Raw genomic sequence first — 111339 nt, 5'->3', positions numbered from 1 at the left:
GGCGAGCTTGGTCGTCGCCGACATGCCCGACGTCTCCAGCAGGATGTCGCCGAGGCCGAGCAGCAGGTACGAGCCGACGATCCACCAGGCCGACATCAGGTACGTGTCGTCACGGTGCCCCGACGTCGGCAGCACCATCAGGACGAAGGACAGGCCGCCGAGGATCACCCCGATGGCGATCTTGTTGGAGGCGTGCGGCTGGCGCGGGCCCATCCGCGCCCACACGGTCGCCACGACGGGCGCGAGCGCCACCTCGAAGGCGCCGAGCGCGGAGGCGTACCAGCTGGCCGGGAAGTGGAAGCCGAAGATCTCGGTCCGGGCGTTCGTCGAGGCCAGCAGCATCATCGTGGAGTAGGCCTGGAACAGTATGAAGTTGAAGGCGACCGAGGCCACGAAGAGGACCAGGTACGGCCTGAGCCGGCCGCGCTCCTCGGGGGTGACGCGCGGGCTCCTGAACATCACCGCGAAGTACACGACCGGCGCGATGACGGAGACGACGGTCAGCAGGTCGACGAAGCGGTCCATGGTCAGCCAGCCCGCCGTCGCGAGGACCGCGGCCAGCGCGGCCACCACGACGGCCCCGATCACCAGGGTGCGCACGGTCCGGCGCAGCGCGTCGTCCGGCAGCCGGTACTCGGCGGTGGCCCTGCGCCCGGCCAGGTGACGGCGGCCGGCCACGTACTGGATCAGGCCGAGGGTCATGCCGACGGCGGCCGCCGAGAAGCCCCAGTGCCAGCCCTTGTGGTCGCCGAGCCAGCCGGTGATCAGCGGGCCGGCGAAGGCGCCGAGGTTGATGCCCATGTAGTACAGGGCGAAGCCGGCGTCGCGGCGCTCGTCGTCGGTGCGGTAGAGCTTGCCGACCATCGTCGCCACGTTCGGCTTCAGCAGGCCGGTGCCGGCGCTGATCAGGCCGAGGCCCACCCACGTCATCGTCGCGGTCGGTACCGCCATGGAGTAATGGCCGCAGGCGATGAGGATGCCGCCCCACAGCACCGCGCGGTAGGAGCCGAGGATCCGGTCGGCGAGCCAGCCGCCCGCGACGGACACCAGATAGACCAGGGTGCCGTACGCGGCCGAGACCGACGCGGCCGTGCCGGGGTCCATGCCCATGCCGCCGTGTGCGACGGTGTCGGCGAAGAACAGGACGAGGATGGCCTGCATGCCCAGGAACGAGAAACGTTCCCAGACCTCCAGGCCCGACAGCGTCAGCAGCCCGCGCGGCTGCCCGAAGAAGGCGGTGTCGTCGCCCGGAGGCGGCTGGTCGGCCCCGCTGTCGGGGTCGGTGGCGGTGCGGGACAAGAGGTGTACTCCCGGTCGTATCGGCTGATCAAGAACATACCGGGGGTGTCTGGGGCCCGCTCGATCTGGGTTGCACGGGCAGGTGCCCCCTGTGATCGAAACGCGACCGGATACGCTGACTTGGGTGATGGCAGCGACACATCGACAATCCGTGTCATCGACCGAATGATCGATCGAGATCGAAGCCGGGAGCGACGTTGCGAGCGAGGTCTGAAGTGCTGTCGGATCCGGCCGAGGGACCGGCCGGGGGGCCGGCCGGGATCGAGCGAGTTTCGCCATGTGATCGTCAGCAGACAGGAGACCCACTCGTGACCGTCGTCGGGACTTTCGGTCTTAGCATGCGGGACCAGGCTCTGGAAGCCGATGTCCAGGCCGGTTTGATGGCTGTCGAGGAGGGACTGCTCGAGGCCACCAAGAGCGAGGTCCCCTTCATCACGCAGGCCGCCCAGCACCTGGTGCGGGCCGGGGGCAAGCGGTTCCGGCCGCTGCTCGTGACGCTCGCCGCGCAGTTCGGCGACCCCTACGCGCCGGGCGTCGTGCCCTCCGCCGTCGTCGTCGAGCTCACCCACCTCGCGACGCTCTACCACGACGACGTGATGGACGAGGCGGACGTGCGCCGCGGGGTGCCCAGCGCCAACACCCGCTGGGACAACTCGGTGGCCGTGCTCACCGGCGACTTCCTCTTCGCCCGCGCGTCGCACATCCTCGCCGACCTCGGCCCGGACGCGGTCCGCATCCAGGCGGAGGCGTTCGAGCGCCTGGTCACCGGGCAGATCCTGGAGACCGCGGGCCCGGCCGACGGCCGCGACCCGGTGGACCACTACCTGGACGTGCTCGACGGCAAGACCGGCTCCCTGATCGCCGTGTCCTGCCGCTTCGGCGCCATGATGTCCGGCGCGGACGAGACGGTCGTGGACGTCCTGACGCAGTACGGGGAGCGGCTCGGCGTCGCCTTCCAGCTCGCCGACGACGTCCTCGACATCGCCTCCGACACGCACGAGTCCGGCAAGACCCCGGGCACCGACCTGCGCGAGGGCATCCCCACGCTGCCGGTGCTGCGGCTGCGCGAGCGCGCCGACCGGCTCGGCCTCGCCGAGGACCGGGAGCTGGTCGAGCTGCTCGACGGGGACCTCGGCGACGACGACCGGCTCGCCGAGGCCGTCGCCCGGCTGCGGGCCCACCCCGCCCTTGACCTGGCCCGCCGGGACTCGGTCCGCTATGCCGAGGAGGCCCGCGCGGTGCTCGCCCCGCTCCCGGAGTGCGAGGCGAAGGCGGCGCTGGTGGAGCTGTGCGACGCGGTGGTGCACCGCGCCGGTTAGGACGGCGGCGTCCGGCGGGGCCGAACCATGTGTGACGCAGGTCACACCCAAGGGTCGGCCCCGCCGTGTCATCCCGTAGGTGTACGCGGAGTTGCTCCCGCGGGCTGACGCCTCCGCGGGGCCGGTTTGGTCAGATTGAGTACACCACTCCCGACCAATTCGGGTGAGAATGGCGGCTTGGGGTGGACGCCGCCGCCGATCACGGAGGTAGGGCAACAGACATGGCACCGTACGAGAGCGAAGACAGCCAGGGCGCCGGGCAGAGCGCCGCACGCCGCAAGGTCGTCCGGTACGCGGTCCCGGTGGCCGTGGTGGGGGTGGCAGCGGCGGCGATCGGGCTCGTGCCCGCGCTCGCCGACTCCGGCGATCCGGACCTGCCGAAGGTCACCGCCCGCGAACTCATCGAGAAGATCGCCGCGTCGGACACCGAACAGCTCTCCGGCACCGTCAAGATCCACACGGACCTGGGGCTGCCCGCGCTGAGCGGCGCCGCGTCCGCCTTCGGGGGCGTGGGCGGGGGCGGCAAGGGCTCCTCGTCGGCCGACCCCAAGGAGAAGCTGACCGAGCTGGCCAGCGGCACCCACACCCTGCGGGTCGCCGCGGACGGCGAGGACCGGCAGAAGCTGTCCATGCTGGACGACGCGTCCGAATACAGCGTGATCCACAACGGCGACGACCTGTGGGCCTACGACAGCGCGTCGGACTCGGCCTACCACGCCACCGCCGACCGGCACGGGAGCGCGGCCCAGCGGGAGCGCGGCTCCCGGACGCCCGTCACGCCCAAGGAGCTGACCGACCAGATCCTCGACGCGGCCGGCGACCACACGTCGATCACCGTCGACGGCACGGCGCAGGTCGCGGGCCGCGACGCGTACCGGCTCCAGATCAAGCCCCGTCAGTCCGGCTCCACGGTCGGCGCGGTCACGGTCTCCGTGGACGCCAGGACCGGTACGCCGCTGAAGTTCACGCTGACCCCGGCGGGCGGCGGCGCGGCCGTCGTCGACGCGGGCTTCACCGCCGTCGACTTCGGCAGGCCCGCCGCGTCGACCTTCGACTTCAAGCCCGCCAAGGGCACCGAGGTCACCGAGGCCGACGACCTGCCGGCCCGGGACCGCCCGGGCAAGGGCCACGAGGAGTTCAAGGACGCGCAGGGCCTCGACGGGCTGAAGGTGGTCGGTGCGGGCTGGACCTCGGTCGCCGAGCTGAAGCTGCCCAAGGAGGCCGCGGGTCTCGCCTCCGGCTCCGGCGGCGGCGACCTGCCCGGTGCCGCCCAGAAGTTCCTGAGCTCGCTCGGGGACCAGGTCAAGGGCGACTTCGGTACGGGCACGGTCTACTCGACGCGCCTGGTCAACGTCCTCATCACGCAGGACGGCACGGCCTACGCGGGAGCGGTCACCAAGGACGCCCTCATCAAGGCGGCCGACGCGGGCTGAGCCCCGGGCGGCGACGGACAGCGGCGGTGAGGGGGCGGTGCGCACCGCCCCCTCGCCGTCCGGCATGCGAGGAGGGGTATGGCGGCGTCGGCCGGCCCGGCCGTCTCGGCGATCGAGACCCGGGAGCTCACCAAGCGGTACCGCGGTGGCCAGCCGGCCGTCGACCGGCTCAGCCTGACCGTCCCGGAGGGCGCCGTCTTCGGCTTCCTCGGGCCGAACGGCTCGGGCAAGACCACCACCATCCGCATGCTGATGGGCCTGATCGAACCGACGGCCGGTACCGCCCGGGTGCTCGGCAGCCCCATGCCGCGCGGCGTGCGCGGCGTGCTGCCGCACGTGGGCGCGCTGATCGAGGGGCCCGCCCTGTACGGATTCCTGTCCGGCCGGGACAACCTGCTGCGCTACGACGCGGCGGACCCCACCGCCGACCCCCGCACCCGTGCGGCGCGCGTGGCACGGGCCCTGGACCGGGTGGGCCTGACCTCCGCCGCCGCGAAGAAGGCGAAGGCGTACTCGCTCGGCATGAAGCAGCGCCTCGGCCTCGCCTCGGCCCTGCTCCAGCCGCGCCGGCTGCTCGTCCTGGACGAGCCGACGAACGGCCTGGACCCGCAGGGCATGCGCGAGATCAGGGCCCTGGTGCGGGAGCTGGCCTCCGACGGCACCACCGTCTTCCTCTCCTCGCACCTCCTGGACGAGATCGAGCAGGTCTGCACGCACGCGGCCGTGATGGCGCGGGGCCGGCTGCTCACCCAGGGCCCGGTCGCCGACCTGGCGGCGGGCGTGCGCGGCAGGCTCACCGTCACCACCCCGGACCCGGCGGACGCCCGCCGCGTCCTGAAGGAGCACGGCGTCACGGTCCTGGCGGCGGAGGGCGACCTGGTGACGGCCGAGCCGCCGCCCCCGGGCACCGACCTCGCGGAGCTGACCGCCGCCCTGGTCACGGCCGGGGTGCGGGTGCGCGGGTTCGGGATCGAGCGGGCGTCCCTGGAGGACGCCTTCGTCGCGCTGACCGGGGAGGGCTTCGATGTCGCGGGCTGATCCGGCGGCCCCGGCGCCCGCGCCGGTCCGCGCGCGGTGGACCCTCGGGCTGCTGCGCTCCGAGCTGACCACCACCTTCCGCCGCTGGCGCACCCTGGCGCTGCTGGGGGTGCTGATCGGCGTGCCGGTCCTCATCGGCATCGCCGTGAAGATCGAGACGGGCGACGGCTCCGGGGCGGGCGGGGGGCCGGGGGAGGGGCCCGGCGGGCCCGCCTTCATCGCGCAGATCACGAACAACGGCCTGTTCCTGGTCTTCACCTCGCTGGCGGCGACCCTGCCGTTCTTCCTGCCGATGTCGGTCGGGGTGATCGCGGGCGACGCGATCGCGGGCGAGGCGAACGCGGGCACGCTCCGCTATCTGCTCGTCGCCCCCGCGGGCCGCACCCGCCTGCTGCTCACCAAGTACGCGACGACCATGGCGTTCTGCCTCGTGGCGACCCTGGCCGTGGCCGTCTCGGCGCTCGTCACCGGCGCGATCCTCTTCCCGCTGGGCGACCTGGTCACCATCTCGGGCACCCGGATCGGCTTCGGGGACGGCCTGTGGCGGGCCCTCCTGATCGCGCTGGTCGTGGCGGCCTCCCTGCTCGGGATCGCCGCGCTCGGCCTGTTCGTCTCGACGCTGACCGGCAGCGGGATCGCGGCGATGGCGACCACGGTCGGGCTGCTGATCACCGTCCAGATCCTCGACCAGATCCCGCAGCTGCACGCGATCCAGCCCTACCTCTTCTCCCACCAGTGGCTGTCCTTCGCCGATCTGATGCGCGAGCCGGTCTACTGGACCGACCTCGTCAAGAACCTGGAGATCCAGGTGCTGTACGCGGCCGTGTTCGGCTCGGCGGCCTGGGCGCGCTTCACGGCGAAGGACATCACGGCCTAGGACCCGTACGGGAACGCGGCGAGCGGGGCCTCGCGCGCGAAGAACGTCTTGGCCTCGCGCAGCGCCGTCTCGTCCTTGAGCACGTCACCGGGCTTGCTGCCGTTGCCGAGCAGGACGCCGCCGAACCGCATGCCCAGGTACGCCGCCGAGTTGTTGAGGGTGCCGACCAGCGGGTCGGCGACCTCGGGCTCGGTGTGCGCGAGCGCGCTCACGCCCCACAGGGTGCGCCCGGCGAGCGTCTTCTTGAAGTCGACGCCGGGGGTGCGCAGCCAGCCCGACCAGTGGTCCAGGTAGCGCTTGGTGGAGGCGGAGACCGCGTACCAGTACAGCGGTGAGGCGATCACGAGGTCGGTGGCCGCGAGCGTCGCGTCCAGGAGCACGGCCGCGGGGCCGTCCTGGGGGCGGACGTGGTCGCTGTCGTGGCGCAGGTCCTCGAAGTCGGGGAGCGGATGCTCGGCCAGGTCGATCCAGCGCTGGGTGACGTCCGGCGGCAGCTGCTCGGCGGCCTTGCGGGCCAGCGTCTCGGTGTTGCCGCCGGGGCGGCTGCTGCCGAGGACGAAGAGGAAGCTGCGGGCGGTCCCGGTGGTCCCGGCGGTCCCGGTGGTCGTGGTGGTCGTGGTCATGGATCCCCCTGATACGCGTACGCCGAATAGATGCGCATGCAGTATATGTAGATGCATTCATTCGGCGGTAGGGGGTCTTTCCGGCCCCGTCGCTTCCGCCATCGATCCCGCCGCCGCGGAGGCGGCGGCCAGATAGGCGCGCACGAGCGGGCGGGCGTCGTCGCGCCGGGCGGCCACCGCCAGCCGGGAGGGGGAGACGCCGCGCACCGGCACGGCGGTCACCTCGTCGCGGACGATCAGCGGGGCGTTGCCGACGGCCAGCAGCACCACCCCCTGCCCGTTGGCCACCGCCTCGTGGGTCTCCTCCGCGCTGCCCACCACCCCGCCGATCCGGGGCTCCCGGCCGCCGCGCGCGTCCAGCGCCAGCCAGTAGTCCCGCAGCGCCCCCGCCCCGGCGGGCAGCGCCAGGAACGGCTCGTCGAGCAGCTCCGCGAAGTCCACCACCGCCCGCCCCGCCAGCCGGTGGCCCGGCGGCAGCGCCACGAGCCGGGGCTCCTCGGCGACCACCACCGTCCGGTACCGCTCGCCGTCGGGCAGCGGCAGCCAGACGAACGCGACGTCGCTCGACCCGTCCGCGAGACCCGCGCTCGGGTCGGCCCAGCCGACCTGGTGCAGCGTGGGCCGCGCGTCGGGACGGCGGGCCAGCAGGCGCGAGCGCAGGGCCGGCAGCAGGCCGCGCCCGGGGCTGGTCGACATGCCGACGACGAGGGCGCTGCGCTCGGCGGCCCGGGCCCGGCGCACGTCCTCCTCGGCGCCGTCCCAGGCGGCGAGCAGCGCGCGGGCGTGCGGCAGCAGCGCCTCGCCCACCGCCGTCAGCCGGACGGCCCGCCGGTCGCGCACGAACAGCTCGGCGCCGAGCTGCCGCTCCAGCGCCCGTATCTGCTTGCTCAGGGTGGGCTGGGAGACGTACAGCCGCTCGGCGGCCCGCGTGAAGTTCAACTCGTCGGCTACGGCGGTGAAGTAGCGCAGGTCGCGCCCGTGGACGTCCATGCCCTCTGGCTATCACGGCAGCTCTTGGACGCGGGCGGATCCGCCGGAGAAGGATGGGGGCACGCCGGCGGGGCGCCCCCGCGGACCGGTCGACCGGCCGCCGCGGGACAGAGGGAGGGGAAGTCGAATGAGCAGCGACGACAACGCCAGGGTGTGGCTCGTGACCGGCGCGACCAGTGGCTTCGGCCGGGCGATCGCCGAGGCGGCCGTCGCCGCGGGCGACATCGTGATCGGCACGGCCCGCCGCGCCGAGACCCTGGCCGACCTGGTCGCCGCCCACCCCGACCGGGTGGAGGCGATCGCGCTCGACATCACCGACGGCGAGCGGGTCGACGCGGTGGCGGCCGAGGTGCTCGCCCGCTACGGCCGGGTCGACGTCCTCGTCAACAACGCGGGCCGCACCCAGGTCGGTGCCTTCGAGGAGACCACCGACGCCGAACTGCGCGACCTGTTCGACCTGCACGTCTTCGGCCCGGCCCGGCTGACCCGGGCCCTGCTGCCGCGGATGCGGGAGCGGCGCGGCGGCGCGATCGTGAACATGAGCAGCGTCGGCGGCCAGCTCTCCTTCGCCGGGTTCGCCGCGTACAGCGCCACCAAGGCGGCCCTGGAGCAGCTCTCCGAGGCGCTGGCCGCCGAGATGGCGCCGTACGGGATCAAGGTCCTCGTCGTGGAGCCCGGTGCCTTCCGCACCAACCTCTTCGGCCCGGGCGCCGCCTATTTCTCCCGGCCCATGCCCGAGTACGCGCGGACGGCCGGCGCCACCCGGCGGATGGTGGAGACCTCCGACGGCCGCCAGCCGGGCGACCCGGCCAGGGCCGCCGCCGCGATCCGGCTCGCCCTCGACGCGGAGACGACCCCGCTGCGGCTGCCGCTCGGCGGCGACGCGGTGGACGCCGTCCTCGCCCACCTGGACGCGCAGCGGGCCGACCTCGTCGCCTGGGAGAAGACGTCCCGGGGCACGGACTTCGCCGACTGACGCGCGCGCCGCGGGCCCCGGGGCGGCGGGGCCCGGCGGCGGGTCAGCTCACGCAGAACTCGTTGCCCTCCGGGTCCGCAAGGACGATCCACTCGCCGCCCGGCGACGACACCCGGTCCAGGACCCGCGCGCCGAGTCCGGTGATCCGCTCGGCCTCGGCGTCGCGCCGCCCCGGCTCCGCGTGGACGTCGATGTGCAGCCGGTTCTTGACCGTCTTGGCCTCCGGCACCCGCTGGAACAGCACCCGCCGGCCTAGGCCGGTCCCGGTCCGCCCGTCGACCGGGTCGTCGGGGTGCCGCACGGCGATCAGGTCCCGGAAGGCGCGGCGCCCCCGGAACTCCACGGTCTCCTGCGCGGGCAGCGCGCCGGCCCCGAGCAGCCGGTCGATCAGGTCGGCGTTGTCCTCCACCTCGTAGCCGAGCGCGGCGGCCCAGAAAGCGGCCTGGGCGTGCGGGTCGGCGGCGTCCACGACGAGTTTCCAGTGCAGAGTCATGCGTCAGTTATAGGGCCGGAGGCAGGGGGCCGGGCGCCCATCGCGCCCATGAGGCCGACGGAAGCCGAGGGGCCTGTGGGGCTCAGTGCGCCGATTCGCGCTGCGCGCCGGTCCCGGCCGGGTCGGGGGCGGCCGCCGCGGCGGCGGCGGCGCGGGCCAGCCGGATCCGGCCGGCCCGCGCGGCGCGCAGCGCGTCCCAGGTCAGCACCGCCAGCGCCGCCCACACGAGCCCGAATCCGGCCCACCGCTCGGCCGGCATGGCCTCGTGGAAGTAGAGGATGCCCAGGGCGAACTGGAACACCGGCGCCAGGTACTGGAGCAGTCCGAGCGTGGAGAGCGGCACCCGGATCGCGGCCGCGCCGAAGCACACCAGCGGGATCGCGGTGACGAGCCCGGTCGAGGCCAGCAGCGCCGCGTGCCCGAAGCCCTCCTGGGCGAAGGTCAGCCGGCCCTGGGCGCCGAGCCACACCAGGAAGGCGAGCGCGGGCAGGAACTGCACGGCGGTCTCGGCGGCCAGCGACTCGACGCCGCTCAGGGCGACCTTCTTCTTCACCAGTCCGTACGTGCCGAACGAGAAGGCCAGCACCAGGGAGATCCACGGCGGCTGCCCGTACCCGACGGCGAGCACCAGCACGGCGAGCAGGCCGACGCCGACGGCCGCCCACTGCGCGGGCCGCAGCCGCTCCCCGAGCAGCAGCACGCCGAGCGCGATGGAGACGAGCGGGTTGATGAAGTAGCCCAGCGACGCCTCGACGACGTGTCCCGCGTTCACCGACCAGATGTACAGGCCCCAGTTCACGGTGATGACGGTGGCGGCGACGACGACCAGGGCGAGCCGCCGGGGCTGCCGGATCAGCTCGCGCAGCCAGGCCCACTCGCGGACGAAGAGCAGCGCGACGCCCACCACGACCAGCGACCACACCATCCGGTGGGCCAGGATCTCGGCGGCGCCCGCGGGTTCGAGCAGCGGCCAGAACAGCGGGACGAGGCCCCACATCCCGTAGGCCGCCGCGCCGTTGACGAGCCCGACCCGCCCCTGCTTCTCCTTCTCGGTCCCGGCCAACGCAGCCCCTCCTCCAGACACCCGGCAGCCCCGCGGCGGCCACCTCGAAGGTAGCGCCGCGGGGCGCGGTGTGTCATTCCCGTATCGCGATACGGTCCTGACAGGCCGGGAGCTCCCGTGAGGTGTCGGCGCGGGCTACTTCAGGGCCTCGGCGACGGCGTCCGCGAGCGGCGTGGTCGGGCGGCCGATGAGCCGGGCGAGGTCGCCGTCGGTGCGCGCGAGCAGGCCCCTGCCGATGGCGGTGTCGACGTCCACGAGGATGTCGGCGAACGGCGCCGGGACGCCCGCGCCGACCAGCACCGCGTGGTTCTCCGCCGGGGTGACGGCGCGGTAGACGACGTCCTTGCCGGACTGCCGGGCCACCTCGGCCGCGTACTCGGCGAGCGACCAGGCGGTGTCGCCGCTCAGCTCGTACGTGCGGTTCTCGTGGCCCTCGCCGGTGAGGACGGCGACGGCCGCCGCGGCGTAGTCGGCGCGGGCGGCCGAGGCGATCCGGCCGTCCCCCGCGTTCGCCACGACGGCGCCGTGCTCCAGGACCGGGGCGAGGTTCTGCGTGTAGTTCTCGTGGTACCAGCCGTTGCGCAGGAACGTGTACGGCAGCCCCGAGTCGAGGATCGCCCGCTCGGTGACCTTGTGCTCGTCGGCGAGGGTGAAGTCGGCGTCCGGGCCGCCGAGGACGCCGGTGTACGCGAGCAGCGCCACCCCGGCCTCCCGGGCGGCGTCGACGACGGCTTGGTGCTGGGGCAGCCGCCGGCCGACCTCGCTGCCGGAGACGAACAGGACGCGGTCGCCGGCCCGGAAGGCGTCCTTCAGCGTCGCGGGCGTGCCGTAGTCGGCGATCCGCAGCTCGACCCCGCGGGCGGCGAGGTCCGCGCCCTTCTCCCGGCTGCGGACGACCGCGGCGACGTCCCCGGCGGGCACCCCCGCGGCGAGCAGCCCTTCGACGACGAGACGGCCGAGCTGGCCGGTGGCACCGGTGACGACGAGACCCATGTCCGAAAACTCCTTGATGCGGCTTGTCTATGCGTTCTTCGCCACCGTAAATGAAGCGCTGTGGAATCGAAAGTACCCACTTTGAAGTAAGGTACTGGCATGGGAGTGAGCAAGGTGCGTACGTGGACGGCGCAGGCCGGTGAGGGGATGTGCCCGCAGCGGCTCGTCCTGGAGCACGTCACGAGCCGGTGGGGCGTCCTCGTGCTGCTCGCGCTGGAGGAGCGCTCCTTCCGCTTCAGCGGGCTGCGCCGCGAGATCGGGGGCGTCAGCGAGAAGATGCTCGCCCAGACCCTCCAGACCCTGGAGCGCGACGGCCTCGTCCACCGCGACGCCAAACCGGTCATCCCGCCGCGCGTCGACTACACGCTCACCGGTCTCGGCCGGGAGGCCGCCGCGCAGGTGCGGGCGCTCGCGGAGTGGACCGAGCGGCGCATGGGCGCGGTGGAGGCGGCGCGGGCGCGGTACGACGCGACCCGGCTCGCCGGGCCGGCCGGCTGACGCGACGTCCCAGCCCAGGGGCCGTCGCGGTCCCCGAGGGCGGTCCGGCCCCGCCCGCCCGCGGTCGGCGCCGGGCGGACAGCGGGCGGGGCACCGCTCCGCACCGGGCGCGCCATCCTTCCGTGCGCCCCCCGTCCGCCTCCCGCGCCGCGGCACGGCGCCCGGCATCCTGAAGTGGGACGCTCGTCGCCGTTCCGAAATCGGGGGTTCATCTTTGACATGGGGACACGGGTATCGCCGCTGAGGAAGACCGGTGAGCGGCTGCGGTCGTGGTGCGACCGCGGCCGGCGCCGGGAGGAGCTGGTGCTCCAGCTGGCCGGCCAGCTCGCCAGGGTGGCCGAGGAGATGCACCGCTCGAACGTCGTCCAGGCCCAGCGGGTGGCGCTGGAGCAGATGGACCGCGCCATCGACGACCCCACGCTGGCCGCGGCGCTGTCCACGCTGCCCAGCCTGACGGTCCAGAAGCGACGGCAGATGCTCTTCGTGAACCGGGAGTACGCCGTGGTGCTGCTGGCCCACCGGGTCGGCATGCTGTCGTGGGAGGAGACGCTGGGCCAGCTCAGGGTGCTGTGCCGCAACGACCTGTTCCGCGAGTACTGGGGACGCACGGTGGACCACCGTCGCAGCTACCCCGAGTCGTCACTGGAGGGCCGCGCGGGGCAGATGGTCGACGCGATGCTGGAGGAGCTGGCCGAGGAGCCCGAGGAGTGGTGGGTCGTGGGCTCGCAGGACATGCCGCAGACCTGACGGGGCCGGCGCGTACGCCGAATTACTGATTCTGCCGATGCCGGGGTCACCTTCAGTGACCAATCGCCGGTGGTGGCGTTGGGTGACGGGGGCGGCTTCTTCCCGCCCTCGCTTCGCGATGGCGGTGCTCGGCGCCGCCTTCCGCTGAGGGGGCGGCAGGCGGGGGCTCCTCCGTCGGCGCTTGTTCCTCCCCGCTCTGTGGAGAGGACGAAGTTGAAGATTCACCACCGTCTGGGAGACGCCCCCCGGGTACGGGGCTGCGTGACGGGTGAAGGGTGCCCTGACGTGTTCCAGCTGACCGACGGGGACTTCGCGGTGATCGGCGCCGTCGTCGACGCCGCGCTGCCGCCGGGCGTCGCGCTCGGCCCCGGCCGCCGGCTCGTCGTGGTGGACCGCGACACCCTGATCCGGGCCAGGCGTGACATCCCCGACGCCTGAGCCCGGCCGGGCGTGAGGGAGGGGCCGGGCCCACCGCAGACGGTGGGCCCGGCCCCTCCCGGTCGCGGGCCGGCGCGGCGCGGGGTGCTCAGCCGACCACGGTCCAGGTGTCGCCGCCCGCCAGCAGCGCGCCCAGGTCGCCCTTGCCGTTCTGCTCGACGGCGGAGTCCAGCTGATCGGCCATCTGCGTGTCGTAGACGGGCCGTTCGACACTGCGCAGGACGCCGATCGGGGTGTGGTGCAGGGTGTCCGGGTCGGCCAGCCGGGAGAGCGCGAAGGCCGTGGTCGGGGACGCGGCATGGGCGTCGTGGACCAGGATGTCGGCGCGGTTGGCGTCCGTGACCGGGACCACGGCGAGGTCCCCGGTGGCGGGGTCGCGCACGACGCCCTTGGAGCCGTCCGCACCGAAGGTGATCGGCGCGCCGTGCTCCAGGCGGATGACCGCCTCCTCCGCCTGCTGCTTGTCCTTCAGCACCTCGAAGGCGCCGTCGTTGAAGATGTTGCAGTTCTGGTAGATCTCGACGAGCGCCGTGCCCTGGTGGTCGGCGGCCGCGCGCAGCACCGAGGTCAGGTGCTTGCGGTCGGAGTCCACCGTGCGGGCCACGAAGGACGCCTCGGCGCCGATCGCCAGGGAGACCGGGTTGAACGGCGCGTCCAGCGAGCCCATCGGCGTCGACTTGGTGATCTTGCCGACCTCGGAGGTGGGCGAGTACTGGCCCTTGGTGAGGCCGTAGATCCGGTTGTTGAAGAGCAGGATCTTCAGGTTCACGTTGCGCCGCAGCGCGTGGATCAGGTGGTTGCCGCCGATGGAGAGGGCGTCGCCGTCACCGGTGACCACCCAGACCGACAGATCGCGCCGGGAGGAGGCCAGGCCGGTCGCGATGGCCGGGGCGCGGCCGTGGATGGAGTGCATCCCGTACGTGTTCATGTAGTACGGGAAGCGGGAGGAGCAGCCGATGCCGGAGACGAAGACGACGTTCTCCTTCGCCAGGCCCAGCTCGGGCATGAAGCCCTGGACGGCGGCGAGGATCGCGTAGTCGCCGCAGCCGGGGCACCAGCGCACCTCCTGGTCGGACTTGAAGTCCTTCATGGACTGCTTGGCCTCGGCCTTGGGGACGAGGGACAGCAGTGTCCGGGCGACGTCCTCCCCGGCTCCCGCCGTGGACTCGCTGGTCTGCGTATCAGCCATCGATGGCCTCCTTGAGAGCTTCGGCGAGCTGCTCAGCCTTGAACGGCATTCCGTTGACCTGGGTGTACGAGGCGGCGTCCACCAGGTACTTCGCCCGGATGAGGGTGGCGAGCTGGCCGAGGTTCATCTCGGGGATCACCACGTGGTCGTAACGCTTCAGGACCTCGCCCAGATTCCGCGGGAACGGGTTGAGGTGGCGCAGGTGGGCCTGGGCGATGTGCTCGCCGGCGGCGCGCAGGCGGCGGACCGCCGCGGTGATCGGGCCGTAGGTCGAACCCCAGCCGAGCACCAGCGTGCGGGCCTCGCCGGCCGGGTCGTCGACCTCGATGTCGGGCACCTCGATGCCGTCGATCTTGGCCTGCCGGGTGCGGACCATGAAGTCGTGGTTGGCCGGATCGTAGGAGATGTTGCCCGTGCCGTCCTGCTTCTCGATGCCGCCGATGCGGTGTTCGAGGCCCGGCGTGCCGGGGATCGCCCACGGGCGGGCCAGCGTCCGCGGGTCGCGCTTGTACGGCCAGAAGACCTCGGTGCCGTCGTCCAGCGTGTGGTTCGGTCCGGACGCGAACTGCACCCGCAGGTCCGGGAGTTCGTCGACCTCGGGGATCCGCCAGGGCTCCGAGCCGTTGGCCAGGTAGCCGTCGGAGAGCAGCAGCACCGGGGTGCGGTAGGTGACCGCGATCCGGGCCGCCTCCAGCGTCGCGTCGAAGCAGTCGGCCGGGGTGCGGGGGGCGACGACCGGGACCGGCGCCTCGCCGTTGCGCCCGTACATCGCCTGGAGGAGGTCGGCCTGCTCGGTCTTGGTGGGCAGCCCGGTGGACGGGCCGCCGCGCTGGATGTCGACGACGAGCAGCGGCAGTTCCAGCGAGACCGCGAGGCCGATCGTCTCCGACTTGAGCGCCACGCCCGGGCCGGACGTCGTCGTCACCGCGAGGCTGCCGCCGAAGGCCGCGCCCAGCGCCGCGCCGATCCCGGCGATCTCGTCCTCCGCCTGGAAGGTGCGCACGCCGAAGTTCTTGTGCTTCGACAGCTCGTGCAGGATGTCGGAGGCCGGGGTGATCGGGTACGAGCCCAGGTACAGCGGCAGATCCGCCTGCCGGGAGGCCGCGATCAGGCCGTAGGACAGCGCCAGGTTCCCGGAGATGTTGCGGTAGGTGCCGACCGGGAAGGCGCTGGTGGCGGGCGCGATCTCGTAGGAGACCGCGAAGTCCTCGGTCGTCTCGCCGAAGTTCCACCCCGCGTGGAAGGCGGCGAGGTTGGCCTTCATGATCTCGGGCTTCCTGGCGAACTTCGCCTTGAGGAACCGCTCCGTGCCCTCGGTCGGCCGGTGGTACATCCACGACAGCAGGCCCAGCGCGAACATGTTCTTGGAGCGCTCCGCCTCCTTGCGGGAGAGGTCGAACTCCTTGAGCGCCTCCACGGTGAGCGTGGTCAGCGGCACCGGATGCACGTGGAAGCCGTCGAGCGAGCCGTCCTCCAGCGGGCTGGCGTCGTAGCCGACCTTCGACATCGCCCGTTTGGTGAACTCGTCCGTGTTGACGATGACCTCGGCGCCGCGCGGCACGTCCCCGATGTTCGCCTTCAGCGCCGCCGGGTTCATCGCCACCAGGACGTCCGGCGCGTCGCCGGGCGTCAGGATGTCGTGGTCGGCGAAGTGCAGCTGGAAGGAGGAGACGCCCGGCAGCGTGCCGGCGGGGGCCCGGATCTCCGCCGGGAAGTTCGGCAGGGTGGAGAGGTCGTTGCCGAACGAGGCGGTCTCGGAGGTGAACCGGTCGCCCGTGAGCTGCATACCGTCACCGGAGTCGCCCGCGAACCGGATGATGACCCGGTCCAGACGCCGTACGTCCTTGCTGGATTCACTCTCAGGTGTGCGCTGCTCCCCGACCACAGCACTGTCGGCCTGCTCGGTTGCGCTACTGACCTGGCTCGTCACTGAACTGGACCTCCCTCGAGGCGGCTGTGCGGGCAGGGCCGTCGCACCGGCCGTCCCCAGGCCCACCCTACGTCTGTAAGGGTCACCTTCCTCTGAGCAATCGCATCCTGGATCGAGAAATGAGCCACTGTCACCGGAGCCGGTATCTGACAGGGTGTCAGGTGATCAGGACTTCAGGTAGGTCAGCACGGCCAGGACCCGGCGGTGATCCCCGTCACTCTGCGACAGGCCCAGCTTCAGGAAGATGTTGCTGACGTGCTTCTCGACCGCGCCGTCGCTCACCACGAGCTGGCGGGCGACCGCCGAGTTCGTCCGGCCCTCCGCCATCAGCCCGAGGACCTCGCGCTCGCGCGGCGTCAGGTTCGCCAGGACGTCCTGCTTGCGGCTGCGGCCGAGCAGCTGGGCGACGACCTCCGGGTCCAGCGCGGTGCCGCCCTCGGCGACCCGCACGACCGCGTCCACGAACTCCCGGACCTCCGCGACCCGGTCCTTCAGCAGATAGCCCACCCCGCGGCTGGATCCGGCCAGCAGCTCGGTGGCGTACTGCTCCTCCACGTACTGCGACAGCACCAGGACCCCCAGCTCGGGGAATCTGGCGCGCAGCTTGACCGCCGCGCGCACGCCCTCGTCGGTGTGCGTCGGCGGCATCCGCACGTCCGCGACGACAACGTCCGGAAGCTGCGCCTGCTCGCCCAGCTCGACGATGGTCTTGACCAGTGCCTCGCCGTCGCCCACACCGGCGACGACGTCGAGTCCGCGGTCGGTCAGCAGCCGGGTCAGCCCCTCCCTGAGCAGCACTGAATCCTCGGCGATGACCACCCGCACCCTGTCCTCCACGATTTCCGGCCCCCCAGCGCCCCGGGACACCTGTCACCGGGGCAGTCATGAACAGGACCAGCATCGCAGGAACCGGGGGCGCACGGCACCGGTTACGCGCGCCGCCACGGCAGCTCGGCGGTCACCCGGGTCGGCCCGGCCGGCGGCGAGTCGACCAGGAGGATCCCGTCGACCGCGTCGAGCCGCTCGGCCAGCCCCGCGAGGCCCGAACCGGCGCCGGCCGCCGCGCCGCCCACGCCGTCGTCCTGCACCTGGAGCATCAGCCGCTCGCCGCTGCGCCACACGTCGACCGTCGCCCGGGTCGCCCGGCTGTGCTTGCTGACGTTCTGGAGCAGCTCCGAGACGGTGAAGTAGGCGATGCCCTCGATGGCGGCCGCCGGACGCTCCCCGAGGTCCACGTCCACGGCCACCGGCACGGTGCAGCGCGAGGCGACGGAGGACAGGGCCGCGTCCAGGCCGCGGTCGGTGAGGACCGCCGGGTGGATGCCGCGGGCCAGGTCGCGCAGCTCCTGGAGCGCGGTCTTCACCTCGCCGTGCGCCTCGTCGACCATCCGCGCGGCGGCCGCCGGGTCCTCGGCGAGCTTCTCCTTCGCCAGGCCCAGCTCCATGGCGAGACCGACCAGGCGGGCCTGCGCGCCGTCGTGCAGGTCGCGCTCGATGCGGCGCAGGTCGGCGGCGGCCGTGTCGACGACGACGCCCCGGTCCGACTCCAGCTCCACCACGCGGGTGGCGAGCCGCGAGGGGCCGAGCAGCCCGCCGACCATCAGCCGGTCCACCGTCGTCAGGCCCCGCAGGATCCACGGCGTCGCCAGCACCACGAGCAGACCGGCCAGCGAGGTGACCGCGATCTCGAAGGGGTTGTCCAGGAACACGGAGTGGTGGTCGTCGCCGTAGAGCTGGAGACCGGCCTGGCCCGCGTACATCGGGAAGATCCACCGCCACAGCGGGTACGTGAACAGCGCCCAGCCCGTCGTCCAGAACGTCAGCGCCACCGAGAACGCGAAGGTCGCCCACGGGAAGTGCAGCACGCCGTACAGCAGGTGCCGCCAGGAGACGCCGCTCTTGAGCGTCGCGCCCATCCAGGCCAGGGGGCCGCCGCCCCGGCGCGTGCGCACCGGCTCCGGCGTGCCCACGTCCAGGCCGAGCAGGCCGCGCGCCCGGGCCCGCTCCAGCGCGCCGAAGCCGCGTGCCCCGGCGAGGGCGGCCGCGAGGACCGGCACCCCGATGAAGGTGATCAGCAGGCTCACGCCCACCGACGTCATCGTCACCGCCCAGACGAAGAAGGCGATGCTGATCGGCAGGGACAGCATCTGGTACCAGAACTCCCGCCAGGTCCGGCCCTCGACGGGGGCGCGCAGCCAGGCCGGGAGCCGGTTCAGGCCGCGCCCGGGGCTGCCGCCGCCCGCGTACCGGCCCGCGGAGGAGCGGGGAGGGCGGTCGGCCGCGAACCCGGGCTCGTCGCGGTGGTCGCGGTATCCGTACTGCTGCGTGGCCATCGGGTGCCGTCCGTTTCTGCCGCGGTCTGTCCGGCGGCCGGCGGGGTGCCGCCGACCGGGTGAGGTTCTGCTTCCAGGGTGCGCGCCGGGCGGGGGGCCGGGCCATGCGGCGGGTCGGCGTCTTCGACCGGGGGTTTTCCCTACCCCCGGCGGTCCCGGGGGTCCCGGGGGCGGTGGCGGCCCCGGGGCGGGGGCTAGTCCTGGCCGGGGCCCGAGCGGTCGCGCCAGGGCAGCTCGGCCGTCACCGTCGTACCGGCGCCCTCCGGCGAGTCCACGACGAACAGCCCGTCCACCGCGCCCAGCCGCTCCGCGAGCCCGGACATGCCGGTGCCCTTGTCGAGGCCGGCGCCGCCCACCCCGTCGTCCTGCACCTGGATCAGCAGCCGGTCGCCGCTGCGCCACACGTCCACGCTGGCCTGCGTGGCCCGGCTGTGCTTGCTGACGTTCTGGAGCAGCTCCGAGACGGTGAAGTAGGCGATGCCCTCGATCGCCTCGGCGGGCCGGGCCGGCAGCTCGGCCGTCACCTTCACCGGCACGGTGCAGCGCGAGGCGACGGAGGACAGGGCCGCGTCCAGGCCGCGGTCGGTGAGGACCGCCGGGTGGATGCCGCGGGCCAGGTCGCGCAGCTCCTGGAGAGCGAGCTTCACCTCGCCGTGCGCCTCGTCGACCATCGCGGCCACCGTCTCGTCGGCCCGGCCCTCCAGCAGCTTCTCCTTGGCCAGGCCCAGGCCCATCGCCAGGTTCACCAGGCGGGCCTGCGCGCCGTCGTGCAGGTCGCGCTCGATGCGGCGCAGGTCGGCGGCGGCCGTGTCGACCACGACGCCCCGGTCCGACTCCAGCTCGGCGATCCGCTGCTCCAGCTCGTCCGACGGCGACAGCAGCGCGCGGACCATGGCCCGGTCCGCGTTGGCCAGGCCCCGCGCGAGGAACGGCAGCACCGGCCACAGCACCAGCAGCGACGGCAGCATCAGCGCGAACGTCAGCACGCTCCACGGCAGCCGGATCACCTCGTACAGCACGGCCCGCCAGCCCACCGGGTCCTTCAGGCCGTTCCACAGCCAGGCGAAGAAACCGCCCGCGCCCCGCACCGGCAGCGGGCTCGGCTCGTCGATCCGCACGCCGAGCAGCGCCCGGGCCCGGGCGCGCTCCGCCCGTGCCAGCAGCCGCGCGCCGCGCAGCCCGGCGGCGATCAGCGGCAGCCCGATCACCGTCACCGTCAGCCCGGCGCCGAGCGACAGCATCGTCACGGCGTACACGAAGCCGAGGACGGCCAGCGGGAAACTGCTCAGGAGATACGCGATCTCCTTCCAGGTGTGCCGGTCGAAGGCGAAACGGGCCGGCGGCAGCACGGGACGGTCGTCGTCGCATCCGTCGCCGCGGTCTTCGCCGGGGCCGCCGTCCGTGACGTCGGGGACGTGGAGTGGGTCGGTCATAGCCGAAAGAGTGCCCTGTGGCCGACGGGCCGCGCCATGAGGCGGACTGCCCAGGACGAACGGGGGATAACCCCACCCCGCCGTCCCCTCCGGTGACACCGGACTGCTTACCGTCCCTTTAACAGGCCCTAGACTCCGTGTCCGTACAGATCGTCGAACACGAACCAACAACGAACACGCGAGGGGCGCTGAGACGTGACCGTCATCGCGGCGGACTACTTCCGCTCGTACTCGGTGGTCGGGCTGCTCGCCGTCGTCGGCGTGCTCTTCGTCGCCGTCGCCTTCGGCGCGGGCCGGCTGCTGCGGCCCGTGGTGCCGACGCCGGAGAAACTCCTCACGTACGAGTGCGGGGTCGATCCCGTCGGCGAGGGCTGGGCCCACACCCAGGTCCGCTACTACGTGTACGCGTTCCTCTACGTGATCTTCGCCGTCGACTCGATCTTCCTCTTCCCCTGGGCCACGGTCTTCGCCGCACCGGGCTTCGGCGCGGCGACCCTGGCCGAGATGTTCATCTTCCTCGGCTTCCTGGCCGTGGGGCTGCTGTACGCATACAAGAAGGGCGTCCTTACGTGGGCGTGAATGACGTGGGCGTGAGTGACGTGGGCGTGAGTGACGTGGACGTGAGTGATGTGACCCCGTCGGAGCCGGTGCCGCTGCCCGACCCCCTGGGCCCGAAGAAGCTGGGCGTGCTCTCGCGGCTCGCCCCCGAGCCGATGAAGGTGGTCCTCAACTGGGGCCGCCGCTACAGCCTGTGGGTCTTCAACTTCGGGCTCGCCTGCTGCGCCATCGAGTTCATCGCCGCGTCCATGGCCCGGCACGACTTCATCCGGCTCGGCGTCATCCCCTTCGCGCCGGGCCCGCGCCAGGCGGACCTGATGGTCGTCTCCGGCACGGTCACGGACAAGATGGCGCCCGCCGTGAAGCGCCTGTACGAACAGATGCCCGAGCCCAAGTACGTCATCTCCTTCGGCGCCTGCTCCAACTGCGGCGGACCGTACTGGGACTCGTACTCGGTGACGAAGGGCGTCGACCAGATCATCCCCGTCGACGTGTACGTGCCCGGCTGCCCGCCCCGGCCCGAGGCGCTGCTCCAGGGCATCCTCAAGCTCCAGGAGAAGATCGCTCGCGAGTCGCTCGGGGAGCGGTACACCTCCGCCGACGCCGCCGCGGGCCGCCCCTCGGCCGCCGCGCTGAGCAGCGGCCTCGTCGAGCCGCCGAAGCCGGGGGAGGGCCGATGAGCGCCGGGCCGCCGAGCGCGGGCTGGCTGCCGGGGACGGTCGAGGAGCTGTTCGGCGCGGGGGCCGCGGCCGAGGAGGCGTACGACCTGCTGACCGTCGACGTCCCGGCCGAGGAGTGGACCACCGCTCTGGAGACGGCCCGTACGCGTCTGGGGTGCACGTACTTCGACTGGCTGAGCGCGGTGGACGAGCCCGGCGCCGGGTTCCGCGTCTGCGCGCACGTCGCGGCCGTCGCGCCCGGTTCCGTACGCCGTCTGCTGCTGCGCACGACCGTGCCGCACGCGGCGCCGGTGCTCGCCTCCGCGGTCGGCGTGTACGCGGGCGCCGCCTGGCACGAGCGCGAGACGCACGAGATGTTCGGCGTCGGCTTCACCGGTCACCCCGGCCTCGATCCGCTGCTGCTGCCCGACGGCTTCGAAGGGCATCCGCTGCGCAAGGACTTCGTGCTCGCCGCCCGGGTCGCCAAGGCGTGGCCGGGGGCCAAGGAGCCGGGGGAGGGGGCCGGGCACGGCGGGCCCAAGCGCCGCCAGATGCTCCCGCCGGGCGTGCCCGACCCGAACGAATGGGGTCCGCTGAAGGGCCAGTTGCCCCCGGCTCCGGCACGTCCCGCGCGGCGGGCTGCGGGGGCGGGTGCCGCCGGTGCGGGTGCGGGTGCGGGTGCCGGTGCCGGTGCCGGTGCCGGTGCCGGTGGCGCGGGGCGGGCGGCGGCCGGGGAGCGGCCGGCGCGGCGCACACGGTCGGCGAGCCAGGGGTCGGCCAGCCAGGCGGCTGCCGCTCCGGACGCGCCCGCGGCTCCGGACGCGCCTGCTGCTGGTCCGGGTGCGGCCGCCGAAGAGCGTCCCGCGCGTCCGGCCCGCCGCGCCCGCAGCGTCTCGGAGGGGTCGGCGAGCCAGCGGCCCGGGCCCGGGGCTACGCCGGGGGCCGAGCCGGGCGCGGAGCCGGGTGCCGGGTCACCGGCCGGGTCAACGACCGGCCCGGCGGCGAAACCCCGTACGAGCGACGCCCCCTGGCACCACGCCAAGCCCGCCTTCGACGAGGACCCGAAACCGGCCGCACCGCCGGAGCCGACCGCGTCGCCTGAGCCGGCCGCTTCGCCTGAGCCGACCGTGTCGCCGGAGCCGGCCTCACCGGCACCGGCACCGGAACCGGACCCCGCACCGGAACCGGACCCCGCACCGGAACCGGCTCCCGCACCGGACCCGGCTCCCGAGAAGGCCACCCCCGACGAGCCCGGAACCACCGAAGGAGGCACGCAGTGAACGACGCTCTCGACGTCGCCCTGCGCCTCGTCGTCGTCTTCGTCGCCTTCCTGGTGCTGCCCCTGGTCGTCGGCCAGACCGAGCACAAGGTCATGGCCCACATGCAGGGCCGGCTCGGCCCGATGTACGCGGGCGGCTTCCACGGCTGGGCCCAGCTCGTCGCCGACGGAGTGAAGTTCGCGCAGAAGGAGGACGTGGTCCCGGCCGCCGCCGACCGCCGCGTCTTCCAGCTGGCCCCCGCCGTCGCCCTGCTGCCCTACCTCCTCGTGCTGCTGGCGATCCCGGTCGGCCCGGGCGACGGCGCGGTCGGCCAGGTCATCGACGCGGGCATCTTCTTCGTGCTCGCGGTGATGGGCGTCGGCGTCCTCGGCGCGCTGATGGCGGGCTGGGCCAGCGCCAACAAGTTCTCCCTCCTCGGCGGCCTGCGCACGGCCGCGCAACTGCTCGCGTACGAACTGCCGATGCTGCTCGCCGCGGCGTCCGTGGCCATGGCCGCCGGAACGGTCTCGCTGCCCGGCATCCTCGACGCCTTCGAGTGGTGGTGGCTGCCCTGGCAGATCGTCGGCGCCCTCGTCTTCTTCGTGGCGGGCCTCGCCGAACTCCAGCGGCCCCCCTTCGACATGCCCGTCGCCGACTCCGAGATCATCTTCGGCGCGTACACCGAGTACACGGGCCTGCGCTTCGCCCTGTTCCTGCTCGCCGAGTATGCGGGCATCGTCGTCCTGTGCGGCCTGACCACCGTCCTCTTCCTGGGCGGCTGGCACGGCCCGTGGGGCGCCGACGGCCTCGGCTGGGTCTGGACGCTGCTCAAGACGGCCGTCCTCGCCTTCGTCGTGATCTGGCTGCGCGTCTCGTACCCGCGCCTGCGCGAGGACCAGTTGCAGAAGCTCGCCTGGACCACGCTCGTCCCCCTCGCCCTCGCGCAGATCGCGCTCACCGGAATCGTGAAGGTGGCGATCGCCTGATGCCCCCGATCCCTGGCAGCGGCCTGGCCAAGGGCCTCGCCGTCACCCTGCGCACGATGACGAAGAAGACCGTCACCGCGCAGTACCCGGACACCCAGCCCGAACTCCCGCCCCGCACCCGAGGCGTGATCGGCCTGTTCGAGGAGAACTGCACGGTCTGCATGCTGTGCGCCCGCGAGTGCCCGGACTGGTGCATCTACATCGACTCCCACAAGGAGACGGTGCCGCCCGCCGTCGAGGGCGGCCGCGAGCGCTCCCGCAACGTCCTCGACCGCTTCGCCATCGACTTCTCCCTCTGCATGTACTGCGGTATCTGCATCGAGGTCTGCCCGTTCGACGCGCTGTTCTGGTCCCCGGAGTTCGAGTACGCCGAGACCGACATCCACGAACTCACCCACGAGCGCGACAAGCTCCGCGAGTGGATGTGGACCGTGCCGGCCCCGCCCGCCCTCGACCCCGCGGCCGAGGAACCCAAGGAACTCGCCGCGGCCCGCAAGACGGCAGAGAAACTGGCTGCTCAGGCCCAGGCGGACCGGACGGATCCCGCCGCGACCGGAGAGGAGTCCGCCGGATGAGCGCCGCCGCATGGCAGGCCACGGCCGCCGCACACCCCGGCTTCCTGTCCCCGACCGGCGTCGAGATCGCCTTCCTCCTCGTCGGCCTGGTCACCTTCGGCGCCGCCGTCGCCACCGTCACCACCAAGCAGCTGGTGCACGCCGCCCTGTGGCTGGTCGTCGCCCTCGGCGGCCTCGCCGTCGAATACCTCCTGCTCACCGCCGAGTTCATCGCGTGGGTGCAGGTGCTGATCTACGTGGGTTCCGTCGTCGTCCTCCTGCTGTTCGGACTGATGCTGACCCGGGCGCCCATCGGCCGCTCACCCGACGCCGACAACGCGCACCGCTGGGCCGCCCTGACCGTCGCCGCTGCCGCGGCCGCCGCACTGGTCTGGGTCGTCGCCGACGCCTTCCGCGCGACCTGGATCGACCTGGACCACGGCGCCGCCCAGAGCAACACGGCGGTCACCGGCTCGGTCCTCTTCCGGCACTGGGTGCTGCCCTTCGAGGCCCTGTCCGTCCTGCTGCTCGCGGCACTGGTCGGCGCGATCGTCCTGTCCCGCAAGCAGCACGCCGACACCGGCGCGGCCCCCGCATCCGGCGCGGCCCCCGCATCCGGCGGGCCCGGCGCGCCACGCGCACAGCAGGAGGACAACCGCTGATGCACCTCGTCTACCCGGCCGTCCTCGCCTCCCTCCTCTTCTGCACGGGCCTGTACGGCGTACTGGCCCGCCGCAACGCGATCCTGGTCCTGATGTCCGTCGAGCTGATGCTCAACGCCGTCAACCTGAACCTCGTCGCCTTCGACGTCTGGCTGCGCGACACCCTGCACGCCGGCCAGGCCCTGACCCTGTTCACCATCGCCGTCGCCGCCGCCGAGATCGGCATCGGCCTCGCCATCGTCCTGGCCGTCCACCGCAACCGCGGCACCTCGGACATCGACAGGCTCCGCGACGCCGCCGAGCCCCGCGACCCGGACGACGACCCGCGAGACCCGCACGACCCGTCCGCGGCGCGGACCGGCGAGCCCGGCGCCGACGAGAAGGCAGAGGCCACCGCGTGACCACCACGACCCTCGCCGTCCTCGTCCCCCTCCTGCCGTTCCTCGGCGCCGTCGCCGGGCTGCTGCTCGGCCGCACGGCGCCCGCGTTCGTCCGCCCGCTGGCCGTGCTGCCGACACTCGCCGCGCTGATCCTGGCCGCCGTGGTCGCGGGCCGGCAGGGCGGCGGCTCCGGCAGCGGCACCACGGCCCTCGACGCGCACACCGAACTCACCCCGACCGGCTCCGTGCCGATCGAACTCGCCCTGCACATCGACGGCTTCGCCGCCCTCGTCGCCGTCCTGGTCGGCCTGGTCGCGACCTGCGTCCAGCTGTACTCGACGGGCTATCTGCGCGACGACCCGCGCTACCCCAGCTACGCCGCGATCGTCTCCCTGTTCACCTCCGCCATGCTGCTCGTCGTCTACTCGGGCGACCTGATGGTGCTGCTGGTCGGCTGGGAGGTCATGGGCATCTGCTCCTACTTCCTCGTCGGCCACTACTGGGAGACCCCCGAGGCGCGCGCCGCCTCCCTCAAGGCCTTCCTCGTCACGAAACTCGGCGACGTCCCCTTCCTCATCGGCCTGTTCGCGCTCGCCACGGACGCCGGCTCGTTCCGCATCACGACGATCCTGGGCAAGGTCACCAGCGCGGGCGGCCTCGACCACCCCACCCTGATCGCCCTGCTGCTCCTCGCCGGAGTGGCGGGCAAGTCCGCGCAGTTCCCGCTGCACACCTGGCTGCCCGACGCGATGGCGGGCCCCACGCCCGTCTCCGCGCTGATCCACGCCGCGACGATGGTCGCCGCCGGTGTCTACTTCGTCGCCCGCCTCCTCCCGGTCTTCGCCGCCTCCGGGGCGGCCCTGGTCGTGCTCGCGGCGATGGCCGGCGTCACCATGCTCGGCTCGGCGCTCGCCGCGCTCGCCCAGGACGACATCAAGCGCGTCCTCGCCTACTCGACGATCGGGCAGCTCGGCTACATGACCGGCGCCCTCGCCGTCGGCGACCGCGGGGCCGCCGTCTTCCACCTCCTCACGCACGGCGCCTTCAAGGCGCTGCTGTTCCTCGCGGCGGGCGCGGTCATCCACGCCGCCGGCACCAACTCACTGGCCGCGATGTCCCGCATGGGCAACCTGCGGGCCCGCGTCCCCGACGCCTTCTGGACGATGACCGTGGCGCTGCTCGCGCTCGCCGCGATCCCGCCCTTCAGCGGCTTCTTCTCCAAGGAAGCCGTCCTCGGCGCCGCCGAGCACACCGCCACCGGCGACGCCGTCGGCGGCCCGTCGATCCCCGCCGCGTCCGGCTGGATCGTGCTCGTCGCGGGGCTGTTCACGGCCCTGCTCACCGCCGCCTACGCGACCCGCCTGTGGCTGCTGGCCTTCAACGGCCGCGGCCCCGAGGCCCCCCGCCACGGCAAGCAGCCCGTCGCGATGAGCGCCGTGCTGTGGATCCTGGCCATCCCCTCCTTCGCCCTCGGCCTGTCCTTCCTGCGGCTGCCCGACTGGTTCGACGGCCACTCGCTCGCCCCGACGCTGACCACCTCGGTCCTCGGCACGGGCTTCGCCCTCGTCGGCGGCCTGGTCACCTACGCGGCCTGGCGGCACACCACCGCGTCGGCCGCCCGCTCCGCCGTCCCGATCGGCGCCGTCGCGATCGACACCGAGCAGGGCGACGGCGGGCTCGTCGAGGCCGAGGCCATCGCCAGCCACACCCCGGTCTACGGCGATGTCGCGAGCGCCCCCGACCCGGCCGACCCCGGCCGACTGCTACTGGGCCCGCTGCACCGGCACGCCGCCGTCGGCTTCCACCTGGACGCGCTCTACGCGGCGCTCTTCGTCCGCCCCGTCCGGGCCGGCGCCACCCTGGTCGCCTTCCTGGACCGCACGGTCGTCGACACCTACGTACGCGGCGCGGCCATGACCCCCGGACTCCTGGGCCGGGCCGTGCGCCGCGCCCAGACCGGAAACGTCCAGACCTACCTCAGCGCACTGCTCGCAGGCACCGTCGTCCTGGTGGTCGCCGTCGTCCTCGTCGCCACCGCCGGAGCGTGAGCAGCCGTGATCGATATCAGCGAATCCGTGATGCAGCTCCTTCTCGCACTGATCGTCGTCGGCCCGCTCATCGGCGCCGTCCTCGCCCTCCTGCCGGCCCCGCCCGGACTGAAGGGGACCTCCCCCGACCAGGCCGTGCTCCGCCACGGCGTGACCGTGACCGGCGCGATCCTTCTCGCCGCCGTCGTCCTCGCGCTGGGCTTCGACCACGACCAGCCGTCCAGGATGCAGGCCACGACGGACATCAGCTGGATCCCGGCGCTGCACGTGCGGATCCACCTCGGCATCGACGGCATCTCCCTCCCCCTCCTGGTGCTCACGGCGCTGCTCACGTTCCTGTGCGCGCTGTACTCCTACTTCAAAAGGCCCGCGGGCCCTTCCCCCAAGGCGTTCGTCGCCCTGGTCCTGCTGCTCGAATCGGGCACGCTGGCCACCTTCGCCGTCCTGGACCTCCTGCTCTTCTTCCTCGCCTTCGAGATGGTGCTCATCCCGATGTACTTCCTCATCGCCCGCTGGGGCGGTGCCGAACGGGCCGCGGCGGCCTGGAAGTTCATCCTGTTCACCCTGCTCGGCTCGGTCGTGATGCTGCTCGGCATTCTCCTTATCGGTGTTAAGTCGGGCACCTTCGACATGATGGCACTCGCCACTGACAACGGCCGGGGCCTGAGCACGTCCGTGCAGGTCATCGCCGCTCTGGCCATCGGGATCGGGCTCGCCGTCAAGACCCCGATGTGGCCGCTGCACAGCTGGCTGCCGGACGCCCACACCGCCGCCCCGACCGTCGGCTCGGTCCTCCTCGCCGGCGTGCTGCTGAAAATGGGGACGTACGGATTCGTCCGCATCCTGCTCCCGATCGCGCCCGACGGCTTCCGCACCTTCGCGCCGTACCTCGCCGCCCTCGCCGTGACCGGGATCATCTACGGGTCGCTGGCCTGCCTGAACCTCGCCAAGCAGGGCGCCAAGGGCGACCTCAAGCGCCTCATCGCCTACTCCTCCGTCGGCCACATGGGCTTCGTGCTCCTCGGCATCGCCACGATGAGCCCGACCGGCGTGAACGGCGCCCTGTTCGCCAACATCGCCCACGGCCTCATCACCGGCCTGCTCTTCTTCCTCGTCGGCGCCCTCAAGGACCGGACCGGCACCAGCGACCTCGACACCCTCGCCGAACAGAGCGGCATGGCCCTGTACGGCAAGGCCCCGCGCCTGGGCGGCCTGCTTGCCTTCGCCGCCGTCGCCTCGCTCGGCCTGCCCGGGCTCGCCGGGTTCTGGGGCGAGATGCTCGCCCTGTTCGGGGCGTTCCGGCCCGCCGACGACCTCAGCCGGCCCGCGTTCCTGGTGTTCCTGGCCATCGCCGGCCTCGGCACCCTGCTCACCGCCGCCTACCTGCTCATCCTGGTCCGGCGCGTCTGCATGGGCCCGCGCCCGCGGCAGGCCCCGGCGCTCGCGGACGTACAGGGGTACGAGTTCGCCGCCTGGACCCCGCTCGTCGCCCTCACCGTCCTCGCGGGCCTGTGGCCCGCCGCCCTGCTCGGCCTCACCGACCCGGCCGTGCAGAAGCTCCTCGCAGGAGGCCTGAAGTGATCGCCGTCGCCGCGCCCTCCGTGGTGTCCCTCGTCCAGTCCGTCGACTGGGCCGCGATCGCGCCGCCCACCATCGCCGCGGTCGTCGCCCTCGTCGTCCTGGTCGCCGACCTGTTCGTCGGGGAGGCGCGCAAGGCGGTCCTCGGCTGGATCTCCGTCGCGGGCCTGGCCGCCGCCGCGCTCGCGCTGATCCCGCTGATCGGCGACGAACGCTCCACCTTCTGCCTCAAGGGCACCCCGTATCAGGCGTGCAGCTACACGGCGGACCGGTTCACCCTCGTCGTCCAGTTCCTGGTCCTCGCGGGCGCCCTGCTGACCGCGCTGCTGTCGATCAGCGCGCTCAAGGACGCGAAGAACGCGCACCGGCCGTTCCCCGAGGGGGAGTACTGGTTCCTGCTGCTGTCCTCCGCCGCGGGCGCCGCCCTGCTGCCCGCCTCCCGCGACCTGGCCACGCTCGTCGTCGCCCTGGAGGTCGCCTCGCTGCCCGCCTTCGCACTGGTCGGGCTCAAGCAGGGCGACCGGCGCTCCTCGGACGCCGCCCTCAAGTTCTTCCTGTCCTCCGTCACCGCGACCGCCGTCACCCTGCTCGGCGTGAGCTTCGTGTACGCGGCCACCGGCAGCCTGCACCTGAACCGCGTCGCCGAGCAGCTCACCCACGTGGACGGCCGGCTCGACACCCTCGCCCAGGCGGGCGTCGCCCTCACCCTCATCGGATTCGCCTTCAAGACGGCCGCCGTCCCGTTCCACTTCTGGGTGCCCGACACTTATGCGGGCGCGCCGCTGCCGATCGCCGCCTACCTGTCGGTCGTCGGCAAGGCGGTCGGCTTCACCGGCCTCATCCTCGTCACCGTCGTCGCGTTCCCGTCCTACGCCGACGTGTGGGGCCCGGCGCTCGCCGCCCTGGCCGCACTGACCATGACCGTCGGCAACGTCGCCGCCCTGCGCCAACAGGCCACGCGTGCGTACAGCGCCGTACGGCTGCTCGCCTGGTCGTCCGTCGGCCAGGCCGGCTACCTCCTGGTGCCGATCGCCTCGGCCGCCTACGCCGACGACCCGGAGAAGTCGATCGGCTCCACGCTCGCGTACGCCCTCATGTACGCGGCCGTGAACCTCGGCGCCTTCGCCGTGGCGGCGCTGGTCGCCCGCACCAAGCCGCTCAACCGTCTCGGCGACTACCGCGGCCTGTACGCCTCGCGGCCGCTCGCCGCCCTCGTCCTGGGCTTCTTCCTGCTGTGCCTCGCCGGGCTGCCGCCGGGCGTCATCGGCCTCTTCGCCAAGGTCACCGTCTTCTCGGCGGCCGTCGACGCGGGCCTGGGCTGGCTCGCCGTCGTCATGGCGGTGAACGTCGTGATCGCCCTCTTCTACTACCTCCAGTGGACCGCGGACCTCTTCCGCGCCCCCGAGGGCGAGCCGGCGGTCTACCGGTTCTCGGCGCCGCTCACCGCCGCGATCGCCCTCACGGCCGTCATCGGGGTGGCGCTCTCCGGGGCTCCACAACTCATCCTCCACTTTGTGAACAGTGGGCTGTTCCTGTGATGAGGTGACAAGCGGGCCTGCCTCTTTGGTACGTTTTGGGGTCGCCTGGTTCAGGCATGCCCCAGACAACCCCGATACCCAGGAGCAGTACCGTGCTGAGCGGCTTCAAGACATTCATCCTCCGCGGCAACATCATCACCACGGCGGTCGGCCTCGCCATCGGAACGGCGTTCACCGCCCTGGTGACCGCCTTCAGCACGGCCTTCATCACCCCGCTCCTCGGGTGGGCCACCGGCTCCATCGGTGACTACTCCGACGCGGTCTTCGAGGTCGACGGGGTGAAGTTCCTCTACGGGAAGTTCATCGACGCCACGATCGCCTTCTTCATCACCGCCGCGGTGCTCTACTTCCTGATCGTCCTGCCGATGATGAAGTTCCAGGCCCGCATGGACCGCAACAAGCCGGTCGACATCAAGGCCTCCATGCGCGACTGCCCGCGCTGCTTCGCGCAGATCCCCGGCATCGCCACCCGCTGCCCCCAGTGCACCAGCGAGATCGAGCCCGACCAGAAGGCCCTGGAGATCGCCGGGATGCTCCCCGGGCAGCAGGTCAAGGAGAAGGTCTGACCCGTACGGCCTACACGCGGACCCCGCCCTCCGGCCGCGCACAAGGGAACTAGAGCCTCTCGTCTGGCGTTGACCAGTACGGGAGGGTCCACTGGACAGGAACACGCGCGACCCGCGCGCCAGTGGCCAGCAAGAGACAGAGCAGTGGGTTCCCCTGCCGCACCACCAGGAGGGCGTACCGTGCACCGCCGGCACAATGGGCTGAAGACCGCCGTACTCCTCGGAGGGCTCTCCGCCCTCATTCTCGTCATCGGCAGCTTCTTCGGCCGCACGGGCCTGATCATCGGCCTCGTCATCGCCATCGGGACGAACGCGTACGCGTACTGGAACAGCGACAAGCTGGCCCTGCGCGCGATGCGGGCCCGCCCGGTCAGCGAGTTCGAGGCCCCGGCGCTGTACCGGATGGTCCGCGAGCTGTCCACGCAGGCCAGGCAGCCCATGCCCCGGCTGTACATCTCGCCCACCGAGGCGCCGAACGCGTTCGCGACCGGACGCAATCCGCGCAATGCCGCCGTCTGCTGCACCGAGGGCATCCTGCGCCTGCTGGACGAGCGCGAGCTGCGCGGCGTCATCGGGCACGAGCTGAGCCACGTCTACAACCGCGACATCCTGATCTCGTCGGTGGCCGGCGCCCTCGCCTCGGTGATCATGTTCCTGGTGAACTTCGCGTGGCTCATCCCGATCGGCCGCTCGAACGACGACGACGGCCCCGGCATCTTCGGGATGCTCCTGGTCATGATCCTGGGACCGCTCGCCGCGTCCCTCATCCAGCTCGCCATCAGCCGCTCGCGCGAGTACGAGGCCGACGCCTCCGGCGCGCAGCTGACCGGCGACCCGCTGGCCCTCGCCAGCGCCCTGCGCAAGCTCGACGCCGGGACCAAGCAGCTGCCGCTGCCGCCCGAGCCGCGGATCGAGACGGCGAGCCACATGATGATCGCCAACCCGTTCCGTCCGGGTCAGGGAATGTCGAAAATGTTCTCCACGCACCCGCCGATGGCCGAGCGCATCGAGCGGCTGGAGCAAATGGCAGGAGGCCCCCGCCGGTGAAGACCGTCCTGAACGTCATCTGGCTCGTCCTGAGCGGCTTCTGGCTGTTCCTCGGATACCTGCTCGCAGGCGTGCTGCTCTGCATCACCATCATCGGCATCCCCTTCGGGATCGCCGCCTTCCGGATCGGCGTCTACGCGCTGTGGCCCTTCGGGTACACCGCCGTCGAGCGCCGCGACGGGGGCGCACCCTCCTGCGTCGGCAACGTGCTGTGGCTGATCCTGGCCGGCTGGTGGCTGGCGCTCGCCCACGTCTTCACGGGCATCGCCCTGTGCGTGACGATCATCGGCATCCCGTTCGGCATCGCCAACTTCAAGATGATCCCGCTCTCGCTGCTCCCGCTCGGCCGCGAGATCGTCCGTACGGACCAGCCGTTCGCCACCCGCTAGAGCGCGGGCCGGGACCGGCCGGACCCCCCGGGGGGCGCGGATCCCGCGCAACCGGACCCGGCCTGTCCGGCGTCTTCCAGGGCAGTGATGGATCAAGGGACCGCGGCGTCGCCGCGGAGCCGGTCCACCGCAACACCCCCTGGAAGAGAGGCCGTCACGGCATGGGCATCATCAGCTGGATCATCCTGGGCCTGCTCGCCGGCGCCATCGCCAAGATCCTGCTGCCGGGGCGCGACCCGGGCGGCCTGATCGGCACCACACTCATCGGCATAGCCGGCGCCTTCATCGGCGGCTGGATATCGGCCGAGTGGCTCGACCGGCCCGTCAGCAAGGACTTCTACGACGGCGCGACCTGGGTCGCCGCGATCGGCGGCGCGCTCGTCCTGCTGATCCTCTACCGCATCTTCTTCGGCAACTCCCGCGAACGCCGCTGACCTCGGCGCACACCGCCGCCGCATCCCCCCGCACCGCCGCCGCGTCCGCCGCGCGCCCCTGTGCGCCGGGGCGCACTCCCGGCCCGGCGGCGGGCCCTCGCACCACCCCTCCCGAGCATTCGTGAGGTCTCTCCCCGGAACCGTGGGGCTCGGGCCACCCGTTGTGGAAACATTGGCGCAACGGGGGAGGGGGAAGCGTGGGGCCCGAGCCAGGGGAGCCCCGCGTGACGCGTATGGATTTCTTCACGGACGGAGTGCTCGACCCACAGGCGTGCGGGGACCGGCGGACCGCCGCGGTCCTGACCGCCGCCGCCCAGCGGGCCGGCCGGCAGCTGCGCCCCAGCGACGTGGTGCACGCGGCCCTGACCGGCCGCGACGCCGCCCTGCTGGCCGCCCTGGACGTCGCGCTCGTCGACGGAGCGGCACCGGGCCACCTCCTGGAGGCCATCGACGTCTACAACCCCCCGGGCACGGCCTACGAGTTCGACGGCTCCCCGGAGCGGGTGGCACCCGAACTGCGCGCCGCCTTCGACGCGTTCACGCGCGCCGCGTCCGCGGAGGGGCCCGGCGTCGAAGGAGCCGCGGTCCTCGACCTGCTCCTCTCCTGCGTGCTCGCCCACCCCGAGGAGCAGGACCGGGCCTTCCTCGGCGGCGTCCTCGACCTGGCCCGCGCCGCCGAGGCGTTACGCCGCCGGGTGCGGGTCCACGCCGAGGCGCCGCACGACGTGTTCGACGAGGGATCCGGCCGACTGCGCTCCGAAGGGTTCACCGCCGACGCCTGGACCGTCCTCGAACAGGCGGCGGAGCGCGCCGCCGCCCTCGGCTACGACCGGCTCCTGCCCCCGCACTGCCTGCTCGCCCTGCTCGCCGAGACCGAGGGCCTCGCGGAGCGCTTACTGCGGCTCCAGCTCCCGCCCCAGATCGGCCTGGTGAAGGCCGTCGAGCTGATCTCCGCCGCGTTCCGCCTCTCCGACCTGGCCCGCCCCGACCCGCCCCGCCTGCACCGCGACGACTGCACCGACGCCCTGGTCGCCCTGCTCGCCGCGGCCCGCCGCGCCGCCGCCCTCTGGGACGCCGAGCGGATCGACACCCCGCACCTGCTGGCCGCCCTCCTCGACGACCCGCCCCAGCGCCTCGCCGTCGTCCTCTCCGCCGAGCCGCTCCGCCTCGACCTCGACCGCCTGCGCGCCCACCTCGCGGAGAACCTGCGGGCGCGCCGCACCGCCACCCCGCGCGAGCCGGCCTACAAACTGCCCGCCTTCCTGCCCCCCGCCGAGGACCTCACCTGGCAGGCGCCCGACGAGAAGCCCGCCCGCCACCTCGACCGCTACTTCGACCCGCTCTGCCGCGCCCTGCACCGCTCGGACAGCAACCACGTGCTGATCACCGGCCTGCCCGGCGTCGGCACCACCACCCTGCTGCGGGAGCTGGCCCGGCGCGCGGCGGCCGGCGAGATCCCCTTCCTGCGCCGCAAGAGGTTCCTGCGCGTCGACTGCCGGGATGTCGCGGAGGAGGAGAGCGCCGCCCAACTGGCCGGACTCATCAGCCAGGTCGAGGGCCGCACCGACCTGGTGGTCTGCGTGGACGGACTCGGCCCGCTGCTGCGCGGCCCGCGCGGCACCACCCACGTCCTGGAGCTGCGCCGCGCCCTCGCCGAGCGCCGCCTGCACCTGGTCGGCGTGCTCTCCCCGACCGACCACGAGGACCTGCTCGCCGCCGACCACGAACTGCGCGACCTGACCAGCCGCGTCGACATGAGCGAGCCCGACCGCGACAGCGCCCGCGACATGGTGCGGCAGACGGCCGACTCGCTCGCCGAGGAGTTCGGCGTCCAGGTGGAGGACCGCGCCGTCGACCGGGCCGTCGTCCTGGCCGGCGAGTTCATCGCCCACCGCAAGCTGCCCCAGTCGGCCGCGCGCGTGCTGCGCCGCGCCTGCGAGGACCTGCACTACGCGCGCGACCAGCTCGACGACCCGCGCGCCACGGTGACGTACGACGAAGTGATCGACGTGGTGGCCGAGGTGTCGGGCGTCCCGCGCGGCCAGCTCGCCGGCGCCGCCTCCGGCGACGACACCCGCGTCGACTACGAGACGGCGCTCGGCGCCCGCGTCGTCGGCCAGGAGACGGCCGTGCGCGTCGTCTCCGACCAGCTGCGGCGGATCAAGGCGGGCCTCGCGGACGCCGGTTCGGGCCCCGCCGCCGTCCTGCTGTTCGCCGGGCTCACCGGCGTCGGCAAGACCGAGCTGGCCAAGGCCCTGGCCGGCCTGTACTCGGCGTCCAAGCGGCTCCAGACGTACTCGATGGGCAACTTCACGGAGCCGCACAGCGTCGCGGGCCTCATCGGCTCCCCGGTCGGCTACCACGGCCACGACCGTGGCGGCCGCCTGATCAACGAGCTGAACGCCGACCCGTACTGCGTCTTCCTCCTCGACGAGGTCGAGAAGGCCCACCCCGAGGTGCTGCGCCCGTTCCTCAACCTCTTCGACGAGGGCTGGATCACCGACCAGCGCGGGGTGAAGGCCCACGCCGACCGCGCGATCTTCGTCCTGACGACGAACGCGGGACACGAACTGATCTCCCACGACGCCCCGCACCGCGGCGACCGCGAGATCGCCACGGCCGTCGCCGAGCGCCTGGCCACCCTCCGCCACCGGCAGGGCGAGACCGTCTTCACCCCGGAGTTCCTGGCCCGCATCGACCGTGTCGTCGTCTTCCGCCCGCTCACCCAGGAGGCGATGTACGCCATCGGACGGCTCATCGTCGAGCGGCGCCGCGCGCACTGGCGCGAGCGGCTGGAGAAGGACCTCGCGGTCTCGGACGAACTGCTGCGGTACGCGGCCGGGCTGGGCCATGAGCAGGACCTCGCCGCCCACGGCAGGGAGGGCGGCCGCATCATGAACACCCTGCTGACCGACCTGGTGGACACCCCGGTGCTCGCCACGCGCGAGGAGCGGCCCGCGGAGTTCCGCGAGGCCGCGCGCATCGAGGTGACCTGCGCGCCCGCCCCCGCGTGGGAGGACCCCTTCGCGGAGCCCGTGGTCCGGCGCACGCGGGTCACGCTCGTACCGCCGCCGCCGGGCACGCCGGGACAGGAGGCGCCGACCGCCGGCCCGACGGACGCCCGGGCGGAGCCGCCCCCGCCGCGGGACGGGTCCGACGGGCCCGACCCGGCGGGTCCGCCCGCGCGGGCCACGGCCGGGGAGGCGTCGCATGAGCGTGCCTGACACCGACCTGCGGGAGTTCCTCGGCCGGGTGATCGACGGCCGGTATCTGCTGCGCGAGTGGATCGGCGGCGGCGGATTCGGCGCGGTGTTCCGCAGCGACCAGTACGTACTGGGCCGTGCCGTGCGCCCCGTCGCCTGCAAGGTGTCCCGGCGCCCCGGCCTGACCGAGCGCACCGCGGGCGAACTCTTCGCCGACGTCCTCGTCCTCGCCGACGTCATGGGCACCATGACCGACCTGGAGGCCCGCCGCCACCTCGTCCACGTCTACGACGCGGGCCTCGCCCACGACCTGGGCGGCCGCGCCTACCTCGTCATGGAGTACGTCCAAGGAGGCACCCTCGCCGCCGAGTTCGCCCGCATGGAGCGGGTGCCGCCGCGCCTGATGGTCAAGTGGGCGCGACAGATCGCCGTCGCCCTGCGCGGGCTGCACTGCCTGCTGCCACCCCTGCTGCACCGCGACCTCAAGCCGGACAACGTCCTGCTCGGGCAGGACCGCGCCGTCCGCCTCATCGACTTCGGACTCGCCGCCCGGATGCGCGCCACCGGCCAGGCCGACGGCGTCGCCGGTACCACCCGGTACATGGCGCCGGAGACCGCGGGCGGCGCCGGGCTGCCCGCGTCCGACCTGTACTCGCTCGGCCTGCTGCTCTACGAGGGACTGACCGGACGCCCGCCGTACGCCCATCTGGCCGCCCCCCTCGACCTGCCGGACCGGGCGCTGGCGCAGTGGCTGGTGGAGGCCAAGCGCGCGGCGCCGCCCGTGCGCCCCTCGTCCGTGGAGGCGGCGGTCCCGCCCGAGCTGGACGAGATCGTCATGCGCTGCCTGGAACTGCGGCCCGAGGACCGCTTCCGCACCGCCGACGAGGTCATCGCCGCCCTGGACGCCCTGCCCGGCCCGGGACGCGGCGGCCGGGCCGCAGGCGCCCCCACCGCCCCGGCGCGCGGACCGGCCGAGCTGACGGCGGCCCGGCACGCGGTGCGCGAGGGCCGGCCCGCCGAGGCCGTCGACCTGCTGCGGCGGGTGATCGGCCGGGGCGGCACCCCGCGCGCGCTGCTGCCCGCGCTCCTGGTCGAACTGGCACGCGCGCACGACGCGTTGGGCGAGCACGCCGCGGCGGCCACCCAGTGGGCACAGGCCCACGAGTCCGTACGCGCGGGGGCACGGCCCCCGGACGGCCTGAGCCGCGAGCTGCTCGCACGCCGTGCGGAAGCGGCGTTCCGCGCGGCGGGCAACAAGTTCCAGGCCGGGCACTTCGCACGGCTCGCGCGGGACGGGGGCTGAGCCATGGAGCCGGAGTGGTCGTTCCGCAAGTCCCTGTCCTTCCCGGGGCGGGTGGAGAACGCGTGGGCCACCGCCCTGAAGGAGACCGACCAGGACGGCGCGCTCGCCCGGCTGCGCGAGGTCCTCAAGAGCTTCGAGGAGCGGCCGGAGCAGACGGCGACGCTGTGGCCGTCGTTCCAGGACTCCTTCCTGGACGACCGGTTCGGCCCGCTGCTCGCCCCCGACGACCTGGGGCGCCTCGCCGCTCTCGGCGAGCTGATGGCCCGGCAGGGCCACATCGCGCTGCACCGGTCGTGGATCCCGCTGGCCCGCGCGGTCCTGCGCCGCGGCACCCCCGACGACCGCACCTGGGGCACCGCCCTGCTCACACGCCTCTACCGGGCCCCGCAGGGGGACGAGGAGGCGCGCGACGGCGCGGCCCGGGCCCTCGTCGAGGCGGGCGCGGACAGCGACGCGGCGCTCGACGTCTACGCCGACCTGCTCGGCCGGCACACACCGTCGGGCACCGTCCTGGACCACGTACAGCGGTTGCTCGCCACGGACTTCGACGCGCCCGTCGCGCGCGTGGAGCGGGCCGCCGCGCTGGCCGCGCGCCTGTCCACGGCGCGGCCCGGCGCCCTCCTCACCGACCGGGCGCTCGGCTTCGCGGCGCTCCTGCTGCACGGCCGCCCGGCCGACGCCGTCCGGCACTTCGAGGCCGCCTGCCGTGCGGCCCCCGCCGACCCGGTGGCGGTGCACGGTCTCGTCGCCGCCCATCTCCAGGCGGGCCGGCACCTTCAGGCGCGAGAGGCGCTCGCGGGCCGCGAGACCGGGCTGACCGCCCGGGTCTGGCAGATCGTCGACCTGTGCCGCACGCTGGCCTGGCTGGACGACGACACCCTGGTGACGGACGCCGCGCAGCAGCCGCTCGACGCGGCGCGGCTCGCCGAGATCGAGGAGGGCCCGGACACGGCGCCCTGGGTGCGGTACGCGCTGGGCCGGCGCCAGTTGCTCGAAGGGCGCGCACGACCGGCGGGGGAGGCGCTGGCGGCGGTCGCCGCGGCCCAGCCGCACCGGGCCGACCTCGCCTACCACGCGGCGTGGGCCCGGCTCCTCGACGGCCGCCGCCGGGAGGCCGCCGACACCCTCACCGCCCTCGCCGCCACCGACACGGGCATCTCCTGGCCGCTGTTCTGCCTGCTGCTCGACGCCGACCCCGACCGTGCCGTCCCGGCCGACACGCGCGAGCGGCTCGCCGCCGGGGCGGGAGCCCTGGCGCCCGTCGTGCACGCCCGGCTGCGGATGGCGCAGGGACGGCGGCCCGCCGCGGACCTGCCCGGCTGGGACCGGCTCGACCTCACCGGATGCACCCTGCCGCACCGCATCGAAGCGCTGCGCACGATGCTCGCCGCCGAGCTGGGGCGCGGGCGCCCGCACGAAGCGGACCGGCTCCTGCGGCTGCCCCTCTTCCACCGGCTGCCCCGGGCCGAACAGCGGCTGTGGGAAGGCGTCGCGGCACAGCCCGCCGACCCGCACCGCGCCGTGCGGCTGCTCGTCGAGGCACACGCCCTCGGCCGCGACCGGGCCGCCCAGATCCGCGCCGCGGCCGAACTGGGCGCGGGCAACCCGGCGGCGGTGCACTCCCTGCTGGAGGGCGCCGTCGGCCGGGCCGCCGAACTGCTGCGGGCCCGCGCGGAGATCCTCCTGGGCGACACCCTCGCGGCGGAGCAGCGGCTGCTGGGCGACGCCGTACGGCACATGCCGCGCGCCCGCTACGAGCTGGGGCTCATCGGGCTGCACCGGGCGGCCGCACGGTGGGCGACCGGCGCGGCCGACGCGGCCCGGCAGGAGGCCGAGCGGGCCGCCGCCCGGCTCACCGACGCCGCGCTCACCGGCCAGGACGCGGTGCCGCCCGTGCCGCCGCAGGCCCATGAGCTGGGCCGGGCCGCACGGCTGCTCGCCGGGCGGGCGCTGGATCCCGGCCGGGGGCGTTCCCCGTGGCGGGCGGTGCGGCACCGGCCGCCGTTCGCGCGCCTGCTGGGGCTCGCCCAGCTGCTGGCCGAGCCGGAGCGCGTCGAACCGGTGCTCGTCGAGGCGCTGGCCGAGTGGACGCCCCGGGACGAGGCGCCGGGTCTGGCGGCCGCGCTGGCCCGCGCCTGCGCGCTCGCTCCGGGCCCAGGCCCGGGCCCGGATCCGGTCCCCGATGCCGATGCCGATGCCCAAGTCGATGCCGAAGTCGACGTCGATGCCGAACCGGGCGTGCTGCTGGCCGAGTTGCGCCGCCGCCACGGGCTGCCCGCGGAGCCGGCCTGGGGCGACCCGCTGGCGGTGCTGACGGCGGCGGCGGACGCGCTGGGCGCCGAGGGGCGCGAGGCGGCGGTACGGGTGCTGCGGGCCCAGCGCGCTGCCGGGCGGACCGCGGGCGCCGCCGCGCCGGGTGCGGCCCGGGCCCCGGACGCGGTTCCCGACGGCCCCGACACGCGGCCCGCGGGGGTCGTGCAGGACGGTCCGGCGCGGCAGGCCGCCGAGTTCCTGGCGCACGTCCTGGAGGGCGGATCCGATCGCGGGCTGCCCTCCGCCGACGGGCTGCCCGGGCTCGCGGCGCCGCTGCTGACCGCGCGGGCCGCCGCGCTCGCCGACGCCGACCTGGCGGGCGCCGCGACCGTCCTCACGCAGGGCCTCGCCGACCACGACCCGCGCGACTTCGCGGGGCTCCTCGACCTCGGCGCCGTGGTGCCCGCCCTGTGCGCCCGGGTCGCCCGCGCCAAGCGCCGCGACGCCCGCGCCGACGCCCTCACCGGCATCGTCCGCGCCCAGGCCGCCGCCCTGCTCGCGGGCGACGACAGCGCGGGAGCAGTCGGGCACTCGGCCGCCGCTACTCTGTCGTCGGCCAGTCCGGGGGGCTCGCCGGCGACCGGGGGCGGTGTCTCATCGGTGACCGGGGCGGCGGGATCATCGGTGACCGGTGCGGCCGGATCGCCGGTGACCGGGGCGGGCGGATCGCCGGTGGCCGGAGTCTCCGGCTCACCGGCGACCGGGTTCACCACCCCACCGGGGACCAGTCGCGCCACCCCGCCGGGGGCCGGGCCCGCCACCTCACCCGCGACGAGGGGCACCGATGTACCTGGGACCGGGCCCGCCGGTTCAGGGGCGGCCGGGTCCGCTGCATCGCTCGGGACGGGGTCTGCCGGTCCAGTGGGGGCCGGGCCCGCCACCTCACTCGGGACTGGGCCCGCCGGTCCAGCGGCGGCCGGGTCCGCCACTTCATCCCCGCCCGGGTCTGCCGGTCCAGCGGGGGCCGGGTCCGCCACTTCACCCGGGCCCGGGGTCGCCACCTCACCCGCGCCCGGGTCCGCCACTTCACCCCCGCCCGGGACCCCCGGTCCAGCGGCGATCAAGTCCGCCACCTCACCCGGCCCCCGGACCGCCACCCCACCCGCGATAACACCCGCCACCCCACCCACGACCACCCCCACGACCACCCCCACCCTGCACACCCTCGCCCACTGCGCGGTGGCCCTCGGTGATCACGTCACCGCCGACGACCTCTGGCAGCGCATCCTCGCGGGAGCCGCTCCGCAGGGCCCCGAACGCGAGCAGTACGGCGCCTATCTGTGCCACCGCGCGGTGACCGTGCACGAGGCGGGGGACCCGGTGGCCGCCGTCGACCTGCTGCACCAGGCGGCACGGCACCTCCCCGCCGACCACCCGGTCCACCAGCGCGTGACGGACCTGGTGCGCGACGGCCGGATGGACGCCCTGCTCGCCGCGCTGTTCCCGGACGCCGTCCCGGACTTCGAGCGGCGCGGCCGGTATCGCGCCATCGAGGACGCGGCGGAGCCCTACCCGGCGCTCTGGCGCGCCCTGGAGCGCGACGACCCGACCGCCATACTGCGCGAACTGGCCGCCCTGCTCGACATCGGCGACCCCGACGACCTCGCCCTGCCGCACACCCTCGCCGTGCTCCACCGGGAAGAGGCGCTGGCCGCCCTGGCCCGCACCGGCGTCCCCGGCCCCGAACTGACCGCCGCCACCGCCCTGTGGGCGCTCCTCCTCGCCCACCCGGCGTTCTGGACGCACGCGCGCGTGAGCGACGAAACAGCCGCCACCGACCTGCGCCGCGACCTCACCGACGAACTCCTCGGCCTGCACCGGCTGCACGGCGCCCGCGCCCTGGACGCCGGCCGCCCGACCGACCTCGCCGCCCACCTGCGCGTCCTGAGAGCCGTACGCAAAGGCCCGCAGGCCACCCGGGCGCTCCTGGCCGGCGGGCCGCTCGCACGGGCGGTGCCCGACGGAGTGGACCCGGACCTGTTCGACGCGGCGGCCACACGCGCGGGCCGCCTGCTCGACGACTGGGCCGCCGACCTGGTGCGCACGGCGACCGAGCGGGTCGACGACCCGGCCGCCGTCGAGGGACTGCCCGTCGGCGTCGACCGCGACTACGAAGCGGGCATCACGCTCCTCGACACCGCGATCCAGCACGGCTTCGCACCGGTGCCCGTGCTCTGCGCCGCCCTGGACTGGCACAACCAGTGGCAGTTCGGCCTGTACCGGCTCAGCGACTGGGAGGCCGTCCGCGCGGTCCTGGCCAGGGCGATCCCGTACGCGGAGCAGCTCGCCGCACTGGCCACCCCGCGCCGCCCGCACCTCAAGGAGAACCAGGTGCTCGGCTTCCACTTCCTGGAGCGCGGCCTGCTCAACGGACGCAACGCGGAGGCGGTCCGCTTCCTGGAGCAGGCCGAGGAGTGGGACCCGGCCAACCAGGAGGTGGGCCGGTTCCTCGCGTCGCGCCGCGCGGACCTCGTGTTCGTCCCCGTACGGGAGCACAACGACGCGGCCCGCTACGAGGAGGCGCTGGCCCTGCTCGGCAGCATCCCCGACACCGAGGACAACCACGGCACCCATGTCCAACTGCGGGTCAACGCCCTCTACGGCATGGGGAAGCGCGAACTCCGGGAGCGCCACTTCGACAGCGCCGAGCGCTGCCTGCGCGAGGTCCTCGTCCTCGCCCCCGAGGTGACCGACGATCCCAAGCTCGTACCGGACACGAACCAGGCGCTGTCCGCGCTGCTCAACAACCGCGCGGTCGTCTTCATCAACGCCGCCAACGCGGCGGCGGACGGCGACCCCGACGCACTGCTCGGCCTGGTCGCCGCGAAGCCGCTGCTGCGCGAGGCCCTGGACCTCCACCCCGCCAACACGACCGCCGGGGAGAACCTGACCCGCGCGGAGGAGATGATCAGGAGATTCCTGAGATGAGCACGGCAGACCGCAGACCCAACCCCTTCCACGTCCTCGCCCTGCCCTCCGACGCCGACGAACAGAGCATCGTCGAGCGGGCCGAGGACGGTATCCGCACGGCCGCCGGCGAACGCGAACGCGCCCTGTACGACTGGGCGATGCGCGAGCTGATCGGGCATCCGCGCACCCGGCAGCGGCACGCGCTGACCGAGCCGCCGGGCACGGGATACCGGGATCGCTCCTGGGACGCGTTCGCGCGGCGCCACCGGGCGAACCCGGCCGACCTGCGCGGCCACCGCCTCACGCCCGACGCCTTCGACCTGCCCTCGGCGGTGCGCAGGGTCGTACGGGAACTGCACCGGCCCGTGCCCGACGCGGCCCGGGCCGCCCTGGAGCGCCCGGCGGCCGACGCCCCGGGCAGTGAACTGGAGGCCCGCGATGTCCTCTTCGGCTGACCGCACCGCCCTGGACTGCGCCCTGGACTGGGGGGAGTTCACCGAGCGCGCGATGCCCTCGGGCGGCGACGAGGCGGTGTCCCCGCAGGCCGAACTCGCGGGGGTGCTGCAACGCCGCCACGAGGACCTGAGCGCGGTGCGCGGGGAGGCGGCGCGGGCCGCGTCCGGCGCCCGCGACACCGTCTTCGAACTGGCCACCCTGGTGGGCCGGCTCGACCAGCTCATCGCCGCCGGAGAGCAGGCCCTGGCCGACAGCGGTCAGGCCCGGCTGCACCGCAGGCTGCGCATCCTCAAGGAACAGATGTTGCAGACCCTGCGCGACGACGGCGTCGAGGTCCGCGACCCGCTGGGCCTGCCCGCCGACGAGGTCGCCGACTGGACCGATCCGGTGGGCTGGCGCTACGGACCCCAGTTCACCGTCGAATCGGTGGCCCAGACCGACGACCCGGCCGTCTTCCACCACGGCGCCGTGGTCCGCCTGGCCCGCGTCTTCATGGGCTCCCCTGAGCCCTCCACCGAAACCCCCGCCGCCGACCCGGCACCGACCCCGACCGAAACCCCCGCCGCCGACCCGGCCCCCGCCCCAGCCCCGAAAACGGCTCCCGCCCCAGCCCCGAACCCGGCACCCGCCCCAGCACTGAACACGGCCCCCGCCCCCGCCCCGGACACCGCCCCCGCCCCCGCCCCGCCCGATCCCCGCGCACCCGCCACCCTGGCCAAGCCCTCCGAAACGGATGACGACGCATGACGCAGCAGATCGTGAGCAAAGCCGTCGGGATCGACCTCGGCACGACCAACAGCGCCGTCGCGGTGATGGACCCCGCCGACGGCGACATCGTCATCCACCGCGACCCCGTCACGAAGTCGTCCACGACGCCCAGCTGCGTGTGGCGCTCCCCGGCGGGCGGCGAACCGGTCGTGGGACGCAAGGCGTTCGCCCGCAAGGGCAGCACCCCCGAGCCGGTCACCTCGGTGAAGCGCCTGATGGGGACGCGGACGACGGTGGACCTCGGCGGCGAGCGGCGCACCCCTCAGCAGGTGTCGGCGGCGATCCTGGCCGAGATGAAGCGGCAGATCGAGGACGACGTCGCGGCGTTCGACACCGAGGGCGTGCGCTGGATCGTGGACCGGGCCGTCGTCACCGTCCCGGCCTACTTCGACCAGCCCCAGATCGACGCCACGCGCGAGGCGGCCGAACAGGCGGGCCTGGAGGTCCTCGGCCTGCTCCACGAGCCGACGGCGGCCGCCAGCCACTACTGCTGGCGCACCGCGACGCAGAACGGCACGTTCCTCGTCTACGACCTGGGCGGCGGCACCTTCGACGTCAGCGTCCTGCGCTGCACCGCCGGCACCTTCGAGGTCCTGGGCATCAGCGGCAACAACCGCCTCGGCGGCGACGACATCGACGCCGCCATGGCCCGCCATCTGCAGAAGATGCTCCAGGCCGACGGCTACGCGCTCGACCTCGCCCCCGAGAAGGACCCCGAGGACGCGCTGCGCTTCAGCCAGCTGAAGATCCTCGCCGAGGGCGCCAAGAAGGCCCTGTCCGAGCGCACCGACTACATCCTGCGCGACACCGGCCGCCTCACCGACCAGCAGGGCGAGCCCGTCGTCATCGAGACGCTCCTGGAGCGGGCCGAACTCGACGCGGTGGCCCGCCCGTTCATCGAGCGCACCTTCACCTACTGCGACGAGGCGATCGCCCGCGCGGCGGACCGCGCCGGCATCACCCTCGCCGACGTCGACCACATCATCCTCGCGGGCGGCTCCACCCACATGCCGCTGGTGCGCCAGATGGTCACCGACGAACTGTGCGGCACCCCCGCGCCCGACTCCCCGCGCCGCACCCGGGCGGCCTGCGCCGGGCCGGTGTACGAGCAGGTGGACACCGTCGTCGCCCTCGGCGCCGCCGTCCGCGCGGCAGCCGTCGGCGGGCTGTCCGTCTACGACGCCGGGCGCACCGTCCGCGTCTCCTTCCACGGCACCGCCACCACCGGCCGCGCCACCACCTCCGTCGGCGGCACCGTGAAGGCCCTGACGGACGGCCTCGACCTCACCGACGGCCAGGTCCGGCTCACCACTGCCGGGTTCGAGGACCAGACCGACCTGTCCGCCGAGGGCGCCTTCGCCTTCCGCGACGTCCCCGTCCAGCCCGACGCCGAATCGAGCCTCACCTTCGAGGTCTACGACGCCTACGGCGACCTGCGGGCCACCGCCGGCCGCCAGCTCGCCCACACCTCCGGCGAACAGCGCCCCACCGGCGGCACCGGCGGCGCCGCGATCACCGCCAAGGCCGTCCTCATGGAGGTCGACTACGGCGACGGCCGCACCGGCCGCGAAGAACTCGTACCGGCGATGCAACAGCTCCCGTACGAGCGGCCGTTCGAGTTCGCCCACCCGGGCAAGGAACGCGTCGAACTGCGGCTCTTCCAGCAGAGCGTGCCCATCCAGGTGATCACCGTCCTCGTCCCCTCGTCGACCCCGCGCGGCACGGCGATCCACCTCAACGTCGCCATGTACGAGAACGCCGCGATCGCCGTCCGCGGCTCCATCGGCGAGATCTCCTTCGACGTCCCCATCGAGCTGCCCGTCGAGCGCGAGATGCCCGGCGAGGCGGAGATCGCGGCGCTCCGGCAGCGGTTCGAGGAGAACCTCGGCTACCTCGCCGCCGGCCCGCAGAACACGGCGAAGGCGCAGTGGGCCATGGCCGAGCGCGCCTTCGAGGAGGCCCGGCGCGACGGCGACGTGCCCGGCGCCGTGCACGAGTTCCGCGAACTGGAGCAGATCGCCGACGCGGTCTCCCGCTCCGGCGGCGAACTCCAGCCGCCCAAGCGGGACTTCGACGAACTCGTCGCCGACTGCCAGGGTCTGCACGCCCACCTCGTGGAGCACGGCGTGCCGGAGGGCAAGACGTTCGACGCCCCCGAGATCGCCTCCGGCATCGAGCAGCAGCGGCTGCGCGGCGAGCAGGCGCACGCGGCCGGCGACCAGCGCGCGTACGGCGAGGTCATCCAGCGGCTCCAGCGCGTCTTCGGCTATCTGCAAGGTCTGCTGCGCAGCGAGCGGACGGCCGCCGAGATCCCGCCCGCTGTGCGGGCGAGCGCCCAGTTGCAGGCCGACCTCAAGGCCACCGAGGAGCTGATCCGGGTGGCCGAGGGGACCGGCCGCACCGTCGAGTCGCGCGAGCTGTCCGACATCCACCACAAGCTGCGCCTGCAAGAGGCCAGGATCCCGGCCGACCCCGAGGGCGTGCTGCGCGACATCAGCAGGATGAACGCCCGGCTGCGCCAGCTCGCCCGCATGCTGATCGACGTCGACGGCGGCAGCGACCACGGCGTGCCGATCCTCCTCCAGGGCGGCGGCCCGGGCCAGGGGAGGCACCAGTGACGGCGCCCGCGAGCCCGGCGCTCGCCCCGGCGGTCGCGGTCGTCTGCCCGATCCCGCGCTGCCGCGCGCACAACGACGCGGCGGCCGAGAGCTGCGGCCGCTGCGGCACGCCCCTGCGCGCGTACGTGCGGCTGGGCACCCACACCGCACGCCTGTTCAACGACGGTCTCGCGGCCGCCCGGGTCGGCGACTTCGCGGCGGCCCGCGACCGGTTCGCCGCGATCGTGCACTGGTGCCCGCACGACGCGGAGGCCCGCAGCGCCCTCGGCCTGGCCTGCTACGAGCTGGGGGACACGGCCGAGGCCCGCCGCCAGTGGGAGCAGGCCGCGGCCCGCCGCCCGCAGGACCGGACGGCGCGCGCGGGCCTCGCACTCCTCGCCACCACCGAGCCCGCCGCCGCCACCCCTGCCGAAGCCGAACCCGAGGCCGAAACCGAAGCAGAGGCCGGTTCCGGGTCCGGGTCCGGGGCCGGTCCTACTGGGACTGCTGCCGCTCCTGCGGATCCGCCGCGTCCCGCAGTGCCTGAATGAGGAGTTCCGGCTCCACGCCCAGCTTGTGCAGCAGCTTGTGCGCCGTGGAGTCGTCGTCGGCGAGGAGTTCGAGGAGCAGCGCCTCCTCGCCGACGGGCGCGCCGGTCTCCGCCGCCTGCGCCGTCAGCCGCTCCAGCTTGTCGCGGGTGCGCCCGTAGAACTCACTGGGCCGCGGCCGCCCGAGCCCGGCCATCCGCCGGTACGCCTCCAGGCCCTCGTCGCCCTGGTCGGCGAGGGCCCCGCGCAGCACCTCGCTGCCGGCCACCGCGAACGCCTGCAACAGCAGACTCGTACTGATCCGCTTCTCGCCGGTCGCCGCGAGCAGCCGCGCGCTGCGCACCGCCGCGGCGGCGCCCGGCCCTAGCGCGGACAGGTCGAGCCGCCGCTCCTCCTCGTCGGTCCGCCCGGCGGCGGGCGGCGTCGGGGAGAGCAGCCGCTCCGGCCGCACCCCGCACACGTGCAGCAGCTCGGCGCAGTTGCCGCCGCCGGTGTCCAGGAACGCCACCGCGATGTCGTCGACGCCGACGGTGTCCCGCCCGTCGGCGACGGCCGCCGCGTCGGCGCCCTCGACGACCCGGGCGATGGTGTCGGAGAAGGCGATCCGCTCCCTACCGCCCCCCTCCTTGCCGCCCCGCTCTTGACTGTCCGGCTCCTGCCCGCCGCGCCGCGTGCCGCTCCGCTGCGTGCTGTCCTGCTGCGTGCCGTTCCGGGCGGACGAGTCCTCGCCGGTGACCCCGTTCCCGACCCCGACCCCGCTCCCCGCCCCGTTCCCGTTCCCGGCTCCGCTCGCGTCGCTCGCGGGCGCGTGGCTCTGCACCTGCTCCAGCAGTGCCGTCAGCTTGTGCAGCCGCCGTGCCCCGATCCGCACGACGGCCCGCTCCCACACCTCGTCCGTGTCGAGCAGCGCCGTGAGCAGGTCGACCGACGTGATCATCCCCCGCATGGCCCCGAACCGGCGTGCCTTGCGCAGCAGTTCGAGGGCCTGCGGCGTGTAGCGCAGCCGGTCGTGCGCGGCGCCGGAGGGCTGTGGGGGCGCCGGCGGATCGTCGGCCGCGGTGATCTTCACGCTCGGGTCCCCGTACAGCACGAACGACGCCCAGGTCCCGTCCCCGGCCTCGGCCAGCTCGGCCCGCGCACCGCGCACCGCGGCCCCGGCCGCCGCCTGCTCGCCGAGCTGCTGGTAGAAGGCCTCCGCGAACCTCAGCGCGCTCCCGTCGCCCACCGGGGTCCGCGTCCCGACCACGGTCTTGGCGCCCATCAGCATGAACGACATGCAGGCGTTCATCGTCTTCGCGGCCTGGGCGAGCGCGAACGAACCCGCGTCGAGGGTGGACGACGCCGTCGTGCACCCGTTCACGAACACGATGGGCGGGGCGCCGCGCCTGGCCAGCGGCTGGAGCGCGTCGAGCCCGATGAACTTCCGGTCGTGCACCAGCAGTCCGGCGGCGTCCGGCTCGCCCGACACATGCCCCGAGTAGTGGAACAGGTCGTACGGGCGGGCCTTGTCCGCCAGCTCGCCGACGACCCGCGTCATGCTCGCCTGGGCGCCGCTCAGCACGGTGCACTCCACGCCCCGCCCGGTCAGCCAGGCGCTGATCCGCGCGATCTCCTCGCGGGCGGCGGACAGGTCCCCGAGGGTGTCCCCGACCACGAGCGCCCGCCGGATCCGGTCGCTGCCGCGCCCGTCGACCACGAAGCTGTCGACCTTGGCCCGCCGCCCGATGTCGTGCGAGAGCCCGAGGAACTCGTTCTCGTCGTGCAGGAGTTCCCACGGTACGAGCGACTCGTTGCTCTGCACCAGCAGCGGCCCGGTGGCCTCCCGCAGCCGCCGTACGAGGTCGAGCCGCCCGGTCTGCGGGAACAGGGCGTCGTACAACTGTCCGCCCAGCCGGGCCAGCTCCTGCCGCAGCGCGTCCGCGCCGTCGGGATCGGCGCACTTCACGGCCGCCTCGATCTCCTTGCAGAGCCCCTTGACCAGGTCCTGGCTGACCGAGACGGTGTGCTCCTGCTCCAGCGGCCCGACCAGCGACCCGTCCCCCGAGCGGAGTTCGTACGAGTACTGGGTGCGGCCGGGCCGCACCTCGGTGACCCGCACCTGGAGGGTCGTCATCATCGGGCGGGGCCGCGGGACGGGTCGCCGGTCGGGTCGCCGGACGGGCTGCCGGACGGGCCGGCGCCGTCGGCGCCGCCGACCGCGCGGTGCCGGTCGTAGAACCGGGCGATCGCCTCGTCGGTGGCCCGCTCCGAAGGGTGCACCAGTTCGAGGACGTCCCCGTCGAGCGTCACCCGCACCCGCGGCACCGCCTCCTCGTCGGCCGAGGCCACGACCCGCAGCGCGGTCGCCGCGCGCCGCCGCTCCATCCACTGGCGCACGGTCTCCACCACGGCGACGACGTTCCCGACCCCGCCCACGATCAGCGTGGCCACCTCCACCAGTTCGGCGACGCGCTGGTCGGACTCCGGCGCGGTCAGCAGGGTCCGCTCGACCCGGGCGGCCCCCGCGGCCGCCAGCGCCTCCTGGAGATCCGCCAGTTCGGCCGGCGTGGGATCGGGGGCGTACAGCTCCAGTTCGAGCGTCGCCCCGCCCGGTCCGGTGGACCCGGTCGCTCCTGTGCTCATGCCTACCTACCTCCAAGCCCTGCCCGGCGGGCAGCGGAAAACAGCGGTGCCACCAGCGTGACACCACGCCCCTCAGCAGACCATCGCATCGCCCCGATCGCCCCTGTTTCCAGGCAAGTCGACGCGGACGGGAGGGGCGCGGACACAGGGAGGGGCGGCACCCGTGGTGGGTGCCGCCCCTCCCCGCGTCCGCCACCGGCGGCTGCTACCGGTAGTTCACGAACTGCAACGCGAAGTCGAAGTCCTTGCCCTTGAGGAGCGCCTGCACGGATTGCAGGTCGTCACGGCTCTTGGAGCTGACCCGCAGCTCCTCGCCCTGCACCTGCGCCTTGACGCCCTTCGGGCCCTCATCGCGGATGATCTTCGCGACCTTCTTGGCGTTCTCCTGCGAGATGCCCTCCTCGATGGAGGCGAAGATCTTGTACTCCTTGCCGGAGAGCTGCGGCTCGCCGGCGTCCAGCGCCTTCAGCGAGATGCCGCGCTTGATCAGCTTGGTCTGGAAGACGTCGAGGATGGCGTTGACGCGCTCCTCGGAGTTGGCCTCCATCAGGATCTTCTCGCCGGACCAGGAGATGGAGGCGCCGACGTTCTTGAAGTCGTAGCGCTGCGAGATCTCCTTGGCGGCCTGGTTGAGGGCGTTGTCGACCTCCTGCCGCTCGACCTTCGAGACGATGTCGAAACTGGAGTCGGCCATGTCCTGTGGCTCCTTGTATCGGGGGTGTGGCGACAGCGGACCCGGCACCGGCCGGGCCCTGGACGGGTGCGCACCGCTGAGCCGCACCCGGTGCAAAGCCTAGCCACCGCCCCGCACCCGCCCGCCGATCAATCGGGTGGCGAAGCACCCCCTTCCATCGGGTATTGTTTACGTCGTTGCCAGCGAACACCGCCGAGAGGCGGGACCGGGGCGACAAACCCTAGGCGGTGTGCCCGAGCGGCCAAAGGGAGCAGACTGTAAATCTGCCGGCTCAGCCTTCCCAGGTTCGAATCCTGGCGCCGCCACACTGGGGAAAACCCCCTCCGAACTGCGGAAACGCAGCGCGGAGGGGGTTTTTTATTCGACCACCGCGATTCGAACAGTGGTCGAAAAGCGAGGCTTGTCTCACCCGGTCTCGGGTGTGTCCCAGTTCTGATCAGCCTGTGTCCCCCAGGCGTCCCCCGGGGGACGGGCCGTTTGAGTGCCATTCCCGCAGGCCGACCTCGATCTGGCGGTTTGCCCGGTCCTCCGCCTGAGCCAGAACCTTCGCGTAGACCCTGAGAAGCACCGCGACGGAGTGGCCTGCCCGGCGGGCCACTTCCATCGGATCGACCCCGGAGAAGAGCCAGAAGGAGACGCCGGCGCACCTGAGGTCATACGGGCGGCGAGCGAGGGGCGATGCAGCCTCGGTGGGGGAGAGGGCCTTACTCCGAGCCTCTGCCCAGACCTCGCCATAACCTGTGTCCTGGATCACGCCGCCGCGGCTCGTCCGGAAGAGCCGACCATCCGGCGCCGTGCCGTAGCGCGTGATGTGCCACCGGAGCATGGCCACGAAGTGCGGCGGGATCGGCACCACACGCGAGTCTCGGACCGCTCGCGCCTTCAGGTGGCGATCCTGGTGGGCCCGGTCGTCGTCCGTCCAGCCATGGCCGGCGTGGACGATGCCACCGCGGAGCGTGAGCCGGCCCCAGCCGCGCTTGGGGAGGTGGCACTGTGGCGCGGTCAGGCCCACGGCTTCGGCGGGGCGCATGGAGGCGTAGTAGAGGCATCCGAAGAAGACTTCGAGGTGGGCGCCGCGGTCGCCCTGGGCGCGAACACCTGTGAGTAGTTCCTGAATCTGGCGAGGGTTGGCGACGCTCGCCGGATCGACTTCCTCCGTCGACTTCGGCGCCTTCCACTTCACGGTGGACAGAGGATTCACGGGAACGCTGAAGTACCGCCGCTCTACCGCGAGACCGAGAACATCGCTCAGGCAGGCCCGCTTGCGGTTCGCCGTACGTCCGGCCGCAGAGGAGCCATCGAGCAGCGTAGACAGGGCATCGAGCGCCAGGCGGAGCGTTCCGGGGTCTTCGAGGGCCGAGACGGGAAGAGAACTCTTCTCAATCCAGCGGAGCGCATCCGCGACTTCGGCAGGGGGCTCCTGGTCCCAGCGGCTCTTGTTGTACGCCCATCCGTACAGGGCGGTGCGGAGCGTCCGGGCGGCAGGTTGGCCCGCGGTCGTCTTCACGAGCGCCGGGGTGATGGTGGCGAGCGCGTCCGCGTCGTTGCGGCGGGACTTGGCAGGAAGACGGTCCCACCTGCGATCGATGTACGCGCGGGTGTGCTCGTACCAGGTCACAGAGCCGTTCAGCGCGCGGAGTTCGGAGGCGGGCATACCCGTTTCCACGTCGAACTGCTCGCCTCTGCGGAGGGCGGTCATCAACTCTGAGCGCCGACCATCCGCTTGGGCTTTGACTGTGTAGCTTTTCGAGTGCTTCTGCGGGCCGACAAGCCAGCGGACGCGGTAGGGCTTCGGGCGATCGCGGCGGGTCTCGATGCTGTAGACGCGCACGTCGTACGTGAGGGGCATTGCTCTCCAGACGATGAAAGGGCCCGCCCCGGAGTGGGGGCGGGCCCGGTAGACGGCGGGTCAGGCGACGTTTTCGGTGCAGGTCTCCCACCACGCGTCGAGGTCGGCGCGGCTGACGCGGACTTGACCGTTCGGGAGCTTCCGGAGACGGGGGGCCTTGCCGCGGGCCCGCATGCGATAGAAGGCGGCGCGGCTCATCTCGATCTCTTCGAGGACTTCGGGGAGCTTGAGCATCGGGGGGCGGGCCATTTCACTCCTCGGGAAGGTGCGCGTCGGCGCTGACAGAGTTCGGGTGACATTGCTCTGAGTCGCGACTCATCGGCACTCAGCGGCTCTCAGAGACGGCTTGAGCGTCGATGAGTCGCGACTCAGGCAAATGTGGGGCGAGGTTGTTCAGCGTTCGGCGCGCACGGTGATGCCGTTGTAGGTGATCACCTGTCGGCCGTATGCGTCGCGGGGTCGGGATCGGTTGAGCTGGGGGACGACGGAGAGCAGGTTGCGACCGAACATCTGCTTCGTGCCGGGGCGGACGCCGTTGTCGTCGGCCCAGTCCCGCCAGACCGCCCACAGGGTTTCCACGGGCACGCTGCACGTGGCCCCGGTCGAGCAGCACTCGCGCACGAACGCGGACGTGGGCGAGGCGGTGTCCTGCATGGTCGCGACCGCGTCCCGGCTGGATGTGGGCTGGGTGATGCGGCCGGTGCGTTCAAGGCGGGCCAGTCCTTCCAGGGCCCAGTTGAGGATGCCGGGCATCTCGGTGGCGAGCCGGTCCATGAGGGTGGTGTCTTCCTTGCCGAGCCAGGAGACGGTCATGTTGAGGACGATGAAGCGGCGGGCGATGACGCCGGACGAGTCCCCGAAGTGCGGTAGTTCGTTGGTCAGGATGACCAGCCGGGTGGGGAGCTTGCCGGTCCACACGTCGCGGTACTTGCGGTCGATGTCGATGGTGTCCTCACCGGAGATGGTCAGCAGCCGCTCGACCACGGCGGTGCTGTCGTTGCCGGACAGCCGGGCGTCCGCGATGACCGCCAGCGGCTTGCCCAGCAGCGTGGACAGCCCGAAGTTCGTGCCCAGCCCCGCCAGCGTGGGCCCGGCCAGGTTCTCGCGGCCGACCAGCTCTTTCAGGACTCGTGCGATGGTGCCCTTGCCGGAGCGGGAGGGGCCGACCATGAGCAGGATCTTCTGCTGGTCGGTGCGCCCGGACAGGACGTAGCCGAACCACTCCTGAAGGGCGGCGATGGCCTGTTCGTCGTCGGGCCAGATCTGGTGCAGGAACGCTTCCCAGCTCGGCGCGGTCGCGTCCGGGCGGAAGGGGAAGGGGACGGAGACCAGGTTGAAGAAGCCGGGTCCGTGCGGCAGCAGCGCCCGGTCCCGGATGCGCAGCAGCCCGTTCTCGCAGGCCACGATCGGACTGTCGTCGTGGTCTTCGGCGTCCGCGCCGATCCAGGCCGGCGCGTCGGTCTCGGTGGGCAGGAGCGTGATCGCGCCCATGGCGTCGAGCAGGTTGCCGATCTTCTGCTTCGTGGGGGCCCACGGGCGTTCCTCGGTCTTGCCGTCCTTGCCGGGCGCCCGGAACACCACGTGCTCCAGCCGCTCGTACATGGCGGCCTTCATCTGTGCCTCGTCGACCTCGCGCCAGCAGGAGCCGTTCCAGCGCATCCATGAGGCACGCCAGCGGCGGCATACGAGCTGGCCGTTCTCTCGCTGCCAGTCCGGCAGGAGACGGCGGGCGACGGCGAGCGGGTTGGACGGCGGGGGAAGTTCCTCCGTGTCGATGGTCTCGGTCATGCGGCGGCCCTTCCTTCCTGGGGGGGGGGTGGTGTGGGGGCAGGTGCCGACGTGGACGCGGGTGGTGAGTTCGATTACGGCCGTCCGGCCGATGGCGCGTTCGTGGTGTCCGCAGGCGCACAGCCAGTCCGCGACGGGAGGGTGTGTGAACTGCACTTGGAGGCCGGGCCAGATGCCGCTGATGTAGCAGGTGTCGGGGTCAGGGACAGGAGCAGTGCGGACGCCCTGGCGGGCGGCGCCTTGCGGCTCGCCCCGGGCCGTCTGTGCTGCGGCCGGTTCGGCGTCGTGTGGCCGGCCGGTGGTGGGGATGCTCTTCAGTGGGGGACTGGGGGTGGGGGTCATGCCGCGTCCCTCCTTGCGGTGTTGTGGGCGATGGACCAGTCCAGAGCGCTGCGCAGGGTCGAGCGGCACTGGGAGGCCGGCAGACCCGTCGACTCCCCCGCTTCCTGAAGAGCCTGTTCAACCACGGGCCGGGCCAGGTCGCCCCATGCGACGAACCGCCCCAGGGCGCGTGCGGCCCGGAACAGTGCCGTCTCCCGCCCGCCCTCGCGGGCCGAGGCGACGTTCCGCGTCTCCTTGGCGAGCGCTACATCCGCATAACCCCTAGATTGACCCGGTACGGCCGTAGGAGGGGCCTGAGAGGGCTTGGGGGCGGGCGTCAGGACGGTTTGGAGCCAGGGCGGCAGCGGGGCCGCCTGAGGGGCGCTGAGCGGTTCGTAGGGTCCGGCGGGGGTGGTGCTGCCCGCCGCGACGACGTACCCGCCCCAGCCCCGGGTGTCGACCAACTCGCCGATGGTTCCTGCGGTGTTGGCGTACCGGGAGCCGTCAGGGGCGGTGAAGTACAGGTGAGTTCCGCCGCTCGCGGTCCGCACCCGGTAGGTGTCTGGAACGGCGTGCCCGGCGCGCTCGCAGAGCGCACGAAAGGTTGCCGCGCCGTCAGGCGCGTCCGAACTGCCCTTGTCCTTCGGCTTGTCGAGATCGACGACCAGCAGCCCGGACGGGCCGGTCGCGATACCGACGTTGAAGGGGCCGGTGGACCAGGCGGCGTGGATGCGGTCTGGGTCGGTGGTGGCGCGCTGCTCCCACTTTGCGTGCCCGTGCTCGCACGCTCCGGTGCGCGGGCAGGCGCTCTCACCGTGGAGTGCGGGCTGCTTGGTGCCGGGGCGCAGGGGGAAGACGTACCAGCCGTGTGCGGAGGCGTTCAGGGCCGCATTCAGCAGGTGTTCGCTCATGCGGCGGCCCTCCCTTCCAGGTCGAGGTACTGGGTGGCAATCCACTGGGTGTAGATGGGGGGCACGGCTTTGCGGGCTTGCAGGTTGGTCATCCAGGTGCAGCCCATGGCGTCGGCGTATGCGCGCTCATCCTTGTGCTCGAACGGCATGAGCTTGTTACGGCCCTTCGGGTGCCAGCACGGCGGAAGAAGCTCTCCGCCGCCGTGCCACGACGTCTCGAAGACACGGTGGCGGCGAACCTTCAACCCGAACTGCGAGCCGCACAGGATGTAGTCGGGGCGCAGGATGCCGGCCGTGGCGGTCTCGGGGACGTTCTCGATGACCCACGGGCGTCCGGTCGCCTGCATGACCTGGCGGCCCGGGCCGATCAGGTCCGGGTGGTCGTCGGGGTTGCCGCGCCAGCGGGTGACGGTGGCGTAGCGCTCGCACGGCCACGAGCCGTGGACCAAGTCGAAGATGTGCCCGTGCCGGGCGCAGTACTCCAGGGCGTCGCCTTGGTGGAAGGTGAAGGGGTAGCTGGGCTGCGGGTTGATGTCGACGCCGACGACGTCGAATCCGGCGAGGTAGTAGCCCATGGACAGGCCGCCCGCACCGGAGCACAGGTCCAGCACTCGCATCCCGTTCGGTCGCCGCAGCGGTAAGACGCGCGCGTTCATGCGGCCACCCCCAGCCGGGCGGCGGTGAGCTGGTGCTGGGCGGCGGTGCCGATGTGGTGGGTGTAGGCCGGGGGGATGCATTCGCGGATGCCGTCGCGGTTCATCCACGACACCCCGAGGACGCGGCGGGCCAGGCCGACGCCGGAGAAGTTGCCGACGAACTGGCCGTAGTGACCGGGCGGGACAGGGCGGCCCATCTTGGCCTGTGGCACCAGGTGCGGGGGATGCTGCGGCTGGTCGAGGGTGAAGCCGCCGCCGGTCTCGAAGTAGCGGTGACGGTAGTTGGCCAGGCGGAACATCTGCCCACACAGCATCACCGGCCCGCGCAGCTTAGCCACCGCCCCACGCACGTTCTCCATCACCCACGGCCGACCGCTCGCATTCAGCGCGTCGCGTGTGGGGCGGATCAGGTCGGGGTGGTCGTTGCCGCGCAACCGCTGGCAGTCCGTGTCGTGCTGGCACGGCGGCGAGGCGTGGATGAAGTCGAACTCCGCACCGTGCTTGCACAGGAACGTGATCGCGTCGGCCTGGATGAAGCGGAACGGGTAGCGGGGCTGCGGGGCGATGTCGACGCCGGTGACGTCGAATCCGGCGTCGGCGTAGCCCTTGGCGGCGCCGCCCTGGCAGCAGTACAGGTCGAGCAGGCGGGGCCGGTTGTCAGTGGGATGGGTCATCCTGGTTGTCTCCGGTTCCTCTGAGTGGGTCGGGGGATGAGGCAGCCGTGTTCTTTGGCGAGAGGCGGCTGCCTCTTCGGGCGAACAGGGGGATGGGGCAGTGACGACGGCTTGGCTGGTGCTCGCGGTCGGGGACGCGCGGCAGCACGGCGGCAATGACGGCTATGACGACAACCCGAGCGAGCACTACAGCTGGGACAGCACCGTCCCCAACTCCGGCGAGATCGCTGCGGGGGATGTGATCGCGGTCTGGAACAAGCGCGAGCTGGTCGGTGTCTCGGTCATCGAGGAGGTCGAGACCGGTGAGGCCGAGAAGGCCCGCTACTCCTGCCCGACGTGCTCGCGGGCGGACTTCAAGCGCCGCAAGCGTCTGACACCGGCCTGGCGGTGCAACAAGTGCGGTGCCCTCTTCGATGAACCGGCGCAGCGGATCGAGACGGTGACTACTTACCGGTCGCTGCACGGCGCTCAGTGGAAGGACGGGCGCGGCACGCTCACGGGCCGCCAGCTGCGGGCGCTGTGTGACTCGCCGAACTCGCAGCTGTCCATGCGGCCGGCGCGATGGGAGAAGCTGCGCGCGGCGCTGGAAGAGGTCTCCGGCCCTGACTGGCCGGACCCGGATGAGGCAGTCCGTGAGGCGTGGCGGCCGGTGCGGGGTGGGCACCGCATCGTGCGCGCCCGTACCCGCGTCGGACAGCAGACCTTCCGTAACCAGCTGCTGGGTGAGCAGGGACAGAGCTGCGCGCTCAGCGGCCCCGCGCCCGCGGCTGTGCTGGACGCGGCGCACCTGTACGGGTATGCCGAGGCCGAAGAGCACTTCCCGTTCGGGGGCCTGCTGCTCCGCTCCGACGTGCACCGGCTCTTCGACCGCGGCCAGATCGGCATCCGCCCGGACACCGGCCTCATTGACGTCGATGAGAGCCTGCACGGCTACCCGCTCTACGAGCAGCTGCACGGCCAAGCCCCGCACGCCAACCTGCGCCCTGAGCACCGGTCCTGGCTGGCCGTGCACTGGCACGAACACCACAACTGACCAGCCTCAACCGTGGAAGTGGTTGCGCTTGAAGATCGCCTTGCGGATGTTGACCGTGGTCCCGCCACGCGAGGCGCTCAGCACCTGCACGGCGATGAACCCGCCGAACACGACGGCGGCCAGGATGATGAGTTGCTGGATGAGGGCGGCGAGTGCGGCGATGAACGTGGTGAGCAGCAGCAGCCCACCGCACACCGCAAGGAAGCCGACACCGCCGAGCGCGACGTTCACCGCAGCCCGCGACACAACCGGCTTGGCCGCGACCGGCTCGGGCTGCATGGGGTTGATGGCGTAGCCGGTGACCGTCCGCCCGTCGGGCAACACGATCGTCTGCACGGTGGGAATCTGGCCCGGCTGCACCGCGACGACCGGAGCGGTCTGGACGGGCTGGATCGGGGCGGGCTGGTGGACGATGACGGGCGCCTTTACGGCGGTGTGGTGGGCGGGTTCGGGCAGCATGCGGAATCCCTTCCGGCCGATGGCCAGGGAGGTAGAGGTACCCCCTTGCCGGGGTGCTGTGGAGGGGGTTTCAGGGGTGCTGACCTGCGGGCCTCCCTGACTCCCTGATTGATCCTTTTCGCAGGTCAGGGCCAGGGAGGCAGGGCAGGGAGGCGGTCAGGGAGTTCTCCCTGCCTCCCTGCCCCGGGCGGGGTTGGCTCCCTGTCATCCGTCGGCGGAAGCGGAACCCTCGTCGTCGCGGTTGGCGAGCGCGCGGACCACGCGCTCACGGTCGACGACCATGCGGCCGTCGGACTTGCGCGGATCGGCGCCGACGTCCTCCAGGGCGCGCTTGAGGTCACCGAACGACCAGCGTCCGTAGGCGTCGTCGTTCAGGGCGGCGAGCCGCTGAAGCACGGTCTGGGTGAGCACGCGCGGCGCGTCCCCGAGCACAGAGGCGATGTCGGCGAGCGGGTCGCGCTCCTCGCCCCGTTCGATCACGTGCAGGGTGGTGACGCCGTCGCGCAGGGCCTTGGCCCGCTCGATGATGGCCTTGGCCGCGTCGTCGTCGACGTAGTGCGTGCGCACCGTGATGGATGACTGGCCCTTGGGGATGTGGATGCCGGACGACGCGACGACGAGAGTCCCCTGGTCCAGGCCGGGACGCAGCAGGTTCGGGGCGGCGCCGCCGTCCACGGCCTTGTCGCCGAGCGCCATGCGGGCCTGCGACTCGGTGCCGAGCGCGAGGGAGGCGCGGGTGTGTGCGCCCTCGCGGACCAGCTTGGGAAGGTTCTGGTCGGTGGGGTCCTGGGTGCCCTGCCACAGCAGCACGTTCACCGCGCGGCCCTGGTTGTGGATCTTGCGGGCCGCCATGTAGTAGCGGGACGTGGCCTTGGAGCCGCCGTAGAAGCGTCCGTCTTCGTCCTTGATCGGGCACATGAACGCGACCTGCGCTTCGTCGACAAGCACGATCAGCGCGGGGAACTGCGTTCCGGGCGGGGCCTGGAGACGGCGGTTCATCTCCGCCACAGCGTCCTCGGCCATCTCGGTGACCTGGATGACGTGCTCGTCGGTCGGGCCCTGGATGAGCCGGGTCGCGAGTCCGTCGAACATGTTCCAGTCGCCGACGCCCTTGAGGTCACCCATCCAGAACTCCACCGACTTGTCGAGTGCGAGCCACAGGGCGAGGGAGCGCAGGGCGACGGTCTTGCCCTGGTTCGACAGGCCGGTGATGAGCAGGTGGCGCTGGTAGAGGGACAGTGCGGCGGCATCCCCGCGCAGATCCTGCCCCCACGGGGCCTTGCCCTTGGCGTAGTCGGCGGTCATCGTCTCGTCGGTGACCAGCGGGGACGGGCCGATCGGCTCATCGAGCGCCCCGGAGTCGGCGACCCACAGGCGGACCGTGCGGGCCGCTTCCGGGATCGTGATGAACACCTCGTGCTCATGGCGGGTCAGGTTCTCGGCGAGCTTGCGGCGGCGCTGCTGGACCTCGATCGTGGACACCCCGGACGGGAGTGTCACGTCGACTTCGACGCCGCATCCAGCGATCCGGATCGGGCCGAGCATGGAGGCGCCGGCGTCGCCCATGTCCTTGATGGCGTTCCGCAGCGCGGGGACGCCGAGGTCGCGCAGGGCCTTGACCACGATGGACGGCGTGATCGGCTCACCCTCGCTGCTGCGGACGTTGTCCGGCAGCGCCCAATACGGGGCCGCCTGCGCCCGACGCCCGACCTCCCACAAGCCGAGCAGGGCGAGCAGGGGCCCGATGGTGATGAGCGGGCCCCAGGTGACCTGAACGATCGTGATGAGCAGGCGAATCAGCCGGACAACCGCCATCAGCGGCGTGATGACGTCGACCGCGTCCTTGGTGGCCACGGCCAGGGCGATGCCGATCAGCAGCAGACCGCCGATGCCCAGCCCGACCCCGGCGGCGGCGCCCTTGGCGGCGTCCACGGGGGAGGTGAGCAGGTCCATGCGGCGGCGGTGGCGTGCCTCGCGGTAGCGCTGCCCGCGCTCCTCCCACTCGGTCGCGGCCTCGTAGTTCCCCGCCGCCTCAGCGGCGCGCAGCAGGCGCTCATAGCGGGCCGCGGTGCGCCCGTCCCACGCCCGCCGGGCCACGATCCGGGCCCCGCCGAGCACGTACGTGGTGTGCCGGACCGTGATCCGTCCAGCGGTGCGGGCGTTCTCGGCCGTGGCGACCTTGCGCACGGCCCGCCCGGAGCGCACCCACAGGGGCACCGGACGCGGCTCGGGCACCACGGTCAGGGTGGTGACGTTGGACGGGGGTTCGGGGGTGGTGTCGGGGTTCTTGTGCAGGTGAACGACGTTGTCACTCATGCGTGTTGACTCCAGACAGCCCAGAAGCGGGCACGACGGGGCGGGGCCCGCCGCACGGCGGACCCCGGAAAGTGGGGAGGGTCAGAGCAGGTGGGCGGCGAGGCGTTCGGTGTCGTACGCCTCGCGCTCGTGATCCTTCAGCGCCCGCTCGAAGGTGCGGGCATCGCGCCGGGACTGGCGTTGCACGCCGTAGGCGGCGCGCAGGTCCCGCACGATCACGTCCAGGACGCCCCGGCGGGAGAACTGCATGGCGTGCGTCAGCTCGTGCACGAGGGTGGTCGCGATGTCCTCGCGGGTGCGGTGCTGCTCGGCGTTGACCAGCACCAGGACCGACCCGTCGGCGCGGGGGACGGCGAGGCCGGCGGCATCGCGAGCGTGACGCAGGCTCTCGCGCCGGGCCTTGTCGATGCGGCGGCAGTCGGTGCAGCCGGACAGGTCGACCTCGGCCTGAACGCCGAGTTCAGCCATGCCCTTGGCGTTGGTCAGGATGATCTCCACGGCGGGCATCCGGCCGTTCACGGCCCGGCTGACCTGCCGCATCGCATGCGGGGCGAGGTGTTTGGTGTCGCGTTCCAGGTCGCGGCGGCCCCGGAGCTGATGCGTGGTGATGGCGTGCTTCACAGCTTCTCCGATCACGAATCGCCGCAGCTCACGCGGCAACAGAGGTGGGGTTGTCGTGGCAGGGCACGCACATGCCGAGTGAGACCGGGATGATGTATCCGGCATCGCGTCGGCACTCGGGGCAGGTGCGCTTGGCGGTGTTCGCCCGGTCCAGGGCCGCCCACCGCGCCGGCGTCATCGGCCGCACGGGAAGCGCCTGGTCGACGCGGTAGAGGTAGGCGACCAACGGGCCCCGGCGGCGCCGGGACCGCTCGATCTGCGCGGCCACGTCCTGACCTCCCGGGCGCAGGCCGCGCGCCCGGAGCTGTCGGCGCGTGGCCAACCCGTCCGGGGCGAGGCGCCACCGGTAGACGGGGAGGGTGGTCATCAGGCGACCATCCGCTTCCAGGCGGCCCGCAGGCGGACCTCGGACGCGGAGTGCCCGGCGGCGCGGAAGCGCAGCGCCATCTCCCGGTAGGACAGCGCCGGGTGCTCGCTGGTGCGGATCTCCTCCACCAGCACATCCAGGACGTCATCCGACAGAGCCGGGGCCGCCTCCAAGGCGGGGGCGCCGGTCGGTTCGCTCGGGCCCCACACGGGCAGTTCCCAGCGGGCCGTGACGTCGGCCGTGACGGGACTCGTCACGCTGGTCAGCGCCCTACCCGTCTCCTCACCCTGGCGGGCGCTCTCCAGCGTCGACCAGGCCCCGGCGAGGGTGCGGGCGGTGGTGGCCTGGACGCGTGCGACGCGTGCCCCTGCCGCCGTCACGGCCGTCAGGCGGGTCTCCTCGGTGGCCGCTTCCGCCCGCAGCCGGGCGCGGGCCACAGCCGCGTCGTCGCGGGCCTCTTGTTGGATGTCCTTGATGGCGGTCAGGGCGTTGTCGGTGAGGGCGGTGCGCTCCCACAGGCTGTGGACCAGCCACAGGGCCTTGGCTGCAATCGGCAGCCACGCCACGGCCAGCCACGCGCCAGCCGCATGGTCGACGGTCAGCGCGTGTGCGACCAGAACCCCAGTGGCCAGCAGCCCGAAGGACCAGCCGACCGCGGTAACGGCGCGGTTGTGGTCGCCCTGGGCGGCCAGGCGGCGTTCGTAGGCGAGGGTGGCCAGCCATCCCCCGTCGATACCGAGACCGACGACCAGCGCGACCGGCCACGGCACCGCCGTGCCGAGCCACATCATGACCACGGCCAGGGTGAGCACCATCGACACCGTCGTCATCGCGACGGCGGGCAGAGCGGTCTTCGTCCTCACAGAGCACCCCCGGCGGTGGGCAGGGACGCGAGGACGAGCAGCGCGCCGCCGGCGGCGGTCAGGTCGACCGCGCGACGCAGGCACGTGAACTTCGCGACCGCGAGCCGGGACAGTCCGGCGATATCGGCGGCCAGGTCCCGCTCGACCGCCGTGGTGATCTCCTCGGCGGTGAGCGTGGCCCACAGGGGGAAGCCGTGCCGGCCGCCGAGGTTGGGGCGGATCGAGCGCAGCAGCAGCCCGGACGCGCCGACCAGCAGCGCCATCCCGGCACCGCCCACGATGCAGGCGGCGGGGTTCAGCGGCAGGTCCCGTGCAACCGTCCACGTCCCGGCGAGGACCGCGCCGACGAACGCCAGCAGCAGCGCCGTCTTCGCATCCGTGCGGGCGATCTCCGCCTTGACCTCGGCGTGCGCGGCGGTCAGGTTCGCTTCGGTGGCACTCATGCGGCACCCCCGGACACGCCCGTGCCGGAGTTGAGGTTGAGGAGCGCGACCCGGGCGGCCAGCGCCCTGCGACGGGCCCGGCGGATACGCCGGACGTCCAGCTCGCTCGGGGTGCGGTCGAGGGTGACGATGTGCGCGTCCAGCAGGTCGACGTCCGCCCGGATGACGGGCATCTCGATGTCGATGGCGTCCAGCTCCGCGTTCGTGGGCTCCATGGAGTCGAAGCACTCGGCGGCGGTAACAGCTTCCTGAACAGTGACGATGTCATTCATGGGTCGTGTTCTCCCTAGCAGGTGGCAACGGCCCGAACAGCGGCCCCGGGTCTAGCCACCCGGGGCCGCGCGCCGTTGAAGTCGGTAGATCCGGCTCCCCTCAGCGCTGCTCGTACGAGACGAGCAGCGGAGGCAACCGCCGCAGCCGATGAGCTGCGGAAAGGTCGTGATGCGCTGCACTGCGCACGGGGCAGAGCCGTGCGCACCCGCCCGCTTATTGCGAGGTGGGGCGGGATTCCCTCAGCACGCTTTTCAGTTCTCAAAGGGCGACCAACTCGGGGCCCCTCACAAGGCGAGCTATCCCGAACCGGCGTGGCTTGAGGCAGCCCAAAGAAGAACCACCCCACTCGCTGTCCTAGGACTGCGAGCGGCCTAAGAAGAAGATGGCATGCAGTCCTAGGACTGTCAACAGTCCTAGGACTGTGTTTCACTGGCTCTGTCGAGAGGAGTTCTGCGTGGCACCCAAGTGGCGAGACCTGGCGGACAGGCTGGCGGAGCAGATCAAGAACGGCGAGTACGATCCTGGCGCTCAGTTGCCCCAGATCAGGGACCTGGTCGAGGCAGGAGAAGGCTCGAAGGCAACGGTTCATCAGGCCTACAAGGCCCTTGAGGCCGAGGGGCTCGTCACGTCCACGCGTGGCCACGGAACGGTGGTGCGGCAGCGTGCTCCGCTTAAGCGGCTCGGCATTTACCGGTACGACAAGGCCAAGTGGCGCGACGGCGACGAAGTTGCGTTCATCGCCGACCGAGTCGCTACGGGGCGTGCGTACAAGCGCGACGAGCAGACTCAGACCGTCAGTCGAGTGCACGCGAGCGATCTTGTGGCGGAGGCGCTAGGCGTGCCGGCCGGTTCTGACGTGTACGCGCGCGCCCGGCTTGTCCGGGAAGGGGCCCAGCCCACCCATACTTTGACCAGCTACTACAGGCCGGAGCATGTTGAGGGGACACGACTTGTTGACCCCACGCCCGGCCCCGCCGGCAGAGGCGGCGGGTATCGCGTCCTCTACGACGCCGGGTACGAGATCGACCACATGAGGGAGTCGCTGTTCGCGCGCGTTCCGACAGCAGATGAAGTGCAGCTCCTGCAACTTCCCGCTGGTGAGCCAGTGGTTGAGCTTCACCGGACTACGCGCACGGCGGATGGCACGGTGGTCGAGTTCGCAGTAGGCATCCACTCGGCCTCTCGCTTTGCGTGGGAGTACGACTTCAAAGTTCCGGACTCAGCAAGGGACAGGGAGGAACAGGAATGATCTCAGCGGAGGCGTGGGAGGACGCCAGACTGCTCTGGGACTACAACCGCATGCACCATGCTCCCCGAGCCAGTTCGGTCGTCATCGGCTTGGGCAGCCACGATCTCGGAGTGGCTGACGTCGCGGCCGATCTGTACCACCAAGGCTTGGCACCGGTGCTTGTTTTTACCGGTGCTACCAGTCCGACGACACGGGTGCGTATGCCTCGGGGCGAGGCCGTTCACTACCGTGAGCGGGCCCTGGAGCTCGGGGTACCGGATAAGGCCATCTTGGTAGAGCCCCGTGCGACCAACACCGGGGAGAACATTGAGTTCAGCAGGCAGGTGCTGGCGGATGCTGACGTTGCAGTGTCCTCTGTCTTGCTCGTCAGCAAGCCGTATGAGGAGCGGCGCTCTTACGCCATGATGCGAAAGCTGTGGCCGACAGTGGATGTCGTTAGCGCGTCCACGCACATGAAGCTGCACGAGTACGTCGAAACGATCGGCGACGCTTCGATGGTGATCGACATGATCGTGGGCGCGCTCCAGCGAGTACTGGCCTTCCCTGGGCGGAACTTGGCGATCCCGCAAGATGTTCCGCGGGACGTAGTTGAGGCCTACGAGCGGCTGGCGCGCCAAGGCTTCACCAGTCGTCTGATGCCCACTGCAGCAAAGACCTGAGCCGACCTCGCTGGGTGCACGCCCGTTCAAGACCCCGCCGATCCGTCTAGCTGGGGCCTGAGGGGCGTTTCCAATCTTCCTGAGGTTGTATGGAGGGACAGAGGCGAAGCGAGGAGGGCACGGCAATGGAAGGCTTCTTCAACGGACTTGAGCAGGCAGTGAAGGGCAGTAACTGGCATGCGGCGCTGGTGATGGCATTGACCCTGCCGGACATTTGTGTGAAGGTCAGCGATCCGGAGCGTAAGACTTCGAGATCTCGCTACGCTGCATGGTTCGAGGTGTACGTCGCGCCGACGTACACCCGCTACGTGGGGGCGTCAACAGACAGGGAAGAGGTCAAGTTCCTGTCTGGCAAGGACTGTTACGCCCTCCGCTGCGCGTTGCTGCACGAAGGCAGTGACAAAACCACCGCCCATGAAGTACGCGATGCGCTCGACGATTTTCACTTCTGCACACCGGGCAGGCTTGGAAACAGCGTGCATATGAACAAGTCTGGCAGGGCGCTAAATCTCATGGTCGATACGTTCGCGCTGGATATGTTGGCCGGCGCCCGCACATGGTGGGCCACACTGCCCTCGGAGGAGCAGGATGCTGCCAGGGCGCGGCAGATCATCATGCACAGCACGGATAGCGACATCCAGTTCGGTTGAGGCTCAGTACGTCTGGTACCTCCACTGCGTGCGCTTTCTGAAGCGACACTTCTCAGTATGAGATGCTCGCCTCAACGCTCTAGGTGACGATTGGGGCTATGTCCAACCCTTGGATCGCTTACGGTCGCGAGGCGGCACGGGCAGAGGTTCGATTATCTCTATAAGGCGACAGCGAATGGCCTGTCCGCCTGCACGAATCCGCTTCCACCCTAGGATGAACTCTTGACCTTCTTGAGGGTAAGGGAAGTGCTGTAGTTTATAGAGCAATTCTCGCGTTGTGCTTACCGGTAGAAGTTGCTCCACAAGTCGAAGGCTTGTGGAGGCTACTTCGCTGTCCGTGATACGTGGGTCAAGGTACCTGGCCGTTCCAACAATCCACTGCCAGTTAACCTGATCGAAAGGTGGCCAGTTCGGCGGAAGCTTGACAGTTGCCCCCTCCTTGATCTCCTTCTGTAGGCGTGATACCTGCGCTCGGCCCTTATCTATGGCATCTTCCTGCTTCCATGCTTCGGAGAGATTTCGGGCGTCGATCGGCCATTTTACTTCGACGATCAAACCGCTTTTGCGGTCCGGGTCCAGAACTACTACGTCCAAATCGCCGATCTTTCTGCGATTGGGGGCTAGTACCTTCACCTCATGCACGACACGGGCACCCGGTATTGACCCTGCGAGCCGATCTCCCCATCGCCTACCGACTTTGCCCAGGGCGCCGCCTAGAGACCCTGAGGTTGCCGGATTCGATGCTGCGGCGCGAAGGACCATCCGCTCCTCAGAGCCTTCTGATAGCAGAGGGAATGGCATTATTACCTTGTCGCCCCAGGGCACCACTGGTGCCGAGAACGGCGTCTTGCCCCCGGGGCCTGTGTAGGTGACCATTTCGATGAATCTGTCAACCGCATCATTTCCTGGGTTATAGCGTTTCAGATATCTTCTCAGGGTCTCCGGTGACATCGAGAGATATGCTGTATTCGGGAGCGGCTCACCCCTAAACAGTGTGAGCTGGAGTAGTGACATGCCCTTCATTGTCCCTATCAGGGGGACGGCATCTCGGACCTTCAAGCCGCCGATATCGGCGTCCTCTGGTATCTCCCAAATGCGCTGCGCTGAATAGTTCTTCATATGCTGCACATAAAGCCCACCGATCCATGATGGAAGCCGCTTGTGCACGTGCAATACACCCTGTTGGGAGGCGAAGAATGAGTGAGCGGGCTCCAGGCTCGGTCCTATTTGGTTTTCTTCGGGGTTGAGAGTGTCGATCTGCTCTAAAACCATGTCTAGAACTTCGATGCTGGCGTGAGATGCAGGTTCAATATAAAGGCCCTCCTCGTCTTCATATACCTGTACCCGACCGGCGCGTCCGCCTTGAATGCCTACCTCGACAACCTCCCAGTCAAGCGCTAGATTCACCGCTTCTTCCACAGACTTGACGTCGGGGGTGCCGCTGAAAGACTGATCGCAATACTGATAGCTCCATTCGATCAGCCGTGCGGTAGCGTTGGCGTACTGACGCCCAGACGAATCAAATTCTGTTTCTCCGTCTTTCTGGGACTGGAGAAGTTCTTTCATGTATCGCACGGAAATAGATAGAAGTAAAGCGTGCAGGCTGGACTGTCCGAACTTCCAAATTTCTAAGCCTCTCGGAAGTTCCTGTGCCAAATTCTGCAGCTTACGGTAGGCGTCCATTGACTGGCCCCCTAATCTCTTGGTGCCACCAAGGCTCAATGATCGCTCACGGCATGCCGGGCGACTAGCCCCGCAAGCGGTGCGACGGGCAAGCGATGGGACGACGCGACTCGCGCCACGCGCCGGCGGTGCGGAGACGTCCCCCGCACATCTGTTGTGCTGTGACGGTGGTGCGTTGCAGGGTGGGGCGGGCCGGTCAGTCCTCGGATGCGGCGGATTAGAAACGTCCAAACCCAGTGGGAGCTGCTGCGTGATCCCGAGTGCCGACATCGACGTTGTCCCCGTCTTCCCTGTGCACTTGGCGATGGGCTTGCCCGCCCCAGACGAGGTGGACGAAGAGGGGTACGGCTACTTCCGTGATGTTTGGGCCACAGGTGAGGTGGGGCACGAGGAGGCGCGCGCCATGATCGAAGAAGAAAGACGCCTGGTTAGCCTCGTCGATCAGGCAAGCCGCAACGAGGTTGAGTTCGACTGCCTGGCTCAGGCGATAGAGAAGAGGGAACTTGAGTACCTCCCAGTCGGCTACGCCGAGCAACACCCGGACAGCGAACTGGTTCGGGAAGCGAGCCTAGACTCCGACGACGGGGTTCCCCTGGAAGCCCTGGAACTTGGTGTGGCAGGCCTCTCGTATGCCCTCACATCGATTGGGTGCTTCACGGCTGCGAGTTGCCGCAGCCACTCCGGCGAACACCCGTGGGCGGATCGGCCAGTGATCTTCTTTGCTGCTGAGCGCGATACCGTCCGCTGGCTTACGCCTCTGGTGGCTGAGAGCGGATGCGGTCTTGGAGACGGTAGCGAGCGTGCGCCCAAGCTCTTGGTCCTGGAAGCCCCATCGATCACGAACTTCATGAACCTGGCCAGCTGTATCGTCCAGCGAGTCGAACGATAGTTACTCGTCGCCTGCTGTCGGCGCCTGACGCTAGCGGCTCTTGGATCTGAGGGGCGAGGGCCAATCCCCCAGGCGTCCCCCAGTAACTGTGGGCGCGGGCAAAGGCGCAGGCTACACGTGGGAGACGGGGCCCGCTGTAAATCTGCCGGCTCAGCCTTCCCAGGTTCGAATCCTGGCGCCGCCACAGGAAGGCAAGAAGCCCCCGACCTGCTGTTTCAGCAGGTCGGGGGCTTCTTCTTTTGCTCTCCCCGCGGCCTTATCGTCGCCGCCCGCGTGCACGTCGGGCGGCGCGTCGATGTCAGCTCTCCATGTGGCCCCGGCGTGGCCCCGGCGTGGCCCCGGCGTGGACCCGGAGCAGCACGACGACCCTGTGGCCGCCCCCTGAACCGGGGTCGGTCGGTGCTTACTGTTCGCCAGCATTCGCCACCCTCTCACCGGCACTTCCGCCACTGTGGCGCCGGTTAGATTGCTGTGTGTCCGATGCATCTCTCCCCGATCGCCCGCCTGCGGTGGGCGGGTCCCCACATCGTTGGGGTCACTGAGAGATGGGAGATCGGATCAGATGGAGCGATCGGCACGGCGGACACGGTGCCGCAGGCGCAGCCAGTTGTCCGACTGGGTTCAGCTTGCGGCCCTGTTCCTGACTGCGGTCACAGCCATCGCGGGGTGCATCGAACACGTTGTGTGATGCCTCGACGGCGGTCCGGACGGATGGTGGGGCGGTAGGCGAGCCCGACCGGTTCGTACGCGGCCGGACCCGCCCGTGACCCGCATGTGAGCCTGGCTCCGGGTGGCTGCCCGGAGCCAGGCCATCATGCGTCGCGGGGCCTTTCGGACCCAGGACGAGGAAACCTCAAGTCGCCAGGAGCATCAAGCACGAGAGCCGGCTCCAAGATCGAAAATCGTGGCGGATCCCCTGGTGAGGCATGGCGTTAGGGGGTGGCGTGCGCCCCTGTCGAACGGAGATCGCTGAGAAACGCCTGGTGGGCCGCCTCCGGCGGGTGGCGAAAGCTGGCGAATTATGTCGACCGACACAACCGGCCGGCCGAGGTGCGTGGGGTGCGGCCCCGGACGTCCCCCGGGAGCGGCTCCAGGGCCCGTCCTGCCGGCGGACCGGCAACGCCGGCCGGCTCTCGAATCCGCCGCGATCGCCGGACCGAGCAGCTCCGGCAGGGGCATGCCGTCACGGTAGGCCGCGCGGTCGGCACGGGCACCGGGCCGCCCACGAGAGCGGGCCAGGACCGTCGCAACGCACCACGCGCCCCTCCGGCAAAGAGACCACCGACCGCCCCGCCGGCCCCACCACCCGTCGCCGCCCCGAGCGGAAACGCCGTCGAAGGAGTGACGTTGAGTGAGGGGAGCGTCGCGATCCGGTTATCAATGAGTCACGACCCGCCCATGGGATCTCGACCCGTCCGATGGATCTCGACCCGCCCATGGGGTCACGGCCCGTCCATGAGGCCGCGATCCCCCCATGAAGCCCCGACCAGGAGGTCTGCCATGCCCGTGCTTCCCCCCAAGCCGCTCGCCTCACTCGGCACCGTCACCGGCGCCGCCCTGCTGCTGCTCGCCGCGCCCGCCGCGGTCGGCGCCGCCGAACCCGCCGAGTCCGTCACCGTCGCCCCGGTCGGCACGATCGCCGAGGACGGCACCGTGACCCTCTCCGGCACCTACCGCTGCACCGCCGGGCTCGCCCCGGTCCTCGTCTCGGCCTCCGTCCGCCAGACGTCCGACGGCCCGCGCCACGGCGTCGGCGGCAGCCTGGCCGACTGCGACGGCCGCGAGCACGCCTGGCACAACAGCGCCCGGCTCCCGGACGGCACCGTCGAGCCCGGCGCCGCGCAGGTCGAGGCGACGGTGATGGAACTGCGCCCGCAGGCCGGGCTGCCGCTCCCGCACTTCCACGCCGCGCGCAAGCAGAACGTGACGCTGACCGCCGCCACGGACTGAGCCGCACCACAGCAGCCCGCCCGCGCGTCCGGCCGGGCTCCGCGCCCCCGTCCGGGGGCCGGTGACACCCGCCACGCGCGGGTGTCACCGCGTGCCCGCGGCGATCACCGCGCAGACTTGTCCCCATGCCGACCACAGCGCGCCGCCGAAACTGCCCCGAGTGCCGTCGTGACATCGCCGTCGTCGCAGGCCGCTTCGCCCGCCACGACCCACCCGGCGCACGCGACGCGGGCGAACTCGTCTCCTGCCCCGGCTCCCGCCGTCAGGCCCAGCTGGGGGCCGTGCAGGACGCCCTCGACGGGTACGTCGTCCCGCACGTGCCCGGGCAGATGCCGCTGTTCTGACGCGGACGACGCGGACGCGGACCGGACGCGCGACAGTGCGGCGATGCGATGCCCCGACGACCTGACGGCCCGACGACCTGACGGCGCGACGACCTGACGACCCGACAGCGGTACGGGGATCAGTTCCCGGCGACCGACTTGACCGCCACCGCGACCGGCGCCGACCCGGAGACCAGTTCCAGGGTCAGCCCGGCGGTGGCCGGCGTGTCCACCAGCTCGGCCAGCACCGCGGCGACGTCGTCCCGCGGCACGGACCCGCGCCCGGTCGACGCCTCCAGACGGACCATGCCCTTGCCCGCGTCGTTCGTCAGCGACCCGGGCCGCAGGATCGTCCAGTCCAGGGCGGTGCGGCGGCGGACGTCGTCGTCGGCCGCGCCCTTGGCCCGCAGGTACACGTCGAAGATGTCGTCGCCCTGGTGCGCCGCGTCGGCGCCCATCGACGACACGACGACGTACCGGCGCACCCCGGCCCGCTCCGCCGCGTCCGCGAACAGCACGGCCGCGTCGCGGTCCACGGTGTCCTTGCGGTCCACCGTGCTGCCCGGACCCGCGCCGGCGGCGAAGACGGCCGCGTCGGCACCCCGCAGGTGCTCCGCGACCTCCTCCACGGACGCCGACTCCAGGTCGCACAGCAGGGGTTCCGCACCGGCCGACCGCAGATCGTCGCCCTGCTCGGCCTTGCGGATGATGCCCGCGACCTCGTTGCCGCGCGCGGCGAGCAGACGCTCCAGCCGCAGCGCGATCTGACCATGACCACCAGCGATGACAATGCGCATGATGCCGACCGTACGCCGAGCCGGCACGGTTGACCGGGCAACCATTCCGGCGCGCCTTCCCGGCACGCGCGCGTGGAAGGCCGCACGCAGGCCCGCCCCGGGCCAAGGAGCCGCCCCGCGCGCGTAGTTGCCGATCCGGTGGAGCCGAACCCTGGGGCCGGCCCGTTCCCGCCTACGCCGGCCCGTTCCCGCCGCCGTGCTTGGCCGCCCGGCCCTGGCGCGGCAGATCCAGCGCGACCGCGGCCGCCGAGTCGCAGTACTCCCGCACCGCACTCGTCCGGGCCACCACCCGGCCCCGGTGCACGACGATCCGGCTGTATGCCAGCGACAGCGCCCCCGAGAGCCGGTCGCCCCGCACGGCGAGCAGTTCGGCGGGGAAGCCGGCCTCCACCCGCACCTCCGGCAGCCCGAGCGCCGCCCGTGCCGCCGAACTCACCGTGTCGTACGCGTCCTCGGGGCGCAGCCCGTACCGGGACGCCAGCAGGTAGGCGGCCTCCAGCGGATCGCCCCGGCCCACCGGGTTCGACACGTCCCGCATCGCCCCGCTGCCCGCGGCCACCCGCACCCCGGCCGCCCGCAGCAGCCGTACGGGCGCGACGCCCCGCCCGTCGACCCCGGCGCAGCCGCCCTGGGGGAGGCAGGCGACGGTCACCCCGGCCGCCGCGAGGCCGTCGACGGCCCGCCGCACGGCCTCCGCGGGCATCCTCGCCAGACCGCCGAGCGGACCCACGACGACACCCGTGCGCAGCCCGCCCGCGGCCGCCGCGAGCCGGCCGAGCCGCGCCGGGTCGGCGCCGTCCGTGTGCAGGTCGACCGGGCTGCCGTGCTCGGCGGCGACCTCCAGGACCGCCTCCACGTAGCCGGTCGGATCGGGGTCGAGGTCGGGGCAGCCGCCCACCACGGAGGCGCCCATCTTCAGCGCGTCGCGCAGCATCGCGAGCCCGTTCGCCCCGGCGACCCCCGTCAGCAGCCGCGGCATCGCCACGGACCGCAGGTCCGCGAGGCCCACCAGCGAACGGCGCGCCTGGAGGACCGCCTCCAGCGATCCGAGGCCCTCCATCTCGCCCACCCGCACGTGGGAGCGGACGGCGGTCGCGCCGTGCCCCAGCTGGAGCAGGGTCGCCTCGGTGGCGCGGCGCTGGACGTCCTCGGCGTCGTAGGACACCGGTCCGCCGTCGTCCGCCGACAGGGCCGTGTCGCCGTGCGCGTGCGGCTCGGCGGGCGCGGGCAGCAGCAGATAGCCGCTCAGGTCCACGCGCGAGCCGTGCGCGGTGAGACTGCCCGCCGTGCCGACCGCCTCGATGCGCCCGCCGCCCAGCCGCACGTCCACGGTCCTGCCGTCGGTGAGCCGGGCGCCGCACAGCAACAGGCCGGAGCTGTCGGGCACGTCGTCGGGTGAGCCGGGTGAGCCGGGCGCGGGGGGCTGCTGCGGAGGACTGTCGGGCATCGCGCTCCAGGGGCTCGGGAACCGGGTCCCACGAGCAAGATCACGCGGGACAGGGCGAGCCTAGGGCGGCGACGGGCGCGCTTCGCGGAGCGCCGCAATAGTCGTACTGATGGGGTCTCAGGTGGCGTCTCGGGTGGGGTCTCAGGGGCCCCTGGGCCGGTCGGGACAAGGGCTCGCCGTTCCCGACGGCGGGACCCGCGAAACGGATTTGGGCGATCGGCGGGCAACCGTGTAATGTCTTCATCGCTCGCCCCAATAGCTCAGTCGGTAGAGCGTCTCCATGGTAAGGAGAAGGTCTGCGGTTCGATTCCGCATTGGGGCTCTGGTACACACACCGCTCGCGGTGCGCGTATCAAAGCGGTGTAGCTCAGTCGGTAGAGCAAGCGGCTCATAATCGCTGTGTCACCGGTTCAAGTCCGGTCACCGCTACTGAAAGTAGCCGATTGTGGGGTCGGTCCTTCGATCGGCTACTCTTTTATGCGTTAAACCATGTCCCATCCGTTCGTCAAGGAGCACTCACGTGGCTGCCACCGACGTCCGCCCGAAGATCACGCTGGCCTGCGTGGAGTGCAAGGAGCGGAACTACATCACCAAGAAGAACCGGCGTAACAACCCGGACCGTCTTGAGATGAAGAAGCACTGCCCGCGTTGCAATGCGCACACCGCGCACCGCGAAACGCGATAAATCAGGCTCGTACACGAGGCCGTCCCCGTCAGGGGGCGGCCTCGTGTCGTTGCATCGGCCGATGCCCCGCAACCACCCCGTTTCCCCCGTAACCCCGGGCCCTGTCTTCGCAGGTCCGGGCAGACACAGGAGGTGCCGCGTCCATGGCGCTCGACCAGTCCTACGTGGGGCGGAGCTACCCGCCCAGCGCCCCGTACGAGGTCGGCCGGGAGAAGATCCGCGAGTTCGCCGAGGCCGTGGGGGACACCCATCCCGCCTACGTCGACCGTGAGGCGGCCCTGGCGCTCGGCCATCCCGACGTGATCGCCCCGCCGACCTTTGTGTTCGCCATCACGTTCAAGGCCGCGGGCGCGGTCGTCCACGACCCTGAGCTGGGCCTTGACTACAGCCGGGTGGTGCACGGTGACCAGAAGTTCGCGTACACGCGTCCGGTGCACGCCGGAGACCTACTCTCCGTGACATCCACCATCGAGGCGATCAAGTCCCTCGCGGGCAACGACATCATCGACGTGCGCGGCGAGGTCCACGACGAGAAGGGCGAGCACGTCGTGACCGCCTGGACCAAGCTCGTCTCGCGCGCCGCCGCCACCGGGGAAGGGGCCTGATCGCCATGGCGACGACCATCACGTACGACGAGGTCGAGGTCGGCACCGAGCTGCCCGCCCGGACGTTCCCGGTGACGCGCGCCACGCTCGTCCAGTACGCGGGCGCCTCGGGCGACTTCAACCCGATCCACTGGAACGAGAAGTTCGCGGTCGAGGTCGGCCTGCCGGACGTCATCGCGCACGGCATGTTCACCATGGCCGAGGCGATCCGCGTCGTCACCGACTGGGCCGGCGACCCGGCCGCCGTCGTCGAGTACGGCGTGCGCTTCACCAAGCCGGTCGTCGTCCCGAACGACGACAAGGGCGCCGAGATCGAGGTCAGCGCCAAGGTCGCGGCCAAGCTCGACGACCGCCGCGTCCGCGTCGACCTGATCGCCATGAGCGCGGGGCAGAAGGTGCTCGGAATGTCGCGGGCGGTCGTCCAGCTGGTCTGATCGCACGCCCTTCGCGGGCGCCGGCGCCCAGAGGCGCAGGTCCTCGCGGGGCAGGTCCTCGCGCGGGCAGGTCCTCGCGCGGGCAGGTCCTCGCGGGGCAAGCCCTCGCGCGGGCAGACAGGTAAGGGGCATCCTCCATGGGGGAGTGCCCCTTACGCGTTTCCCGCGCGGGGCGCAGGGGTTGACTCGGGTAGTGATTGGCCACTAACTTCGTCGCATGGTCAGGATGAGTGCGCAGGAGCGACGCGAGAGCGTCGTTCGCGCGGCGATCACCGAATTCGCCCGGGGTGGGTACAACGGCACCTCGACCGAGGCGATCGCCAAGCGGGTGGGCGTCTCGCAGCCCTACCTCTTCCGCCTCTTCCCCGGCAAGCAGGCCATCTTCCTGGCCGCGACCCGGCGGTGTTGCGAGAACATCACCGAGGTGTTCCGCAAGACCGCCGAAGGGGTCGCGCCCGAGAAGATCAAGGAGGCCATGGGGGACGCGTACCTGTCCCTCATCGCCGACGACCCGGACATGCTGCTGATGCAGATGCAGATCTACGTGGCCGTGGCCGCCGCGGAAGCCTCCGGCGACGTGGAGTTCGGCGAGGAAGCACGCCGCCTGTGGGCGGAGATGTACGACACCGTCCTGCTGGCCATGGGGGCGGACGTCGAGGGAGCGGCGAACTTCCTCGCGCACGGCATGCTGATCAACGTCCTGGTGTCGATGGGCTTTCCGCCCGAGCACCGGGTGTGGACCGGCTGCGGAGCACCGTCCTAGGCGGAAATCGTCCTAGGCGCCCTGGGTGAGAACCGTCCTCAGTGATCCGGGAGGGCGGGGCGATCCGTGCGGGCGGTCGCGTTTTCTTGGCAAAAAAGTTAGTAATCAATAACTAACCGACGGCAGAAACACTGGGGGAAGCGATGTCACAGCAAGCCGGAACCACCCGGGGCGGGGGAGCCGTCTGGGCCCTCGTCATCACCAGCGTCGCCGGATTCATGGCGGCCCTCGACAACCTCGTCGTCACCACGGCCCTGCCGTCCATCCGGCAGGACCTCGGCGGGGCCCTCGACGACCTGGAATGGACGGTCAGCGCCTACACGCTCACCTTCGCCGTGCTGCTGATGTTCGGCGCGGCGCTCGGTGACCGGTTCGGCCGCCGCCGGCTCTTCCTGGTCGGCATCACCGTCTTCACCGCGGCCTCCGCCGCCGCCGCGATGTCCACCGGCATCGAGGCGCTGATCGCCGCCCGCGCGGTGCAGGGCGTCGGCGGCGCGATCATGATGCCGCTCACCCTGACCCTGCTCAGCGCGGCCGTCCCGGCCGCCAAGCGCGGCATGGCGTTCGGCGTCTGGGGCGCGGCGAACGGGCTCGCGGTCGCCTCGGGACCGCTCATCGGCGGCACTCTCACCGAACACGTGTCCTGGCACTGGATCTTCTGGCTGAACGTCCCGGTCGGCCTCGCGCTGCTGCCCCTCGCCCGGCTGCGCCTCAAGGAGTCGCACGGCACCGGCGCCCCCCTCGACCTCACCGGCACCCTGCTCGCCAGCGGCGGCCTGTTCGGCATCGTCTACGGGCTGGTCCGCGCGCCCATCGTCGGCTGGAGCGACAGCGTCGTCCTGACCGGGCTGTTCGCCGGCACCGCCCTCCTCGTCGGCTTCGTCCTCCACGGCATCCGCGCCGAGAACCCCATGCTCCCCATGCGGCTCTTCCGCTCCCGCGCCTTCGCGGGGATCAACGCCGCGAGCCTGCTGATGTTCCTCGGCATGTTCGGCTCGATCTTCCTGCTCAGCCAGTTCCTCCAGGGCGTCCTCGGCTACTCGCCCACCGAGGCGGGGCTGCGGATGCTGCCCTGGACCGGCATGCCGATGCTGGTCGCGCCGATCGCCGGATACCTCTCCGACCGGATCAGCGGCCGCACCATCGCCGCCACCGGCCTGTTCCTCCAGGCGCTCGGGCTCGGCTGGTTCGCCACCGTGATCTCCGCCGACGTCTCGTACGCGGCCCAGCTGCCTGCGCTGATCGTCAGCGGCGTCGGCATGGCCCTGTACTTCGCCCCGGCCTCCAACCTGGTCATGGCCAGCGTCCGCCCCGAGGAGCAGGGCATCGCCTCCGGCTCCAACAACGCGCTGCGCGAGGTCGGCGGCGCCCTCGGCATCGCGATCATGGCGTCGATCTTCTCGGCGCAGGGCGGCTACGACTCCGCGCGGAGCTTCGTGGACGGCATCCGGCCCGCCCTGTGGGTGGGCGCCGCCCTGGTCGCCGTCGCGGGCCTCGCCGCCCTCGCCATCCCCGGCGCGCGACGCGCGGCGGACGGGACGCCCGGGCCGGCGCAGGACGCCCGCCCGGTCCTGGAGAACGCCTGACCGCAGCCTCCGTACGGAGCCCGGCCGCACCCGCGCCCGGGCTTCGTACGCCGAAGCGCGCACGCCACGCCGACCCTGCCCCGGCCCACCCCGCGGCCGGGGCCCCGACGGACTCCGCGGCGTCCGCGCCGCCGGCCCGCCCCCACCGGGAGGACGCCCCGCGGCGCTCCCGGTGGGACCCGGCACGAGAACGGCCCCGTCCGGACGGCGGGGCCGTTCTCGTACTCTGGAGCGCGTGCAGGAACTCCACGAAGCCCCCCTCGCCCCCCTGACCACCTTCCGGCTCGGCGGGCCCGCCACCCGGCTGCTCACCGCGACCACCGACGCCGAGGTGATCGACGCGGTGCGCGAGGCCGACGCCACCGGCACCCCGCTGCTGATCATCGGCGGCGGCAGCAACCTCGTCATCGGCGACGCGGGCTTCTCCGGCACCGCCCTGCGGATCGCCACCCGGGGCTTCGCCCTCGACGGCACCACGCTGGAGCTGGCCGCAGGCGAGGTGTGGACCGACGCCGTGGCCCGCACCGTGGAAGCCGGTCTCGCGGGCATCGAGTGCCTCGCCGGGATCCCGGGCTCCGCGGGCGCGACACCGATCCAGAACGTCGGCGCGTACGGCCAGGAGGTCTCCACCACGATCACCGAGGTCGTCGCCTACGACCGCAAGAAGGGCGAGACGGTCACCGTCCCGAACGCCGACTGCGCCTTCTCGTACCGGCACAGCCGCTTCAAGGCCGAACCCGACCGCTATGTGGTGCTGCGCGTGCGGTTCGAGCTGGAGGACGCGGGCGGCCTGAGCGCGCCCCTCAAGTACCCCGAGACCGCGCGCGCCCTCGGGGTGGAGGCCGGCGACCGGGTGCCCGCCGCGACCGCGCGCGAGACCGTCCTGAAGCTGCGCGCGGGCAAGGGCATGGTGCTCGACCCCGAGGACCACGACACCTGGTCGGCCGGGTCGTTCTTCACCAACCCGCTCCTCACGGACGAGGAGTTCGCGGCCTTCCACGCGCGCGTGGCCGAACGCCTCGGCCCCGACGCCGCGGCGCCCGCCTTCCCCGCCGGGGACGGCCTGACGAAGACCTCCGCGGCCTGGCTCATCGACAGGGCGGGCTTCACCAAGGGCTACGGCAGCGGCCCGGCCCGCATCTCCACCAAGCACACCCTCGCGCTCACCAACCGCGGCGGGGCCACCACCGAGGACCTGCTGGCCCTGGCCCGCGAGGTCGTGAGCGGGGTCCGGGACGCCTTCGGCGTGACGCTCGTCAACGAACCGGTGACGGTCGGCGTCCGCCTCTGAACGCCGCCGGACAGGCCTAGTAGGCCACCCCGACCGCCTGCTTGACCGTCGCCGGGTCGTCGACCATCGCCAGCATCGCGTGCGCCACGTCCGCGCGCCCCGCGAAGCGGCCCGCGCGCGGGAAGCCGCCCACGACGGTCCGGTACGCCCCGGTGACCGGCTTGTTCTGGAGCCGGGGCGGGCGCACCGACGTCCAGTCCGTCGCGCTGCGCGCCAGCTCGGCCTCCATGGCCGTCAGGTCCCGGTAGATGTCCTTGAGGAGCGCGCCGACGATCTTCCCGCCGATCCGGTCGGCGAGCGGCGAGTTCTCCGGCATCGGGCCCACCGGCGCCGCGCTGACCACCAGCAGGCGGCGCGTGCCCGCCGCCTCCATGGCCCGCAGCACGGTCCGCGTGAGCGTCGTCGCGATGCCCGCGTCCGAGCGCCGGCGGGCGCCGAGCCCGGAGAGGACCGCGTCCCGGCCGGCGACCGCGGGGCGCAGCGACCCGGCGTCCGACAGGTCGTCGCGGACGACCTCCAGGTGCTCGCCGGTCACGGCGAGGCGGGCCGGATCGCGCACCACCGCCGTCACCTCGTGCCCGGCCGCCAGGGCCTGCCGGACGATCTCGCGGCCGATGCCGCCGGTCGCACCGAGAACAGTGAGCTTCATGGCGTGCCTCCAGGTCCGCGTCCCCCACAGCGAGAACTGTGGTGGGTGAGTACTCACTCACCCCCGCTCACCTTTAGAGTGAGTGAGTACTCACCCACGCGTCAAGGTTGGTTGGAAACCGCATGGACCAGAAACCGGCCCGCGTCCGCATCGTCGAAGCGGCCCACGAACTCATGCTGACCATCGGCCTCGCGCGCACCACCACCAAGGCGATCGCCGGGGCCGCCGGATGCTCCGAGGCGGCGCTCTACAAGTACTTCCCCAACAAGGAGGAGCTGTTCGTGACGGTGCTCAACGAGCGCCTCCCGAAGCTCGGCTCCCTCCTGGACCGGCTGCTCACCGAGGGCGTCGGCGACCCCGGCCGCACGGTCGAGGAGAACCTCACGGACATCGCCCGCGAAGCGGCCCTCTTCTACGAGCAGACCTTCCCGATGGCCGCGTCCCTGTACGCGGAACCCCGGCTCAAGCGCCGCCACGAAGAGGTGATGCGCGAACTCGGCGCGGGCCCGCACCGGCCCATCCAGCGCCTGGACGCCTACCTGCGCGCCGAACAGCGGGCGGGCCGCATCGGCGCGGGCGCCGACACCTACGCGGCCGCGTCCCTCCTCCTGGGCGCCTGCGCGCAGCGCGCCTTCGCCTACGACATGTCACCGGACCGCCGGCCCCCGCAGCCGCTCGACGCGTTCGCCGCACAGATCGCGCACACCCTGCTCACCGGTATCGCATAAAGTCACCCTGTTCCAGGGGAGAGGATCTTCGATGCGGGTGGACGCGGGACGGGCGGGACGCGCCGCCGTGATGGCGGCGCTGATGGTGGCCACGGCGGTACTGGCCACGGGGTGCGGCGGGCCCACACGGGCGGTCGACGAGGACAGCGGCAAGGACAGCGGCAAGGACGGAGCGGCCCGCTACAGCAGCGTCGCCGAACTGCCCGAGCACCTGGCCGACGACGGCACGACGATCCTGGTGGGCGCGCCCGGCGCCGCCACGACGGTCCACGTCTACGAGGACCTGCGCTGCCCCGTCTGCGAGGACTACGAGGAGCGCGGCGGCGGTGAGGCCCTGCGCGATCTCGTCCTCAGCGGCCAGGTCGCGGCCCACTACACGCTGGCCTCGTTCCTGGACGACCGGCTCGGCGGCAGCGGCTCGCTGCGCGCGGCCAACGCCCTGCGCGCCGCCCTGGAGCAGGACCGCTTCATCGAGTTCCACGACGTGCTCTTCGCGCACCAGCCCGAGGAGGCGGTCGACGGCTACACCGATGCCTTCCTGCTGCGCATGGCGTCCAAGGTGAAGGGCCTGCGGGGCGAGCAGTTCGACACCGCGGTGCGCACCATGAAGTACCGCGCCTTCGTGAAGGCGTCGCAGCGCGCGTACGAGCGGGACGGCGCCCCCGGCACCCCGACCTTCGCCGTCAACGACACCGTCGTGCCCGACCGGTTGCGGGGCGGCATGTTCGACGAGGCACAGCTGCCGGTGGTCGTCGCCGTGATGGTGAACGGCATGGCGGCGGCCGGCGGGGCGTGACTCAGCCCGCCAGCCACTCCTCCACGCCGTTCAGGAGCTTCTCCTTGACCTCACCGGGCGCCGCGGAGCCGCGCACCGACTGACGGGCCAGCTCGGCCAGTTCGGTGTCCGTGAAGCCGTGGTGACGGCGCACCAGCTCGTACTGGGCGGCGAGCCGCGAGCCGAACAGGAGCGGGTCGTCGGCGCCCAGCGCCATCGGCACCCCGGCGTCGAAGAGCGTGCGCAGCGGCACGTCGGCGGGCTTCTCGTACACGCCGAGCGCGACGTTCGACGCCGGGCACACCTCGCAGGTCACGCCGGACTCGGCGAGCCGCCGCAGCAGCCGCGGGTCCTCCGCGGCCCGCACGCCGTGCCCGATGCGGTGCGCTTCCAGGTCGTCCAGGCAGTCGCGCACGGACGACGGGCCCGTCAGCTCGCCGCCGTGCGGCGCGGACAGCAGCCCGCCCTCGCGCGCGATGGCGAACGCCCGGTCGAAGTCCCGCGCCATCCCGCGCCGTTCGTCGTTGGAGAGCCCGAAGCCGACGATGCCCCGGTCCGCGTACCGCACCGCGAGCCGCGCCAGCGTCCGGGCGTCCAGCGGGTGCTTCATCCGGTTCGCGGCCACCAGCACGCGCATCCCGAGCCCGGTCTCGCGCGAGGCGCTGTCCACGGCGTCCAGGATGATCTCCAGGGCGGGGATCAGCCCGCCCAGCCGGGGCGCGTACGACGTGGGGTCGACCTGGATCTCCAGCCACCCCGACCCGTCGGCGATGTCCTCCTCGGCGGCCTCGCGCACCAGCCGCTGGATGTCCTCGGGCTCCCGCAGGCAGGACCGCGCCGCGTCGTACAGCCGCTGGAAGCGGAACCAGCCGCGCTCGTCCGTGGCCCGCAGCTTCGGCGGCTCCGCCCCGGTCAGCGCCTCGGGCAGCCGCACCCCGTACTTGTCCGCGAGGTCGAGCAGCGTCGCGGGCCGCATCGACCCGGTGAAATGCAGGTGCAGATGGGCCTTGGGCAACTGGCGTACATCACGTCCTTCACGCTCCATCCCAAGATCCTGCCGCACGCACCGGTCATACCGGTAGCCGCTTCCCCCTTCGAGGGCTCGCCCGAACGAAGAAACGGGCCGCCTCCGTACGGAGGCGGCCCGTTCCACGACGGCGTACGGCTCAGTCCTGGGCCTCGGCCAGCAGCTTCTGCATGCGGGAGACGCCCTCGACGAGATCCTCGTCACCCAGCGCGTACGAAAGACGCAGGTAGCCCGGCGTGCCGAAGGCCTCGCCCGGGACCACGGCGACCTCGGCCTCCTCCAGGATGAGCGCGGCCAGCTCGACCGAGGTCGACGGGCGCTTGCCGCGGATCTCCTTGCCCAGCAGCGCCTTCACCGACGGGTACGCGTAGAAGGCGCCCTCCGGCTCCGGGCAGAGCACGCCGTCGATCTCGTTCAGCATCCGCACGATCGTCTGGCGGCGCCGGTCGAAGGCCTTCTTCATCTCCTGGACGGCGGTCAGGTCGCCGGAGACGGCGGCGAGCGCGGCCGCCTGCGCCACGTTGGACACGTTCGACGTGGCGTGCGACTGGAGGTTCGTCGCGGCCTTCACGACGTCCTTCGGGCCGATGATCCACCCCACGCGCCAGCCGGTCATCGCGTACGTCTTCGCGACCCCGTTGACCACGATGCACTTGTCGCGCAGCTCGGGCAGGATCGCGGGCAGCGAGGTGAACGTCGCGTCCCCGTAGACGAGGTGCTCGTAGATCTCGTCCGTCATGACCCACAGGCCGTGCTCCACGGCCCAGCGGCCGATCGCCTCGGCGTCGGCCTCGCTGTACACGGCGCCCGTCGGGTTCGACGGCGACACGAACAGCACGACCTTCGTGCGCTCGGTGCGCGCGGCCTCCAACTGCTCGACGGAGACGCGGTATCCGGTCGTCTCGTCGGCCACGACCTCCACCGGCACGCCGCCCGCGAGCCGGATCGACTCCGGGTACGTCGTCCAGTACGGGGCCGGGACGATGACCTCGTCGCCCGGGTCGAGGATCGCGGCGAACGCCTCGTAGATGGCCTGCTTGCCGCCGTTGGTCACCAGGATCTGCGAGGCGTCGACCTCGTAGCCGGAGTCGCGCAGCGTCTTGGCGGCGATCGCCGACTTCAGCTCGGGCAGACCCCCGGCCGGCGTGTAGCGGTGGAACTTCGGGTTCTTGCAGGCCTCGATGGCGGCCTCGACCACGTAGTCCGGCGTCGGGAAGTCGGGTTCACCGGCGCCGAAGCCGATCACCGGACGCCCGGCGGCCTTGAGAGCCTTGGCCTTGGCGTCGACCGCGAGGGTCGCGGACTCGGAGATCGAGGCGACACGGGCGGAGACCCGACGCTCGGTAGGGGAGGAACCACCGGCAGAAGAAGAAGGAGTTGCAGCGCTCATAACCCCATCGTTCCAGACCGGAAACCCGCTTGGCACACGGGATTCGAAGACCGGCGGATCAGCCGTTGATCAACTTGCTGCCCCTGTTCGTTCGACGGAGGGCCCCGGAGCACGTACACTCACTGCTCGTTGGCCTTCACCGGCCGCACTTCCCGGCCGCAGTCCTTGCGGTGCGGCGGATGCGGTACGTTGGGGGAAACAAAGGGTCGTAGCTCAATTGGTAGAGCACTGGTCTCCAAAACCAGCGGTTGGGGGTTCAAGTCCCTCCGGCCCTGCTACACACACCTTCGCCAGGATGTGTGCGCATGTACGTACTGCATTGCACCGCCGTGCGGCTCATACCGGGCGCGGCACGGCCACGACCCGGAATCAGGTGAGGACGCGTGACGGACGCCGTGGGCTCCATCGACATGCCTGATGCCGAGGATGAGGCGCCCGAGTCGAAGAAGGCGCGGAAGAAGGGCGGCAAGCGCGGCAAGAAGGGCCCCTTCGGCCGTCTCGCGCTCTTCTACCGCCAGATCATCGCGGAGCTCCGCAAGGTCGTCTGGCCTTCGCGCAACCAGCTCTCGACGTACACGACCGTGGTGATCGTCTTCGTCGTCATCATGATCGGTCTCGTCACCGTGATTGACTATGGGTTCAGCCACCTCGTCAAGTACGTCTTCGGCTGAGCCGAAATGCGGAGGGCGCCTGTGCGGCGCCCCTTTCGCGTGTTCCACCCCCATGTATCCAGGAAGAAGCAGCCACAGTGTCTGACCCGAACCTGAACGAGGCGATCGAGCCGGTCGAGTCCGCTGAGGACGAGCTCGACATCGTCGAGGCGGCGGACGCCGAGGAGCCGGACCAGGCCGAGGCTGCCGACATCGCCGCCGGTGTACCCGCCGAAGAGGCCGCCATCGAGGTCGAGGCCGCCGACGCGGACATCGCCGAGATCGACGCCGAACTCGCCGAGAGCGACACGAGCGACGAGACCGCCGCCGACGCCGATGAGGCCGTCGAGGCCGCCATCGCCGACGAGGCCGAAGAGGCTGAAGAGGCCGAGGCCGCCGCCGAGGAGCCCGAGGAGGAGCAGGAGCCGGTCGATCCGGTGACCGCTCTCCGCGAGGAGCTGCGTGGCCTGCCCGGTGAGTGGTACGTCATCCACACCTACGCGGGCTACGAGAAGCGCGTGAAGGCGAACCTGGAGCAGCGCGCCGTCTCGCTGAACGTCGAGGAGTTCATCTACCAGGCCGAGGTGCCCGAGGAAGAGATCGTCCAGATCAAGAACGGCGAGCGCAAGAACGTCCGGCAGAACAAGCTGCCCGGTTACGTTCTCGTCCGCATGGATCTGACGAACGAGTCCTGGGGCGTCGTCCGCAACACCCCCGGCGTCACCGGCTTCGTGGGCAACGCGTACGACCCGTACCCGCTGACCCTGGACGAGATCGTCAAGATGCTCGCCCCGGAGGCCGAGGAGAAGGCCGCCCGTGAGGCCGCCGAGGCCGAGGGCAAGCCGGCTCCGGCCCGCAAGGTCACCGTCGAGGTCCTGGACTTCGAGGTCGGCGACTCGGTCACCGTCACCGACGGCCCGTTCGCCACGCTCCAGGCCACGATCAACGAGATCAACGCCGACTCGAAGAAGGTCAAGGGCCTCGTCGAGATCTTCGGCCGCGAGACCCCGGTCGAGCTGAGCTTCGACCAGATCCAGAAGAACTAGCAGTCACCGGCACCTTCTGGACACACGCTTCCGAACAGGTCAGACGGGCTCGCAAAAGCCGGTCTGACCTGCTCGGTTTTTAGCCGCGCATGGATACCCGTTATCGTTGTGCGGTATGCCTCCATCCGGATGATCTGGACGATCATCGTTCACGGGTGGCGGCTGAACACTCTCACTAAGACCCGGAGAGAGAGCACATGCCTCCCAAGAAGAAGAAGGTCACGGGGCTCATCAAGCTCCAGATCCAGGCCGGCGCCGCCAACCCGGCCCCGCCGGTCGGCCCCGCGCTGGGCCAGCACGGCGTCAACATCATGGAGTTCTGCAAGGCCTACAACGCCGCGACCGAGTCGCAGCGTGGCTGGGTCATCCCGGTGGAGATCACGGTTTACGAGGACCGCTCGTTCACCTTCATCACCAAGACCCCGCCGGCCGCGAAGATGATCCTCAAGGCCGCCGGCGTCGAGAAGGGCTCGGGCGAGCCCCACAAGACCAAGGTCGCCAAGATCACCGACGCTCAGGTCCGCGAGATCGCCACCACCAAGATGGCCGACCTCAACGCCAACGACCTGGACGCCGCGTCGAAGATCATCGCCGGCACCGCCCGCTCCATGGGCATCACGGTCGAGGGCTGACGAGAACCTCTCGTAGCCCCTCGCAAGCAGAACACCGTGGCAGGGCCTGCTCGGCCCACACCACGACTCCTCAGACACACACAGGAGCAGTAGTGAGCAAGCGCAGCAAGACTCTCCGCGCTGCGGACGCCAAGATCGACCGGGACAAGCTCTACGCCCCGCTCGAGGCCGTCCGTCTCGCCAAGGACACCTCCGCGACGAAGTTCGACGGCACCGTCGAGGTCGCCTTCCGCCTGGGCGTCGACCCGCGCAAGGCCGACCAGATGGTCCGTGGCACCGTGAACCTCCCGCACGGCACCGGCAAGACCGCCCGGGTCCTGGTCTTCGCGACCGGTGACCGTGCTGCGGCCGCGGAGGCCGCCGGCGCCGACATCGTCGGCTCGGACGAGCTCATCGACGAGATCTCCAAGGGCCAGCGCCTGAACGAGTTCGACGCCGTTGTCGCCACGCCGGACCTCATGGGCAAGGTCGGCCGTCTGGGCCGCGTGCTCGGTCCCCGTGGCCTGATGCCGAACCCGAAGACCGGCACCGTGACCCCGGACGTGGCCAAGGCCGTGAACGAGATCAAGGGCGGCAAGATCGAGTTCCGCGTCGACAAGCACTCGAACCTGCACTTCATCATCGGCAAGGTGTCCTTCGACGACACCAAGCTGGTGGAGAACTACGGCGCGGCCCTCGACGAGATCCTTCGTCTGAAGCCGTCCGCCGCCAAGGGTCGCTACATCAAGAAGGCCGCCATCGCCACCACGATGGGCCCCGGCGTTCCCGTCGACCCGAACCGCACCCGGAACCTCCTCACCGAAGAGGACCCGGCTGCTGTCTGAGTCCTCGTGACCCAGTGAAGTCGGCCACGGGCCCCGCACCTCTCCAGGTGCGGGGCCCGTTCCCGTACCCCCGGGATTCGCTTTTCCGGCTCGCCCCGCGGGCGGCTGCGCTAGCGTCACGTGATCGACCCGGGGGGAGCGGATGAGGCACGGACGACTGATGGGCCTGGCCGTGGTGGGCGTCCTGCTCACGGGCTGCGGCGCGGAGCGCGGCGCCGGGGCGGACGAGGCGGCCGACGCGCTGCGCGCCGCCCACCGGGCGGTCACCGCGGCCGGCTCGGCCCGGATCGACGCGACGATGCGCACCGGCGGCGCCCTCTCCTCGCGCTCCACCGGCACCCTCGGCTGGGCCCGCGGCGTCCGGGGCACGGTGGCGGTGCGGATCACGGGCGGCGAACTGGCCGCCTCCACACGGAAGCTGGGCGGCGACCCGTCCCAGACCCGCTTCCTGCCCGACGCCTTCTACACGCGGATGACGGACGCCTTCGCCGCCGGGCAGGGCGGACGGCACTGGATCCGGCGCCCGTACGACACGGCGAGCGACCTCACGCCGGCCGACGCCCTCACGACGCTCGGCGCCGCCGACGACGTGCACCGGGTCGGGCGGGCCACCCTGCGCGGCACCGCGACCACCCACTACCGGGGGACCGCCGGCGGACAGCACCTGGACGTGTGGCTCGACGCCCGCCACCTCCTGGTCCAACGCTCCTACCGCGAGGGTGAGTTCACCGTCACCGTCCGTTACAGCGACTACGGCGCCCGGGCCGCGGCCCGGCGGCCGCCGGCCCGCGACACCCTGGACTCCACCGAGGTGACGGCGGCCGGCTGAGGCGCCGCGGCGGGGCGGTCCCGAGCGGATTTGCCTGACGCGGCCCCGGTCCCGTAGCCTTCCGGAGAAGCCAAAGACCGCTGGTCGTTGCTGTGTTCTCGCAAGAGGGTGCGGTGGCCGAAGGATCCGCTGAAACTGCGGACGACCCGCGCAGGTGATTGAGGAAGCGCTCCCGTCCGGATCCGTCCGCGAAGGTCGAGCCCACGCCCCAAGCGCCTGCGCTGGGGCGTTTTGTTTTGCCGGCCCCTTCTGAGCGGTCCTCATCACCCGGAAGGAGGCCGACGCTCTATGCCGACGCCCGACAAGGCTGCCGCGGTAGCCGAGCTCACGGACAAGTTCCGCAGCTCGAACGCCGCCGTGCTGACCGAGTACCGGGGTCTCACCGTGGCCCAGCTCAAGCAGCTGCGCCGTTCGCTCGGTGAGAACTCCGAGTACGCCGTGGTGAAGAACACGCTGACCAAGATCGCGGCCAACGAGGCCGGGATCGACACGCTGGACGACCTCTTCACGGGTCCGACGGCGGTTGCCTTCGTCACCGGTGACCCGGTGGAGTCGGCGAAGGGTCTTCGTGACTTCGCCAAGGACAACCCCAACCTCGTCATCAAGGGCGGTGTCCTTGACGGCAAGGCGCTGTCCGCCGACGAGATCAAGAAGCTTGCGGACCTCGAGTCCCGCGAGGTTCTGCTCAGCAAGCTGGCCGGTGCGTTCAAGGGCAAGCAGACGCAGACTGCTCAGGTCCTCCAGGCGCTCCCGTCGAAGTTCGTCCGCACCGCGGAGGCGCTTCGGGTCAAGCAGGCCGAGCAGGGCGGTGCCGAGTAACTCGGCTCGCACCTTGACCGCCGCCTGAGGCGACGGTCGAAGCGGGCCGTCAGTACGCCCGCCTACATGGACAACCGGCACCAGCCGATTTAGTGGAAGGATCGCCCATCATGGCGAAGCTCAGCCAGGAAGACCTGCTCGCCCAGTTCGAGGAGATGACCCTCATCGAGCTCTCCGAGTTCGTGAAGGCCTTCGAGGAGAAGTTCGACGTCACCGCCGCCGCGGCCGTCGCCGTCGCCGGCCCCGCGGGCCCGGGCGCCCCGGTCGAGGCCGCCGAGGAGCAGGACGAGTTCGACGTCATCCTCACCGGCGCCGGCGAGAAGAAGATCCAGGTCATCAAGGTCGTGCGTGAGCTGACCTCCCTGGGCCTGAAGGAGGCCAAGGACCTCGTCGACGGCACCCCGAAGCCCGTCCTGGAGAAGGTCACCAAGGAGGCCGCCGAGAAGGCTGCCGAGTCCCTCAAGGGCGCCGGCGCCTCCGTCGAGGTCAAGTAAGACCTCTGCGAGTCCGCTGTGACTCCTCCGCGGTGAAAAAAGCTCCTCCGGGAGCTGTAACACCGAGGTACCGAAGGGCGATCACCCAGTTGGGTGGTCGCCTTTCGGCGTTGTCTGGCACGCAGGCCGAGGGTGCCTTGCACTGTCGGTCGCGCGGAGTATGGTGATCTTCGTTGTGCCTGGCGCCACCCCTGTTCGGTCAAGAGGGGGCCTTGACGAACAGCACGCAGCGCGCAATTCTCAGGACGCGTCGTCACAACAGGATCCGGTTCCGAGGCATGGATCGGCGGCGAAGAGGGCAGTAAGGATGTGCGCTCCGCGTACAGGGCATGCCGCACACAGTGAATGGTTGAGAACAACGAGGGTGTCAAAAAACCCGCACTGGACATCAGTGAGCCTTCTGGCTACACTGTCCCTTTGCGCTGCCTGTTAGCTGCTCCCTGCCCGTCACCAGGGGCATGCCCTCGCTTGAGCACAGTGGACCGAATCCGCCCTGACCAGGGCTTTCTGTCCCTCTGCATGGCTTGGGACCGGTACGCGCGTAGTGAGTCCGAGCCCTCGGAAGGACCCCCTCTTGGCCGCCTCGCGCAACGCCTCGACCGCGAATACGAACAACGGCGCAAGCACCGCCCCGCTGCGCATCTCTTTTGCAAAGATCAAGGAGCCCCTCGAGGTTCCGAACCTGCTCGCGCTGCAGACCGAGAGCTTTGACTGGCTGCTCGGCAACACCGCCTGGCAGAGTCGGGTCGAGGCGGCTCTCGAGTCGGGTCAGGACGTCCCCACCAAGTCCGGTCTGGAGGAGATCTTCGAGGAGATCTCTCCGATCGAGGACTTCTCCGGGTCGATGTCGCTGACGTTCCGCGACCACCGTTTCGAGCCGCCGAAGAACAGCATCGACGAGTGCAAGGAGCGCGACTTCACGTTCGCGGCTCCGCTCTTCGTGACGGCCGAGTTCACCAACAACGAGACCGGCGAGATCAAGTCCCAGACGGTCTTCATGGGCGACTTCCCGCTCATGACCAACAAGGGCACCTTCGTCATCAACGGCACCGAGCGTGTCGTGGTGTCCCAGCTGGTCCGCTCGCCGGGTGTCTACTTCGACTCCTCCATCGACAAGACGTCCGACAAGGACATCTTCTCCGCCAAGATCATCCCGTCCCGGGGTGCCTGGCTGGAGATGGAGATCGACAAGCGCGACATGGTCGGTGTGCGCATCGACCGCAAGCGCAAGCAGTCCGTCACCGTCCTGCTCAAGGCTCTCGGTTGGACGACCGAGCAGATCCTGGAGGAGTTCGGCGAGTACGAGTCCATGCGCGCCACCCTGGAGAAGGACCACACCCAGGGCCAGGACGACGCGCTGCTCGACATCTACCGCAAGCTGCGCCCGGGCGAGCCGCCCACGCGCGAGGCCGCTCAGACGCTGCTCGAGAACCTCTACTTCAACCCCAAGCGCTACGACCTCGCGAAGGTCGGCCGCTACAAGGTGAACAAGAAGCTCGGCGCGGACGAGCCGCTGGACGCCGGCGTGCTCACCACCGACGACGTCATCGCGACCATCAAGTACCTGGTCAAGCTGCACGCCGGGGAGACCGAGACGGTCGCCGAGTCGGGTCGCTCGATCATCGTCGAGACCGACGACATCGACCACTTCGGCAACCGCCGTATCCGCAACGTCGGTGAGCTCATCCAGAACCAGGTCCGTACGGGTCTCGCCCGTATGGAGCGCGTCGTGCGCGAGCGCATGACGACCCAGGACGTCGAGGCGATCACCCCGCAGACCCTGATCAACATCCGCCCCGTGGTGGCGTCGATCAAGGAGTTCTTCGGTACGTCGCAGCTGTCCCAGTTCATGGACCAGAACAACCCGCTCTCGGGGCTGACGCACAAGCGTCGTCTGAACGCCCTGGGCCCGGGTGGTCTCTCCCGTGAGCGGGCCGGCTTCGAGGTCCGAGACGTGCACCCGTCGCACTACGGCCGCATGTGCCCGATCGAGACCCCCGAAGGCCCGAACATCGGCCTGATCGGCTCGCTCGCCTCGTACGGACGGATCAACCCGTTCGGCTTCATCGAGACGCCGTACCGCAAGGTCGTCGAGGGCGTCGTCACCGACGACGTCGACTACCTGACGGCCGACGAGGAAGACCGCTTCGTCATCGCGCAGGCCAACGCGCCGCTCAACGACGAATTCCAGTTCGTCGAGAACCGCGTGCTGGTCCGCCGCCGTGGCGGAGAGGTCGACTACGTGCCCGGCACGGACGTCGACTACATGGACGTCTCGCCGCGCCAGATGGTGTCGGTCGCGACCGCCATGATCCCGTTCCTGGAGCACGACGACGCCAACCGCGCCCTCATGGGCGCGAACATGATGCGCCAGGCCGTGCCGCTCATCAAGTCCGAGGCGCCGCTCGTCGGCACCGGCATGGAGTACCGCTGCGCCACCGACGCCGGCGACGTGCTCAAGGCCGAGAAGGACGGTGTGGTCCAGGAGGTCTCCGCGGACTACATCACCATCACCAACGACGACGGCACGTACACCACGTACCGCCTGTCGAAGTTCTCCCGCTCCAACCAGGGCACCTCTGTGAACCAGAAGGTCGTCGTGGACGAGGGCGCGCGGATCATCGCCGGTCAGGTCCTGGCCGACGGTCCCGCGACCGAAGAGGGCGAGATGGCCCTCGGCAAGAACCTGCTCGTGGCGTTCATGCCGTGGGAGGGTCACAACTACGAGGACGCGATCATCCTGTCGCAGCGCCTCGTGCAGGACGACGTCCTCTCCTCGATCCACATCGAGGAGCACGAGGTCGACGCCCGTGACACCAAGCTCGGCCCGGAGGAGATCACCCGGGACATCCCGAACGTCTCGGAGGAGGTCCTCGCCGACCTCGACGAGCGCGGCATCATCCGCATCGGTGCGGACGTCGTCGCCGGCGACATCCTCGTCGGCAAGGTCACGCCCAAGGGCGAGACCGAGCTGACGCCGGAGGAGCGCCTGCTGCGCGCCATCTTCGGTGAGAAGGCCCGCGAGGTCCGTGACACCTCCCTGAAGGTGCCGCACGGCGAGATCGGCAAGGTCATCGGCGTCCGCGTCTTCGACCGTGAAGAGGGCGACGAGCTGCCGCCGGGCGTGAACCAGCTGGTTCGGGTCTACGTGGCGCAGAAGCGCAAGATCACGGACGGTGACAAGCTCGCCGGCCGCCACGGCAACAAGGGCGTCATCTCGAAGATCCTGCCGATCGAGGACATGCCGTTCCTGGAGGACGGCACCCCGGTCGACATCATCCTGAACCCGCTGGGTGTGCCGTCCCGAATGAACCCGGGACAGGTCCTGGAGATCCACCTCGGCTGGCTCGCCAGCCGCGGCTGGGACGTCTCCGGCCTCGGCGACGAGTGGGCGCAGCGCCTCCAGGCCATCGGCGCCGACCAGGTCGACCCGGGCACGAACGTCGCCACCCCCGTCTTCGACGGTGCGCGTGAGGACGAGCTCGCGGGTCTGCTCCAGCACACCATCCCGAACCGCGACGGCGACCGCATGGTCCTCCCGTCCGGCAAGGCGAGGCTGTTCGACGGCCGCTCCGGTGAGCCGTTCCCGGACCCGATCTCCATCGGGTACATGTACATCCTCAAGCTGCACCACCTGGTCGACGACAAGCTGCACGCCCGTTCGACCGGTCCGTACTCGATGATCACCCAGCAGCCGCTGGGTGGTAAGGCCCAGTTCGGTGGCCAGCGCTTCGGTGAGATGGAGGTGTGGGCGCTGGAGGCGTACGGCGCCGCTTACGCCCTCCAGGAGCTGCTGACGATCAAGTCCGACGACGTCACCGGCCGCGTGAAGGTCTACGAGGCCATCGTCAAGGGCGAGAACATCCCCGAGCCCGGCATCCCCGAGTCCTTCAAGGTGCTCATCAAGGAAATGCAGTCCCTGTGCCTCAACGTGGAGGTGCTGTCCTCGGACGGCATGTCCATCGAGATGCGCGACACCGACGAGGACGTCTTCCGCGCGGCGGAGGAGCTCGGCATCGACCTGTCCCGGCGCGAGCCGAGCAGCGTCGAAGAGGTCTGACGGGAGTCCGGTGCGGGGGCTCAGGGATGAGCCCCCGCACCGACCCCGCGACCCCCGTTTCAGACCACAGACTTACAACCCTGAGAGGGATTGACGCATAGTGCTCGACGTCAACTTCTTCGATGAGCTCCGGATCGGTCTGGCCACCGCTGACGACATCCGTCAGTGGAGCCACGGCGAGGTCAAGAAGCCCGAGACCATCAACTACCGCACCCTCAAGCCCGAGAAGGACGGACTCTTCTGCGAGAAGATCTTCGGTCCGACCCGGGACTGGGAGTGCTACTGCGGCAAGTACAAGCGTGTCCGCTTCAAGGGCATCATCTGCGAGCGCTGCGGCGTGGAGGTCACGCGCGCCAAGGTGCGTCGTGAGCGGATGGGCCACATCGAGCTGGCCGCTCCCGTCACGCACATCTGGTACTTCAAGGGCGTTCCGTCGCGGCTGGGCTACCTGCTCGACCTCGCCCCGAAGGACCTCGAGAAGGTCATCTACTTCGCCGCGTACATGATCACGTACGTGGACGAGGAGCGCCGTACCCGCGACCTGCCCTCCCTGGAGGCGCACGTCCAGGTCGAGCGTCAGCAGGTCGAGAACCGCCGCGACTCCGACCTGGAGGCCCGCGCCAAGAAGCTCGAGACCGACCTGGCCGAGCTGGAGGCCGAGGGCGCCAAGGCCGACGTGCGCCGCAAGGTGCGCGAGGGTGCCGAGCGCGAGATGAAGCAGCTGCGCGACCGTGCGCAGCGCGAGATCGACCGTCTGGACGAGGTCTGGTCCCGCTTCAAGAACCTCAAGGTCCAGGACCTGGAGGGCGACGAGCTGCTCTACCGCGAGCTGCGCGACCGCTTCGGCACGTACTTCGACGGTTCGATGGGTGCCGCGGCGCTTCAGAAGCGCCTGGAGACCTTCGACCTCGAGGAGGAGGCCGAGCGCCTCCGCGAGATCATCCGTACCGGCAAGGGCCAGAAGAAGACCCGTGCGCTCAAGCGCCTCAAGGTCGTCTCCGCGTTCCTCCAGACCAGCAACAGCCCCAAGGGCATGGTGCTGGACTGCGTGCCGGTCATCCCGCCGGACCTGCGTCCGATGGTGCAGCTGGACGGTGGCCGCTTCGCGACCTCCGACCTGAACGACCTGTACCGCCGCGTGATCAACCGCAACAACCGCCTGAAGCGCCTTCTCGACCTCGGTGCGCCCGAGATCATCGTGAACAACGAGAAGCGCATGCTCCAGGAGGCCGTGGACGCCCTCTTCGACAACGGTCGTCGTGGTCGCCCGGTGACCGGTCCCGGCAACCGCCCGCTGAAGTCCCTGAGCGACATGCTCAAGGGCAAGCAGGGTCGTTTCCGTCAGAACCTCCTCGGCAAGCGTGTGGACTACTCCGCGCGTTCCGTGATCGTCGTCGGTCCGCAGCTGAAGCTGCACCAGTGCGGTCTGCCGAAGGCCATGGCGCTGGAGCTCTTCAAGCCGTTCGTGATGAAGCGCCTGGTCGACCTGAACCACGCGCAGAACATCAAGAGCGCCAAGCGCATGGTGGAGCGCGGCCGCACCGTCGTGTACGACGTCCTCGAAGAGGTCATCGCCGAGCACCCGGTGCTGCTGAACCGTGCTCCCACCCTGCACCGCCTCGGCATCCAGGCCTTCGAGCCGCAGCTGGTCGAGGGCAAGGCCATCCAGATCCACCCGCTCGTCTGCACCGCGTTCAACGCGGACTTCGACGGTGACCAGATGGCCGTGCACCTGCCGCTCTCCGCGGAGGCGCAGGCCGAGGCCCGCATCCTGATGCTGTCCTCGAACAACATCCTCAAGCCCGCCGACGGCCGTCCGGTGACGATGCCGACCCAGGACATGGTCCTCGGTCTGTTCTTCCTCACCACCGACGGTGAGCTCCGTGACACCAAGGGCGAGGGCCGCGCGTTCGGCTCCGTCGCCGAGGCGATCATGGCGTTCGACGCCGGCGAGCTGGCGCTCCAGTCGCAGGTCGACATCCGCTTCCCGGTGGGCACCATCCCGCCGCGCGGCTGGACCCCGCCGGTCGCCGAGGAGGGCGAGCCCGAGTACCAGGCGGGCGACAGCTTCCGGCTGCGCACGACCCTGGGCCGCGCGCTCTTCAACGAGCTGCTGCCCGAGGACTACCCGTTCGTCGACTACTCGGTGGGCAAGAAGCAGCTCTCCGAGATCGTCAACGACCTGGCCGAGCGCTACCCCAAGGTCATCGTGGCGGCGACGCTCGACAACCTGAAGGCGTCCGGCTTCTTCTGGGCGACCCGCTCCGGCGTCACCGTGGCCATCTCCGACATCGTCGTTCCCGAGGCGAAGGTCGAGATCGTCAAGGGCTACGAGGCCCAGGACGAGAAGGTCCAGAAGCAGTACGAGCGCGGTCTCATCACGAAGGAAGAGCGCACTCAGGAGCTCATCGCGATCTGGACCAAGGCGACCAACGAGGTCGCCGAGGCGATGAACGCGAACTTCCCGAAGACGAACCCCATCTTCATGATGGTCGACTCGGGTGCCCGAGGAAACATGATGCAGATGCGTCAGATCGCCGGTATGCGCGGTCTGGTGTCGAACGCCAAGAACGAGACGATCCCGCGTCCCATCAAGGCGTCGTTCCGTGAGGGCCTGTCCGTGCTGGAGTACTTCATCTCCACGCACGGTGCCCGTAAGGGTCTGGCGGACACCGCCCTGCGTACCGCCGACTCGGGTTACCTCACCCGTCGTCTGGTCGACGTCTCCCAGGACGTCATCATCCGCGAGGAGGACTGCGGCACCGACCGCGGTCTCAAGCTGGCCATCGCCACCCGTGGCGAGGACGGCGTCCTGCGCAAGGCCGACGACGTCGAGACCAGCGTGTACGCCCGCATGCTCGCCGAGGACATCGTCGTCGACGGCAAGGTCATCGCGCCGGCCAACGTCGACCTGGGTGACGTGCTCATCGACCAGCTGGTCGCGCACGGCGTCGAGGTCGTCAAGACCCGCTCGGTCCTCACCTGCGAGTCCGCGGTCGGCACCTGTGCCTTCTGCTACGGCCGCTCGCTGGCGACCGGCAAGCTGGTGGACATCGGTGAGGCGGTCGGCATCATCGCCGCCCAGTCCATCGGTGAGCCCGGTACCCAGCTGACGATGCGTACCTTCCACACCGGTGGTGTGGCCGGTGACGACATCACCCAGGGTCTGCCCCGTGTCGTCGAGCTCTTCGAGGCCCGTACGCCGAAGGGTGTCGCCCCGATCTCCGAGGCCGCGGGCCGGGTCCGCATCGAGGAGACCGAGAAGACCAAGAAGCTCGTCGTCACCCCGGACGACGGCAGCGACGAGACGCCGTTCCCGATCTCGAAGCGCGCCCGTCTGCTCGTGGGCGAGGGCGACCACGTCGAGGTCGGCCAGAAGCTGACCGTGGGTGCCACCAACCCGCACGACGTGCTGCGCATCCTGGGTCAGCGTGCCGTCCAGGTCCACCTGGTCGGCGAGGTCCAGAAGGTCTACAACTCGCAGGGCGTGTCGATCCACGACAAGCACATCGAGATCATCATCCGGCAGATGCTGCGCCGTGTGACGATCATCGAGTCCGGCGACGCGGAGCTGCTGCCGGGCGAGCTCGTCGAGCGCTCGAAGTTCGAGACCGAGAACCGTCGTGTGGTCACCGAGGGCGGTCACCCCGCCTCCGGCCGTCCGCAGCTGATGGGTATCACCAAGGCCTCGCTGGCGACGGAATCCTGGCTGTCGGCCGCCTCCTTCCAGGAGACGACCCGAGTCCTGACGGACGCGGCGATCAACGCCAAGTCCGACAGCCTCATCGGCCTCAAGGAGAACGTCATCATCGGTAAGCTCATCCCGGCCGGTACGGGTCTGTCCCGCTACCGCAACATCCGGGTGGAGCCCACCGAGGAGGCCAAGGCCGCGATGTACTCGGCCGTCGGCTACGACGACATCGACTACTCGCCGTTCGGCACCGGCTCCGGCCAGGCCGTTCCGCTGGAGGACTACGACTACGGTCCGTACAACCAGTAAGCGAGTCGCTTGAGCCGAAGGGCGGTCCCCCCGTACGCGTACGGGGGGACCGCCCTTCGGCGTGGGTCGGGTCAGCGTCCGGTCAGCGTCCGGTCAGTTCGAGCGAGGTGACCACCACCGTCGCGAGGGCGGCCAGGGCGCCGACGCTGGCCAGCGGCCAGCGGGCGCGTTCCAGGGCGTCCAGGCGCTGTTCGTGGTCGGCGACCTGCCGGTCGGTCTGGTCGCTGCGCTGCACCAGCAGGGCGAGCGAGCCGTCGACCCGGGCGAAGCCGGCCTCGACGGTGCCGCGCAGGCGTTCGAGTTCGAGGGCCACGTCGTGCTGGTCCGTGGGTACCGTCAACGGTCCTCCCCCTGATCGGTGCGGAGCCACGGCGGCAGCAGGGCCTGGACGCCGGGCAGGGCCATCACGCGGGCCGCGCCGGCGGCGACGGCGAGGGCGCCGGCCGCCCAGGGGAGCGTGGCCGGGATCCCGGCGGCCTCGACGACCGTCGGGAGCAGCACGCACAGGCCGACAGCGGTCTGCACGGCGGTGCGCAGGGCGCGTCTGGTGTTCTCTTCCACGGTGACCTCCTCCGTCACGAGCTGTACGGGACCTTCAGCGCGGCCCAGGACGTCGGGCCGGGCCAGCCGTCCGCGGCGGCGCCGGTGTAGCCGAGCCTGCGCTGCCACCGGGCGTAGGACGCCCGGTCGGCGTCGGTCCAGCGGGGGCCGGGCCCCGTGGCGTACGCCGAGCAGCCGACGGCGACCAGCCGCCTGCCCATCGCGGTGACGACGGGCGACGTGGGGCCCTTGGTGAACCAGGCCGCGCCGGGGAACGGCTGGTGGGCCGGCGGCCGGGGTGTGGCCGGGGGTTTCGTGCCGAGGCGGGCCGCGACCCGGGCGCGGAAGTCGGCCATCGCGAAGCCGCGCGGGTCGATCTTGGTGGCGGTCCACTCCTTGTGCCCGATCACCGAGCGGGCGCTCCAGCCGTGCGCCCGGCAGAGCGCGGCCGCGGCCCGGACCATGGCGTCCAGCTGGACGGCGGGCCACGGGTCCTTGCCGTCGCCGAGGTTGACGCACTCGAAGCCGTAGAAGTGGACGTTGCCGTCGGTGTCGTCGCGGTCGGGGGCGGGGAGCGTGGCGCGTTCGGCGACGACGGCCCGCAGGACGTCGCCGTCGCCGCGGCCCGCGTGGTTGGCGCGGCCGTTGCCGACGAGGTGGACCGTGCCGTCCTTGGCGATGACGCCGTGGCAGAGCGGGCCGGGCAGGTCGGAGCGGCCGTTGAAGCACATGCTGACCGAGGTGCTGGTGCCGGAGGTGACGGTGTGGTGGACGATCACGCCGTTCACCGGGCCCCAGCCGCCTCTGCCGTTGCGGTTGTGGGTGCGCCAGCCGGCGTGTTCGACGAGGGTGACGCCCTCGTTCCGCAGTGCGGAGACGAGGGCGTCGGCGGACAGGGGAGTTGCCATGGGCGGTGCCTTCCGGGGCGGGGCAGCGAAAAACCCCGGCCGCGGTGGTGGCTCGGGGTGTGTGGGGTGGGGCGTTCGGGGTGGGGGTGCGGGGCTCAGGTGCCGCTCCGCGGGGCGGGGTCCGCGCCGCCGCCGGGGGTGTCGCCGCCCGGGGTGTCGCCGCCGTCCCCCGGTGCGGGGGCGTCGTCGCCCGTCCATACGGCGCACAGCGCGGCGTAGTCGGCGGTGTTCTGCGCGAAGTCGGCGAGGGCCGCGGCCACCGCGCGCTGCACCGCGCTCTGGTCGGGGGCCACCGGGTCGGTGCCGGTGGGCATGACCGTGACGCGGCCGGTGCCGCGCAGCACCGAGCCGTTCTCGCCGGACTCGGTGAGCTGGGCGGTGATGGTGACGGGGGAGTAGGTGCCGGTGATCGAGTCGGGCGCGATCACGCTGTTGAGGCTGGTGTCGGCGACGTTGACGTAGACGGTGTGGCCGGCCTCGACGAGGGTGGCGCGGCCCGCGAAGTCGATGGCGAGGCCCCAGGGCTGGGTGGGGTCGATGTCCATGGGCGGGGATCCTTTCCTCAGGTCTGACGCCCGTACATCAGTACGGGGTTGGCGTAGACGGTGCCGGAGGCGCTGGTGACCATGGCCTGGACCTCGACCTTGAGCAGGGTGCCGAACGCCGTGTCGAAGGCGGAGCTGACCGGGCCCGAGAAGTCGAAGTCGGTGCCCGCGGGGACCGTGCCGCCCCACTTGGCGCCGTTGACCAGCACCTGGACGGATCCGGCGGCGCCGGTGCCGGCGCGGGTGTTCATCAGCAGCCGCATGCGCGGCTGCCACACGACGTTGTAGGACATCGCGATGGTCACGAAGGAGGTCGACGTGGTCTGCGGCCAGCGGGCGACGGCGGAGTCCTGCGGCGGCAGCATGTTCAGCCAGGGCCGGGCGAGCCCGCCGCTGATGACGTCGTCCGAGAAGATCTCGCGCTCGGCGGAGTCGTAGAGCCGCATCGGCTGCTGCGAGGTGCCGGAGCCGTCGCCGTTGAAGACGGCCAGGGCCAGCTTGCCGGTCTGGCGGCGGATGGCCAGGCCGTACTCGTCGCCGCTCCACCGGCCGACGGCGAAGACGGCGGGTCCGCCGTCCGGCGGCCGTACGTACAGATAGCCGCCGTCGGTGATCTCGACGCCGCCGCCCTGGACCGTGTTGAGCGCGGGGCGGGTGTTGACGGCCGTCGACAGCTGCTGGATGCGGCGTTCCATCTGCGTCAGCCGGTCGATGATGTCTTCGGGCAGTTGGGGCATCAGACCTCCTCCAGGTAGAGATCGGCGGTGTCGGGGCGGCCGCGCTGGGCGGGCTCGACCTTGACGCCGACGATCCGGTAGCGGGCGTCGAGGCCCTCGGTGAACCACTCGTCGGTGATCCGGATGCGCACGGTCCTGCCGAGCAGCGCCGGCGGCACCAGGTCGTCGAGGCGCACGCTGATCTCGGGGATCACCACCGCTCCGGTGCCCGCGGCCAGTTCGGTGCGGGCGAGGGCGGTCAGGGTGGCGGCGTCGGTGATCTCGTTGTGGTCCGAGGTCAGGTCGACGCGCGGGTATCCGGCCTGGCCGATCAGGTCGGTGGCGACGGCGACCGTGGAGCACAGCGGGCGGGACTCGCTGGCCTGGTCGCTGTTGGTGGAGGCGCCGCGGGTGCGGGCGGTGCTGCCGCCGCGGGTGGCGTCGCGCGGGAAGGAGTAGGCGAGGATCGAGCCCGGGCGGTCCATCACCAGGTCGGTGCTGCCGGTGGTGACGGTCGGGCTGCCCAGGCGCAGCCGGCGCACCCGGGCGCCGGTGGCCGGGTCGGCGTAGACGGAGATGTAGTGCTCGAAGCCGTTCTCCAGCCCGGCCAGGGCCTCCACGGCGTCGAGGTAGCAGGTCTCGTCGCCGTCGCGGTAGCTCACGGAGCGGGTCACGCCGGAGGTCTCGGTGCCGTAGGTGACGCCGATGTCGCCGCCGGGCAGCGCGGTCTGGAGGTCGCGCCACAGGCCGCGGGCGACCTCCAGCTGGTCGCCGCCGAGGGTGAGCCGGTAGCCGGGGTCGTAGGCCGGGGTCCGCGCCCGGATCAGCCGGCGTCCCGCGTACGACTCGAAGGTCGCCGCCTGGAGGCCGAGGGTGAGGACGCCCTGGTCGTCGCTGCCCAGGGTGCTGGTCCAGATGATGCCGCCCCACCACAGGTCGTGGCCGCGCTGGAGGTAGACCGCGGTGCGGCCCTCCTCGATCCGGCGGACCCGGGCGGCCATCGCCGCGTTGGGGACGGGGACGGTGCCGGACAGGGAGCCGGCCTTGCCGATGAAGTCGTCGACGGTGACGTCGCGCAGCGGCAGGATGTCGATGGTGCGGTCGGTGAGCAGATCGCAGAAGATCGCCCGGTAGGGGGTGTCGAGGTTCGGGTTGCCGGTCATGGCGGCTGTCAGCTCCTTGGCCTGGCGGGGGTCACAGTACGAAGCAGGCGGAGAGCCTGAGGCTGTTGCCGGCCTGGATGACACCGCTGGTCGACCAGGTGAGCAGGGTGACCGAGCCGTCGGTGCCGAGCTTCACGGCTCCGTCGGCGTAGCCGTCCGTCGCGACCGCGTAGGAGTCGGTGGTGGGCCGCCAGCCGGCGGGGAGGTAGCCCAGCAGTTCGTCGGCGACGTTGCCCGGGTTGGTGGTGCCCGCGGCGGTGGCCGTCAGGGCGCTGGTCGTGCGCAGCAGTACGAGGCTGAACGAGCAGATGCCCGCGGTGCGGCGGGCGCGGTAGGCGGACAGCGACCAGTTGCCGGAGGCGGTGGCGCCGGTCGTCATGGTCTCGGTGACCTGCGGCGGCTGGTAGTCGGCCCAGGCGGTGCCGGACCAGCGTTGCAGGACCGCGCCCGCGTCCCGGTACTGGCCCGGGTAGGCGCCGTTCGCGGTGTCCGTCGTGACCGGCAGGATGCCGCCGAGCGCAACGGTGGCGGAGCGGCGGCCGGTCGTCGCGGTGTCCCAGGCGATGGCCTTGGTGCCCGCACTGGCGCCCGCGGGCACGGCGACCTCGTACAGCGGGAGGGACAGGGCGGGGAGCGCGGGCGCGGCCGGGGTGGCGGCCGGCCGGCCCGGGACGATCTCGACGACGGCCTCGGTGCGGCCGGAGCCGTCGTACGTGTCGTCGTAGACGCGCAGCACGACCAGGTCGACGCGGCCGTACTGGGCGTCGCCGTCGGCGAAGGCGAGGGGCAGGTTCTCGGTCAGGGCGACCGGGTAGGCGCCCTGGGCGTCGGTGCCCTGGACGACGGCCCGGCCCGGGCCGACCGTGGCGGTCATGGTGCCGGGCGTGCCGGTCAGCGCGAAGCCGGACAGCCGCAGCACGCCGTCGGTGGAGCCCGGCAGGATGCCGGAGCGGGTGGCCACGGGCGAGAGCGGGGTGAACGCGCCGAGCGGGACGACCCGGCTGTCCTCCCGGGACTGCCCGTCGGGGGACAGCCAGCCAGAGCGTACGGACATGCGGAACTCCTTGTCGCAGAGGGTCAGTTGGCGGGGTCGACGCGCAGGAAGACGTTGTCGAACCAGCAGGAGACGGCGGCGTCGCTGGTGCGGTACAGGGCCGTCAGGGTGTGGGTCTTGCCGGGGGCGAGGCCGTAGACCCGGGTGGTGGTGGCCACCGATGCGGTGACGGCCCCGCCGTACGTGACGGCGTTGTCGTCCACGGCGGCCAGCGCGACGGTGCTGCCCTGGACGATCTGCGGGGCGAGGAAGGCGCTGGCGGTGCTGCTGCCCGTGGTCACCATCCGGGCGCCGAAGCTCAGCAGGATCGCGCCGTTGGGCGGCGCGACGAAGCTCAGGGCGAGGGTGCTGACGGCGGTGTCGACGAGCGTGCTCGTGTACGTCGTCGACGAGGTGCGCCCCGCGTCGTTGGTGCCGGTGAAGGACGACGGGGCCGCGGCGGGCAGCCACACCGCGCCGTTCCACCGCTGGAGGACGCCGTTCGCCGTGTCCCGGTACTGCCCGGCGTAGGCGCCCGTGCCGACGGCGCCGGCCGGGGCGATGCCGCCGACGCCCTTGGGGTAGCCGGTCCAGGCGGCGCCGTCCCAGCGCTCCAGGGTGTTGTTGATATCGCGGTACTGGCCGGGGTAGCCGCCGGGCGCGGTGTCGTCGGGGCGGGTCGGCAGGATGCCGCCGAGCGCGACCGTGGTCGGCCGCAGGTCCACGACGGCGGTGTCCCAGGCGAGTCCGCCCCGGCCGGTGCCGGCGTTCGCCGGGACGGCCACGCTGAACAGCGCGAGCGCGACGTCCGGTGCGGCGGGTGCGGCCGGGACGGCGGCCGGGGTGCCCCGCACGATCTCGACGGCGGCCTCGGTGCGGCCGGAGCCGTCGTACGTGTCGTCGTAGACGCGCAGCACGACGAGGTCGACGCGGCCGTACTGGGCGTCGCCGTCGGCGAAGGTCAGCGGGACCGGTGCGGTGACGGCCACCGGGTAGGCGCCTCGGTCGGCGCCCGCCTGGACGACCGCCCGGCCGGCGCCGACCGAGGCGCCGAGGGTGCCCGCGGCGCCGGTCAGCGAAAGGCCGCCCGTGCGGTACTGGCCGGTCGCGGAGCCGGGCAGGACGCCGGAGCGGCCCCTGCTCTCGTCGACGGCGGTCAGCGCGCCGACCTGGTTGGTCCGGGTGTCCTCGCGGCCCTGGCCGTCGGGGGACAGCCACGCGGAGCGTACGGTCATGGGGTTCCTCCGGGGGTCAGGAGACGGATTCGTAGGTGCCGTGGACGGACAGCACGTCGTTGGACGCCCAGGTGAAGGGCACGCCCTTGTCCCAGGTGCCGTTGACGCCCCCCTGGGTGTCGCGCAGCGAGCGCACGACGCCGCCGCCGGTCGTCGCGAGCACGCCGGTGCCGTGGTACTGGAGGCCGGTCGAGGCGTCGAAGGCGTCGGCGCCGATCACCCGGCCGTCGAGCTTCCAGGCGGTGGAGACGGGTGCGGCCGGCAGGGAGAACGTCCAGTTGGCCTTCGCCGCCTGGGCGGACAGGTTCGTCGTCGAGCCGATCTTGAGATAGATGCGTACGTGGACGACGTTGCCGGTCTTCACGTACGACCCGGCGAGGGTGCCGTTGCCGATGGCGGGCGCGGTGCCGGTGTCGACGGTCCACTTCGGCGTGTAGTCGGTCCAGCTGGGCACGGGCTGGTACGACACCCAGCCGGTGCCGTTCCAGCGCTGGAGCAGGCCCGCGGAGGAGTCCCGGTACTGGCCCGTGTAGCTGGCCGTGCCGACCGCGCCGGCCGGGGCGATGCCGCCGAGCGCGCTCGGGTACGACACCCAGGCGGAGCCGTCCCAGCGTTGCAGCGCGCCGCCGGAGTCGCGGTACTGGCCCGGGTAGGCGCCGGTGCCCGTCTCGCCGTAGGCGGGCAGGATGCCGCCGGCCGCGACGACTGGGGCGCGCAGGTCGAGCACGTCGGTGCTCCAGTTGATGCCGCCCTTGCCCGCGCTGATCCCGCTGCGGACCGTGACCTGGTGGATCGGCAGGCCGATGGCGGGGGCGGCGGGCGCGACGGGGGTGGAGGCCGGGGTGCCCTGGACGATCTCCAGGGCGGCCTTGGTCTGCCCCGAGTTGTCGTACAGCGCGTCGTAGATCTTCAGGACGACGAGGTCGATGCGGGGGTTGGCCGCGTCGCCGTCGGCGAAGGTGAGGGAGGCGGTCTCCGGCAGGGTGACCGGGTAGGCGCCCCGGCCGCGGCCGGCCGCGATGACGGCCCGGCCCTCGCGGACGTTCGCCGTCATCGAGCCGGTGGTGCCCTCCAGCCGGAAGCCGGACATCCGGGAGAGGCCGTCGGCGGAGCCGGGCAGGATGCCGGAGCGGACCTCCAGCTGGTTGGCGGGGGTGGTCGCGCCGATCTGGGTCAGCCGGGTGTCCTCGCGGGTCTGGCCGGTCTCGGCCACCCATGAGCTGCGCAGGTTCATGTGCGGGTCTCCTGTTCTGTCGTGGCGGCGGCCGGGGCGCCGGGGCCGGGGGAGGGCGCGGCGGGGGCGGTGCGGGCAGGGGTGGTGCGGGCGGTGGCGGTGGTGCGGGTGGCGGTGGTGCGGGTGCTCACCAGTCGGCCGAGCGCCAGCGGACCGTGAACTGGGCGCCGGGGGCGTAGGTGTCGGGGCGGTAGGCGAGTTCGGCGCGGCCCGGTTCGAAGGCGAAGAGTTCCTCGGGGCTGCTGTCTGCGGCGGCGGTGTGGCGGCGCGAGGCGGTGCCGTTGAGGGTGACCGTGCCGGCGGCCGTGTCGACGACCAGCTCGTCACCGGCGGCGAGCCCGATCTCGTAGCGCAGCCGGCGGCCCGAACTGCGGTCCGTGACCGTGGGGTTGGTGCACGGGCCGGTGAAGGTGAGCCGGGGGTGGGTCGGGGCCGAGCCGTTGTTGTCGGCGTCGAGGTCCCCCGTGGAGGTGGCCCGCCCCCATTGGAGCGGCCAGGTCAGCGGCCAGGTCAGGCCGGTCTCGGGCTGGGGCGGGCCGGTGACGGCGGTCTGCTCGTCGACGGCGTAGCGGCGCGGATCGGTGGCGTACCACTGCACGGACGCCTTGGAGACGCCCTGCGTGGAGTAGGTGCGGTCGGCGGTCAGCACGCGCTGGCTGACCCGGGCCCGTACCGCCAGGGTCTCGCCGTGCAGCCGCACCGCGAGCCAGCGCTCCGCGTCGCCGAGCAGCAGGGCCTGGCGCAGGGCGCGGATCGCGGTGAGCGAGGAGGCGGTGTCGTCGCTGGCCGGGAGCGTCCAGACGGTGCCGCCGACCTTGCGGGGCTTGGCGTAGCGGGCGCCCGGCCAGGCGCCGTGCGCGGTGGGGTGGTCGGCGTCGGTGGTGTCGTACTCGGGCAGGTCCTCCCAGCCGGTGAGCCCGTCGCTGCCGATCTCGTACGGCGTGCCGGGGCCGAGCAGCAGTCCGGCCCACTGCATCTGCCCGTCGCGGGTGATGAGTGAGCCGGGGGGAAGGTCCTCGGTGGATGCGGTGGTGGTCAGGTCGGCCATGGGGCCGGCACCTCGCTTTCAGCGGTCATGCGGGGCTGGGGGCGCGGCCGTGGGCGCCGGGGGCGTGGGCGCGGGCCAGGAAGAGGAGGTCCTCCGCGACGGTGCGGGCGCCGGTGCCGTGGCTCTCGTGGAACCGCTCGACGCGGTGCGGGGGCCGGGCGGCGGCGGTCCGGCCCCCGAGTGCCGGGGCGCGCCGGTGTTCCAGGGCGGTCAGCGGCAGCACCCTGCCGGAGTGGCGGGTGGCGCCGGGGACCGCGACGCCGCCCTCGGCGAGCATCGGGATCTTGCTGAGATGCACGCCGAACTTCTTGCCGAGGAGGTTGAAGCTGAGCTTGTTGAGTCCGTCGACCACCCAGTTCGCGAAGGCGACGAGCCCCTGGACGGGCCCCCGCACGACCCCGGCGACGGTCTGCGCGCCGGTGGTCACGAACTGCCCCATGGCGCTCAGGGTGCGGGAGGTGGCCTCCTTGACCCGGCCGAAGATCCGGGGGAGGTCCCTGGTGATCCAGCCGAGGACGGGCTGGACCGCCGTCCTGAACCCGCGCCAGATCGCCGACACCCTGCCGCTCAGCGCCCGGGTGTCGCCGGTGGTGAGCGCCTTGAGGACGGCGAAGCCGGTGCCGATGAGGGTGCCGAGGGCCGTGAGCACGCCGGTGATCACGGTGAGGTAGCCGGTGACGTACGTGTTCACGGCGCCGGCGATCGCCCTGAGGACCGGGGTGAGGATCGTCAGGTAGCTCTCGACGTAGCGCAGGACCAGCTTGGCCAGCTGGTCCATCAGCCGTTGGCCGGTCTCGGAGTTCATCGCGATGTCGAGCAGCCACCCGGCCACCGGCAGCAGCAGGCCGGTGACGAAGCCGATGGGGTTGGCGCGGGTGAGGGCGTTGACGACCAGGAGGACGCCGGAGCCGATGGTCATGGCGGTGCCGAAGGCCGACATGAGGGTGCCCAGCGGCCCGGCGACGTCGATGAGGCCGACGATCAGGGACAGCACGCCGCCGAGGCCGGTCAGCAGCGGCCCCAGCCGGGAGCCGGCCCCCTTGGCGCCGGTCCGGAAGGCCCGCACGCCGCTCGCCGCCGAAGCGGCGGTGCGTCCCGTCCGGGTGAGGGACCGGGCGCTCGCGTCGGCGTCCTGCCTGCTCCTGCGCACGGAGCCGGCGGCCTGGCCGGCCGCGGCGGCGAGGCGGCCGATCCCGGTGTCGGCGTCCTTGAGGCGGGCGGTGACGGTGCGCAGCGCGGTGACGCTCTGCTCGACGCGGCCGCGCAGGGAGCGCACGACGGTCGGGACGGAGCCGAGCGGATCGGCCGGGACGGCCGCCATGCCGCTCATCCGCGCGCCTTGGCCAGGAACATCAGCGCGTCGGCGGTGCGCTGCGGGCTGCTGGTCTCGGCCGCGTAGTAGTGCTCGATGTGCAGCGCGCCGCCGTCGGAGCCCGCGGCGCCGGCGTGGGCGCGGCCCCGGGAGGCCGCCGCCTTGAGCAGCCGGTCGAGCTTGGTGAGCGGCAGCACGGCCTCCGCCTCACCGGCCTCGGCGAGCAGCGCGGGGACGCCGCCGGAGCGGGGCATGACGACACCGCCGGTGGCCAGCGCCGGGATCCTCGGCAGGCTGACGCCGAAGGTCTTGCCGCCGACCATCGGGACCCAGCCCGGGATGGACACGTGGATGCGGTTGAGGGCGCCGATCGCGGAGTTGATGATGCCGATGACGGCGTTGATCGGGCCCTTGACCGCGCCCTTGATGCCGTCGAACGCGCGGCTCGCGATGCCCTTGAGGCCGCCCCAGATGCTGGACAGCTTGCTCTTGACGGCCTGGAAGGCGCTGGGGATCGCGGACCTGATCCAGCCGACGACCGGGGAGATGAGGGCCTTGATGCCCTTCCACACGCTGGAGACGACCGTCTTGATCGCGTTCAGCGCGGTGCTGATGACCTTCTTCCAGATGGCGACGTAGGTGCGGATGACGGTGGCGACGGCCTTGACGACGTTCGAGACGGCCGTCTTGATGCCGTTCCACACCGACTTGATCAGCTTGCCGGCGTTCTTCATGATCGGCCCGATGGCCTTCATGACGTTGCTGATCACGGACTTGATGACCTCGAAGGCCTGCTTCAGGACCTTCTGCATCGTCTTGGAGTTGGCCGCCATGTCGACGACCTTCTCGATCAGCGGCTGCAACAGCTGCATGAGCATGCCGAAGAAGTTGCCCTTCATCGACTTGTTCATCTTGTCCTGGCCCTTGGCGGCCTTGCTCGCCCCGGACTCGTACTTCCCGAGGTTCTTCCCGGCGCTGGTACCGGTTCTGCCGGCCTTGCCGAGGGACTTCTCGGTCCTGTCCGACGCGGATTTGAGGCTCTTCAGCTCCTTCTCCGAGTCCTGCACGGACGACCGGAGGTTCTTGAGCTGTCCGGCGCCCTGCTGGCCCGCGCTGCCCAGCCCCTTCGCGGCCGTTCCCGCCGCGGCGGCCTTCTGTTTGAAGTCCTGGAGGGAACCGGACGCCTTCTTCAACGAACTGACGAGGCTCATCTGTTGTCTCCTCGCACGGGTCAGCCCGCGGCCCGGGTGGCCAGCGTGCCCATTTCCCTGTTGAGCTCACGGATCGAGCCGGTGAGCGTGTCGATGGACTGGTGCTTCTTCGCGGCGCTCTCCAGCTTCTTGGCCGCGGAGGCCATCTGGCGCATGGCGCGAGGGGTGGCGAGGCCCCGTACCTTGCCGCGGTAGAGGTCGACCGCGGTGCTGAGGTGCCCCATGGCCTCCTTGACGTCGTTGATCTGACTGACGGAGGGGAGATTCGGCTGCGCGGCGTCGGCGGCCTGTTCGGGCTGCATTCCCCAGGCGCCGCTCTCGTCCCGGCCGAGGTGAGCGCGCACGCGCTGCGCCTCCGGGCGTACGGAGCCGAAGAGCCCGAGCTGGCGTGTCCGCCCGGTGACCGTGTGCTGGAATTCCTTGAGCTTGGCCAGGAGACCCACGACGAGCGTGACGGCGGCGGTGATCGCGGTGGCGACGAGCATGGTCTGCGCGATGAAGTCACCCCCCTTGAAGACGGCGAGGAATTCCTTGACGGGGGAGGTCTCCTTGAGGATGTCCTTCCAGTTCTGTGTCTCGTCCTCCTTTTTCTTCCCTATCTTTTCTACAGCCGTCTTCACCTCCTTTATCTGCGTGTCGAAATGAGCGGTTGTCACGGCAGACTTCGAGCTGGAGTCGAGCTTCTTGTCGAGGTCGACAAGCTGCGCGTACACGTCGTTCGTCGTGTGATTCGCCATCATTTCCCTTTCTTTCGTCGTGGTTCGACCAGGGGTGCGGCTCGTATTCGGCTCTTGCCGCGCCCTGTCCCCTCTGTTAGCCTCTAGCGCCGTGGCGAGGTGATTCTGGGGGAAATGTGGGACTGGTCGGAACATTTTTCGTCTCCGCGGGCCTCATGCTGCTCGCGGGTATTCTTCTGCTGGGTGCGTTGCTGCAATGGCACGGTGCGGAAGAGGGCACGGCCTGGGAGCCGCACCCGGTGCGCGTGGCCGTGCTGGCCGGGTGTGGAGTGCTGTCGCTCGGGGCGAGCCTGTGGGTGCTGGCCCTGTGACCCGCGCGAAGTGATCCGCGCGAAGTGATCCGCGCGCAGTGATCCGCGCGAAGTGATCCGCGCGAAGTGATCCGCGCGAAAGCGCGGTGAAGGGTTGGTCCGGAACGCCGTCGGCCGCCGCCGGTCGAGCCGGCGGCGGCCGTTGGTCGTGGCCCGAGGGGGGGCGGACCCGCTACCCCGCGTGGTCGGCGCCGCCCCGCCGCGCCTGCGCCAGCGCGTCCGTCCAGCCCGCCGCGTACGCCCGCGACTCCCGGTTCAGCAGTTCCTCGTACAGCCGGTCCAGCAGTGCCTCGCTGTCGGGAGCGGGGGAGCGCAGGAGGTGGGCGAGGTGGGTGTATGCGTCGATCGGCTGCTGCGGGGAGTGGGTCGTGCCAGTCGCCATGTCGGCCTGCTTTCCGGTCTGTCCGCTGGGCTGGTGGTACAGGTGGCGCTCCCGAGGGCGTTCGAAGCGTCTGTTCGAACTAGTGTACGAGAAGAGCGTGGTGGCGGTGAGTGCCTGACGCGAACTCTCTGTCGCGATCTTGACCGTCCCACGGTCCGGACCTGCACGGACGGCGGCGCCGGGGCGGGAACCACCGGGTTCGAGGCGCATGATCCCGGCGCTCTCCCGCCGGGGAATCGCGCAGGAACGACCGAAAGTCAACGGTCGTCCTGCCCGGCGGACCGCCCGATCCGCCGGACTCAGGCGAAGAACCGGGCCAGTTGGACGGCGGACGGCGCCCCGTCGTCGGCGGCGGCGGCCGGGCCGTCCGCCGGCGCGGGGGCCGCGGGGGTCCCGTCGGCGGGCTCCTCCTCCTCGTACTCCGGTCGCGGCACCGGGGCCGGCGGATCCGGCTGCTCGCCCTCCTCGGAGTTGACGCTCGCGAACATCCAGTTCGAGGCCGCCAGGTGATCGACGGCGGCGGCCAGCAGGTGGTCGCCCACCGACCACTCGGCGGCCTCGCCGTGCAGGTCGCGGTTGAGGGCGCAGTCGCGCGGAAGGTGCTTGATCAGCAGGGTGAGCCGGCGCGCGGACAGCGCCTCACGGTGCCAGTCGAGCAGGTCGATGCCGTAGTAGCGGAGCAGGTCCGCTTCGAGGGCCTCGGCGTGTTCATCGACGAACCCGACGAGGCTCAGCCTTCCCCCAGGCCGAGCCCGGTCTCCTTGCCGTAGGCCTCCAGGATGGCGGCGATGTCCTGCATCGTGACCTCGTGCTGTTCGAAGCGGGTGAACTGCTTCTCGCCCAGCAGCAGTCGCAGCAGCCCGTCCACGTCGTTGTCGTCGAGCTTGCGCAGCGCCTTGGCGGTGGCGCGGTTCAGCTCGGTGGGCAGGGTGTAGTTCTCGCTGTCGAGCTCGAACGACCAGCTGCGGCCGAGGGCTTCGAGGCGCTGGGCGCGCGCGGCGTTGACGTCGAAACGGGTCATGGCGAGGAGTGCTCCTTGGGTCGGATGGGCCGGGAAGGCGGGTGGTCCGTCAGGGTGGTGCGTCACGGTGGTCCGTCAGAGTGGTCCGTCACGGTGGTACGGGGTCCGGGGCGGGGCGGCGGGCGCCGATGCCCGCCGCCCCGCCCCGGCCGGTCAGGCCGCCGAGGCGGCGTACGAGCCGTCCTTCATGACGAAGCTCGCCAGCGCCGAGCCGTCGGCGTTGGCCATCGCCGTGAAGGTGATGCCGAGCTGGGCCGGCGCCTTGCGGGCCAGCTTGATGTCGTCCGCGGCCGTGACCTGGCCGCGCGGAACGCCGAAGCGGTAGGTGACGGCGCTGCCGTCGCTGGCCTTGTCGGTGAACTCCAGGCCGAGGGCGCGCACATCGGCGTACGGCCGGTCCGCGACGTCGTACTGGTAGACGCCGCTCGAACCGGAGACGGCCGAGACGCTGCCGCCGCCCATGAAGAGGGGCAGCGTGTCCTCGTTGAACTGCATCAGCGAGAACTTCAGCGTCAGGTCGCGGTCCGAGTACACGAAGTGCACCGGGCTGACGGCCTGCCACACGTCGACCGGCTCCAGCTTGTCCTTCTTGCTGAAGGTGACGCCGTCACCGGAGGTGAAGCCGAGATCGGTCCAGCCGGTCCAGTCGAGGGCGGAGTCCGCGGTGAACGCCGTCGGCACCGGGGTGTCGGCCTTGGCGACGTAGAGACGGCCTACGCCCGCGATGCGGATCTCGGAGGAGTTGGTTCCTGCCATGGTGGTTGTTCTCCTTGGTGAGGTGGGTGCTGGTGGTGGGGTGGCTGCCGTACTCGGAGCGGTCCGGGTACGACGAAGGCCCCGCCGGGTCGGCGGGGCCTTCGGTCCGGGGGCGCGGCGGAGCCCCGGGGAGGGGCCGCCGCGCAGGTCGGTGTCCGTCAGTGGACGTCGACGTACACCTTGATGAGGGTCACGTAGCGATTGGCCGCGGAGTAGAGGTAGTCGGGCAGCCAGCGCGGCCCGTCCTGCTCCTCGGCCTCCGTGACGAAGTTCGTGCCGAACCGCTTGCCGGCCATGGCCAGGACGGCCTGGCGGGCGTCGTTGGCGAGGAGGTGCGCGGTGTGCTTGGTCGGTCCGTACACCTCCAGCTCGATCAGCGGCTGGTCGACATGGCGCTCGCCGACCCAGGCGCCACCGCGCCGGTTGACGAACACGGCGGCGGCCGTGCCGTCGAAACCTGTCGGGGCCTGGACGGCGACGATCGCGCCGGAGAGCCTGGAGTCGTCCTTCAGCACGTCGACGACCATCGCCTCGACGTCGGGGAAGGTGCTCGGGGGAGTGGGTGTGGTCATGCCGGGTCACCTCGGGGCAGCTTCGGGAAGGCGGCACAGCTCCGCCGCTGCACCAACTGTGACATGAGTGCGTGCGCGCACGCAACTAAAACGGAAAGCGAATGCGCCGGGCCGGTACGAGGTGGTGCGGGCGGCGCGGGGAGGAGGGGGAGCAGGGGGGACGGGGAGGAGGGGGCGGGTCGTGCGCGGGTGGGGGAGGGGGGTGGTGTCAGGCGTGCGCTGGTCCCGATGCGGGTGCCGGTGCCGGTGTCGGTGCCGGTCCCGCTCCAGATCCCGCGGTCTCGCCCGGCAGGAACTGCTCGACCACGCGTACGAACATCTCCCGCCGGTCCGCGGGCACCCCCAGCAGATCGGCGACCTCCTCCAGGGTGGGCCGGCGGCCCGGCGCCGCGCCGGGCTCGGGTGTCGCCAGGTGCTCGCGCGGGTCGGCCAGTTCCTCGGCGGTGAGCCGCCCGGAACGGATGAGCATCTCGCGGACCGGCACCCCCAGTACGCGGGCGAGTCTGCGCGTGGTCTCCAGGTCCGGCATGCTCTGGCGCTGGAGCAGGCGGGTCACGGCGGCGCGGTGGACGCCCGCCTCGTCCGCGATGCGCGACTTGCCTCCACCGCGCGGGCTGTCGATGTCGTAGCCGCGCTCGCGCATCAGGTCCTCGACCCAGGCGGCGAACGCGTCCAGTTCCTGGCTGGTCATCACAGGGCTCGCTTCCGTTGGAGACGGCCAGTCTAGCTTGCTTGCGCGCGCGGAATTACGTGCTTGCGTGCAAGCACTTATGAGCACGTGGCAGCCGCATATTCGTTGCGAGCGCGCACGCAATCTGCCACCCTGGCGGTCGCCCGCTCCACCAGGGGCCACTCGTCATCGCCCGCGTCTCGCCGTTCACGTCGCGCGGCCGCGTCACCTTGCATGCTTCGCACCAGTGGAGGCTCCATGTCCGTCACCGGCTCGTGTCCGGCACCGCCCCGATCACACGCCTGGCAGTCCGCCGCCGCCTGCGCGGGGCTCCCGCCGGCGGTCGTCTTCTCCAAGAAGGCCAAGGAGGCCGTGCCCGCGCTGCGCGCCTGTGCCGGCTGTCCGGTGCGCCGCCGCTGCGAGGAGGCGGTGGCCCCGGCCGACAACTGGTTCGACGGGGTCTGCGGGGGTCGGCTCTGGCGCAGCGGACGCCCGGTCGACCTGCCCGCCCGCTTCGTCGACCTCCACCTGCGGGGAGGCTCCGTTGCGTGACCGACACCCTTCCTCCGACCGTCCGGCCCCCGGCCGTCCGGCTTCCGGCCGTCCGGCTTTCGGCCGTGCGGCACCCGGCGTCCCGGCTCCCGACCGTCCGGCTCCCGGCGTACCGGCTCCCGGCGTCCCGGCTCCCGGCCG

At 71.6% G+C, this 111339-nt stretch carries 109 protein-coding genes and 4 tRNA genes (2 of these 113 cut by a window edge); 60 read left to right on the top strand and 53 right to left on the bottom strand.

Annotated features, from left to right (window positions below; translation table 11 throughout):
• Positions 1–1299, bottom strand: the 5' portion of a protein-coding gene (locus ACIP5K_RS03930; protein ID WP_401404612.1) for a peptide MFS transporter. It extends 207 nt beyond the left edge of the window; the window shows 1299 of its 1506 coding nt (coding positions 1–1299); its start codon is at positions 1297–1299; the stop codon falls past the left edge of the window.
• A gap of 308 nt (positions 1300–1607) precedes the next feature.
• On the opposite strand from ACIP5K_RS03930, the gene ACIP5K_RS03925 reads away from it, so the two are divergent.
• From ACIP5K_RS03925 to ACIP5K_RS03910, 4 genes are all read left to right on the top strand, one after another.
• Positions 1608–2618 (top strand): polyprenyl synthetase family protein, encoded by a 1011-nt coding sequence (locus ACIP5K_RS03925; protein ID WP_401404610.1) that lies wholly within the window; start codon positions 1608–1610, stop codon positions 2616–2618.
• A 221-nt stretch (positions 2619–2839) separates the two neighbouring features.
• Positions 2840–4051, top strand: a complete 1212-nt coding sequence (locus ACIP5K_RS03920) for an outer membrane lipoprotein carrier protein LolA (protein WP_401404608.1) — start codon at positions 2840–2842, stop codon at positions 4049–4051.
• Positions 4052–4129: 78 nt separating this feature from the next.
• On the top strand, positions 4130–5089 hold the full coding sequence (locus ACIP5K_RS03915; RefSeq protein WP_401404606.1) for an ATP-binding cassette domain-containing protein: 960 nt from the start codon (positions 4130–4132) through the stop codon (positions 5087–5089).
• Complete coding sequence (locus ACIP5K_RS03910; protein ID WP_401404604.1) at positions 5076–5966, top strand: ABC transporter permease; 891 nt, start codon at positions 5076–5078, stop codon at positions 5964–5966. Before ACIP5K_RS03915 ends, ACIP5K_RS03910 begins: the two co-directional genes overlap by 14 nt.
• Here the strand turns inward: ACIP5K_RS03910 and ACIP5K_RS03905 are convergent.
• Complete coding sequence (locus ACIP5K_RS03905) at positions 5963–6589, bottom strand: flavodoxin family protein (protein WP_401404602.1); 627 nt, start codon at positions 6587–6589, stop codon at positions 5963–5965. The genes ACIP5K_RS03910 and ACIP5K_RS03905 overlap by 4 nt on opposite strands.
• 57 nt (positions 6590–6646) lie before the next feature.
• Positions 6647–7579 (bottom strand): LysR substrate-binding domain-containing protein, encoded by a 933-nt coding sequence (locus tag ACIP5K_RS03900; protein WP_401404600.1) that lies wholly within the window; start codon positions 7577–7579, stop codon positions 6647–6649.
• Between the two features lie 127 nt (positions 7580–7706).
• Here ACIP5K_RS03900 and ACIP5K_RS03895 point away from each other — a divergent pair, with 127 nt between their 5' ends.
• Positions 7707–8555 carry an oxidoreductase gene (locus ACIP5K_RS03895; RefSeq protein ID WP_401404598.1) on the top strand — a complete coding sequence of 283 codons (849 nt, stop codon included), beginning with the start codon at positions 7707–7709 and terminating at the stop codon, positions 8553–8555.
• A gap of 43 nt (positions 8556–8598) precedes the next feature.
• Here the strand turns inward: ACIP5K_RS03895 and ACIP5K_RS03890 are convergent, their stop codons facing one another.
• From ACIP5K_RS03890 to ACIP5K_RS03880, 3 genes are all read right to left on the bottom strand, one after another.
• The gene (locus ACIP5K_RS03890) at positions 8599–9048 is read right to left on the bottom strand and encodes a VOC family protein (protein ID WP_401404596.1); all 450 of its coding nucleotides are present in this window, start codon (positions 9046–9048) and stop codon (positions 8599–8601) included.
• A gap of 82 nt (positions 9049–9130) precedes the next feature.
• Entirely contained in the window at positions 9131–10111 is a 981-nt protein-coding gene (rarD, locus tag ACIP5K_RS03885) for an EamA family transporter RarD (protein WP_401404594.1), read from the bottom strand.
• A 135-nt stretch (positions 10112–10246) separates the two neighbouring features.
• Positions 10247–11104, bottom strand: a complete 858-nt coding sequence (locus ACIP5K_RS03880) for an SDR family oxidoreductase (RefSeq protein WP_401404592.1) — start codon at positions 11102–11104, stop codon at positions 10247–10249.
• 99 nt (positions 11105–11203) lie between these two features.
• Between ACIP5K_RS03880 and ACIP5K_RS03875 the strand changes: the two genes are divergently transcribed.
• The 3 genes from ACIP5K_RS03875 (at position 11204) to ACIP5K_RS03865 (ending at position 12787) form a co-directional block, all read left to right on the top strand.
• A complete protein-coding gene (locus ACIP5K_RS03875; protein ID WP_401404590.1) occupies positions 11204–11602 on the top strand; it encodes a winged helix-turn-helix transcriptional regulator in 399 nt (132 codons plus the stop codon).
• Between the two features lie 219 nt (positions 11603–11821).
• A complete protein-coding gene (locus tag ACIP5K_RS03870; RefSeq protein ID WP_401404588.1) occupies positions 11822–12349 on the top strand; it encodes a DUF6082 family protein in 528 nt (175 codons plus the stop codon).
• Between the two features lie 285 nt (positions 12350–12634).
• A complete protein-coding gene (locus ACIP5K_RS03865) occupies positions 12635–12787 on the top strand; it encodes a hypothetical protein (protein WP_401404586.1) in 153 nt (50 codons plus the stop codon).
• Between the two features lie 88 nt (positions 12788–12875).
• Here the strand turns inward: ACIP5K_RS03865 and ACIP5K_RS03860 are convergent, their stop codons facing one another.
• The 5 genes from ACIP5K_RS03860 to ACIP5K_RS03840 form a co-directional block, all read right to left on the bottom strand.
• Positions 12876–13976 (bottom strand): 2-oxoacid:ferredoxin oxidoreductase subunit beta, encoded by a 1101-nt coding sequence (locus tag ACIP5K_RS03860; RefSeq protein WP_401404584.1) that lies wholly within the window; start codon positions 13974–13976, stop codon positions 12876–12878.
• Positions 13969–15906: a 2-oxoacid:acceptor oxidoreductase subunit alpha gene (locus ACIP5K_RS03855; RefSeq protein WP_401404582.1), complete on the bottom strand. Its 1938-nt coding sequence runs from the start codon at positions 15904–15906 to the stop codon at positions 13969–13971. Before ACIP5K_RS03855 ends, ACIP5K_RS03860 begins: the two co-directional genes overlap by 8 nt.
• Positions 15907–16071: 165 nt before the next feature.
• Entirely contained in the window at positions 16072–16731 is a 660-nt protein-coding gene (locus tag ACIP5K_RS03850; RefSeq protein ID WP_401405266.1) for a response regulator, read from the bottom strand.
• A 104-nt stretch (positions 16732–16835) separates the two neighbouring features.
• Positions 16836–18239: a sensor histidine kinase gene (locus tag ACIP5K_RS03845; protein ID WP_401404580.1), complete on the bottom strand. Its 1404-nt coding sequence runs from the start codon at positions 18237–18239 to the stop codon at positions 16836–16838.
• Between the two features lie 194 nt (positions 18240–18433).
• Positions 18434–19672, bottom strand: coding sequence for a sensor histidine kinase (locus ACIP5K_RS03840; protein WP_401404578.1), 1239 nt, complete (start codon positions 19670–19672; stop codon positions 18434–18436).
• 195 nt (positions 19673–19867) lie between these two features.
• On the opposite strand from ACIP5K_RS03840, the gene ACIP5K_RS03835 reads away from it, so the two are divergent.
• The 21 genes from ACIP5K_RS03835 (at position 19868) to ACIP5K_RS03735 (ending at position 46431) form a co-directional block, all read left to right on the top strand.
• Complete coding sequence (locus tag ACIP5K_RS03835) at positions 19868–20251, top strand: NADH-quinone oxidoreductase subunit A (protein ID WP_401404576.1); 384 nt, start codon at positions 19868–19870, stop codon at positions 20249–20251.
• A gap of 41 nt (positions 20252–20292) precedes the next feature.
• Positions 20293–20910 carry an NADH-quinone oxidoreductase subunit B gene (locus ACIP5K_RS03830; RefSeq protein WP_401404574.1) on the top strand — a complete coding sequence of 206 codons (618 nt, stop codon included), beginning with the start codon at positions 20293–20295 and terminating at the stop codon, positions 20908–20910.
• Positions 20907–22169, top strand: a complete 1263-nt coding sequence (locus tag ACIP5K_RS03825) for an NADH-quinone oxidoreductase subunit C (RefSeq protein ID WP_401404572.1) — start codon at positions 20907–20909, stop codon at positions 22167–22169. Before ACIP5K_RS03830 ends, ACIP5K_RS03825 begins: the two co-directional genes overlap by 4 nt.
• Positions 22166–23134, top strand: a complete 969-nt coding sequence (locus ACIP5K_RS03820; protein WP_401404569.1) for an NADH-quinone oxidoreductase subunit H — start codon at positions 22166–22168, stop codon at positions 23132–23134. Before ACIP5K_RS03825 ends, ACIP5K_RS03820 begins: the two co-directional genes overlap by 4 nt.
• Positions 23134–23709 carry a NuoI/complex I 23 kDa subunit family protein gene (locus tag ACIP5K_RS03815; RefSeq protein ID WP_401404567.1) on the top strand — a complete coding sequence of 192 codons (576 nt, stop codon included), beginning with the start codon at positions 23134–23136 and terminating at the stop codon, positions 23707–23709. Before ACIP5K_RS03820 ends, ACIP5K_RS03815 begins: the two co-directional genes overlap by 1 nt.
• Positions 23706–24350, top strand: a complete 645-nt coding sequence (locus tag ACIP5K_RS03810; protein WP_401404565.1) for an NADH-quinone oxidoreductase subunit J — start codon at positions 23706–23708, stop codon at positions 24348–24350. Before ACIP5K_RS03815 ends, ACIP5K_RS03810 begins: the two co-directional genes overlap by 4 nt.
• Entirely contained in the window at positions 24350–24751 is a 402-nt protein-coding gene (gene nuoK / locus ACIP5K_RS03805; RefSeq protein ID WP_401404563.1) for an NADH-quinone oxidoreductase subunit NuoK, read from the top strand. The genes ACIP5K_RS03810 and nuoK overlap by 1 nt, the downstream gene beginning before the upstream one ends.
• Positions 24748–26778, top strand: coding sequence for an NADH-quinone oxidoreductase subunit L (locus tag ACIP5K_RS03800; RefSeq protein ID WP_401404561.1), 2031 nt, complete (start codon positions 24748–24750; stop codon positions 26776–26778). The genes nuoK and ACIP5K_RS03800 overlap by 4 nt, the downstream gene beginning before the upstream one ends.
• A gap of 6 nt (positions 26779–26784) precedes the next feature.
• Entirely contained in the window at positions 26785–28359 is a 1575-nt protein-coding gene (locus tag ACIP5K_RS03795; RefSeq protein WP_401404559.1) for a NuoM family protein, read from the top strand.
• On the top strand, positions 28356–29894 hold the full coding sequence (locus tag ACIP5K_RS03790; RefSeq protein WP_401404557.1) for an NADH-quinone oxidoreductase subunit N: 1539 nt from the start codon (positions 28356–28358) through the stop codon (positions 29892–29894). Before ACIP5K_RS03795 ends, ACIP5K_RS03790 begins: the two co-directional genes overlap by 4 nt.
• A gap of 92 nt (positions 29895–29986) precedes the next feature.
• Positions 29987–30460, top strand: coding sequence for an MscL family protein (locus ACIP5K_RS03785; protein ID WP_401404555.1), 474 nt, complete (start codon positions 29987–29989; stop codon positions 30458–30460).
• 180 nt (positions 30461–30640) lie between these two features.
• Positions 30641–31507 carry a zinc metalloprotease HtpX gene (gene htpX / locus ACIP5K_RS03780; RefSeq protein WP_401404553.1) on the top strand — a complete coding sequence of 289 codons (867 nt, stop codon included), beginning with the start codon at positions 30641–30643 and terminating at the stop codon, positions 31505–31507.
• Positions 31504–31896: a YccF domain-containing protein gene (locus tag ACIP5K_RS03775; protein ID WP_401404551.1), complete on the top strand. Its 393-nt coding sequence runs from the start codon at positions 31504–31506 to the stop codon at positions 31894–31896. The genes htpX and ACIP5K_RS03775 overlap by 4 nt, the downstream gene beginning before the upstream one ends.
• 161 nt (positions 31897–32057) lie before the next feature.
• Positions 32058–32330, top strand: coding sequence for a GlsB/YeaQ/YmgE family stress response membrane protein (locus tag ACIP5K_RS03770; protein WP_401404549.1), 273 nt, complete (start codon positions 32058–32060; stop codon positions 32328–32330).
• 233 nt (positions 32331–32563) lie between these two features.
• On the top strand, positions 32564–35554 hold the full coding sequence (locus ACIP5K_RS03765) for an AAA family ATPase (RefSeq protein ID WP_401405264.1): 2991 nt from the start codon (positions 32564–32566) through the stop codon (positions 35552–35554).
• The gene (locus tag ACIP5K_RS03760) at positions 35541–36836 is read left to right on the top strand and encodes a serine/threonine-protein kinase (protein WP_401404547.1); all 1296 of its coding nucleotides are present in this window, start codon (positions 35541–35543) and stop codon (positions 36834–36836) included. Before ACIP5K_RS03765 ends, ACIP5K_RS03760 begins: the two co-directional genes overlap by 14 nt.
• 3 nt (positions 36837–36839) lie before the next feature.
• Positions 36840–42077: a hypothetical protein gene (locus ACIP5K_RS03755; RefSeq protein WP_401404545.1), complete on the top strand. Its 5238-nt coding sequence runs from the start codon at positions 36840–36842 to the stop codon at positions 42075–42077.
• The gene (locus tag ACIP5K_RS03750) at positions 42074–42514 is read left to right on the top strand and encodes a hypothetical protein (protein ID WP_401404544.1); all 441 of its coding nucleotides are present in this window, start codon (positions 42074–42076) and stop codon (positions 42512–42514) included. Before ACIP5K_RS03755 ends, ACIP5K_RS03750 begins: the two co-directional genes overlap by 4 nt.
• Positions 42498–43262: a hypothetical protein gene (locus ACIP5K_RS03745; RefSeq protein WP_401404542.1), complete on the top strand. Its 765-nt coding sequence runs from the start codon at positions 42498–42500 to the stop codon at positions 43260–43262. The genes ACIP5K_RS03750 and ACIP5K_RS03745 overlap by 17 nt, the downstream gene beginning before the upstream one ends.
• Complete coding sequence (locus tag ACIP5K_RS03740; protein ID WP_401404541.1) at positions 43259–45901, top strand: Hsp70 family protein; 2643 nt, start codon at positions 43259–43261, stop codon at positions 45899–45901. Before ACIP5K_RS03745 ends, ACIP5K_RS03740 begins: the two co-directional genes overlap by 4 nt.
• Complete coding sequence (locus ACIP5K_RS03735; protein WP_401404539.1) at positions 45898–46431, top strand: tetratricopeptide repeat protein; 534 nt, start codon at positions 45898–45900, stop codon at positions 46429–46431. Before ACIP5K_RS03740 ends, ACIP5K_RS03735 begins: the two co-directional genes overlap by 4 nt.
• Here the strand turns inward: ACIP5K_RS03735 and ACIP5K_RS03730 are convergent.
• From ACIP5K_RS03730 to ACIP5K_RS03720, 3 genes are all read right to left on the bottom strand, one after another.
• Positions 46376–48544 (bottom strand): CHAT domain-containing protein, encoded by a 2169-nt coding sequence (locus tag ACIP5K_RS03730; protein WP_401404537.1) that lies wholly within the window; start codon positions 48542–48544, stop codon positions 46376–46378. The two genes, ACIP5K_RS03735 and ACIP5K_RS03730, sit on opposite strands and share 56 nt — an antisense overlap.
• A complete protein-coding gene (locus tag ACIP5K_RS03725) occupies positions 48541–49050 on the bottom strand; it encodes a hypothetical protein (protein WP_401404535.1) in 510 nt (169 codons plus the stop codon). Before ACIP5K_RS03725 ends, ACIP5K_RS03730 begins: the two co-directional genes overlap by 4 nt.
• A gap of 205 nt (positions 49051–49255) precedes the next feature.
• The gene (locus ACIP5K_RS03720) at positions 49256–49744 is read right to left on the bottom strand and encodes a YajQ family cyclic di-GMP-binding protein (RefSeq protein ID WP_401404533.1); all 489 of its coding nucleotides are present in this window, start codon (positions 49742–49744) and stop codon (positions 49256–49258) included.
• A gap of 223 nt (positions 49745–49967) precedes the next feature.
• Here ACIP5K_RS03720 and ACIP5K_RS03715 point away from each other — a divergent pair.
• Positions 49968–50049: transfer RNA gene (locus ACIP5K_RS03715), tRNA-Tyr, on the top strand.
• 131 nt (positions 50050–50180) lie between these two features.
• On the opposite strand, the gene xerC is transcribed toward ACIP5K_RS03715, so the two are convergent.
• The 6 genes from xerC to ACIP5K_RS03685 form a co-directional block, all read right to left on the bottom strand.
• Positions 50181–51593 (bottom strand): tyrosine recombinase XerC, encoded by a 1413-nt coding sequence (gene xerC, locus ACIP5K_RS03710; protein WP_401404531.1) that lies wholly within the window; start codon positions 51591–51593, stop codon positions 50181–50183.
• A 60-nt stretch (positions 51594–51653) separates the two neighbouring features.
• A complete protein-coding gene (locus tag ACIP5K_RS03705) occupies positions 51654–51842 on the bottom strand; it encodes a helix-turn-helix transcriptional regulator (protein WP_401404530.1) in 189 nt (62 codons plus the stop codon).
• A 144-nt stretch (positions 51843–51986) separates the two neighbouring features.
• Positions 51987–53381 carry a phage/plasmid primase, P4 family gene (locus tag ACIP5K_RS03700; protein WP_401404528.1) on the bottom strand — a complete coding sequence of 465 codons (1395 nt, stop codon included), beginning with the start codon at positions 53379–53381 and terminating at the stop codon, positions 51987–51989.
• A 338-nt stretch (positions 53382–53719) separates the two neighbouring features.
• Positions 53720–54613 (bottom strand): bifunctional DNA primase/polymerase, encoded by an 894-nt coding sequence (locus ACIP5K_RS03695; RefSeq protein ID WP_401404526.1) that lies wholly within the window; start codon positions 54611–54613, stop codon positions 53720–53722.
• Positions 54610–55269: a DNA cytosine methyltransferase gene (locus ACIP5K_RS03690; protein WP_401404525.1), complete on the bottom strand. Its 660-nt coding sequence runs from the start codon at positions 55267–55269 to the stop codon at positions 54610–54612. Before ACIP5K_RS03690 ends, ACIP5K_RS03695 begins: the two co-directional genes overlap by 4 nt.
• Complete coding sequence (locus ACIP5K_RS03685; RefSeq protein ID WP_401404523.1) at positions 55266–55943, bottom strand: class I SAM-dependent methyltransferase; 678 nt, start codon at positions 55941–55943, stop codon at positions 55266–55268. The genes ACIP5K_RS03690 and ACIP5K_RS03685 overlap by 4 nt, the downstream gene beginning before the upstream one ends.
• Before the next feature lie 100 nt (positions 55944–56043).
• On the opposite strand from ACIP5K_RS03685, the gene ACIP5K_RS03680 reads away from it, so the two are divergent.
• Positions 56044–56976 (top strand): HNH endonuclease, encoded by a 933-nt coding sequence (locus tag ACIP5K_RS03680; protein WP_401404521.1) that lies wholly within the window; start codon positions 56044–56046, stop codon positions 56974–56976.
• Between the two features lie 6 nt (positions 56977–56982).
• Here ACIP5K_RS03680 and ACIP5K_RS03675 read toward each other — a convergent pair whose 3' ends face one another.
• From ACIP5K_RS03675 to ACIP5K_RS03645, 7 genes are all read right to left on the bottom strand, one after another.
• On the bottom strand, positions 56983–57435 hold the full coding sequence (locus tag ACIP5K_RS03675; RefSeq protein WP_401404519.1) for a hypothetical protein: 453 nt from the start codon (positions 57433–57435) through the stop codon (positions 56983–56985).
• Positions 57436–57639: 204 nt separating this feature from the next.
• The gene (locus tag ACIP5K_RS03670) at positions 57640–59751 is read right to left on the bottom strand and encodes an FtsK/SpoIIIE domain-containing protein (protein WP_401404517.1); all 2112 of its coding nucleotides are present in this window, start codon (positions 59749–59751) and stop codon (positions 57640–57642) included.
• Positions 59752–59832: 81 nt separating this feature from the next.
• On the bottom strand, positions 59833–60372 hold the full coding sequence (locus tag ACIP5K_RS03665; RefSeq protein WP_401404516.1) for a hypothetical protein: 540 nt from the start codon (positions 60370–60372) through the stop codon (positions 59833–59835).
• A 28-nt stretch (positions 60373–60400) separates the two neighbouring features.
• The gene (locus ACIP5K_RS03660; protein ID WP_401404515.1) at positions 60401–60739 is read right to left on the bottom strand and encodes an RRQRL motif-containing zinc-binding protein; all 339 of its coding nucleotides are present in this window, start codon (positions 60737–60739) and stop codon (positions 60401–60403) included.
• Complete coding sequence (locus tag ACIP5K_RS03655) at positions 60739–61602, bottom strand: protein spdB (protein ID WP_401404513.1); 864 nt, start codon at positions 61600–61602, stop codon at positions 60739–60741. The genes ACIP5K_RS03660 and ACIP5K_RS03655 overlap by 1 nt, the downstream gene beginning before the upstream one ends.
• On the bottom strand, positions 61599–62045 hold the full coding sequence (locus tag ACIP5K_RS03650; protein WP_401404511.1) for a Pycsar system effector family protein: 447 nt from the start codon (positions 62043–62045) through the stop codon (positions 61599–61601). The genes ACIP5K_RS03655 and ACIP5K_RS03650 overlap by 4 nt, the downstream gene beginning before the upstream one ends.
• On the bottom strand, positions 62042–62317 hold the full coding sequence (locus ACIP5K_RS03645) for a DUF6284 family protein (protein ID WP_401404509.1): 276 nt from the start codon (positions 62315–62317) through the stop codon (positions 62042–62044). Before ACIP5K_RS03645 ends, ACIP5K_RS03650 begins: the two co-directional genes overlap by 4 nt.
• Positions 62318–62772: 455 nt before the next feature.
• Between ACIP5K_RS03645 and ACIP5K_RS03640 the strand changes: the two genes are divergently transcribed.
• From ACIP5K_RS03640 to ACIP5K_RS03630, 3 genes are all read left to right on the top strand, one after another.
• A complete protein-coding gene (locus tag ACIP5K_RS03640) occupies positions 62773–63567 on the top strand; it encodes a GntR family transcriptional regulator (protein ID WP_401404507.1) in 795 nt (264 codons plus the stop codon).
• Positions 63564–64226 carry a YdcF family protein gene (locus ACIP5K_RS03635; protein ID WP_401404506.1) on the top strand — a complete coding sequence of 221 codons (663 nt, stop codon included), beginning with the start codon at positions 63564–63566 and terminating at the stop codon, positions 64224–64226. The genes ACIP5K_RS03640 and ACIP5K_RS03635 overlap by 4 nt, the downstream gene beginning before the upstream one ends.
• Positions 64227–64351: 125 nt before the next feature.
• Positions 64352–64876, top strand: coding sequence for a hypothetical protein (locus tag ACIP5K_RS03630; protein WP_401404504.1), 525 nt, complete (start codon positions 64352–64354; stop codon positions 64874–64876).
• Between the two features lie 96 nt (positions 64877–64972).
• Here the strand turns inward: ACIP5K_RS03630 and ACIP5K_RS03625 are convergent, their stop codons facing one another.
• Positions 64973–66442 carry a hypothetical protein gene (locus ACIP5K_RS03625; RefSeq protein WP_401404502.1) on the bottom strand — a complete coding sequence of 490 codons (1470 nt, stop codon included), beginning with the start codon at positions 66440–66442 and terminating at the stop codon, positions 64973–64975.
• A gap of 367 nt (positions 66443–66809) precedes the next feature.
• Here ACIP5K_RS03625 and ACIP5K_RS03620 point away from each other — a divergent pair, with 367 nt between their 5' ends.
• The 3 genes from ACIP5K_RS03620 (at position 66810) to ACIP5K_RS03610 (ending at position 69742) form a co-directional block, all read left to right on the top strand.
• Positions 66810–67448, top strand: a complete 639-nt coding sequence (locus ACIP5K_RS03620; protein ID WP_401404501.1) for a hypothetical protein — start codon at positions 66810–66812, stop codon at positions 67446–67448.
• A gap of 1500 nt (positions 67449–68948) precedes the next feature.
• The gene (locus ACIP5K_RS03615; RefSeq protein ID WP_401404499.1) at positions 68949–69398 is read left to right on the top strand and encodes a DUF6299 family protein; all 450 of its coding nucleotides are present in this window, start codon (positions 68949–68951) and stop codon (positions 69396–69398) included.
• A 125-nt stretch (positions 69399–69523) separates the two neighbouring features.
• Positions 69524–69742, top strand: coding sequence for a hypothetical protein (locus ACIP5K_RS03610; protein ID WP_351458315.1), 219 nt, complete (start codon positions 69524–69526; stop codon positions 69740–69742).
• A gap of 119 nt (positions 69743–69861) precedes the next feature.
• Here ACIP5K_RS03610 and ACIP5K_RS03605 read toward each other — a convergent pair whose 3' ends face one another.
• Both ACIP5K_RS03605 and ACIP5K_RS03600 read right to left on the bottom strand, forming a co-directional pair.
• Entirely contained in the window at positions 69862–70518 is a 657-nt protein-coding gene (locus ACIP5K_RS03605; protein ID WP_401404497.1) for an SDR family oxidoreductase, read from the bottom strand.
• A gap of 172 nt (positions 70519–70690) precedes the next feature.
• Positions 70691–71965, bottom strand: a complete 1275-nt coding sequence (locus ACIP5K_RS03600; RefSeq protein ID WP_401404495.1) for an amidohydrolase family protein — start codon at positions 71963–71965, stop codon at positions 70691–70693.
• Between the two features lie 249 nt (positions 71966–72214).
• Here ACIP5K_RS03600 and ACIP5K_RS03595 point away from each other — a divergent pair.
• The 8 genes from ACIP5K_RS03595 to ACIP5K_RS03560 all read left to right on the top strand — a co-directional run bounded on the left by ACIP5K_RS03595 (position 72215) and on the right by ACIP5K_RS03560 (position 77329).
• Positions 72215–72287: transfer RNA gene (locus tag ACIP5K_RS03595), tRNA-Thr, on the top strand.
• A gap of 34 nt (positions 72288–72321) precedes the next feature.
• Positions 72322–72394: transfer RNA gene (locus tag ACIP5K_RS03590), tRNA-Met, on the top strand.
• Between the two features lie 91 nt (positions 72395–72485).
• Complete coding sequence (rpmG, locus tag ACIP5K_RS03585; RefSeq protein ID WP_003948671.1) at positions 72486–72650, top strand: 50S ribosomal protein L33; 165 nt, start codon at positions 72486–72488, stop codon at positions 72648–72650.
• Positions 72651–72793: 143 nt separating this feature from the next.
• Positions 72794–73255: a MaoC family dehydratase N-terminal domain-containing protein gene (locus tag ACIP5K_RS03580; RefSeq protein WP_401404493.1), complete on the top strand. Its 462-nt coding sequence runs from the start codon at positions 72794–72796 to the stop codon at positions 73253–73255.
• 5 nt (positions 73256–73260) lie between these two features.
• A complete protein-coding gene (locus ACIP5K_RS03575; RefSeq protein ID WP_401404491.1) occupies positions 73261–73689 on the top strand; it encodes a MaoC family dehydratase in 429 nt (142 codons plus the stop codon).
• A 217-nt stretch (positions 73690–73906) separates the two neighbouring features.
• The gene (locus ACIP5K_RS03570) at positions 73907–74452 is read left to right on the top strand and encodes a TetR/AcrR family transcriptional regulator (RefSeq protein WP_401404489.1); all 546 of its coding nucleotides are present in this window, start codon (positions 73907–73909) and stop codon (positions 74450–74452) included.
• Positions 74453–74595: 143 nt separating this feature from the next.
• Positions 74596–76038, top strand: coding sequence for a DHA2 family efflux MFS transporter permease subunit (locus ACIP5K_RS03565; protein WP_401404487.1), 1443 nt, complete (start codon positions 74596–74598; stop codon positions 76036–76038).
• Between the two features lie 235 nt (positions 76039–76273).
• Entirely contained in the window at positions 76274–77329 is a 1056-nt protein-coding gene (locus tag ACIP5K_RS03560) for a UDP-N-acetylmuramate dehydrogenase (protein WP_401404485.1), read from the top strand.
• Positions 77330–77345: 16 nt separating this feature from the next.
• Here the strand turns inward: ACIP5K_RS03560 and ACIP5K_RS03555 are convergent, their stop codons facing one another.
• Positions 77346–77978: an NAD(P)-dependent oxidoreductase gene (locus ACIP5K_RS03555; RefSeq protein WP_401404484.1), complete on the bottom strand. Its 633-nt coding sequence runs from the start codon at positions 77976–77978 to the stop codon at positions 77346–77348.
• 122 nt (positions 77979–78100) lie between these two features.
• On the opposite strand from ACIP5K_RS03555, the gene ACIP5K_RS03550 reads away from it, so the two are divergent.
• Entirely contained in the window at positions 78101–78706 is a 606-nt protein-coding gene (locus ACIP5K_RS03550) for a TetR/AcrR family transcriptional regulator (protein WP_401404483.1), read from the top strand.
• Between the two features lie 31 nt (positions 78707–78737).
• Complete coding sequence (locus ACIP5K_RS03545) at positions 78738–79502, top strand: DsbA family protein (RefSeq protein ID WP_401404481.1); 765 nt, start codon at positions 78738–78740, stop codon at positions 79500–79502.
• 1 nt (position 79503) lies between these two features.
• Here ACIP5K_RS03545 and ACIP5K_RS03540 read toward each other — a convergent pair whose 3' ends face one another.
• Together ACIP5K_RS03540 and ACIP5K_RS03535 are read right to left on the bottom strand one after the other, a co-directional pair.
• Complete coding sequence (locus tag ACIP5K_RS03540; RefSeq protein WP_401404479.1) at positions 79504–80526, bottom strand: adenosine deaminase; 1023 nt, start codon at positions 80524–80526, stop codon at positions 79504–79506.
• A gap of 121 nt (positions 80527–80647) precedes the next feature.
• Positions 80648–81898, bottom strand: a complete 1251-nt coding sequence (locus tag ACIP5K_RS03535; protein ID WP_401404477.1) for a pyridoxal phosphate-dependent aminotransferase — start codon at positions 81896–81898, stop codon at positions 80648–80650.
• A gap of 202 nt (positions 81899–82100) precedes the next feature.
• Between ACIP5K_RS03535 and ACIP5K_RS03530 the strand changes: the two genes are divergently transcribed.
• The 10 genes from ACIP5K_RS03530 (at position 82101) to ACIP5K_RS03485 (ending at position 95252) form a co-directional block, all read left to right on the top strand.
• Positions 82101–82173: transfer RNA gene (locus ACIP5K_RS03530), tRNA-Trp, on the top strand.
• Positions 82174–82281: 108 nt separating this feature from the next.
• On the top strand, positions 82282–82569 hold the full coding sequence (gene secE / locus ACIP5K_RS03525; protein ID WP_401404475.1) for a preprotein translocase subunit SecE: 288 nt from the start codon (positions 82282–82284) through the stop codon (positions 82567–82569).
• 77 nt (positions 82570–82646) lie between these two features.
• The gene (gene nusG, locus ACIP5K_RS03520) at positions 82647–83594 is read left to right on the top strand and encodes a transcription termination/antitermination protein NusG (protein ID WP_401404474.1); all 948 of its coding nucleotides are present in this window, start codon (positions 82647–82649) and stop codon (positions 83592–83594) included.
• 197 nt (positions 83595–83791) lie between these two features.
• On the top strand, positions 83792–84226 hold the full coding sequence (gene rplK, locus ACIP5K_RS03515) for a 50S ribosomal protein L11 (protein ID WP_111663830.1): 435 nt from the start codon (positions 83792–83794) through the stop codon (positions 84224–84226).
• A gap of 92 nt (positions 84227–84318) precedes the next feature.
• Complete coding sequence (rplA, locus tag ACIP5K_RS03510; protein ID WP_401404472.1) at positions 84319–85050, top strand: 50S ribosomal protein L1; 732 nt, start codon at positions 84319–84321, stop codon at positions 85048–85050.
• Positions 85051–85192: 142 nt separating this feature from the next.
• Positions 85193–85879: a hypothetical protein gene (locus tag ACIP5K_RS03505; RefSeq protein WP_401404470.1), complete on the top strand. Its 687-nt coding sequence runs from the start codon at positions 85193–85195 to the stop codon at positions 85877–85879.
• A gap of 288 nt (positions 85880–86167) precedes the next feature.
• Positions 86168–86698, top strand: a complete 531-nt coding sequence (gene rplJ, locus ACIP5K_RS03500; RefSeq protein ID WP_401404468.1) for a 50S ribosomal protein L10 — start codon at positions 86168–86170, stop codon at positions 86696–86698.
• Between the two features lie 110 nt (positions 86699–86808).
• Positions 86809–87192 (top strand): 50S ribosomal protein L7/L12, encoded by a 384-nt coding sequence (gene rplL, locus ACIP5K_RS03495; RefSeq protein WP_401404466.1) that lies wholly within the window; start codon positions 86809–86811, stop codon positions 87190–87192.
• A gap of 574 nt (positions 87193–87766) precedes the next feature.
• Positions 87767–91252, top strand: a complete 3486-nt coding sequence (gene rpoB / locus ACIP5K_RS03490; RefSeq protein ID WP_401404464.1) for a DNA-directed RNA polymerase subunit beta — start codon at positions 87767–87769, stop codon at positions 91250–91252.
• 100 nt (positions 91253–91352) lie between these two features.
• Positions 91353–95252 (top strand): DNA-directed RNA polymerase subunit beta', encoded by a 3900-nt coding sequence (locus ACIP5K_RS03485; RefSeq protein ID WP_401404462.1) that lies wholly within the window; start codon positions 91353–91355, stop codon positions 95250–95252.
• 82 nt (positions 95253–95334) lie between these two features.
• Here the strand turns inward: ACIP5K_RS03485 and ACIP5K_RS03480 are convergent, their stop codons facing one another.
• From ACIP5K_RS03480 to ACIP5K_RS03415, 14 genes are all read right to left on the bottom strand, one after another.
• Positions 95335–95592: a hypothetical protein gene (locus tag ACIP5K_RS03480; RefSeq protein WP_401404460.1), complete on the bottom strand. Its 258-nt coding sequence runs from the start codon at positions 95590–95592 to the stop codon at positions 95335–95337.
• Positions 95589–95813, bottom strand: a complete 225-nt coding sequence (locus ACIP5K_RS03475) for a hypothetical protein (RefSeq protein WP_401404459.1) — start codon at positions 95811–95813, stop codon at positions 95589–95591. Before ACIP5K_RS03475 ends, ACIP5K_RS03480 begins: the two co-directional genes overlap by 4 nt.
• Positions 95814–95827: 14 nt before the next feature.
• Entirely contained in the window at positions 95828–96700 is an 873-nt protein-coding gene (locus tag ACIP5K_RS03470) for a peptidoglycan-binding protein (protein ID WP_401404457.1), read from the bottom strand.
• Between the two features lie 95 nt (positions 96701–96795).
• Positions 96796–97245 (bottom strand): ATP-binding protein, encoded by a 450-nt coding sequence (locus ACIP5K_RS03465; protein WP_401404455.1) that lies wholly within the window; start codon positions 97243–97245, stop codon positions 96796–96798.
• Between the two features lie 17 nt (positions 97246–97262).
• On the bottom strand, positions 97263–97982 hold the full coding sequence (locus ACIP5K_RS03460; RefSeq protein ID WP_401404453.1) for a hypothetical protein: 720 nt from the start codon (positions 97980–97982) through the stop codon (positions 97263–97265).
• Positions 97982–99124: a hypothetical protein gene (locus ACIP5K_RS03455; RefSeq protein WP_401404451.1), complete on the bottom strand. Its 1143-nt coding sequence runs from the start codon at positions 99122–99124 to the stop codon at positions 97982–97984. Before ACIP5K_RS03455 ends, ACIP5K_RS03460 begins: the two co-directional genes overlap by 1 nt.
• A 31-nt stretch (positions 99125–99155) precedes the next feature.
• Complete coding sequence (locus ACIP5K_RS03450) at positions 99156–100178, bottom strand: hypothetical protein (protein ID WP_401404449.1); 1023 nt, start codon at positions 100176–100178, stop codon at positions 99156–99158.
• A gap of 23 nt (positions 100179–100201) precedes the next feature.
• Complete coding sequence (locus ACIP5K_RS03445) at positions 100202–101392, bottom strand: hypothetical protein (RefSeq protein WP_401404447.1); 1191 nt, start codon at positions 101390–101392, stop codon at positions 100202–100204.
• Positions 101393–101408: 16 nt separating this feature from the next.
• A complete protein-coding gene (locus ACIP5K_RS03440) occupies positions 101409–102626 on the bottom strand; it encodes a hypothetical protein (RefSeq protein ID WP_401404445.1) in 1218 nt (405 codons plus the stop codon).
• Complete coding sequence (locus ACIP5K_RS03435; RefSeq protein ID WP_401404443.1) at positions 102623–102757, bottom strand: hypothetical protein; 135 nt, start codon at positions 102755–102757, stop codon at positions 102623–102625. The genes ACIP5K_RS03440 and ACIP5K_RS03435 overlap by 4 nt, the downstream gene beginning before the upstream one ends.
• Positions 102754–103674: a phage distal tail protein gene (locus tag ACIP5K_RS03430; RefSeq protein ID WP_401404442.1), complete on the bottom strand. Its 921-nt coding sequence runs from the start codon at positions 103672–103674 to the stop codon at positions 102754–102756. The genes ACIP5K_RS03435 and ACIP5K_RS03430 overlap by 4 nt, the downstream gene beginning before the upstream one ends.
• A gap of 25 nt (positions 103675–103699) precedes the next feature.
• Positions 103700–105004, bottom strand: coding sequence for a tape-measure protein (locus ACIP5K_RS03425; RefSeq protein WP_401404440.1), 1305 nt, complete (start codon positions 105002–105004; stop codon positions 103700–103702).
• A complete protein-coding gene (locus ACIP5K_RS03420) occupies positions 105001–106197 on the bottom strand; it encodes a phage tail protein (protein ID WP_401404438.1) in 1197 nt (398 codons plus the stop codon). Before ACIP5K_RS03420 ends, ACIP5K_RS03425 begins: the two co-directional genes overlap by 4 nt.
• Before the next feature lie 20 nt (positions 106198–106217).
• Positions 106218–106934 carry a hypothetical protein gene (locus ACIP5K_RS03415; RefSeq protein ID WP_401404436.1) on the bottom strand — a complete coding sequence of 239 codons (717 nt, stop codon included), beginning with the start codon at positions 106932–106934 and terminating at the stop codon, positions 106218–106220.
• A 116-nt stretch (positions 106935–107050) separates the two neighbouring features.
• Here ACIP5K_RS03415 and ACIP5K_RS03410 point away from each other — a divergent pair, with 116 nt between their 5' ends.
• A complete protein-coding gene (locus ACIP5K_RS03410; RefSeq protein WP_401404434.1) occupies positions 107051–107245 on the top strand; it encodes a hypothetical protein in 195 nt (64 codons plus the stop codon).
• 172 nt (positions 107246–107417) lie between these two features.
• Here ACIP5K_RS03410 and ACIP5K_RS03405 read toward each other — a convergent pair whose 3' ends face one another.
• From ACIP5K_RS03405 to ACIP5K_RS03380, 6 genes are all read right to left on the bottom strand, one after another.
• Entirely contained in the window at positions 107418–107627 is a 210-nt protein-coding gene (locus ACIP5K_RS03405; RefSeq protein WP_401404432.1) for a hypothetical protein, read from the bottom strand.
• Between the two features lie 299 nt (positions 107628–107926).
• Entirely contained in the window at positions 107927–108169 is a 243-nt protein-coding gene (locus ACIP5K_RS03400) for a hypothetical protein (protein WP_401404431.1), read from the bottom strand.
• Positions 108170–108357: 188 nt separating this feature from the next.
• Positions 108358–108648 (bottom strand): hypothetical protein, encoded by a 291-nt coding sequence (locus ACIP5K_RS03395; protein ID WP_401404429.1) that lies wholly within the window; start codon positions 108646–108648, stop codon positions 108358–108360.
• A 153-nt stretch (positions 108649–108801) separates the two neighbouring features.
• Positions 108802–109404, bottom strand: a complete 603-nt coding sequence (locus ACIP5K_RS03390) for a phage tail protein (RefSeq protein ID WP_401404427.1) — start codon at positions 109402–109404, stop codon at positions 108802–108804.
• A 158-nt stretch (positions 109405–109562) separates the two neighbouring features.
• The gene (locus ACIP5K_RS03385; protein WP_401404425.1) at positions 109563–109976 is read right to left on the bottom strand and encodes a hypothetical protein; all 414 of its coding nucleotides are present in this window, start codon (positions 109974–109976) and stop codon (positions 109563–109565) included.
• Between the two features lie 208 nt (positions 109977–110184).
• Positions 110185–110667, bottom strand: a complete 483-nt coding sequence (locus tag ACIP5K_RS03380; RefSeq protein ID WP_401404424.1) for a helix-turn-helix domain-containing protein — start codon at positions 110665–110667, stop codon at positions 110185–110187.
• A gap of 237 nt (positions 110668–110904) precedes the next feature.
• Between ACIP5K_RS03380 and ACIP5K_RS03375 the strand changes: the two genes are divergently transcribed.
• Both ACIP5K_RS03375 and ACIP5K_RS03370 read left to right on the top strand, forming a co-directional pair.
• Positions 110905–111198: a WhiB family transcriptional regulator gene (locus tag ACIP5K_RS03375; protein ID WP_401404422.1), complete on the top strand. Its 294-nt coding sequence runs from the start codon at positions 110905–110907 to the stop codon at positions 111196–111198.
• On the top strand, positions 111191–111339 hold the beginning of the coding sequence (locus tag ACIP5K_RS03370) for a hypothetical protein (protein ID WP_401404420.1). Its footprint extends 841 nt past the window's final position; 149 of the gene's 990 nt are visible here — the first part of the coding sequence; it begins with the start codon at positions 111191–111193; its stop codon lies off the right edge, out of view. Before ACIP5K_RS03375 ends, ACIP5K_RS03370 begins: the two co-directional genes overlap by 8 nt.

Origin of the sequence: Streptomyces sp. NPDC088785, from assembly GCF_044750685.1 — a bacterium.
GTDB lineage: Bacteria > Actinomycetota > Actinomycetes > Streptomycetales > Streptomycetaceae > Streptomyces.
This window is presented reverse-complemented; position numbering and strand designations above follow the sequence as displayed.

What these genes read in the sequence shown, in the direction of transcription:
- ACIP5K_RS03920 (WP_401404608.1), top strand. Translation starts at nt 2,840, where the DNA reads ATGGCACCGTACGAGAGCGAAGACAGCCAGGGCGCCGGGCAGAGCGCC.
- ACIP5K_RS03915 (WP_401404606.1), top strand. Translation starts at nt 4,130, where the DNA reads ATGGCGGCGTCGGCCGGCCCGGCCGTCTCGGCGATCGAGACCCGGGAG.
- ACIP5K_RS03910 (WP_401404604.1), top strand. Translation starts at nt 5,076, where the DNA reads ATGTCGCGGGCTGATCCGGCGGCCCCGGCGCCCGCGCCGGTCCGCGCG.
- ACIP5K_RS03905 (WP_401404602.1), bottom strand. Translation starts at nt 6,589, where the DNA reads ATGACCACGACCACCACGACCACCGGGACCGCCGGGACCACCGGGACC.
- ACIP5K_RS03900 (WP_401404600.1), bottom strand. Translation starts at nt 7,579, where the DNA reads ATGGACGTCCACGGGCGCGACCTGCGCTACTTCACCGCCGTAGCCGAC.
- ACIP5K_RS03895 (WP_401404598.1), top strand. Translation starts at nt 7,707, where the DNA reads ATGAGCAGCGACGACAACGCCAGGGTGTGGCTCGTGACCGGCGCGACC.
- ACIP5K_RS03890 (WP_401404596.1), bottom strand. Translation starts at nt 9,048, where the DNA reads ATGACTCTGCACTGGAAACTCGTCGTGGACGCCGCCGACCCGCACGCC.
- ACIP5K_RS03880 (WP_401404592.1), bottom strand. Translation starts at nt 11,104, where the DNA reads ATGGGTCTCGTCGTCACCGGTGCCACCGGCCAGCTCGGCCGTCTCGTC.
- ACIP5K_RS03875 (WP_401404590.1), top strand. Translation starts at nt 11,204, where the DNA reads ATGGGAGTGAGCAAGGTGCGTACGTGGACGGCGCAGGCCGGTGAGGGG.
- ACIP5K_RS03870 (WP_401404588.1), top strand. Translation starts at nt 11,822, where the DNA reads ATGGGGACACGGGTATCGCCGCTGAGGAAGACCGGTGAGCGGCTGCGG.
- ACIP5K_RS03860 (WP_401404584.1), bottom strand. Translation starts at nt 13,976, where the DNA reads ATGGCTGATACGCAGACCAGCGAGTCCACGGCGGGAGCCGGGGAGGAC.
- ACIP5K_RS03845 (WP_401404580.1), bottom strand. Translation starts at nt 18,239, where the DNA reads ATGGCCACGCAGCAGTACGGATACCGCGACCACCGCGACGAGCCCGGG.
- ACIP5K_RS03840 (WP_401404578.1), bottom strand. Translation starts at nt 19,672, where the DNA reads ATGACCGACCCACTCCACGTCCCCGACGTCACGGACGGCGGCCCCGGC.
- ACIP5K_RS03825 (WP_401404572.1), top strand. Translation starts at nt 20,907, where the DNA reads ATGAGCGCCGGGCCGCCGAGCGCGGGCTGGCTGCCGGGGACGGTCGAG.
- ACIP5K_RS03815 (WP_401404567.1), top strand. Translation starts at nt 23,134, where the DNA reads ATGCCCCCGATCCCTGGCAGCGGCCTGGCCAAGGGCCTCGCCGTCACC.
- ACIP5K_RS03810 (WP_401404565.1), top strand. Translation starts at nt 23,706, where the DNA reads ATGAGCGCCGCCGCATGGCAGGCCACGGCCGCCGCACACCCCGGCTTC.
- nuoK (WP_401404563.1), top strand. Translation starts at nt 24,350, where the DNA reads ATGCACCTCGTCTACCCGGCCGTCCTCGCCTCCCTCCTCTTCTGCACG.
- ACIP5K_RS03770 (WP_401404549.1), top strand. Translation starts at nt 32,058, where the DNA reads ATGGGCATCATCAGCTGGATCATCCTGGGCCTGCTCGCCGGCGCCATC.
- ACIP5K_RS03765 (WP_401405264.1), top strand. Translation starts at nt 32,564, where the DNA reads ATGGATTTCTTCACGGACGGAGTGCTCGACCCACAGGCGTGCGGGGAC.
- ACIP5K_RS03760 (WP_401404547.1), top strand. Translation starts at nt 35,541, where the DNA reads ATGAGCGTGCCTGACACCGACCTGCGGGAGTTCCTCGGCCGGGTGATC.
- ACIP5K_RS03755 (WP_401404545.1), top strand. Translation starts at nt 36,840, where the DNA reads ATGGAGCCGGAGTGGTCGTTCCGCAAGTCCCTGTCCTTCCCGGGGCGG.
- ACIP5K_RS03750 (WP_401404544.1), top strand. Translation starts at nt 42,074, where the DNA reads ATGAGCACGGCAGACCGCAGACCCAACCCCTTCCACGTCCTCGCCCTG.
- ACIP5K_RS03745 (WP_401404542.1), top strand. Translation starts at nt 42,498, where the DNA reads ATGTCCTCTTCGGCTGACCGCACCGCCCTGGACTGCGCCCTGGACTGG.
- ACIP5K_RS03740 (WP_401404541.1), top strand. Translation starts at nt 43,259, where the DNA reads ATGACGCAGCAGATCGTGAGCAAAGCCGTCGGGATCGACCTCGGCACG.
- ACIP5K_RS03730 (WP_401404537.1), bottom strand. Translation starts at nt 48,544, where the DNA reads ATGATGACGACCCTCCAGGTGCGGGTCACCGAGGTGCGGCCCGGCCGC.
- ACIP5K_RS03725 (WP_401404535.1), bottom strand. Translation starts at nt 49,050, where the DNA reads ATGAGCACAGGAGCGACCGGGTCCACCGGACCGGGCGGGGCGACGCTC.
- ACIP5K_RS03720 (WP_401404533.1), bottom strand. Translation starts at nt 49,744, where the DNA reads ATGGCCGACTCCAGTTTCGACATCGTCTCGAAGGTCGAGCGGCAGGAG.
- xerC (WP_401404531.1), bottom strand. Translation starts at nt 51,593, where the DNA reads ATGCCCCTCACGTACGACGTGCGCGTCTACAGCATCGAGACCCGCCGC.
- ACIP5K_RS03705 (WP_401404530.1), bottom strand. Translation starts at nt 51,842, where the DNA reads ATGGCCCGCCCCCCGATGCTCAAGCTCCCCGAAGTCCTCGAAGAGATC.
- ACIP5K_RS03700 (WP_401404528.1), bottom strand. Translation starts at nt 53,381, where the DNA reads ATGACCGAGACCATCGACACGGAGGAACTTCCCCCGCCGTCCAACCCG.
- ACIP5K_RS03695 (WP_401404526.1), bottom strand. Translation starts at nt 54,613, where the DNA reads ATGAGCGAACACCTGCTGAATGCGGCCCTGAACGCCTCCGCACACGGC.
- ACIP5K_RS03690 (WP_401404525.1), bottom strand. Translation starts at nt 55,269, where the DNA reads ATGAACGCGCGCGTCTTACCGCTGCGGCGACCGAACGGGATGCGAGTG.
- ACIP5K_RS03685 (WP_401404523.1), bottom strand. Translation starts at nt 55,943, where the DNA reads ATGACCCATCCCACTGACAACCGGCCCCGCCTGCTCGACCTGTACTGC.
- ACIP5K_RS03675 (WP_401404519.1), bottom strand. Translation starts at nt 57,435, where the DNA reads ATGCTGCCCGAACCCGCCCACCACACCGCCGTAAAGGCGCCCGTCATC.
- ACIP5K_RS03670 (WP_401404517.1), bottom strand. Translation starts at nt 59,751, where the DNA reads ATGAGTGACAACGTCGTTCACCTGCACAAGAACCCCGACACCACCCCC.
- ACIP5K_RS03660 (WP_401404515.1), bottom strand. Translation starts at nt 60,739, where the DNA reads ATGACCACCCTCCCCGTCTACCGGTGGCGCCTCGCCCCGGACGGGTTG.
- ACIP5K_RS03650 (WP_401404511.1), bottom strand. Translation starts at nt 62,045, where the DNA reads ATGAGTGCCACCGAAGCGAACCTGACCGCCGCGCACGCCGAGGTCAAG.
- ACIP5K_RS03645 (WP_401404509.1), bottom strand. Translation starts at nt 62,317, where the DNA reads ATGAATGACATCGTCACTGTTCAGGAAGCTGTTACCGCCGCCGAGTGC.
- ACIP5K_RS03635 (WP_401404506.1), top strand. Translation starts at nt 63,564, where the DNA reads ATGATCTCAGCGGAGGCGTGGGAGGACGCCAGACTGCTCTGGGACTAC.
- ACIP5K_RS03630 (WP_401404504.1), top strand. Translation starts at nt 64,352, where the DNA reads ATGGAAGGCTTCTTCAACGGACTTGAGCAGGCAGTGAAGGGCAGTAAC.
- ACIP5K_RS03625 (WP_401404502.1), bottom strand. Translation starts at nt 66,442, where the DNA reads ATGAAAGAACTTCTCCAGTCCCAGAAAGACGGAGAAACAGAATTTGAT.
- ACIP5K_RS03615 (WP_401404499.1), top strand. Translation starts at nt 68,949, where the DNA reads ATGCCCGTGCTTCCCCCCAAGCCGCTCGCCTCACTCGGCACCGTCACC.
- ACIP5K_RS03610 (WP_351458315.1), top strand. Translation starts at nt 69,524, where the DNA reads ATGCCGACCACAGCGCGCCGCCGAAACTGCCCCGAGTGCCGTCGTGAC.
- ACIP5K_RS03605 (WP_401404497.1), bottom strand. Translation starts at nt 70,518, where the DNA reads ATGCGCATTGTCATCGCTGGTGGTCATGGTCAGATCGCGCTGCGGCTG.
- ACIP5K_RS03600 (WP_401404495.1), bottom strand. Translation starts at nt 71,965, where the DNA reads ATGCCCGACAGTCCTCCGCAGCAGCCCCCCGCGCCCGGCTCACCCGGC.
- ACIP5K_RS03580 (WP_401404493.1), top strand. Translation starts at nt 72,794, where the DNA reads ATGGCGCTCGACCAGTCCTACGTGGGGCGGAGCTACCCGCCCAGCGCC.
- ACIP5K_RS03575 (WP_401404491.1), top strand. Translation starts at nt 73,261, where the DNA reads ATGGCGACGACCATCACGTACGACGAGGTCGAGGTCGGCACCGAGCTG.
- ACIP5K_RS03570 (WP_401404489.1), top strand. Translation starts at nt 73,907, where the DNA reads ATGGTCAGGATGAGTGCGCAGGAGCGACGCGAGAGCGTCGTTCGCGCG.
- ACIP5K_RS03565 (WP_401404487.1), top strand. Translation starts at nt 74,596, where the DNA reads ATGTCACAGCAAGCCGGAACCACCCGGGGCGGGGGAGCCGTCTGGGCC.
- ACIP5K_RS03555 (WP_401404484.1), bottom strand. Translation starts at nt 77,978, where the DNA reads ATGAAGCTCACTGTTCTCGGTGCGACCGGCGGCATCGGCCGCGAGATC.
- ACIP5K_RS03550 (WP_401404483.1), top strand. Translation starts at nt 78,101, where the DNA reads ATGGACCAGAAACCGGCCCGCGTCCGCATCGTCGAAGCGGCCCACGAA.
- ACIP5K_RS03545 (WP_401404481.1), top strand. Translation starts at nt 78,738, where the DNA reads ATGCGGGTGGACGCGGGACGGGCGGGACGCGCCGCCGTGATGGCGGCG.
- ACIP5K_RS03540 (WP_401404479.1), bottom strand. Translation starts at nt 80,526, where the DNA reads ATGGAGCGTGAAGGACGTGATGTACGCCAGTTGCCCAAGGCCCATCTG.
- ACIP5K_RS03535 (WP_401404477.1), bottom strand. Translation starts at nt 81,898, where the DNA reads ATGAGCGCTGCAACTCCTTCTTCTTCTGCCGGTGGTTCCTCCCCTACC.
- rplK (WP_111663830.1), top strand. Translation starts at nt 83,792, where the DNA reads ATGCCTCCCAAGAAGAAGAAGGTCACGGGGCTCATCAAGCTCCAGATC.
- ACIP5K_RS03505 (WP_401404470.1), top strand. Translation starts at nt 85,193, where the DNA reads ATGAGGCACGGACGACTGATGGGCCTGGCCGTGGTGGGCGTCCTGCTC.
- rplJ (WP_401404468.1), top strand. Translation starts at nt 86,168, where the DNA reads ATGCCGACGCCCGACAAGGCTGCCGCGGTAGCCGAGCTCACGGACAAG.
- rplL (WP_401404466.1), top strand. Translation starts at nt 86,809, where the DNA reads ATGGCGAAGCTCAGCCAGGAAGACCTGCTCGCCCAGTTCGAGGAGATG.
- ACIP5K_RS03470 (WP_401404457.1), bottom strand. Translation starts at nt 96,700, where the DNA reads ATGGCAACTCCCCTGTCCGCCGACGCCCTCGTCTCCGCACTGCGGAAC.
- ACIP5K_RS03465 (WP_401404455.1), bottom strand. Translation starts at nt 97,245, where the DNA reads ATGGACATCGACCCCACCCAGCCCTGGGGCCTCGCCATCGACTTCGCG.
- ACIP5K_RS03460 (WP_401404453.1), bottom strand. Translation starts at nt 97,982, where the DNA reads ATGCCCCAACTGCCCGAAGACATCATCGACCGGCTGACGCAGATGGAA.
- ACIP5K_RS03455 (WP_401404451.1), bottom strand. Translation starts at nt 99,124, where the DNA reads ATGACCGGCAACCCGAACCTCGACACCCCCTACCGGGCGATCTTCTGC.
- ACIP5K_RS03450 (WP_401404449.1), bottom strand. Translation starts at nt 100,178, where the DNA reads ATGTCCGTACGCTCTGGCTGGCTGTCCCCCGACGGGCAGTCCCGGGAG.
- ACIP5K_RS03445 (WP_401404447.1), bottom strand. Translation starts at nt 101,392, where the DNA reads ATGACCGTACGCTCCGCGTGGCTGTCCCCCGACGGCCAGGGCCGCGAG.
- ACIP5K_RS03440 (WP_401404445.1), bottom strand. Translation starts at nt 102,626, where the DNA reads ATGAACCTGCGCAGCTCATGGGTGGCCGAGACCGGCCAGACCCGCGAG.
- ACIP5K_RS03430 (WP_401404442.1), bottom strand. Translation starts at nt 103,674, where the DNA reads ATGGCCGACCTGACCACCACCGCATCCACCGAGGACCTTCCCCCCGGC.
- ACIP5K_RS03425 (WP_401404440.1), bottom strand. Translation starts at nt 105,004, where the DNA reads ATGAGCGGCATGGCGGCCGTCCCGGCCGATCCGCTCGGCTCCGTCCCG.
- ACIP5K_RS03420 (WP_401404438.1), bottom strand. Translation starts at nt 106,197, where the DNA reads ATGAGCCTCGTCAGTTCGTTGAAGAAGGCGTCCGGTTCCCTCCAGGAC.
- ACIP5K_RS03415 (WP_401404436.1), bottom strand. Translation starts at nt 106,934, where the DNA reads ATGGCGAATCACACGACGAACGACGTGTACGCGCAGCTTGTCGACCTC.
- ACIP5K_RS03405 (WP_401404432.1), bottom strand. Translation starts at nt 107,627, where the DNA reads ATGGCGACTGGCACGACCCACTCCCCGCAGCAGCCGATCGACGCATAC.
- ACIP5K_RS03395 (WP_401404429.1), bottom strand. Translation starts at nt 108,648, where the DNA reads ATGACCCGTTTCGACGTCAACGCCGCGCGCGCCCAGCGCCTCGAAGCC.
- ACIP5K_RS03390 (WP_401404427.1), bottom strand. Translation starts at nt 109,404, where the DNA reads ATGGCAGGAACCAACTCCTCCGAGATCCGCATCGCGGGCGTAGGCCGT.
- ACIP5K_RS03385 (WP_401404425.1), bottom strand. Translation starts at nt 109,976, where the DNA reads ATGACCACACCCACTCCCCCGAGCACCTTCCCCGACGTCGAGGCGATG.
- ACIP5K_RS03380 (WP_401404424.1), bottom strand. Translation starts at nt 110,667, where the DNA reads ATGACCAGCCAGGAACTGGACGCGTTCGCCGCCTGGGTCGAGGACCTG.
- ACIP5K_RS03375 (WP_401404422.1), top strand. Translation starts at nt 110,905, where the DNA reads ATGTCCGTCACCGGCTCGTGTCCGGCACCGCCCCGATCACACGCCTGG.